The sequence below is a fragment of the Clostridium pacaense genome, from assembly GCF_020709765.2.
GTDB lineage: Bacteria > Bacillota > Clostridia > Lachnospirales > Lachnospiraceae > Enterocloster > Enterocloster hominis.
Genome location: NZ_JAJFEB020000002.1, coordinates 57,672 through 173,014, shown reverse-complemented (window position 1 = coordinate 173,014; position 115,343 = coordinate 57,672). Strand labels below are relative to the sequence as shown.

The 115,343-nt window shown below is 51.6% G+C and carries 97 protein-coding genes and 2 pseudogenes (1 of these 99 only partly in view); 81 read left to right on the top strand and 18 right to left on the bottom strand.

Annotated elements, in window-relative coordinates; all coding sequences use genetic code 11:
* Nucleotides 1-29 precede the first annotated feature (29 nt).
* A complete protein-coding gene (locus LK536_RS34345; protein WP_008723839.1) occupies nt 30-1,013 on the bottom strand; it encodes a LysR family transcriptional regulator in 984 nt (327 codons plus the stop codon).
* A complete protein-coding gene (locus LK536_RS34340; protein WP_025484348.1) occupies nt 1,013-1,822 on the bottom strand; it encodes a phosphatase in 810 nt (269 codons plus the stop codon). The genes LK536_RS34345 and LK536_RS34340 overlap by 1 nt, the downstream gene beginning before the upstream one ends.
* Before the next feature lie 210 nt (nt 1,823-2,032).
* Between LK536_RS34340 and LK536_RS34335 the strand changes: the two genes are divergently transcribed.
* Genes LK536_RS34335 through LK536_RS34305 form a run of 7 tightly spaced genes read left to right on the top strand, consistent with a single transcriptional unit; the run spans nt 2,033 to nt 9,356 of the window.
* Nucleotides 2,033-2,809 (top strand): S1 RNA-binding domain-containing protein, encoded by a 777-nt coding sequence (locus LK536_RS34335; RefSeq protein WP_227794586.1) that lies wholly within the window; start codon nt 2,033-2,035, stop codon nt 2,807-2,809.
* Nucleotides 2,810-2,840: 31 nt separating this feature from the next.
* Nucleotides 2,841-3,521 (top strand): GTP pyrophosphokinase, encoded by a 681-nt coding sequence (locus LK536_RS34330; protein WP_008723845.1) that lies wholly within the window; start codon nt 2,841-2,843, stop codon nt 3,519-3,521.
* Entirely contained in the window at nt 3,518-5,335 is a 1,818-nt protein-coding gene (locus LK536_RS34325) for a glycerophosphodiester phosphodiesterase (RefSeq protein WP_008723847.1), read from the top strand. The genes LK536_RS34330 and LK536_RS34325 overlap by 4 nt, the downstream gene beginning before the upstream one ends.
* 16 nt (nt 5,336-5,351) lie before the next feature.
* A complete protein-coding gene (gene dtd, locus LK536_RS34320) occupies nt 5,352-5,804 on the top strand; it encodes a D-aminoacyl-tRNA deacylase (protein WP_008723850.1) in 453 nt (150 codons plus the stop codon).
* A gap of 35 nt (nt 5,805-5,839) precedes the next feature.
* Nucleotides 5,840-6,274: a DUF3783 domain-containing protein gene (locus tag LK536_RS34315; protein WP_120058724.1), complete on the top strand. Its 435-nt coding sequence runs from the start codon at nt 5,840-5,842 to the stop codon at nt 6,272-6,274.
* Complete coding sequence (locus tag LK536_RS34310) at nt 6,271-7,752, top strand: vWA domain-containing protein (RefSeq protein ID WP_227794585.1); 1,482 nt, start codon at nt 6,271-6,273, stop codon at nt 7,750-7,752. Before LK536_RS34315 ends, LK536_RS34310 begins: the two co-directional genes overlap by 4 nt.
* Entirely contained in the window at nt 7,749-9,356 is a 1,608-nt protein-coding gene (locus LK536_RS34305) for an ATP-binding protein (RefSeq protein WP_227794584.1), read from the top strand. Before LK536_RS34310 ends, LK536_RS34305 begins: the two co-directional genes overlap by 4 nt.
* Before the next feature lie 291 nt (nt 9,357-9,647).
* Here LK536_RS34305 and LK536_RS34300 read toward each other — a convergent pair whose 3' ends face one another.
* Nucleotides 9,648-11,186: an AAA family ATPase gene (locus tag LK536_RS34300; protein WP_331472067.1), complete on the bottom strand. Its 1,539-nt coding sequence runs from the start codon at nt 11,184-11,186 to the stop codon at nt 9,648-9,650.
* A 216-nt stretch (nt 11,187-11,402) separates the two neighbouring features.
* Nucleotides 11,403-13,607 carry an extracellular solute-binding protein gene (locus tag LK536_RS34295; protein ID WP_227794582.1) on the bottom strand — a complete coding sequence of 735 codons (2,205 nt, stop codon included), beginning with the start codon at nt 13,605-13,607 and terminating at the stop codon, nt 11,403-11,405.
* Between the two features lie 196 nt (nt 13,608-13,803).
* On the opposite strand from LK536_RS34295, the gene LK536_RS34290 reads away from it, so the two are divergent.
* From LK536_RS34290 to LK536_RS34260, 7 genes and pseudogenes are all read left to right on the top strand, one after another.
* Entirely contained in the window at nt 13,804-14,640 is an 837-nt protein-coding gene (locus LK536_RS34290; protein WP_008723859.1) for an HAD hydrolase family protein, read from the top strand.
* Between the two features lie 66 nt (nt 14,641-14,706).
* Entirely contained in the window at nt 14,707-15,579 is an 873-nt protein-coding gene (locus LK536_RS34285) for an HAD family hydrolase (RefSeq protein WP_008723861.1), read from the top strand.
* A gap of 50 nt (nt 15,580-15,629) precedes the next feature.
* Entirely contained in the window at nt 15,630-16,631 is a 1,002-nt protein-coding gene (locus LK536_RS34280; protein WP_227794581.1) for a Bug family tripartite tricarboxylate transporter substrate binding protein, read from the top strand.
* 43 nt (nt 16,632-16,674) lie between these two features.
* On the top strand, nt 16,675-17,376 hold the full coding sequence (locus LK536_RS34275) for a tripartite tricarboxylate transporter TctB family protein (protein WP_025484335.1): 702 nt from the start codon (nt 16,675-16,677) through the stop codon (nt 17,374-17,376).
* Between the two features lie 9 nt (nt 17,377-17,385).
* Nucleotides 17,386-18,912 (top strand): tripartite tricarboxylate transporter permease, encoded by a 1,527-nt coding sequence (locus LK536_RS34270; protein ID WP_227794580.1) that lies wholly within the window; start codon nt 17,386-17,388, stop codon nt 18,910-18,912.
* Complete coding sequence (locus LK536_RS34265) at nt 18,905-19,729, top strand: MBL fold metallo-hydrolase (RefSeq protein ID WP_227794579.1); 825 nt, start codon at nt 18,905-18,907, stop codon at nt 19,727-19,729. Before LK536_RS34270 ends, LK536_RS34265 begins: the two co-directional genes overlap by 8 nt.
* 390 nt (nt 19,730-20,119) lie before the next feature.
* Nucleotides 20,120-20,224: pseudogene (locus LK536_RS34260) on the top strand (DUF6783 domain-containing protein); the annotation flags it as partial.
* On the opposite strand, the pseudogene LK536_RS34255 reads toward LK536_RS34260, so the two are convergent.
* Nucleotides 20,225-20,269, bottom strand: a pseudogene (locus tag LK536_RS34255) (DUF6783 domain-containing protein); the annotation flags it as partial. It lies immediately after the preceding pseudogene.
* 611 nt (nt 20,270-20,880) lie between these two features.
* Between LK536_RS34255 and LK536_RS34250 the strand changes: the two are divergent.
* From LK536_RS34250 to LK536_RS34195, 12 genes are all read left to right on the top strand, one after another.
* Nucleotides 20,881-23,160, top strand: a complete 2,280-nt coding sequence (locus tag LK536_RS34250; protein WP_227794578.1) for a sigma-54 interaction domain-containing protein — start codon at nt 20,881-20,883, stop codon at nt 23,158-23,160.
* A 134-nt stretch (nt 23,161-23,294) separates the two neighbouring features.
* Nucleotides 23,295-24,470, top strand: a complete 1,176-nt coding sequence (locus LK536_RS34245) for a MalY/PatB family protein (protein WP_227794577.1) — start codon at nt 23,295-23,297, stop codon at nt 24,468-24,470.
* 31 nt (nt 24,471-24,501) lie between these two features.
* Nucleotides 24,502-26,046 carry an AbgT family transporter gene (locus tag LK536_RS34240; protein WP_008723873.1) on the top strand — a complete coding sequence of 515 codons (1,545 nt, stop codon included), beginning with the start codon at nt 24,502-24,504 and terminating at the stop codon, nt 26,044-26,046.
* A gap of 150 nt (nt 26,047-26,196) precedes the next feature.
* Nucleotides 26,197-27,381, top strand: a complete 1,185-nt coding sequence (locus LK536_RS34235) for a M24 family metallopeptidase (RefSeq protein ID WP_227794576.1) — start codon at nt 26,197-26,199, stop codon at nt 27,379-27,381.
* A 16-nt stretch (nt 27,382-27,397) separates the two neighbouring features.
* Nucleotides 27,398-29,086: an FAD-dependent oxidoreductase gene (locus LK536_RS34230; protein ID WP_227794575.1), complete on the top strand. Its 1,689-nt coding sequence runs from the start codon at nt 27,398-27,400 to the stop codon at nt 29,084-29,086.
* Nucleotides 29,087-29,253: 167 nt separating this feature from the next.
* Nucleotides 29,254-30,576 (top strand): MATE family efflux transporter, encoded by a 1,323-nt coding sequence (locus LK536_RS34225; protein WP_227794768.1) that lies wholly within the window; start codon nt 29,254-29,256, stop codon nt 30,574-30,576.
* 132 nt (nt 30,577-30,708) lie between these two features.
* On the top strand, nt 30,709-31,419 hold the full coding sequence (locus tag LK536_RS34220) for an MBL fold metallo-hydrolase (protein WP_227794574.1): 711 nt from the start codon (nt 30,709-30,711) through the stop codon (nt 31,417-31,419).
* Nucleotides 31,420-31,434: 15 nt separating this feature from the next.
* On the top strand, nt 31,435-32,850 hold the full coding sequence (locus tag LK536_RS34215) for a dihydroorotase (RefSeq protein ID WP_227794573.1): 1,416 nt from the start codon (nt 31,435-31,437) through the stop codon (nt 32,848-32,850).
* Nucleotides 32,840-33,574, top strand: coding sequence for a YjjG family noncanonical pyrimidine nucleotidase (locus LK536_RS34210; protein ID WP_331472001.1), 735 nt, complete (start codon nt 32,840-32,842; stop codon nt 33,572-33,574). The genes LK536_RS34215 and LK536_RS34210 overlap by 11 nt, the downstream gene beginning before the upstream one ends.
* 139 nt (nt 33,575-33,713) lie before the next feature.
* Nucleotides 33,714-34,613, top strand: coding sequence for an amino acid ABC transporter substrate-binding protein (locus LK536_RS34205; RefSeq protein WP_008723885.1), 900 nt, complete (start codon nt 33,714-33,716; stop codon nt 34,611-34,613).
* A gap of 178 nt (nt 34,614-34,791) precedes the next feature.
* Nucleotides 34,792-35,442: an amino acid ABC transporter permease gene (locus LK536_RS34200; RefSeq protein ID WP_474911830.1), complete on the top strand. Its 651-nt coding sequence runs from the start codon at nt 34,792-34,794 to the stop codon at nt 35,440-35,442.
* Nucleotides 35,443-35,461: 19 nt separating this feature from the next.
* Nucleotides 35,462-36,229: an amino acid ABC transporter ATP-binding protein gene (locus tag LK536_RS34195; protein WP_040382070.1), complete on the top strand. Its 768-nt coding sequence runs from the start codon at nt 35,462-35,464 to the stop codon at nt 36,227-36,229.
* 341 nt (nt 36,230-36,570) lie between these two features.
* Here the strand turns inward: LK536_RS34195 and LK536_RS34190 are convergent, their stop codons facing one another.
* From LK536_RS34190 to LK536_RS34180, 3 genes are all read right to left on the bottom strand, one after another.
* A complete protein-coding gene (locus LK536_RS34190; protein WP_227794572.1) occupies nt 36,571-36,804 on the bottom strand; it encodes a putative signal transducing protein in 234 nt (77 codons plus the stop codon).
* Between the two features lie 391 nt (nt 36,805-37,195).
* Nucleotides 37,196-38,569, bottom strand: coding sequence for an MATE family efflux transporter (locus LK536_RS34185; protein WP_227794571.1), 1,374 nt, complete (start codon nt 38,567-38,569; stop codon nt 37,196-37,198).
* A 4-nt stretch (nt 38,570-38,573) separates the two neighbouring features.
* The gene (locus LK536_RS34180; protein WP_008723892.1) at nt 38,574-39,227 is read right to left on the bottom strand and encodes a GntR family transcriptional regulator; all 654 of its coding nucleotides are present in this window, start codon (nt 39,225-39,227) and stop codon (nt 38,574-38,576) included.
* Nucleotides 39,228-39,532: 305 nt separating this feature from the next.
* Here LK536_RS34180 and LK536_RS34175 point away from each other — a divergent pair, with 305 nt between their 5' ends.
* The 20 genes from LK536_RS34175 to LK536_RS34080 all read left to right on the top strand — a co-directional run bounded on the left by LK536_RS34175 (nt 39,533) and on the right by LK536_RS34080 (nt 67,710).
* Nucleotides 39,533-40,834, top strand: coding sequence for a hypothetical protein (locus LK536_RS34175; protein ID WP_050927353.1), 1,302 nt, complete (start codon nt 39,533-39,535; stop codon nt 40,832-40,834).
* 29 nt (nt 40,835-40,863) lie between these two features.
* Nucleotides 40,864-41,655, top strand: coding sequence for an SDR family NAD(P)-dependent oxidoreductase (locus LK536_RS34170; protein ID WP_227794570.1), 792 nt, complete (start codon nt 40,864-40,866; stop codon nt 41,653-41,655).
* 69 nt (nt 41,656-41,724) lie between these two features.
* Nucleotides 41,725-42,237 carry an L-2-amino-thiazoline-4-carboxylic acid hydrolase gene (locus tag LK536_RS34165; RefSeq protein ID WP_008723899.1) on the top strand — a complete coding sequence of 171 codons (513 nt, stop codon included), beginning with the start codon at nt 41,725-41,727 and terminating at the stop codon, nt 42,235-42,237.
* A 744-nt stretch (nt 42,238-42,981) separates the two neighbouring features.
* Nucleotides 42,982-43,617, top strand: a complete 636-nt coding sequence (locus tag LK536_RS34160) for a hypothetical protein (RefSeq protein ID WP_025484319.1) — start codon at nt 42,982-42,984, stop codon at nt 43,615-43,617.
* A 154-nt stretch (nt 43,618-43,771) separates the two neighbouring features.
* Nucleotides 43,772-45,409, top strand: a complete 1,638-nt coding sequence (locus LK536_RS34155) for an ABC-F family ATP-binding cassette domain-containing protein (RefSeq protein ID WP_008723920.1) — start codon at nt 43,772-43,774, stop codon at nt 45,407-45,409.
* A gap of 89 nt (nt 45,410-45,498) precedes the next feature.
* Entirely contained in the window at nt 45,499-47,622 is a 2,124-nt protein-coding gene (locus LK536_RS34150; protein ID WP_227794569.1) for a YARHG domain-containing protein, read from the top strand.
* A 47-nt stretch (nt 47,623-47,669) separates the two neighbouring features.
* The gene (locus LK536_RS34145; RefSeq protein ID WP_227794568.1) at nt 47,670-48,158 is read left to right on the top strand and encodes an S-ribosylhomocysteine lyase; all 489 of its coding nucleotides are present in this window, start codon (nt 47,670-47,672) and stop codon (nt 48,156-48,158) included.
* 12 nt (nt 48,159-48,170) lie between these two features.
* Nucleotides 48,171-48,926, top strand: coding sequence for an exodeoxyribonuclease III (gene xth, locus LK536_RS34140; protein WP_227794567.1), 756 nt, complete (start codon nt 48,171-48,173; stop codon nt 48,924-48,926).
* A 52-nt stretch (nt 48,927-48,978) separates the two neighbouring features.
* A complete protein-coding gene (locus LK536_RS34135) occupies nt 48,979-50,853 on the top strand; it encodes an ABC-F family ATP-binding cassette domain-containing protein (RefSeq protein WP_227794566.1) in 1,875 nt (624 codons plus the stop codon).
* Nucleotides 50,854-51,087: 234 nt separating this feature from the next.
* Nucleotides 51,088-53,151, top strand: a complete 2,064-nt coding sequence (locus tag LK536_RS34130) for an alpha-amylase (RefSeq protein ID WP_227794565.1) — start codon at nt 51,088-51,090, stop codon at nt 53,149-53,151.
* Nucleotides 53,141-54,298, top strand: coding sequence for a M20/M25/M40 family metallo-hydrolase (locus tag LK536_RS34125; RefSeq protein ID WP_331471996.1), 1,158 nt, complete (start codon nt 53,141-53,143; stop codon nt 54,296-54,298). The genes LK536_RS34130 and LK536_RS34125 overlap by 11 nt, the downstream gene beginning before the upstream one ends.
* A gap of 182 nt (nt 54,299-54,480) precedes the next feature.
* Nucleotides 54,481-57,273, top strand: a complete 2,793-nt coding sequence (locus tag LK536_RS34120; protein ID WP_227794564.1) for a cation-translocating P-type ATPase — start codon at nt 54,481-54,483, stop codon at nt 57,271-57,273.
* A 135-nt stretch (nt 57,274-57,408) separates the two neighbouring features.
* Nucleotides 57,409-58,305: a fumarylacetoacetate hydrolase family protein gene (locus LK536_RS34115; protein ID WP_025484310.1), complete on the top strand. Its 897-nt coding sequence runs from the start codon at nt 57,409-57,411 to the stop codon at nt 58,303-58,305.
* Nucleotides 58,306-58,318: 13 nt separating this feature from the next.
* The gene (locus LK536_RS34110; protein ID WP_008723942.1) at nt 58,319-58,783 is read left to right on the top strand and encodes a methylglyoxal synthase; all 465 of its coding nucleotides are present in this window, start codon (nt 58,319-58,321) and stop codon (nt 58,781-58,783) included.
* A gap of 61 nt (nt 58,784-58,844) precedes the next feature.
* On the top strand, nt 58,845-61,934 hold the full coding sequence (gene glgB, locus LK536_RS34105; RefSeq protein WP_227794563.1) for a 1,4-alpha-glucan branching protein GlgB: 3,090 nt from the start codon (nt 58,845-58,847) through the stop codon (nt 61,932-61,934).
* Between the two features lie 221 nt (nt 61,935-62,155).
* Entirely contained in the window at nt 62,156-63,673 is a 1,518-nt protein-coding gene (locus LK536_RS34100) for a sensor histidine kinase (RefSeq protein WP_227794562.1), read from the top strand.
* Nucleotides 63,674-63,683: 10 nt separating this feature from the next.
* Nucleotides 63,684-64,502, top strand: a complete 819-nt coding sequence (locus LK536_RS34095; protein WP_120056504.1) for a response regulator transcription factor — start codon at nt 63,684-63,686, stop codon at nt 64,500-64,502.
* A gap of 191 nt (nt 64,503-64,693) precedes the next feature.
* On the top strand, nt 64,694-65,809 hold the full coding sequence (locus tag LK536_RS34090) for a TRAP transporter substrate-binding protein (RefSeq protein WP_227794561.1): 1,116 nt from the start codon (nt 64,694-64,696) through the stop codon (nt 65,807-65,809).
* A gap of 72 nt (nt 65,810-65,881) precedes the next feature.
* The gene (locus LK536_RS34085) at nt 65,882-66,406 is read left to right on the top strand and encodes a TRAP transporter small permease (RefSeq protein ID WP_008723949.1); all 525 of its coding nucleotides are present in this window, start codon (nt 65,882-65,884) and stop codon (nt 66,404-66,406) included.
* The gene (locus LK536_RS34080) at nt 66,406-67,710 is read left to right on the top strand and encodes a TRAP transporter large permease (protein ID WP_008723950.1); all 1,305 of its coding nucleotides are present in this window, start codon (nt 66,406-66,408) and stop codon (nt 67,708-67,710) included. Before LK536_RS34085 ends, LK536_RS34080 begins: the two co-directional genes overlap by 1 nt.
* Before the next feature lie 125 nt (nt 67,711-67,835).
* Here LK536_RS34080 and LK536_RS34075 read toward each other — a convergent pair whose 3' ends face one another.
* From LK536_RS34075 to nagA, 3 genes are read right to left on the bottom strand one after another with little or no spacing between them, the layout of a single operon-like run.
* Nucleotides 67,836-68,609 carry a glucosamine-6-phosphate deaminase gene (locus LK536_RS34075; protein WP_227794560.1) on the bottom strand — a complete coding sequence of 258 codons (774 nt, stop codon included), beginning with the start codon at nt 68,607-68,609 and terminating at the stop codon, nt 67,836-67,838.
* A gap of 44 nt (nt 68,610-68,653) precedes the next feature.
* Entirely contained in the window at nt 68,654-69,394 is a 741-nt protein-coding gene (locus tag LK536_RS34070; RefSeq protein WP_227794559.1) for a glucosamine-6-phosphate deaminase, read from the bottom strand.
* A gap of 35 nt (nt 69,395-69,429) precedes the next feature.
* Complete coding sequence (nagA, locus tag LK536_RS34065) at nt 69,430-70,614, bottom strand: N-acetylglucosamine-6-phosphate deacetylase (protein WP_008723956.1); 1,185 nt, start codon at nt 70,612-70,614, stop codon at nt 69,430-69,432.
* Between the two features lie 257 nt (nt 70,615-70,871).
* Here nagA and LK536_RS34060 point away from each other — a divergent pair, with 257 nt between their 5' ends.
* The 7 genes from LK536_RS34060 (at nt 70,872) to LK536_RS34030 (ending at nt 77,638) form a co-directional block, all read left to right on the top strand.
* The gene (locus LK536_RS34060) at nt 70,872-71,960 is read left to right on the top strand and encodes a substrate-binding domain-containing protein (protein WP_120056506.1); all 1,089 of its coding nucleotides are present in this window, start codon (nt 70,872-70,874) and stop codon (nt 71,958-71,960) included.
* Between the two features lie 17 nt (nt 71,961-71,977).
* Entirely contained in the window at nt 71,978-73,072 is a 1,095-nt protein-coding gene (locus LK536_RS34055) for a TRAP transporter substrate-binding protein (RefSeq protein WP_040382088.1), read from the top strand.
* An 85-nt stretch (nt 73,073-73,157) separates the two neighbouring features.
* Nucleotides 73,158-73,652 (top strand): TRAP transporter small permease, encoded by a 495-nt coding sequence (locus LK536_RS34050; RefSeq protein WP_025484297.1) that lies wholly within the window; start codon nt 73,158-73,160, stop codon nt 73,650-73,652.
* Nucleotides 73,649-74,953 (top strand): TRAP transporter large permease, encoded by a 1,305-nt coding sequence (locus LK536_RS34045; RefSeq protein WP_025484296.1) that lies wholly within the window; start codon nt 73,649-73,651, stop codon nt 74,951-74,953. Before LK536_RS34050 ends, LK536_RS34045 begins: the two co-directional genes overlap by 4 nt.
* Nucleotides 74,953-75,603 carry a GDSL-type esterase/lipase family protein gene (locus LK536_RS34040; protein ID WP_506092079.1) on the top strand — a complete coding sequence of 217 codons (651 nt, stop codon included), beginning with the start codon at nt 74,953-74,955 and terminating at the stop codon, nt 75,601-75,603. Before LK536_RS34045 ends, LK536_RS34040 begins: the two co-directional genes overlap by 1 nt.
* Before the next feature lie 402 nt (nt 75,604-76,005).
* On the top strand, nt 76,006-76,479 hold the full coding sequence (locus tag LK536_RS34035; protein ID WP_008723969.1) for a YcxB family protein: 474 nt from the start codon (nt 76,006-76,008) through the stop codon (nt 76,477-76,479).
* Between the two features lie 121 nt (nt 76,480-76,600).
* Nucleotides 76,601-77,638 carry a TRAP transporter substrate-binding protein gene (locus LK536_RS34030; RefSeq protein WP_025484294.1) on the top strand — a complete coding sequence of 346 codons (1,038 nt, stop codon included), beginning with the start codon at nt 76,601-76,603 and terminating at the stop codon, nt 77,636-77,638.
* Nucleotides 77,639-77,684: 46 nt separating this feature from the next.
* On the opposite strand, the gene LK536_RS34025 is transcribed toward LK536_RS34030, so the two are convergent.
* Nucleotides 77,685-78,503, bottom strand: a complete 819-nt coding sequence (locus LK536_RS34025) for an MBL fold metallo-hydrolase (RefSeq protein ID WP_025484292.1) — start codon at nt 78,501-78,503, stop codon at nt 77,685-77,687.
* Nucleotides 78,504-78,699: 196 nt separating this feature from the next.
* Nucleotides 78,700-79,908 (bottom strand): hypothetical protein, encoded by a 1,209-nt coding sequence (locus LK536_RS34020; protein WP_227794557.1) that lies wholly within the window; start codon nt 79,906-79,908, stop codon nt 78,700-78,702.
* 210 nt (nt 79,909-80,118) lie between these two features.
* On the opposite strand from LK536_RS34020, the gene LK536_RS34015 reads away from it, so the two are divergent.
* Nucleotides 80,119-80,670: an HD domain-containing protein gene (locus LK536_RS34015; RefSeq protein ID WP_008723977.1), complete on the top strand. Its 552-nt coding sequence runs from the start codon at nt 80,119-80,121 to the stop codon at nt 80,668-80,670.
* Nucleotides 80,671-80,708: 38 nt separating this feature from the next.
* A complete protein-coding gene (locus tag LK536_RS34010; protein WP_227794556.1) occupies nt 80,709-82,088 on the top strand; it encodes a polysaccharide deacetylase family protein in 1,380 nt (459 codons plus the stop codon).
* A gap of 140 nt (nt 82,089-82,228) precedes the next feature.
* On the opposite strand, the gene sdaAA is transcribed toward LK536_RS34010, so the two are convergent.
* The 3 genes from sdaAA to LK536_RS33995 are packed head-to-tail and all read right to left on the bottom strand — an operon-like array spanning nt 82,229 to nt 84,652.
* Nucleotides 82,229-83,164, bottom strand: coding sequence for an L-serine ammonia-lyase, iron-sulfur-dependent, subunit alpha (gene sdaAA, locus LK536_RS34005; RefSeq protein WP_227794555.1), 936 nt, complete (start codon nt 83,162-83,164; stop codon nt 82,229-82,231).
* Nucleotides 83,165-83,184: 20 nt separating this feature from the next.
* Complete coding sequence (gene sdaAB, locus LK536_RS34000) at nt 83,185-83,844, bottom strand: L-serine ammonia-lyase, iron-sulfur-dependent subunit beta (RefSeq protein WP_025484288.1); 660 nt, start codon at nt 83,842-83,844, stop codon at nt 83,185-83,187.
* Nucleotides 83,845-83,872: 28 nt separating this feature from the next.
* Nucleotides 83,873-84,652, bottom strand: a complete 780-nt coding sequence (locus tag LK536_RS33995; protein ID WP_008723985.1) for a DeoR/GlpR family DNA-binding transcription regulator — start codon at nt 84,650-84,652, stop codon at nt 83,873-83,875.
* A 442-nt stretch (nt 84,653-85,094) separates the two neighbouring features.
* Here LK536_RS33995 and LK536_RS33990 point away from each other — a divergent pair, with 442 nt between their 5' ends.
* The 4 genes from LK536_RS33990 (at nt 85,095) to LK536_RS33975 (ending at nt 90,441) form a co-directional block, all read left to right on the top strand.
* Complete coding sequence (locus LK536_RS33990; protein ID WP_227794554.1) at nt 85,095-86,399, top strand: MFS transporter; 1,305 nt, start codon at nt 85,095-85,097, stop codon at nt 86,397-86,399.
* A 24-nt stretch (nt 86,400-86,423) separates the two neighbouring features.
* On the top strand, nt 86,424-87,413 hold the full coding sequence (locus tag LK536_RS33985) for a PHP domain-containing protein (protein ID WP_008723995.1): 990 nt from the start codon (nt 86,424-86,426) through the stop codon (nt 87,411-87,413).
* A 60-nt stretch (nt 87,414-87,473) separates the two neighbouring features.
* Nucleotides 87,474-88,814, top strand: a complete 1,341-nt coding sequence (locus tag LK536_RS33980) for an alanine/glycine:cation symporter family protein (RefSeq protein ID WP_227794553.1) — start codon at nt 87,474-87,476, stop codon at nt 88,812-88,814.
* 193 nt (nt 88,815-89,007) lie between these two features.
* Nucleotides 89,008-90,441, top strand: coding sequence for an SLC13 family permease (locus LK536_RS33975; RefSeq protein ID WP_227794552.1), 1,434 nt, complete (start codon nt 89,008-89,010; stop codon nt 90,439-90,441).
* A gap of 48 nt (nt 90,442-90,489) precedes the next feature.
* On the opposite strand, the gene LK536_RS33970 is transcribed toward LK536_RS33975, so the two are convergent.
* Nucleotides 90,490-91,404 (bottom strand): LysR family transcriptional regulator, encoded by a 915-nt coding sequence (locus LK536_RS33970; protein ID WP_227794551.1) that lies wholly within the window; start codon nt 91,402-91,404, stop codon nt 90,490-90,492.
* A 38-nt stretch (nt 91,405-91,442) separates the two neighbouring features.
* Here LK536_RS33970 and LK536_RS33965 point away from each other — a divergent pair, with 38 nt between their 5' ends.
* The 18 genes from LK536_RS33965 to LK536_RS33880 all read left to right on the top strand — a co-directional run bounded on the left by LK536_RS33965 (nt 91,443) and on the right by LK536_RS33880 (nt 111,583).
* Complete coding sequence (locus LK536_RS33965; protein WP_227794550.1) at nt 91,443-92,828, top strand: MmgE/PrpD family protein; 1,386 nt, start codon at nt 91,443-91,445, stop codon at nt 92,826-92,828.
* Nucleotides 92,829-92,883: 55 nt separating this feature from the next.
* Nucleotides 92,884-93,951, top strand: coding sequence for an NAD/NADP octopine/nopaline dehydrogenase family protein (locus LK536_RS33960; RefSeq protein WP_227794549.1), 1,068 nt, complete (start codon nt 92,884-92,886; stop codon nt 93,949-93,951).
* 14 nt (nt 93,952-93,965) lie between these two features.
* Nucleotides 93,966-94,688, top strand: coding sequence for a maleate cis-trans isomerase family protein (locus tag LK536_RS33955; protein WP_227794548.1), 723 nt, complete (start codon nt 93,966-93,968; stop codon nt 94,686-94,688).
* Between the two features lie 29 nt (nt 94,689-94,717).
* Entirely contained in the window at nt 94,718-96,859 is a 2,142-nt protein-coding gene (locus tag LK536_RS33950; protein ID WP_227794547.1) for a molybdopterin-containing oxidoreductase family protein, read from the top strand.
* Nucleotides 96,860-96,878: 19 nt separating this feature from the next.
* Nucleotides 96,879-98,165, top strand: a complete 1,287-nt coding sequence (locus LK536_RS33945) for an NAD(P)/FAD-dependent oxidoreductase (protein ID WP_227794546.1) — start codon at nt 96,879-96,881, stop codon at nt 98,163-98,165.
* The gene (locus tag LK536_RS33940; protein ID WP_227794545.1) at nt 98,149-98,652 is read left to right on the top strand and encodes a 4Fe-4S dicluster domain-containing protein; all 504 of its coding nucleotides are present in this window, start codon (nt 98,149-98,151) and stop codon (nt 98,650-98,652) included. The genes LK536_RS33945 and LK536_RS33940 overlap by 17 nt, the downstream gene beginning before the upstream one ends.
* Nucleotides 98,653-98,683: 31 nt before the next feature.
* Complete coding sequence (locus tag LK536_RS33935) at nt 98,684-99,667, top strand: ornithine cyclodeaminase family protein (RefSeq protein WP_227794544.1); 984 nt, start codon at nt 98,684-98,686, stop codon at nt 99,665-99,667.
* A gap of 390 nt (nt 99,668-100,057) precedes the next feature.
* Nucleotides 100,058-101,194 (top strand): hypothetical protein, encoded by a 1,137-nt coding sequence (locus LK536_RS33930; RefSeq protein ID WP_227794543.1) that lies wholly within the window; start codon nt 100,058-100,060, stop codon nt 101,192-101,194.
* Nucleotides 101,195-101,253: 59 nt separating this feature from the next.
* Nucleotides 101,254-102,087 carry a purine-nucleoside phosphorylase gene (locus tag LK536_RS33925; RefSeq protein ID WP_025484281.1) on the top strand — a complete coding sequence of 278 codons (834 nt, stop codon included), beginning with the start codon at nt 101,254-101,256 and terminating at the stop codon, nt 102,085-102,087.
* 144 nt (nt 102,088-102,231) lie between these two features.
* A complete protein-coding gene (locus LK536_RS33920; RefSeq protein WP_227794542.1) occupies nt 102,232-103,068 on the top strand; it encodes a hypothetical protein in 837 nt (278 codons plus the stop codon).
* A 243-nt stretch (nt 103,069-103,311) separates the two neighbouring features.
* A complete protein-coding gene (gene clpB / locus LK536_RS33915; protein WP_227794541.1) occupies nt 103,312-105,903 on the top strand; it encodes an ATP-dependent chaperone ClpB in 2,592 nt (863 codons plus the stop codon).
* A 232-nt stretch (nt 105,904-106,135) separates the two neighbouring features.
* A complete protein-coding gene (locus LK536_RS33910; protein ID WP_008724044.1) occupies nt 106,136-106,315 on the top strand; it encodes a DUF4250 domain-containing protein in 180 nt (59 codons plus the stop codon).
* Nucleotides 106,316-106,409: 94 nt separating this feature from the next.
* Complete coding sequence (locus LK536_RS33905; RefSeq protein WP_025484279.1) at nt 106,410-107,600, top strand: type II secretion system F family protein; 1,191 nt, start codon at nt 106,410-106,412, stop codon at nt 107,598-107,600.
* Between the two features lie 43 nt (nt 107,601-107,643).
* Nucleotides 107,644-109,167, top strand: coding sequence for a hypothetical protein (locus LK536_RS33900; protein WP_227794540.1), 1,524 nt, complete (start codon nt 107,644-107,646; stop codon nt 109,165-109,167).
* The gene (locus LK536_RS33895) at nt 109,154-109,954 is read left to right on the top strand and encodes a hypothetical protein (RefSeq protein ID WP_227794539.1); all 801 of its coding nucleotides are present in this window, start codon (nt 109,154-109,156) and stop codon (nt 109,952-109,954) included. Before LK536_RS33900 ends, LK536_RS33895 begins: the two co-directional genes overlap by 14 nt.
* Nucleotides 109,938-110,306: a type IV pilus modification PilV family protein gene (locus LK536_RS33890; protein ID WP_025484274.1), complete on the top strand. Its 369-nt coding sequence runs from the start codon at nt 109,938-109,940 to the stop codon at nt 110,304-110,306. Before LK536_RS33895 ends, LK536_RS33890 begins: the two co-directional genes overlap by 17 nt.
* 15 nt (nt 110,307-110,321) lie before the next feature.
* Nucleotides 110,322-110,846 carry a PulJ/GspJ family protein gene (locus LK536_RS33885; RefSeq protein WP_008724055.1) on the top strand — a complete coding sequence of 175 codons (525 nt, stop codon included), beginning with the start codon at nt 110,322-110,324 and terminating at the stop codon, nt 110,844-110,846.
* Nucleotides 110,847-110,851: 5 nt separating this feature from the next.
* Entirely contained in the window at nt 110,852-111,583 is a 732-nt protein-coding gene (locus LK536_RS33880; protein ID WP_227794538.1) for a hypothetical protein, read from the top strand.
* Nucleotides 111,584-111,613: 30 nt separating this feature from the next.
* Here the strand turns inward: LK536_RS33880 and LK536_RS33875 are convergent, their stop codons facing one another.
* Nucleotides 111,614-112,342, bottom strand: coding sequence for a prepilin peptidase (locus LK536_RS33875; protein WP_506092078.1), 729 nt, complete (start codon nt 112,340-112,342; stop codon nt 111,614-111,616).
* 129 nt (nt 112,343-112,471) lie between these two features.
* Here LK536_RS33875 and LK536_RS33870 point away from each other — a divergent pair, with 129 nt between their 5' ends.
* From LK536_RS33870 to cls, 4 genes are all read left to right on the top strand, one after another.
* The gene (locus tag LK536_RS33870) at nt 112,472-114,184 is read left to right on the top strand and encodes a GspE/PulE family protein (protein WP_227794536.1); all 1,713 of its coding nucleotides are present in this window, start codon (nt 112,472-112,474) and stop codon (nt 114,182-114,184) included.
* A 37-nt stretch (nt 114,185-114,221) separates the two neighbouring features.
* Nucleotides 114,222-114,593 (top strand): prepilin-type N-terminal cleavage/methylation domain-containing protein, encoded by a 372-nt coding sequence (locus tag LK536_RS33865; protein WP_008724063.1) that lies wholly within the window; start codon nt 114,222-114,224, stop codon nt 114,591-114,593.
* Between the two features lie 71 nt (nt 114,594-114,664).
* On the top strand, nt 114,665-115,114 hold the full coding sequence (locus LK536_RS33860) for a type II secretion system protein (protein WP_008724065.1): 450 nt from the start codon (nt 114,665-114,667) through the stop codon (nt 115,112-115,114).
* Between the two features lie 79 nt (nt 115,115-115,193).
* On the top strand, nt 115,194-115,343 hold the start of the coding sequence (gene cls, locus LK536_RS33855) for a cardiolipin synthase (protein WP_008724066.1). Its footprint extends 1,383 nt past the window's final position; 150 of the gene's 1,533 nt are visible here — the first part of the coding sequence; it begins with the start codon at nt 115,194-115,196; the stop codon falls past the right edge of the window.

Below are 115,343 nucleotides of genomic sequence, written 5' to 3'. Positions count from 1 at the left end.
TTCAGGGCCATATGTTTGGGGGCATTTGTTCAGGCCTCCCTCTGTGAGTCCTCCGCTGCCGGATAAGCGATATGCTCCCGTGCAATCCGTATGAACTCCCGGGTGGCCCTGGACATATAACGTCCTTTGTGGTAGCCGATACCGAGGACACCGTGTGCCCTGGAGTAGTTGAGGGAGTAAAGGTTCAGGCGGGAGTGGTCTAACAGGGCGTGGCGCGGGGAACTGGCGGACTGGTCCGTGGCCATGAACATCTTGGGGTAGAATGTGACGCCCATGCCTTTACGGCATAAGGCGAGGACTGTTTCGATGTTCTCTGTCTCTAGCACCACCCTGGGGCTCATCTGGGCATCCTCGAATATTTCGTCCGCAATGGTGCGGACCCGGTTGCCTTTTTTTAACAGGACAAAGGGACACTGCTCCAGGAGGCGGATGTCCGTGGAGGCGGAAAGGGAATGCTTGATTTCTTCCAACCGGCCTGGGTAAGCCTTTTCTATTACCTCATCCGGCACGACCATGAGGATTTCCTCGCCGCAGATAGGGACGGTTTCCACATTCTCCACTGTAAACGGAAGCAGGTCTATCATAAGGTCGATGTTGCCGTGAAGCAGGCTTGAGGCCAGCTGGCTTGAATTGCCCTCCACCAGGTTAAGCTCAATACCGGGAAACCGGGCCTGATAGGTTGGGAGGATTTCCGGCAGGATCACACGTCCGCGGGTATGGGACACACCGATGGAGAGCTGGCCCGTGGAGAAATCCTTGATATCGGCAATTTCCTTATATGTCTCGTCCCTCAGGTTCAATAGCTCCCTGGCCCTGGCCTTTAAGGACTGGCCCGCATAGGTTAGGGTGAGGGGGGAAGTCCGGTTGAACAGCACCACGTCAAATTCCTTTTCCAGGTTGGAGATATGGTTGCTTAAGGACTGCTGCGAGATGAACAGTTTTTTGGCTGCCCTGGTAAAATTCAGTTCCTCCGCCGCCACCAGGAAATACTCCAGATTCAGGAAGTTAATCATCACTTGGTTCCTCCTGTGACAGATGCGGGCGCTGTATCGGCCGTATCCCTGGGAAGCTGGCCGCATCTTGCATCCTCAGGCTGGGCCAGGATGGCGGACAGGCGGGGGATGTAGCCGCACAGAAGTTCAAGGGATGTATTGACCACCAGTTCCTGGGGGAAGTCCAGTTCCTCAAGAAGGGCGCAGGCGGCTGCATGGTTTCCGGAATCAGCCTCACAGTGGGCGTCGCTGTTGACAATCACAGGCGTATGGTAATGCCTGCACAGTTCCAGCATTTTCACATAATTTTCCCGTGCGCCCTGGCGGTAGCTTAAGGGGGTCAGGGAACTGTTGTTGACTTCTAACAGCTTGTGGTGTTCCCTGGCAGCGGCTGTGAGCGTATCGTAATCAATGGGGAAACGGCTGTCATCCGGGTGGCCGATGATGTGGATGGCCGGATTCTTCATGGCTCCCAGGCAGGCGTTGGTGTTCTGGGAAACCGTGCCGCTTTTTATGCAGGGCTGGTGGAGGCTGGCAATGGAATAATCCAGCTTCTCCAGAAGGTCCTGGTCCAAGTCCACGTTGCCCTCAAAATCCATGATGTTCAGCTCCACCCCCATCATGAGCTTCATGCCGTACAGGGTGCGGGGGAGGACTTTAAAATTAATGAAATGGTAATAGTGGGAGCTTCCGGGCATGGCAGGGGCATGGTCGGAACTGCCGAAAAGCCGGATGCCCCGTCCGGAGGCGGATGCGGCCATCTCGTAAAGGGAGTTATAGGCATGCCCACTGGCCGTGGTGTGGGTGTGCAGGTCCAATAAATCTATCATAGAACAAAGGTCCTTTCTTGCTGAAATTGCGTATATCAGCTGCTGTCTGAATCATATCACATTTTCCTATCAGTGAAAAGTTATAAAAAAAGAATAAAAAACTAAATTTTGGTATATTTTTATAAGAAAACTATAGAAATATTAGGTGGGTTGTTGTTATAATGGAGAGGAAAATATTTTGCTACATATACAGAAGGCGAGGAGACTATTATGAGTGAAGAAATGAACAAGGAATTAGAAACAGAGGTAACTGCCCCAGTGACCGCAGAAGAGCCTGTGGAAACCATGGAGGATTTTGCGGCAGAGCTGGAGGCATCCTATCAGACACTGAACAAGAGGCATATTGAGCTGGCTGAGGAAGAAAGCGGCGAAGGCGCCAAGTGGGCCCAGTTTGCACAGATTATGGAAGACAAGACCGTGGTGAAGGTGAAAATCAGCGAGGCTGTCAAGGGCGGCGTGGTCACATCACTGGAGGAAGTGCGCGCATTCATCCCGGCATCCCAGCTGTCCACTGAGTATGTGGAGAAACTGGAAGACTGGCAGGGCAAGTATGTGGAGTGTGTGATCATCACCGTTGACCCTGAGAAGAAGAGGCTGGTGCTCTCCGGACGCGAGGTTGAGCGCGGCAAGAAGGAAGCTGAGAAGCAGGCACGCATGGCACAGTTCAAGGCCGGTGATGTTGTGGAAGGAACCGTGGACAGCATCAAGCCTTACGGCGCATTCATCAAGCTGGACGAGGGTGTGGACGGACTGCTGCACATCTCCCAGATCAGCACACAGAGGATTAAGCATCCGGGAGCAGTGCTTACGGAAGGACAGACCGTTAAGGTTAAGATCCTGAGCACGGATAACGGCAAGCTGAGCCTGAGCATGAGGGCGCTGGCTGAGCAGACCGCTGACCAGGAAGCACATGAGACATTTGACTACAAGGAGACCGGATCGGTGTCCACCGGGCTGGGTGACCTGTTAAAGGGGCTGAAGCTCTGATCCGGTATTAACTAGATAAGGAGGGATAGGAATGTCTAATATCCCCAAAACGGATGATCAGGTTGACCAATGGCGTTCAGTCATGTTTTTATATGATTCAGCACTGAAGAAAGTTAATACTAAAATCGAGATATTGAATAACGAGTTTGTAAGCCGTTATGACTACAACCCGATTGAACATATCAAATCCCGGCTTAAGACAGCTGAGAGCATTGTGAAGAAACTGAAGAAGGACGGATATGAGGTATCCATCGAGAATATGATGGAACGGCTCAGCGACATTGCCGGAATACGGATCATCTGTTCCTTTACATCGGATATTTACCAGATTGCGGATATGATATCATCCCAAGGGGACGTGACGGTCCTTCATGTAAAGGATTATATCAAGAATCCCAAGCCCAACGGATATAAGAGCTATCACATGGTTGTGACGGTCCCTGTGTATCTGACGGACGGCCCTGTGGAGACCAAGGTGGAGATACAGATACGTTCGGTTGCCATGGACTTCTGGGCCAGCCTGGAACACAAGATTGCTTACAAGTTCGAGGGCAATGCGCCTGAGAACCTGCTAAAAGAGCTGAAGGCCTGTGCGGATATGGTGGATATGCTGGATGCCAAGATGTTCTCCCTCAATGAGGCCATTACGGCATTTGCAAAAGAACAGCGCCAGGATGAACTTAAAGGACAGACGGAAGAAGAATATAAGTGAACAGATTGATCAGGGAAACAGATCAGGTGATTAAACTGAACCTGCGCCAGCTGGCAGTATTTGAAGTACTGTTCCGGCTGGTTGCAGGTACATTCTATATCAGGCTGGCAAACCAGCTGCTCAGGTTCTCTTTGCGCATGGCAGGGTACAGTTACCTTACCATGAGTAATATGGGGGCCTTTCTTTGGCGTCCGTTTACCATTGCCTGCGTGGCCGCCGCCATAGCCGTGGGCATGGTCCTCATGGTGGTTGAAATCGCGGGCCTTATAACGGCTTACCAGGCATCCGCCTATTCAAGACGGATTGATTCCCTGTCCATATTAAAGGGCGCGGTGGATAAGGCAGTGGATGAGTGTAAGAAAAGGAACTGGAAGCTGCTGCCCCTGGCCTTTGCTGATTTCCTGATGATGAACAGTTTTCTGCTGCTCCGTCTGCTTACCAGGATAAAACCCGTCAATTTTGTCATGGCGGAGATTGTTCACGGCCCTGTTACCAGGATGGGCCTGGTGCTGGTGGTGGTGTTCCTGATCCTCATCGGCATTCCCACCATGCTGGTGTTTTTTACCTGTATGATAGAACAGAAGAATTTCCAGGATGGTTTCAGGCGCAGTATGGAGATTCTTGGACGGAAATGGCCCAGGGCCGTGGGCCTTCTGCTGGCGCTGAACCTGGTACTTATCCTGTTCCTGGTCCTGCTTCACTCCGTGATCGTGGTGGTGTCCGCGGTGGTGGTGACGCTGTTTGTGGAAAGCTATGCTGCAATGGCCGTACTGGCGGCTGTGTGCGCAAGGCTTGAACTGGTGGTGCTGTTTATCGGGACCATCCTGGTATCGGTGGTGGATTTTGGAGCGCTTACCGTGGTCTATTACCAGTTTGAACGAGGGCATGTCCATGGACAGCCGTGGGATTTTGGGATATCGGAGGATATGCACCTGGGCGGGATGCATATCAAACGGAAATGGATGCTTACCATCACAGGCGCCCTGGCCGGAGCCAGCCTGTTCATGATTTTTGACATGGTATACAACGGCGTATCCCCGGACTGGTCGGTCCTTGGCCAGACCGAGATAACTGCCCACAGGGGAAGTTCTAAAATGGCGCCTGAGAATACCATGGCAGCCCTGGAGGCGGCCATGGAGGAGATGGCTGATTACAGTGAGATTGACGTGCAGACAACGGCGGACGGGATTGTGGTTGTGTGCCATGACCTGAACCTGAAGCGGGTGGCAGGGGTGGACCGGACCCTGGGCAGCATGACCTATTCCCAGCTGGAGCAGCTGGATGTGGGCAGCCATTTCTCGCCAACGTTTAAAGGGGAGCGGATTCCCACACTGAGGGAAGTGTTAGAAGCCTGCAAGGGGCGGATGAAGCTTAACATTGAGCTTAAGAATATCGGCAATGACACCAGCCTGCCGGAGCAGGTGGCTGCCCTGGTCAAGGAGTATGATATGGAGGACCAGTGCGTCATTACCTCGGTCAAGCTTAAGTACCTGGAGCGGATTAAGGCCATGGACCCGGACCTGAGGACCGGATATATACTGGCCGCGGCCTATGGGAATTATTATGAGAGCGGGGATTTTGACTTTATCAGCATCCGTTCCAGCTTTGTAAGCCGCCGTCTGGTGGAGGCGGTCCATGAGGATGGTAAGGCAATCCATGTGTGGACCGTGAACAGCAAGACCGAGATGGACCAGATGAAGCTTCTGGGCGTGGACAATATCATTACGGATTATCCGGCCCGGGCGCGGGAGATACTCTACAGGGAGGAAACCACGGAAACCCTGATGGAATACCTGAAAATGATGATACGATGAAAAGGAGACAATGCATATGAGAGCAGTGGTGCAGAGGGTGACCCGGGCCAGCGTGACAGTGGACGGTGAGCTGTTAGGAAGGATTGGAAAGGGTTTCATGATACTTCTGGGAGTGGCTGACGGGGATACGGTGCAGATGGCTGAAAAAATGGCGGACAAAATCTGCCGTTTAAGGATATTTGAGGATGAAAATGGAAAAACTAACCTATCACTGGCAGATGTGGAGGGGGAACTGCTGATTATCAGCCAGTTTACCCTGTATGCGGACTGCCGTAAGGGCAACCGCCCCAGTTTCATCAAAGCAGGCGCGCCCCAGATGGCGGAATCCCTGTATAAACGGTTCATGGAACGGTGCAGCGAATACGTGGATGTGGTGGAAAAGGGACGGTTTGGCGCGGACATGAAGGTGGAGCTATTGAACGACGGGCCATTTACCCTGATGCTGGACAGCGATGAACTGTTTAAATAAGCGGCAGGGCGCCGCTATGGGAGAGGAGTGATAAAATGGCAAAATTAACAGAGACAGTACTGTATTATAATCCGGGCAGGCCAGAGACCATGAAGCATGTGCCGATGATGAAGGGCGTGCTGGTGCGCATGGGCATACGGATCCGGAACATCGGCCCGGAACAGGTGATGGAGACCGTTGGATACCTGGCCGGAATGGATGGATTCCAGGCATCTGATAAAAAAACTGAAGGGCAGACTGAGGGGCAGGAGGAAGCAGGACTTCCGGTAATCCCGGTGGAAATGATGGTGCTTAAGCAGTTTTCCAACAGGCGCCTGGATGAGCTTTTAATGAACCTGAGGAAGGCCGGGGTGCCGAAGATTGGACTGAAGGCAGTGCTGACAGAGCACAACAGCACATGGACCTTCTACCATCTGTATGAGGAACTGAAGGAAGAGCATGAGACAATGACGGCGGGAAAAGGACAATGACAGATCCGACCAGGAAAAGGCAGCTGGAGGAACTGGACCAGGTGGAACTGTGTACCAGGATCCTTTATCAGGCCAGGAATGAACTATATCTGAACATGAGGTTCCTGGACGTGTCCCTGAGCAGTCTTGGATTCGAGGCTGACTGGGGCCGCGGCGGGATTGCCACGGACGGCTGGCTCATCTACTATGGGCCGGAGTACCTTACCGGCCTGTTCAGCCAGGGCCGAAGTCTGGTAAACAGGGCGTATCTGCACATGCTGTTCCACTGCCTTTTCTGCCATATGTATACGCGTAAGGACAGGGATAAGGATTACTGGGACCTGGCATGTGATATTGCCATGGAATCCGTGATTGACGGACTCTATCAGAAGTGTGTCCATGTGCCGAAGAGTCCCCTTCGCAGGGAAACGTATTTAAGGCTTGAAAAGCAGCTGGCCCGGGAACAGGATGCGGATGCGTCCGGACAGGGGCGCAAAGAAGGGCAGGTGCCAGGGCGGGAACATGTGCAGGCGTCAGGGCAGGAACGCGTGCAGGTACCAGGGCGGGAACCGGGAAGGATTCCCCTGACCGCGGAGCGTGTTTACCATGCCCTTAAGGAGATGGGGCTTCCTGAGCGCAGGCTGGAGCAGCTGCGTTCTGAGTTCCATGTGGACAGCCACGATCTGTGGGAACAGGAGGATGACCGCAAACAGGCCAGACCCCGGCAGAACCAATGGAACGACAACCGTGAGAAGATACAGACCCAGATGGAGACAATGGGTTCCAAAGACGAATCCGAGGATAACAGGAGCCTTTTAGACCAGGTCCAGGTGGAAAACAGGGAACGCTATGATTACAGCCGGTTCCTGCGCAAGTTCTCTGTGATGAGGGAGGAAATGCAGGTGGACCCGGATTCCTTTGACTATGCCTTTTATACCTACGGGCTTTCCCTCTACGGGAACATGCCCTTGATTGAGCCTCTGGAGTCAAAGGAGGTTTACCGCATAGAGGACTTTGCCATTGTGATTGACACTTCCATGTCCTGTTCCGGCGAACTGGTAAGGCGGTTCCTGGAAGAGACATACGATGTGCTGTCTGAGTCGGAAAGCTATTTTAAGAAGGTCCATGTGCACATCATACAGTGTGATGATGCGGTGCAGTCCGACGTGGTCGTGACCTGTCCGGAGGAATTAAGGGAGTACATGGAACATTTTGAGATAAAAGGGCATGGGGGAACGGATTTCCGCCCGGCCTTTGAGTATGTCAACGGGCTCAGGGCCAGACGGGAGGTGGCAAACCTTCGGGGCCTGATTTATTTTACAGACGGCAAGGGTATCTATCCGGTGCAGGCGCCGCCCTATGACACGGCATTTGTTTTTATTGAAAACATGTTCTCCGATGAATCGGTTCCCGCCTGGGCCATGAAGGTGGTGCTGGAGGAGGAACAGATCATGGAGTATAACGGAAAACCAAAGGATGCAGGAGAGCAGGACTCATGAATATTAAGCGGGCAAAGGAAGAGATTAAGGACACCATAGAGGCATATCTTCTGAAGGATGATAATGGGGAGTATGTGATTCCCTCCATCCGTCAGCGGCCGGTTCTTCTGATTGGGCCTCCCGGCGTGGGGAAGACCCAGATCATGGAACAGATATCCAGGGAGTGCCGGATCGGGCTGGTGGCATATACCATCACCCACCACACAAGACAGAGCGCGGTGGGACTTCCCTTTATAGACAGGAAAATGTTTGGGGGCCGGGAATACGCGGTGACAGAGTATACCATGAGCGAGATCGTGGCGTCCATTTATAATAAAATTGAGGACAGCGGACTTAAGGAAGGCATACTGTTCATCGATGAGATCAACTGCGTTTCCGAGACACTGGCGCCTACCATGCTTCAGTTCCTCCAGTGCAAGACATTTGGAAGCCACAAGATCCCGGAGGGCTGGATCATCACGGCCGCTGGCAATCCGCCGGAGTATAACAAATCCGTCCGGGAGTTTGACGTGGTGACCCTGGACCGTATCAAGCGCATTGACGTGGAGCCGGACCTTGGGGTGTGGAAGGAGTATGCCTATAAGGAGAATATACATCCTGCCATCATTTCCTATCTGGGAATCAAGGGCCAGTACTTCTGCCATATTGAGACAACGGTGGATGGGAAAATGTTTGCGACGCCCAGGGGATGGGAGGACCTGTCACAGTTAATCCTGGTCTATGAGAAACTGGGCAAGCGGGCGGACAGGAATGTAATCGGACAGTATATCCAGCACCCCAGGATTGCAAAGGACTTTGCCAATTACCTGGAGCTTTACTATAAATACCAGGATGAGTACCAGGTGGAAGGAATCCTGGACGGGATGATGAACGAGGCCCTGTGTGATAAGGTGGCAAAGGCTTCCTTTGATGAGCGGCTCAGCGTCACGGGCCTTCTGCTCTCCAAACTGGCGGATGGGTTTAAGGGACTGTTGGCGGAAAACCAGGTGATGGAGCTTTTGATGGAACAGCTTAAGGTTTACCGCCAGGAGATGGAGCAGGCGGAAGATGGCGGGCAGGGGGCCGTGAGTCAGGAATCCGGTGGGCAGGAACCCATGAGACAGGAGTCCGGCGGCCAGAAATCCGCGGCGCCGGAAGGACGGCCCCAGCCTTCAGAAATCCTGCAGCAGCTGGCAGAGGACATGGAGAAGGAGCGGCTGGGCGGCAGGAGGAACGGCCTGCTTGGAAGGCAGGAGGACAGGATAAGACGCAGCTGCATCGCCATCCTGGAAGGATATGCACAGCAGATGCGGGAAGAGGCTGTGAAAGGCGCCGCTGCCGGGAAGGACGGGGCGTGGCAGTGGGTGCGGGGCCGTTTCATGGGACGGAGCGATGACTATGAAGCGTGGAAAGAAAGCCTGGGCCGGAAACTGGAGCATGCATTCAACTTCATGGAGGCATCCTTTGGAAACGGACAGGAGATGGTCATATTTGTCACGGAACTGAATACCAGCGCTGCCAGTGTGTGGTTTTTGGAACAGTATGAATGTGAGAGGTATTACAGATATAATAAGGAACTCTTATTTGATGAGCAGGAACAGGCTATCAGGGAGAAGATACGGTAGGGAGCACGGATGGTTACAAAGTACAATGTTTGTGGAGAACGCAAAAAATCAAGTGTGCAGAGGCTTCCGTCAGCTGACAATTGACGGTTATGCCGTATCATCCCAAACGCAGTTGAGCAACAGGAAGGTCAGGCAGATTAGATTATTGACTATGTAGAAGCAGGATCATAACATCAAAGCACCGAACTACATAAACGGTTCGGTGCTTTGTCTTATACGTGAATTGCATCTTTCCGGTACGGATAAGATTGACATATTCTGATTTTCTTTGAGCACTCCAAAATACAGATACTATGGTTCTTTATAATACTCCTCTATAACGCACTCATGCGCTTTGGTCTTAGTACTATAATTTATTCCCACCAACAATAGCTTTCCGCTATAGTTTTCCAGAGATTTGGCATAACGTCGTTCCTTAATCTGTGAGATTGCACTTTCTGACGAATGATTCCATTTCAACTCCACAATCATACCCGGTTTATCCAGGTGATTCTGACGAGGAAGAAACACAATATCCGCATACCCTTTCCCCGAAGGGAATTCACGGATACACTGATAATATTCCCGTGCGCTGTAATAGGCAAGGGAAATGACACAGGACAACGCATTTTCATCATTATAGGCCAGGATGGATGTTTCCATATGGGACTCTGAAAGCCCCATCGCAACCGTTTCACTGTCCATATTCCATGTGGCCGCCAGAATCTTTTTTGATTGCTCTATGGATTTCACCACCATATCCCATCCGGCTGACTCTACCGCATTGCAAAATTCCGAAGATATTTCCGAGTTTGGAATAAACACCTCCCTGGATATGAAATCATATCCCAGATATCCCAAATGCACCAACAGGGTCAGTACATCATCCGCTGACTGAAAGGTTGTCATATCATTGGAAAAGGTGTTTGTATTAACGGTTTTTCTCCCGCCGGCCAGAAGATTCACCACAGTGTCTTTCAGGCCCTTATAATTCATGACAATATAATTACGCAGTGCTTCAAATGTCTCTGTTTTATTCCAGAAATTATCATAATTTCCGGTCAGCATTGCGCTGACAACTGAACGCGGACTATAGATATGGGTATCGCCCCCGAAGCAATAGCCGTCATACCAGCGCTGTATCTCGAAAAAATCCATTTTATACTGTTCGCACAATACCCTTACTTCCCATTCCGTAAATCCTGTAAAAGCAGCCAATGGGCCGGGATTTGTCATGGAAAATTCATCAAACATATTCAGGGCGGAATGAGAACCATACTTCTTAATTGGCAGTATGCCCGTCATATAGGCAAGGGCGACATAACTCTGATCCTTCAGGAGATTGCGTATAAAGTCAAGATAAATCTTCTGTCCCTTTGCATCCTCCCTATTTTCACGGAAAATACAGTCCCATTCATCTATAATAAAAATAAACGGGTCCGATGTTTCTCCATAAATATCCATCAGGCTGCTGATTAAGTCCGACTGATCCAGGTAATCAATATCCGGATACACTTTCATAAGATCCCGGAGCAACGACTTTTCAATCATGCTTCTCAGCTTCATGATATCATGCGTCCGGCTTAAAAACGTCTGAATATTCAAAAAAATCACATTGTACTTGTTCAGATGCTTTTTGAACATATCGTCTTGTGAAATAGAGAGCCCCTGAAACATCTCTGACGAATCAATATCTTTCTCATAATATGCAGTCAGCATATTTGCAGCCATGGATTTTCCAAAACGTCTCGGACGGCTCACACAGACAAAACGCTGTTCCGTCTTCAATACAGAATTCGTATAAGAAATCAATCCGCTTTTATCTACATATATTTTAGAATTTAATGCCATTTTAAATCCATCATTTCCCGGATTTAAGTATACTCCCATAGCTTATCACGCTCCCATTCCTAATTTAGTAGATATTCTTCTATTGTAAAGTATTTTTCCTTAACAATCCAGTATTAATCATATTTCCCACAATTTTCTCAAACAAATACTAAAATAAGGGCTGCCCCATCAGGCTGAAATTCCAGCCTGGTGTGGCAGCCCCCTTTACATTCCCGCCTAACTGCTCAGGGAACGCAGGTATTCCTGGGCATCTGCCAGCGCCTGTTCAGGCGTTTTCCGCCCGTTCAGGGCGTCTAATAACCTTTGCCCCAATTGACATTCGAATTCTTTCTGGTCATAGCTGAAGGAACGGAAGGACAGGAGCGGCCTGCTTATGCCGTCCTTTATGTGTTCAGCCAGGTATTTAAGCCATGGATATAAATCGATGATATCCTGTTGTTCATAGACAATGGCCGAGGAGGATATCCCGCCAAGCATCACAAGGGCCGGGGCAATATCCGGGCCGGTGGCCCATTGTATGAACCGGCATGCCTCCGCGGCGTGCCCGGAGAATCTGCCCACGCCCAGGGAACCGCCTGCCAGCAGTGAATTGTTGCCGGGCAATGGGGCAAACCCGATATCCCCATTAAATGCAGCGCCCTCGGCCCTGACAAACCGGGAGGCATAGTGGAGGTACAGGATGGTGGTTGCATAGGAACCGTTCACAAAGCCGGTGGCCACCTCGCTCCAGTCCTGTGTGTGCGCGGTATCGGCATATCTGGAAAAACGTATATAATCCTTCAGGGCAGTGATGGCGGCATCGGTCTGGAGGTTAATCATTCCCTTGGGGGTATAGGCCAGTCCCCCGGCAGAAATAAGCCTGGGGAGATACTCGCTGGTTACGGATGTCTGGCTGGTGTAGGCGGCTATACTGGAACCGTAAGGCGTAGGGGAATCGCTCCTGCACGCCCTGGTAAAGAACCTGGCCACGGTTTCCAGTTCCCCGTAGGTAGTGGGGACCTTAAGGGTATTGCCGGATCCTTCATAAAAGGCACGCTGCTGTGCCACGCTTTCAAACAGTGATTTCCTGTAAAAGAGAAGCTGCATGCTCACGTCAAAGGGATAGGCATATAAGGTCCCATTGAACCGGGAGTAGTCCCCTGGGATGGAATCCAGGAGATGCCTGAAATGACTGCCCGCATCCCTGTCAGCCTCTTCTAACGGGAGAAGGATCCCGGGAGCCATGTGTGACAGGCTGGAAGGGTCCACCCTTATGATGTCCCAGCAATCATCCGCGGATCCTGCCTTGTTCAGCAACTCACTTAAAGGTGCGGCGATGATCTCCACCTCGATTCCCGTGCTCCTGGTGAACTGGGGAATCAGGGTTTTAAGGGCTGATATGGTGGGGGTGTTGTGGGCAAGCATGCGCAGGGTACACCCGCCCTTTACACATATGCCGCATACTGCTTTGGCGTCCTTATCCTTTGGCATGACTGCCCTGGAACCATAGCAGACCCCGGAGGGCATGAATATCCTGGATGTCAGTGAATTTTCAAAGTTCAGCGTATTCATCAGCGCTTCGGCGGCTGACATGCCGAGATACCTGTAATTCAGCTGGATGTTAATATAGTGGTTGTCCGGCAGCGCGGTAAGCGGCGAAAGACAGATGATGCAGGGACTGCTGCCGGTGAACCGGGTATAGGCATTTTCCGCCAGACGCGCCAGAAGCCCGCTTCCGGCAATACAGTAATCCGCGTGAGGATGGTCCGCAGCCAGCTGGTAAGAGGATGGGGAGAGCTCACCGTGATTATTTTCATAGATTGAACCGTCTTCCAGGTGAAGCAGACGCTGCAGGCCTGTTTTTAAAGCCAGCTGGTCCCGGAAGGATAAGGAATCCGATAGAAAACACACCTCCAGCGGCTGGCTGATGACAGATGAAACCAGCCTGGCCGCTTCCTCCATATCAAAGGTGTAGGAGCAGAGCGCCTGGTGGGTTCCCTGCCGTTCAAGGAAGACCACGGGGATATCCGCGGTAAGGAAGGGGGCGTATTCAGCCCGTCCGTCCTCAAGGCAGGACACGGTAAGGACACCCATGACTTTCTCCCTCATGGCCTCAAGGATGACCTCCCGTTCCCTGTAGGGCTGGTCCCCGGATATATAAAGGCAGACCTTGCAGTCAAATCCCTTTGCCGCCCCCAGGACGCCCATGTAGATATCGCTGTATTTTTTTTCGGAAATATCAGGGATAATGAGGGCAATGGAACCGGATACCCCTTTGCGCAGGGTGCTGGCGCGCTTGTCAAGGCTATAGCCAAGCCTGGCGGCCGCGTCTTCTACCATCCGGATTTTTTCGTAGCTGACGCAGCCGCGTCCGTTCAGGACGTTTGACACTGTGCCGCGTGATACCCCGGCGGCTTTGGCTATGTCGTTCATGGTTGCCATAAATAGTCCTCCCTTTTTACCAGAAAGTATATCATAATCACATACCCATTTCAAGAATTGAAAGCAATGGGGACAAAGAAATTGGAACGAGATAATTTTGCGTACATTTTACACACCTAAATTATTGACACGTGATAATCTGAGTGATAATATAAAGTTAAGAAGAAATAAAAATGAAAGATGCAGGAGGATTACTATGGATATAAAGGCAATACTTCTTGACTTTGACGGGACGACCCTTCAGCGGGACCAGGTGTTCATTTCAGTCAGAAATATGTATGCAATCAGAAAAGCGCTGGACAAAGGCATATACATAGTTCCTTCGACCGGAAGGGCTGAGAACATGCAGCCTCCCCAGATAGAAGCTGAAAAAAGGATCCGCTATTATATCACATCAGGCGGGGCCAGGGTAGTGGACCACAGCACCGGGGAAATCATCCATGAGGAAATCCTTACGCCGGAGGACAGCGCAAGGATGTGCAGGGTATTCGAGGGCAGGAATATATATACGGAAATAGCCGCAGGAGGAAGGATATACCTGGAAAAGGCTGTGGCTGACCATCTTGAGCGGTATCCGGTCCCCTCCCACCATGTGTGGTTCATTGAGGCGGGAAGGCAGATTGTGATAGATGAACCGTCCCGGTATTTTTCAGAGAACGGAATTGGCATAGAAAAAGTAAACATGTACGGCATTCCGGCAGGACTGCAGCAGCAGATATATGACGAAGTGGAGCACTCAGGCGTGGCCCATATAACCGATCCGGTGGGAGAGAACATGCAGTTCTTCCCCCAGGGCCTTGACCGGACCAGAGGTATCAGGAAACTTCTGGATAAGCTGGGTATTTCCATGGAACAGGTAATGAGCATCGGGGATTCGGTGCTGGACGCAGAGGCTGTAAGGGCATCCGGTATCGGGGTTGTAGTGGGAAATGCGCCTCAATGGCTGAAGGATGAGGCTGACTTTGTGACAGCACCATTTGACGAAGACGGGGTTGCCATTGCCATTGAGAAGTTCATTTTGAATGAAGGTTAGCCTATGGGCGTGTTTGCTGGCCGCTGTGGACAGCTGGCTGCAATGGAGGTAAAGGAGAGGTAAAGGATGGGAAGGGAAGTATTTGAAAGTTTCAGGCCCAGGCATGAAAGGTTGGTGTGCATTGACTCGGATGGCTGTGCATTTGACACCATGGAGATAAAGCATAAAGAGTGCTTCTGCCCGGCCATGATAAAGCATTGGGGGTTACAGCCCATATCCAAGTATGCAAGGATGGCCTGGGAGTTTGAGAACCTGTACTCAAAGGACAGGGGACTGTCACGTTTTATCACGCTGTACAGGTCCATTGAGTTATTAAAGGACTGGGATGAGGTCAGGGAGTATGACTTTGTGTTCCCGGACACAGAGGCTTTGGGCCGATGGCTCCGGGAGGCGCCTGCCGCCAACAATGCCGCGCTGGCAGGATCCGATGACCCTGTGCTTAAAAGGACCCTTGACTGGTCCCTGGAATCCAATGAGCGTATATCGGATATGGTTTACGGCATACCGCCGTTTCCACATGTGAGGGAGTCCATAGTAAGGCTCAGTCAGGATGCGGACATCATAGTGGTTTCAGCCACTGCCCGGGAAGCCCTTCAAAGGGAATGGGAGGAAAACGGCCTGCTGCCCTATGTGTCCATGATCTGTTCCCAGGACGAAGGCAGCAAGAAGGAATGCATCGGCCTGGTCAAGGACCACTACGGCCCGGACTGTGTGCTGATGATAGGGGATGCGCCCGGGGATATGAGGGCGGCCCATGACAACGGCGTGCTGTTTTACCCCATAAGGCCAGGGGATGAGATAAGCTCCTGGAAGGAGTTCAAGGAAAAATATATGGAAATGTTCCTGAACCGGACATACAGGTCCGGGAGCGAGGCAGGGCTGATAGAACGGTTTGATGAATGCCTGCCTGTTTTACCGCCATGGAAAGTTACACATTAGCAGATACAAGTGATGCACCATAAAACAAAATACCAAGGAGGGTTCATACTATGAAAAGAAAAGCAATTGTAGCGGCTGCGCTTGTGGCAGCGATGTCGGCAACACTCATTACAGGCTGCGGTAAATCCAAGGAGGCTGCATTTCCCGACCCGGAAAAGACCATCACCCTGATTGTTCCCCAGGGAGCGGGCGGCGGCACGGATACCCAGGCCCGCCAGCTTGTGGAAGCCATGAAGGAGGTTTCCGGCAACAACAATATCATAGTTGAAAATGTAACAGGCGGTTCCACCGGAACCGGGACCAACCAGGTCATTGATTCCGAGGCGGACGGATACACGCTGCTTATGTACGGGACCTATGTGATCTGCGGCACCATGACAGGCTATACGGATGGATTTAAGGAACTGGACTTCATAACAGGCCTTTCCATGGAGCCGTTCGTGCTGGCGGTTAACGCGGATTCACCGTACCAGACCCTGGATGACCTGGTTCAGGCCGCCAAGGCTGACAGCGGCAAGGTCACCCTGGGCAATGCAGGCGCCACCGCCACCACAGGCGTGGTTGCCTATGGACTGAACAATGCACTGGAATCCCCATTTAACGTTGTCTCATTTAACGGCGGTGCGGAGCTTATCCCCGCGGTACTGGGCGGACACTGCGACGCAGGTATATTCTCACAGTCAGAGGTACTTGCAAACATTGACGGGTTAAGGCCCCTGGTATTCTTTGGGGAAGGCCATTCCGTGCTGGCTGAGCTTGCGGATGTCCCCAATCTGGCAGATGCGGGTTATGGGGACCTTACCGTGCCGGGCGGCTGTTTCAGGGGTATCTGCGCGCCGAAGGGGACTCCGGACGAGGTAAAGACATATCTTGCCGACGTGCTTGAGAAAGCATACAATTCCGATTCCTTCCAGAACTGGCTGAAAGAACAGGGACTGCTGGGCGATTATTCAAAGCTTGGGGAGTTTGAGAAGTATAACGGGGAAATGGTTGAGTCCATGAAGCCCATCATCAAGGCAACCGGTCTGGCAAAAGGGGAATACGCTGAATAAGGCGGACCGCGTCCGAGTCTGATAGAATTGCGAAGGTGGATATATGAAACTGAACGTAAAATTAATGCCGGCTTTCATGACAGTGTTATCAGCCCTTTATTTTATATATGTACTGTCGGGCGGGGACACGACCCTGTCGGCAGATGCTGTCGGCGGGGATCCGGGAGGCAAGGTGCTTCCCCTGGCAATGGCGGTATTCATGTTTGCCGGATTCCTTTACATCACGCTCAAGGAGCGCCCGGATGGGCAGGGCATGGATCCGGGAACAAAAAAGCTTTTCATCACGACCCTTCTGCTGTCGGTCCTGTATGTGCTGTTGATCAGGCATATAGGCTTCATCCTCCTCTCGTCCGTGCTGCTGTACTGCCTGGAATATATCTATACGACCATTGACCAGGACAGGGATATGAAGCAGGCCGTCCTGGGAGGACTGGGAACCATGGGAATCACGGTGCTTGCATACCTTATCATGAGGACAATCACTAAAAGCCTTATGCACCTTGGAAGGATAGGCACGCTTCCCGGGATATTTACCGCATCAACCTTCCAGGCAATGATTTCCCTGGTGTATGTGGCGCTGTTCACCTTCGCTGCCGGCAGGACCCTGTGCAGGAGGCTGAAGGCAGGGGGTATGAAGCAGATTGCGGACCCGGGTCTTCTTACTTTGGCAACGGTACTCTTTTTATATGTTGTATTCAAACAGTTTTTCAGCGTGAATCTGGCTCCGGGCATATTGGACTTTTAGGAGGTAACTATGAGTGAATTTATTGCTGGGGTAGGGCTGGTTGCCCACCTTTCAACGTTCCTGTGGTGTGCGTTCGGAGCCGCCCTTGGCATTGTTCTCGGCGCCCTGCCGGGACTTACCGCAACCATGGGGATAGCCCTTGTCATCCCCATTTCCTACCAGTTAGATACTGCGACCGGCATTGGGCTGCTTCTGGCCGTGTACTGCGGCGCTGTGTGCGGAGCATCCATCCCCGCCATACTGTTAGGCATCCCGGGCAACCCCAATGCCATAGCCACCACGGAAGACGGACAGCTTATGACCAAGAAGGGGATGGCCGGACAGGCGCTGGGGGCCGCGGTCATTGCCTCCATGATCGGCGGTCTGGGTTCGGAGATATTCCTGATTTTCTTCAGCCCCCTTGTGGCGAAGATGACCCTGGCCTTCGGACCTGCTGAGAAATGCACCCTGGCCCTGGTGGGCATCGTGATCATTGCCGCGGTGTCCGGCGATGACATATTAAAGGGCCTGCTCATGGGCGCCCTGGGCTTTGTGTTCGCCTTCCTTGGGCCGGATCCCATGTCGGGGGCGCTGCGGATACCCTTTGTTTCCGTCCTTGGAAAGACGCCCTTTGCAAACGGCCTGGACATGACTTCCACGCTGATTGGACTTTATGGCGTCAGCCAGGTGTTCTCAGAGCTGGACAATTTCAGGAAACCGCAGAACAAGGAGATATGTACCAATATAGGGAAGATATTTCCGCCAATGAAAAAAATCCTGTCCATGTGGAAGATTATTTTCTCATCCCTTGGAATCGGCACCCTGATTGGCGCCATACCGGGAACCGGGGCCAGCATCGCGGTGTTCATGAGCCGCAATGCGGCATCCAATATATGTGAACACAGCAAGGGAAAGCTGGACATGCCCGGAACCGGGTGCATGGAAGGCGTGTTTGCCCCGGAGGTGGCCAATAACGCGGTTACCGGAGGCGCGCTGATTCCTGCATTAAGCCTTGGCATCCCCGGGGACTCTGCCACGGCAGTGCTTATCGGCGCCCTTATGATAAACGGGATTACGCCGGGATTTGCCCTGTTCTCCCAGAACATGCCCCTGGTTTATTCCATTTTCCTGACGCTTTTAATCTCAAACATATTCATGGGGGTGTTCCAGCTGGCAGGGGTCAGGTTTTATCCCAAAATCCTCCTTATCTCACAGCGTGTGCTGATGCCGGTGGTCCTGATACTTTCATTTTTAGGGCCGTATGCCCTGGCGGGCTCTTCTGTCTCAAAAGGCGTTTATTTCCTTGGAACCGCCCTGGTCATGGGACTGGCGGGATATGTCATGAAAAAGAACAAGTATCCGATTGCCCCGGTGGTGCTTGGGCTTATTCTCGGGAAAATGTTTGAAGAGCAGTTCAGGAGGGCCGTAAAGCTGGGCGGAGGGACATTTTCCAGATTTTATACGTCGCCTATCTGCTGGTTCTTCATCATACTGGTTGTGTGTATTGTAACGTCTGTGGTGCTTAAGAACAGAAAGAGCAGGGTGAACAATGCTTAAACTGATATTTTTAGGTGTAAATGGTTCCCTCCAGGATACGGACAGCGGCAATACCTCCCTTCTCGTCACGGGAAAGGAGGGAAGCCTGGCCGTGGACCTGTCATGTAACCTCGCGGCTGTGGTCAATGCCGGTGTGGACGCGGTAATCCTCACCCATGAGCATATTGACCATGTGTACGGACTTCCGTCCCTGCTGCATCAGATGTGGATTGCCGGGAGGGGGAAGGCCCTTGACATCCATGTGCCCCAGGGGCTGGAGCAGCTGGCGGACGGGCTGATTCATCTGTTCGGCTTAAGGGAAAAAAAGAACATGTTTGAAATCAGGCTGCGCACGGAACCTGTGTTTTGTGTGGGGACCATGAAGGTTACTACGTTTCCGACGGACCATACGGAGATGTCCATTGGGGTTGTCATAGAGGATGGCATGGAAGGCGGTGGGGGTAAGCTGGTCTATACCTGCGATACAAGGCCGCTTAGGGATATACCCTCATTCATGGAAGGCGCCCAGGTACTTATCCATGAGGCCTCCGGGCTTTCTAAGGATGAGGAGGCACTGTTGAGGAAGGGACATTCCAGCGGTGCGGACGCAGGAAAAATGGCCCGGGAGCTGGGTGTGGATAAGCTGTACATCTGTCATCTCCCCAGGGGAGAGGAAGCCAAGTCCCAGATCCTTCGTGAAGCGAAGATGGTGTTTGGGGAAAGTTTCATACCCGAGGTGCTTGGGGAGATTGCGGTCGGTGGGCGGGAAGGAAGGGTAAGAACAAATTTGCAAAGATTTGTCACAAATACAGATAATGATGCTATAGTCAAAAGTTAATGTCCGGTTTTATTATTAATCAGCAGACCCTGAATAGACAACCGGAGTATCATCTAAATAAAACAGATGGTACTCCGGGTTCAGACATCCCATATGATTGATTTTATGGGAGGGAATCTGTAGACTTCATTTCATATTAATAAATCAACCTTAAAAGGTAATGTAGTCTGTTGTAAAGCATAGTCATGCAGCAATTAAAATATACCATAATTATCATTGTATTTGCTTCTTCACCATGATGGAATATTTGTGTATAGTCGAACAGAAGTCAGAGGATAGTCTGGTGGTTTCCTTCGGAAATAATCGAAGGAGGAAATGTAGCATGAATACACTTGAAGTGTTGACATTAGAGCGTGTTTGAAAATTCATTCCCGCCGTCTGCCCTAAGGAATCCACCATAGGTACCCCCTTAGGACAAAGCACGCCCCACTTCGCGGTATATTTGGCCCCGATTCAGTCAGCGTAGCCCGCTACGCCTCCATCATCGGGACCAAATCTCCCACAAAGTGGGACGCACAGCCGACGGAAAGCAATTTTCAAACACGCTCTAGTGCTGGTAATTTTTACGGCGCTTGCTTACATAGATAATCATCAGAATAGAAAATAGCTATCCTCTACGGCCAATAGAGGATAGCTTGTAACTATAAATTACTCAGTTATCCGAAGCGCAATCATCAGACGGCTCAATGTCTTTTGATTACTTCTAAGTAAATTATACACGGAGGACTTGAATTTTTCAAGTCCTCTTTTTCAATTTTGTCAGCTGCTCCTTTCATGTCTGTTTCGTGATCTGCGTGTAGTTCCCTGTAAACTGACCTAAGCCTCACAAGTAATTATCCCATTCCCGAATATTCTGAGTTTGCTATTTTCTTGAACCAGTTTCCCCTATATTTCTTTATATTTCCCAAGTTCTTTTTGGTCTAAAACTTTGTAGTGTGGTAAGCGCTCAATGAACATTTGAATACCAAATGCGTACTATATCATTTCCGCTTCATTATCGCCCCCTCCATTCCTCCCTCTTTGCCGGATGCAGATTACCAATAAAACCAAATTGCACATTCAGCCGCATTTTGTTAATATGGTTTTAATGATGGTCAAAGATAATGGTTTAATTGGTTATAGAAAGTGAATATGGAGGGGAATGCTGACATATGAAGAAGACGATATCAGTCATAACATTAATTCCGAGATCCAGCCGGTTTTATGCGGAGCAGGTCCAGGCCCTGTTTGGGGAATGGGCGCAGGTCCATTCATACAGTACAGGGGACAGGTCCGTGGAGGGAATCGTGGAATCGGATCTGTATCTCCTGTCCACGGACGCCTTTGAGGATGCTGACGAGGCCAGGCGGTATGTCCCGCCGGACGGGCAGGTGGTGGAAATCCAGCTTACGTATCCCAAGGAGGTAATACAGGATCTGAAACGGATTCCAAGGGGGACCAGGGTCCTGTTTGTGAATGCCACCCGTCAGATGGCCAGGGAGGCAATCACCCAGCTGGAGCAGCTGGGGGTGAACCAGATTGGATTCGAGCCATATGGCCCTGATTCTCCTGTTCCGGAAGGCCTGGACATTGCCGTGACGCCGGATGAGGTTGGATTTGTGCCGCAGGGCATGAAGGAGATAATCAATATCGGGCACAGGCCGTGTACACCCGGCACCATGATAGAGGCAGCCATCCGCCTGGGCCTGGAAGGCCTGCTGGAGGAAAAACAGTTCCAGAATTATATGAAGACCATGGCGTCCGGCAACTACAGCTTTGATGAAATGTTTGCCAGGTCCAGGAAAATGGAGAGCCGTTTTGATATCCTCCTTGAGATACTGGATGAGGGGATGGTCGGGGTCAATGAAAAAGGTGAGGTATATGCCTGCAATCAGAAGGCCAAGGAAATTACAGGGGTTAACCGCAGCCTGATCATGGGCAGGATGGGAAGGGAGGTATTTCCTTATATTCCCTTTGATAAATGCATGAAGGCCAGGGCGCCTCTGGAACCAAGGCTTATCCGCATCGGTTCCGTGAATATCAACATGTCCCTGGTTCCTGTGCTGCGGCACGGGGAATGTATCGGGGCTTTTGCCACCCTGCAGCCATTTAATGAGCTGGAAAAACGGCAGAATGAACTGCGCAGCCAGCTGCTCCACAAGGGATACAGGGCCAAGTACCGGTTTGACGATGTGATTGGGGCATCCCCGTCCATCGGCAAGACAAAACAGATACTGCAGAAGATGGCGGTAACGGAATCCCCGGTGCTTCTGATTGGGGAGACTGGGACAGGAAAGGAACTGTTTGCCCATGCGGTCCATCTGGCATCCGGGCGCTGCGACGGCCCCTTTGTGGCAATCAATGTGGCTGCCATGCCTGAGAACCTGCTGGAAAGCGAACTGTTCGGATATGAGGAGGGCGCATTCACCGGGGCGCGCAAGGGCGGCCGGCCGGGATTGTTCGAATTTGCCCACAAGGGAACCTTGTTCCTGGATGAGGTGGAGGGAATGAGCCAGGCCATGCAGGTCAAGCTGCTCCGCGTCCTCCAGGAAAGGGAAATCATGCGCGTGGGCGGCAACCAGATCATCAATGTGGATGTGCGCATCGTGGCGGCGACCAATGAATCCTTGGAGGAGAAGGTGGAGGACGGAAGCTTCCGCCGGGATCTGTATTACAGGCTGAATGCGCTGCCTGCCCTGATTCCACCCCTGCGGGAGCGGGGAAATGATATCCTCCTGCTGATTGAAACCTTCCGGCAAAGGAGCGGGGGCCGCTTCATACTGTCGGACGAAGTGAGGGACCTGCTGCTCCATTACAGTTGGCCCGGAAATATAAGGGAACTTCAGAACGTGGTGGAATATCTGAGCTTTACGGGACAGGATGAGATTGGGGTGGAGGACCTGCCGCCCACTTTCATAAAGATTAAGGAAACGGACGGACGCCATGGCGTAGGAGGACTGCTGGGGGGACGGCTGGCGGAGAATGGGACTAAGTGGGGAAGGAATATGGCTGGCGCAGGAAGTCCGGCTGGTGGGAATCCAGTTCAGCAATACCCGGCCAGCGATTCTCCGGATACCCAATACGCAGGCACCCGGCACCCAGACGCACAACACCCAGACGCACAACACCCAGACGCGCAACACCCAGATGCGCAATACCCAGATGCACAACACCCAGATACACAACACCCGGATACCCATATCCCGGACGGCTTCTGGTTCGTGTTGGAACAGCTCTACCTTGCGTCGGAACAGGATGAACTGATTGGAAGGGAGCGCATCCTGAAAACCGCAAAATCCAGCCACATCCCCTTATCCCAAAAGGAAATACGGGACATACTGAATTACATGGCGCGCAATGGGATAGCTAAGGTAAGCAGGGGACGGGGAGGCAGCAGGATTACATTAATTGGTCGAAATAAGTGGGAACAATATAAAAGATTAACCAATTAATAAAAATAGACCATTTATTAGCGGACAGTGGAACGGAAATAAAGGAAAAATCCCGTCATAAAAGTTGGCATGAATTTTGCTTATATAAAATAATATAAATTTACTGCGATATAGCAGGGATTGGAAGGGTGAACATGAAATACAATTTTGACGAAATCATTGACCGCAGCCACAACAGGTCCGCCAAGTATGACGAAGCAGGTAAGAAATTCGGCTCCCAGGATGTGATTCCGCTGTGGATTGCGGACATGGACTTTAAGACGGCCCAGCCCGTGATTGACGCCTTAAAGGCCAGGGCAGAGGAAGGAATCTGGGGTTATACGTCCCGTCCGGATTCTTATTATGAGGCTGTATGCGGATGGCAGAAGCGCCATAACGGATGGGATATTGACAAGAGCATGATTAGTTTTAACCTGGGAGTGGTTCCCGCGCTGTCCTCCATGGTCTATGTGTTCACGGAGCCAGGGGACAAGGTGCTGATCCAGACGCCTGTGTACTCTGAATTTTACGATGTGACTGAGAGCTGGGGACGTGAAGTGGTGGAAAGCCCGCTGACAGAGCAGGACGGACGCTGGACCATTGATTTTAAGGACTTTGAGGAAAAGGCAAAGCAGGCAAGGATTTTCTTCCTATGCAGCCCACACAACCCCCTGGGCATTGTGTGGACAAGGGAAGAGCTTGAGAGGATGTGCAATATCTGTATTGCCAATGATGTGCTGATTGTTTCGGATGAGATCCATTCAGACCTGATTTTCCATGGTAAGAAGCATATTCCCACCGCCACCTTATCGCCTGAGATAGCAGCCCATGTAATCAGCTGCATTTCCGGCACCAAGACCTTTAACCTGGCAGGGCTTCAGGCATCGGCCACCATTTTCCCCAATCAGGAGTTAAAGGCACGGTTCGATAAGTTCTGGTTTAATCTGGATATACACCGTAACAATGCATTCAGCACCATTGCCATGGAAGTGGCGTTCAATGAAGGGGAAGAGTGGCTGGAGCAGCTGTTGGAGTATATCGGAGGGAATTTTGAATTCATAAAGGATTACTGCGCTGCCAATATCCCAGAGGTTAAGCCCAATGTGCCGGATGCAACCTATCTGGTATGGCTGGACTGCCGGGGCCTTGGCATGGGCAATGAGGAGTTAAGGAGTTTCATGATCCACAAAGCCGGCCTCGGACTGAATGAGGGGTGGTCCTTTGGCCGCAGTTTATCAGGCTTCATGCGTCTTAACGCGGCCTGCCCGCGTCCTGTGCTTGAAAAAGCCATGGAACAGCTGAAGCAGGCAGTAGACGCAAGAAATGCATAAAAGTAATGCATAAAACAATGGAGGTATAGTTATGACAAAAGAAAAGTCTAAAAAAGGGTTCATCGTCCGGGCATTGGATACAGTGGAACGTGTGGGAAACGGTCTGCCTAATCCAGCCACCATCTTCCTGATACTGACCGGCATCGTGATTGTGCTGTCAGCCATCTGCGCCGCTCTCGGCGTATCCGTAACATATGATTTCCTGGACAGCGCCAGCGGTGAGATCTCACAGAAGACAGTACAGGCAGTAAACCTTCTGGCTCCTGACAGCATCCGCCATATGGTAACCACGGTTGTGTCCAATTTCACCGGTTTCTTTGCTCTGGGTACCGTGTTCACCATCATGATTGGTGTGGGCGTTGCTGACGGGACCGGATTTATGTCCGCATTGCTGCGCAAGGTGGCTGCTTCCACGCCAAAGGCATTTGTGACAGCCGTGGTTGTATTCCTGGGCATCATGTCCAATATCGCTTCCTCCACCGGCTATGTCGTACTGGTTCCCCTTGGGGCCATCCTGTTCATGGCATTTGGACGCCACCCCATTGCCGGTCTTGCGGCTGCGTTTGCAGGCGTTTCCGGCGGCTGGAGCGCAAACCTGTTAATCGGTACCAACGACCCCATGTTTGCAGGCATGTCCACCCAGGCCGCACAGATGATTGATCCGGGGTACACGGTCCTTCCTGTCTGTAACTGGTATTTCATGATGGCTTCCACATTACTGATTACCGTTATCGGAACCATTGTCACGGATAAGCTGGTTGAACCGCGCCTTGCGCCTTATGTGCCGGATGCGTCTGAGGTTGTACAGGATATTGCTGAGAATGAGAAGCGCGGCATGCGCTGGGCCGGGATTACCGCCCTGGCATATGTGATTTTCATGGCTGTGCTGGTAGTTCCTTCCAACGGACTTTTAAGAAATCCTGAAACCCACGCATTCCTTACATCCCCATTCATGAGCGGAATCATTTTCTTCATGATGCTTCTGTTCCTGCTTCCCGGTCTTGCCTACGGTATCGGCGCCGGGACGGTTAAGAATGACAAGGACGTGGTTGCGCTGATGAACAAGACCATTGCAGGGCTTGCAAGCTTCATGGTGCTGATTTTCTTCGCGGCACAGTTTACGGCATGCTTTAACTATTCAAACCTGGGAACCATTATCTCCGTATCAGGTGCCAACTTCCTGCAGTCAGTTGGATTTGTAGGGCTTCCGCTGATCATCTGCTTCATTGTACTGACGGCGTTCATCAATATTTTCATTGCGGTTGACTCTGCAAAATGGGCTATCATGGCTCCGATTTTCGTTCCCATGTTCATGCGCCTGGGCCTGTCCCCGGAGCTGACACAGGTTGCTTACCGTATCGGCGATTCCAGCACCAATATCATCGCGCCGCTGATGCCTTTCTTCGTACTGACTGTTGCATTCTTCCAGAAGTATGATAAGAAGGCCGGGATCGGAAGCGTTATCTCCACCATGCTGCCCTATTCCCTGGCGTTCCTGATTGGATGGATCATCATGTTCTCCGTATGGTATCTGCTGGGCCTGCCCTTAGGACCTGGTTCACCCATGTTCTATTAATTGAATCGTATGAATTGATGCGCCGCCCGTCATGCGGCAATTCCATAAACACGGAATGCTTCCGGAGGCCGCCTGTTGGCCCACGGAAGCATTCCACATATAATAAACAGCCGATACAGGCGGTTTAAGATAAAGAGAGGGATATGCGTTATGAAACCAAAGGAAGGTAGAATAAAAGAACTGCTTCGGGAAAGGGGACTGGACGGGGCAATCGTCTCCTCGCCGGAGAATTTCCATTATGTCACAGGATTTGGGGGGCACCAGCACACGGTCTCAAGGCAGCCGGGTTTTACGCTGGCAGTCATGCGCTCGGACGATAAGGCGCCCACCCATATAACAACCATGGATTTTGAGGCTGCCACGTTCCGCATTAAGTCCGCGGGTCTTGGCTTTGTGGTCGACCCTTACGACACCTGGGTCGGATTAAAGACCTGGCCGGAAATCGCCCAGGGAGCAGTGCTTCCCGACAAGGCCAGGATGGAAAGTTCGGCAGACAGACTGGAGCAGTTTGTAAAGGAATGCGACCTGGCGGATAAACGGATTGGCGTTGAGATGGACTATCTCACGGTTCCGTACTATAATATGATTTGTGAGAAGTTCCCCGAAGCGCAGCTGGTGGATATCTCAGACCTGTTCGTGTATGCCAGGAGCATCAAGACAGAAGAAGAAATCCAGATGTTCCGGGAGCTCTGCCGCATTGCAGACCATGGATTTACCCAGGTCAGCAGGATGGCGGGAATCGGGGTATCGGAAAAGGAGATGTCCGACTGCTTCCGGGAGGATGTCATTAAGTCCGGATCCTGCGTGCCAAGCGCCTGGTCCATGTTTTCCACAGGCCCTTCGGGCGCACGTCTGACCCTTCCGGGCGATGGGATTGTCAAGGACGGTGATGTGGTCAAGTTTGACGCAGGGGTAAACGCGGAGTTTGATTTTTATACCACGGATACCTCCAGGGCATGGATCATCGGCAACGGGGACCCGGCCCTGATGAGGCTGAAGGACAGGCTGTATGAGGGACAGCGCAGGATGATTGCGGCTGCCAGGCCAGGCCTTCCGATGAATGAGCTGTACCACGCGGCTTATGACTATGTGAAGGAAATGTTCCCCTGCTACAGAAGGGGACACCAGGGCCATTCCATCAGTATGGGTCCGGCAACGGCAGAGGCGCCCTACATCAATGCCTCAGAGACAAGGCCCCTTGAAGCGGGCATGGTGCTTGCAATGGAGGTGCCCTGCTATATTGACGGCGTGAACGGATTCAACATCGAGGACATGGTACTGATTACTGAAAACGGATGCGAGGTACTGACACCCTGCACCCCACATTATTTGTAAGGGAGATGGATCATTGATGAAGGTTGTGATTGTAGGAGGTGTGGCCGGAGGCGCAGGAACCGCCGCAAGGCTTCGCAGGAACGATGAGACGGCGGAAATCATCATGCTGGAAAGAGGGGCATATATTTCCTATGCCAACTGCGGGCTGCCCTATTATATCGGCGGCGTGATTACGGACAAGGATGCCCTGCAGCTTCAGACCCCGGAGCGTTTCCATGCACGCTTTAACGTGGATGTGCGTGTAGACAGCCAGGTGGTATCCGTGGACACGGAGAAAAAGTGCGTGGTTGTAAGGCATGGGGAAGAAACCTATGAGGAAAGCTACGACAAGCTGGTGCTTTCGCCGGGAGCCGGACCTGTCCGTCCGGGTATTCCGGGGATGGGGGAGAACCATGTATTCACCCTGAGGAACATACCTGACACCTATGCGGTATATGACTTTGTGAAGGAACATAAGCCTGCCTCCTGCGCTGTCATCGGAGCCGGCTTCATCGGACTTGAGATGGCTGAGAACCTGGCTGAACAGGGCATCAGGGTATCGGTGGTGGAGGGGGCTGGTCATGTAATGCCTCCTATGGACATGGATATGGCCCATGCAGTACATAATTATATCCGGGCGCAGGGGATTGGACTCTATCTGGGACATACCTGCGCATCCATGGATAAGGACGGGGTCATCCTGGATAACGGCGCCAGGGTGCCGGCAGACATGGTAATCATGAGCATCGGGGTGCGCCCGGATACCGGATTCTTAAAGGACAGCGGCATTGAACTGGGAGCCAGAGGGGAAATCCTCGTGAACCAGTACATGGAAACCTCGGCGGAAGATGTTTACGCCCTTGGGGACGCAGTGTCCGTGGAGCATGTGGTCAGCGGACAGAAGGTGCTGATTCCCCTGGCATCCCCGGCCAATAAGCAGGGGCGCATCGTGGGCGACAACCTCTGCGGCAGAAAGACCGCCTATAAGGGAAGCCAGGGCACTTCGGTGATGAAGTTTTTTGATATGACCGTTGCAGTGACCGGGGAAAAGGAAGAATCCCTCATTGCCCAGGGAAGGCCCTACCGCAAGGTAATCACCACCTCCGCGTCCCAGGCAGGCTATTATCCGGGCGGGGACATGATGACCATCAAGACCCTGTTTGACCCTGGGACAGCCGTTATCCTGGGCGCGCAGATCGTGGGCGGGAAAGGCGTGGACAAGAGGATTGACGACCTGGCCAACGCGGTGCGCTTTCAGCTGACCGGATATGATTTACAGGAAATGGAACTGGCCTATGCGCCTCCATTTTCATCGGCCAAGGACCCTGTGAACATGGCGGGGTATGTTATCGGCAATGTGATGGAAGGCCTTATGAAGCCTTTCTATCTGGAAGACCTGGACAGCATTCCTGAAGATGCGGTCCGGCTGGACGTGCGCACCGAGGAGGAGTATGCCGGGGGGACCATCCCGGGCTTTATCAATATTCCTCTGGACAGCTTAAGGGAGCGCATGGGTGAACTGGATCTGACTAAGGACATATATATTACATGCCAGATTGGGCTGAGGGGTTATCTTGCCCAGAGGATCCTTGACCAGGCAGGGGCCAGGACATGGAACTTAAGCGGCGGATACCGGTTCTATGAGATGATGGCAAAGGATGAACAGTCCATGGCAGCCGCCATGACCATGTGCACGGAATGCGGTATGGAAGTAAATGCAAAATAAGATGTGAATTAACAGGGAATTTTGGATAAATTGAAGATTGACGCAGAATGTTGGTTGGGGTAGGCTTTTATAGATAACATTCTGCGTCATTTTTTTGTGGTAATATGGGTGCGCAGTGGGAAGAGGACGGTAAAAGGTACATGGAAAAGAGGAATCCGGGGGGATACATGTTTTCCAATGCAGACTTGAGGAGATTGATATTTCCGCTGATTGTGGAGCAGATCCTGGCTGTGTCAGTGGGGATGGTGGATACCATGATGGTATCAAGCGTGGGGGAAGCTGCCACCTCGGGCGTGTCCCTGGTGGATATGGTCAATACCCTGTTCATCAATATATTTGCAGCGGTGGCCACCGGAGGCGCCGTGGTGTCCTCCCAGTACCTGGGACAGAAGCGGCAGGACAGGGCCTGCCAGTCCGCGGACCAGCTGTTAATCATTACCGGGATACTTTCCCTGGCCATCATGGCGGTGTGCATCGTGTTCCGCAGAGGCTTCCTGTCACTGCTCTACAGCGGCGTGGCAGAGGATGTGATGAGGAATGCCAGGACTTATCTGGTAATATCAGCCATATCCTATCCGTTCCTGTCGGTTTATAATTCCTGCGCGGCCCTGTTCCGCTCCATGGGCAATTCAAAGATTTCCATGCAGGCGTCCATTGTCATGAATGTGATAAATGTCATAGGGGATTCTGTTTTCATATTCATCTTCCACTGGGGAGTGGCGGGAGCCGCCCTTGCATCCCTGATATCCCGGATGACCGCCTGCTTTATCCTGCTGCTGCGCCTGAGGAACAGAAACCTGGATATCTATATCGGGACCGGCCTTAAGATGAACCGGCGCATGGTCAGGCAGATCCTTCATATCGGGATCCCCAATGGGATTGAAAACAGCATCTTCCAACTGGGCCGTGTCCTGGTGGTGGGGATCATCGCCATGTTCGGCACCACCCAGATTGCCGCCAATGCCATTGCCAACAATCTGGACGGCATGGGCGTCCTTCCGGGGCAGGCCATGAGCCTGGAAATCATAACCGTGGTCGGACGCTGTGTGGGGGCGGGGGATTTTAAACAGGCGGATTATTATGCAAGGAAAATGATGAAGGCAACCTACCTTATCAGCGGCCTTTGCTGTATTGCCGTCATCCTGACCATGCCGTTCACACTGAAACTGTATGGGCTGTCCCAGGAGGCGCGGCGGCTGGGAGGCATCCTGGTGCTGATCCACAATGGATGCGCCATCCTGATCTGGCCGGCCTCCTTCTGCCTGGCGAATGTCCTGAGGGCTGCCAATGACGTGAAATTCCCCATGTGCGTGTCCATTGTATCCATGGTGGTGTTCCGTATCGGATTCAGCTTCCTGCTGGCGGCCGGACTGGGCATGGGCGCGGTGGGCGTGTGGTGGGCCATGATTGCCGACTGGGTTGTGCGGTCTTCTTTCTTTGCCTGGAGGTTTTTTGGCGGGAAGTGGAAGACGTTTTATGTCCGGGGCTAGGAGCGGATCCCCATCATGATAAATATCGGAGGTCCGGCATAAACTTTGGGTGAAAGGGGATAAAATAACTATACGTATTTTCCGGATTATGTTACTATAAGACATATATAAATGGATGGGAGATGACAGATCATGAAGGTAACATATATCCATCACAGCAGTTTTATGGCGGAACTGGAACATGCAGCGCTTCTGTTTGATTATTTTGAGGGGGAGATTCCTGCGGTGGAGGGGGACAAGCCGCTTTTCGTGTTCGCCAGCCACAGGCATGGGGACCATTTCTCCCGCTCTATCTTTGAATTGGCTGACAAAAGAAGGAATGTAACCTATGTCCTGTCGGATGATATCTGGACAAGGCAGGTGCCGGAAGAGCTTTTGGGAAGGACCACCTTCCTGGGGCCGGGCGAGGACACAAGGCTGTTGGACGGGGCAGGGGAGCCTCTGGACATCGAGGCATTTAAGTCCACGGACGAAGGGGTGGCATTCCTGGTTAAGGCGGAGGGGAAAGTCATTTACCATGCAGGGGATTTGAATAACTGGGTGTGGGAAGGCGAACCGGAGAAGGATAACCAGAGGATGAGCGAGCGGTATCATACGGAGCTTGCCAAGCTGGCCGGACGCCATATCGATGTGGCGTTCATGCTGATTGACCCCAGACAGGAAAAGGATTTTTATCTGGGCATGGATGATTTCATGCGCACGGTGGGTGCGGATGTGGTATTCCCCATGCATTTCTGGGGAGACTTTGAAGCGGCGTCCAGGTTCAAGGCCCTGCCATGTGCCAGGGACTATCAGGACAGGATACGGGAAATACACAAAAAGGGCGAGAGCTTTATTGTATAAGAAAGGAATTGGACTATGATATTGATTCGGAACGGGCGCGTCATAGGGCCTGCAGAAGGACTGGACATAAAGGCGGATGTGGTGCTGGATGGAGGAAAGATTGCTTGTATCATCCCGGCGGCAGGTCTTGGGAAGGACGGGAATGTGATTACTGGCAGTGCAGCCGCAGATAACGCAGTCGCGGACCATGCAGCCGCAGCCATTGCAACTGCAGATAGCGCAGCCGCGGACAGCGCAACCGTGGACCATGCAGCCTCGGACAGCCGCCGCTACACGCAGATTATAGACGCCGAAGGCATGATTGTAGCGCCTGGCCTGGTGGATGTGCATGTACATTTCCGGGACCCCGGGCTTACCTATAAGGAGGACATACACACAGGGGCAAAGGCGGCTGCAAAAGGCGGTTTTACCACAGTGGTCTGCATGGCCAACACAAAGCCCATTGTTGACAATAAGGAGACACTGGGTTACGTGCTGGAGGAGGGGAAGAAAACCGGAATCCATGTACTCAGCTGCGCCGCCGTGTCCATGGGCTTTAAGGGGCAGGAACTGACGGATATGGAAGGGCTGCTGGCAGCCGGCGCGGCCGGGTTCACGGACGATGGGATACCGCTGATGGACGGGGCATTTGTGCGCGCCGCCATGGAAGAAGCAGCGCGGTTGGATACCGTACTCAGCTTCCATGAGGAGGACAAGGCATTTATCAGGGAAAATGGAATCAACCATGGCAGGGTATCGGACAGGCTGGGCATCTATGGTTCCCCGGCGCTGGCAGAGGACTCCCTGGTTGCCAGGGACTGCATGATTGCCCTGGATACCGGGGCAACCGTGGATATCCAGCATATCAGCTCCGGCCATTCCGTGGAAATGGTCCGTCTGGCCAAGAAGCTGGGGGCTAAGGTATGGGCGGAGGTAACGCCCCATCATTTCACACTGACAGAGGATGCGGTGGAGGTACATGGGACATTGGCAAAAATGAATCCGCCCCTGAGGACGGAACAGGACAGGCAGATGCTCATAGAGGGCCTGAAGGACGGGACCATTGACATGATTGCAACCGACCATGCCCCTCACAGCAAAGAGGAGAAGGAACGTCTGCTGACAGAGGCGCCCAGCGGAATCCTGGGACTGGAGACAGCCCTTGCCCTGGGCATTACCAACCTGGTAAAGCCCGGCCACCTGACGATGTCACAGCTGATGGAAAAGATGAGCCTTAACCCCGCCAGGCTGTACAAGCTGGACTGCGGCTGCATGGAGCCGGGCGCACCCGCGGACCTTGTGATATTTGATGCCGGAAGGCAGTGGAAGGTGGAAGGATTTGAGTCTAAATCCTCCAACAGCCCGTTCCTTGGGGAAACGCTTACAGGTAAGGTCATGTATACAATATGCGGAGGAAAGGTTGTTTATGGAGATGGCGGAGATGGGGAGTAAAGCGCAGGACAGCCGTGGGAAAGCCGGAATGGGCAATGCTGAAAGGAAATATGACATCATACTCCTGGATGTGGACGGAACCCTTCTGGACTTTGGGCTTGCGGAGAAACTTGGTATGGCGGCGGTCCTGAGGGCATACGGGCTTGAACCTACCGGGGAGCGCCTTGCACTGTATCATGATATCAATGAGGGCTTATGGTCTGCCTTTGAACGCGGCGAGGTGACAAAGGACAGGCTGGTGTGGGAGAGGTTCCAGATTTTCTTTGGCAGGCTTGGAAAAGAAGTGGATGGCCATGAGGTGGAGGAATTATACCGCGGCCATCTGGACCGGTCAGCCTATCTTATCCCCGGGGCCATGGACATATGCAGATACCTGAAGGAGCGCTATGAGCTGTATGTGGTGACAAACGGCACCTCATCCACCCAGTATAAACGTCTGGCGGCTTCGGGCCTGGATGGTTTCATGAAGGATATCTTCGTGTCCGAGGACGCGGGAAGCCAGAAGCCCCAGAAGGAATATTTTGATTACTGCTTTTCCAGGATACCGGGGGCAAGGCCGGAGCGCATGCTGCTGGTGGGGGATTCCCTGCACTCTGATATCATGGGCGGCAATGCGGCCGGAACAGCCACCTGCTGGTATAATCCGCAGGGCAAGGCGGGCAGTCCGGACATCAAGGCAGATTATGAAATCAGGAACCTGGAAGAACTGAAGGATTTTTTATAGTGGATTGATGATGGGCTCCCCGGCATATCTTACGGAAATGGGATATGTCTGGGAGTCCATAAAAATCTCCTTTACATATTCACTTTAGTGTGCTAATATGATAGCGTGTAAAAAACACGGTATTAAGGAGGAGATTATTATGAAAAAGAAATTTATGAGCATAGCACTTGCATCCGTAATGGCATTATCCCTTGCAGGCTGCGGCGGTTCCGCTGGCGGGACAACCACGGCAGCGGACACAACCGCGGCAGCGCCTGCTGATACAACAGCCGAGGCGTCTTCAGAAGATACCACGGCGGCAGACAATACATCCGCAGAGGCTGCAGAAGCCACAGAGAGTGCCGGAGGAACACTGATTGTTGGATTTGACCAGGATTTCCCGCCCATGGGCTTTATTGGGGATGACGGTGAATTTACCGGATTTGACCTGGAACTGGCACAGGAAGTTGCAAAGCGTCTGGGACTTGAATACAAGCCGCAGCCGATTGCATGGGATGCCAAGGACATGGAATTAGAGGCAGGCAACATTGACTGTATCTGGAATGGTTTCACCATGACCGGACGTGAGGATGATTACGCATGGACCGATGCATATATGGCTAATACGCAGGTATTCGTAGTTGCCAAGGATTCCGGCATTGCAAGCCAGGCAGACCTGGCAGGCAAGGTAGTGGAGTGCCAGGTGGATTCCTCCGCCGAGGCGGCGCTGAAGGAAGTACCTGACCTGACGGCTACATTTAAGGACCTTCTGACAACCGCGGATTACAATACGGCTTTCATGGATCTGGAGCAGGGCGCGGTGGATGCCATTGCCATGGATGTGATTGTGGCCGGATACCAGATCCAGCAGAGGAATGCTGATTTCGTCATCCTGGATGATTCACTCTCAGCAGAGGAATACGGCGTGGGCTTTAAGAAAGACAATACGGAGTTAAGGGATAAAGTCCAGAAGACTTTGGAGGAAATGGCTGCTGACGGAACGCTTAAGAGCATTTCCGAGAAATGGTTTGGCGAGGACGTTACCACCATCGGCAAGTAAACAGCCGGTACATGGATGGCAGACAGAAAGAATGGATATGACATAAAGCCGCTGCGCAGGCGCACTGTCCGGGCTTCATAAGGCCCGGGCAGCAGCCTATTTGCCACAGCGGCTTTGCATGGTTTAAGAACAGATGTAAGATGATAAATGTTGAAGGCGGGTAACGGTTATGGGTAAAATGACAATCCAGCAGATGATTATACAGTTAGCAGGCGGCATGGGGACCAGCATACAGATATTCATGGTCACCCTTGTATTTTCCCTGCCTCTCGGGCTTGTGGTGGCCTTTGGACGTATGTCAAAGAATAAGTACCTCCAGGCCATTGTGAAGGTCTACATATCAATCATGAGAGGCACGCCCCTGATGCTGCAGCTGATGGTGGTGTATTTTGGCCCGTATTATCTGTTCGGACTCAAGATGGGCAGCGGATACCGCCTGTGGGCGGCATTTATCGGATTTGTCATCAATTATGCAGCGTACTTTGCGGAAATCTACAGAAGCGGGATCCAGTCCATGCCCGTGGGCCAGTACGAGGCGGCCCAGATCCTCGGCTACAGCAGGTTCCAGACCTTTTTCAAAATCATCCTGCCCCAGGTCATCAAACGGATTCTCCCATCGGTCACCAATGAGGTGATTACGCTGGTGAAGGACACCTCCCTGGCATTTACCCTCAGTGTGGCGGAAATGTTCTCCATTGCCAAGGGACTGGCTGCTTCCCAGACTAATATGATTCCATTTGTGGCAGCAGGACTGTTCTACTACATTTTCAACCTGGTGGTTGCCGTGGGAATGGAATGGGTGGAGAAGAAGCTGAATTATTACCAGTAAGGCAGGAGGAATGTGGATTATGAAGCTGTTAGAGTTAAATCATGTGGAAAAGTCATTCGGTGACTTATCTGTTATCAAGGATATTTCAATGAGCGTGGAGGAAGGGGAAATCGTATCAATCATCGGTCCCTCCGGATCCGGTAAATCCACCCTGCTGCGCTGTGCCACCATGCTGGAAACCATGGACAGCGGCGAGGTGGTATATCTTGGGAAGAAAGCGGCCTTTACCGGCCCTGACGGGAAAGCGGTTTATGCGCCTAAGAAGGAACTGAAGGAGATTCAGGGACAGTACGGCCTGGTATTCCAGAATTTCAACCTGTTTCCCCATTACAGCGTGCTGAAGAATATCATAGATGCGCCTATCCATGTACAGAAGCGCGAAAAGGACCAGGTTATCCGGGAAGCCAGGGAACTCCTTAAGAAGATGGGGCTGGAGGACAAGGAAAATGCCTACCCCTGCCAGCTTTCAGGCGGCCAGTGCCAGCGCGTGGCCATTGCAAGGGCATTGGCCCTCAACCCCCAGATCCTGTTCTTTGACGAGCCTACTTCGGCTCTGGATCCGGAACTGACAGGCGAGGTCCTGAAGGTCATTAAGTCGCTGGCCGACCTGCACATTGCCATGGTAATCGTCACCCATGAGATGGCGTTTGCAAAGGACATATCGGACCGGGTCATCTTCATGGCCGGAGGCGTGATTGTGGAACAGGGAACGCCGGAGCAGGTGTTTGCGTCGGATAATGAGAGGACGCAGAACTTTTTGGGGAGGTATGGGGCTATGTTGCAGTAGGTACGTCCGTGAAGCGGGCCAGGGCAGACGGCGGCGGATGGAACGCTGGGTTCCGGAGGGGCAGCTTCTAGGATTCCGGCAACAGGAAAGACGGGGGACCGGTGCTATTCGCTGAGAAATCCTGAAGGACTTTCTCAGCTCATAGCACCTTGGATTCTTGCTTTGATGCAAGAATCCACCCCCGTCTTTCCTGCCGCCGGAACCCAAGAAGCTGCACCCTCCTCCACTATGCGTTCCATCCGCCGCCGTCTGCCCTGGCCCGCTTCACGGACTGGGGATTTCCGGCCGTAAGGGATATGAACTACCGATTGGAGGGTGGACTGGATGGCTTTGTGGATGGATTAACTTTCTAATAGCCCCATGCCTTCTAATATTTCGGCGGCGGCTTCGGCATCCGTATCCGCAACATAAATATCTGCTCCGGCCTTGGAGTTTCCGCCATAGATGTTCATGATCCCGCCGTTTCCAAGGTCTTTTTTGTAGGAGGGGATGTTGCTGTTCTTTAGGGTGGAGATAATCATTTCTGCTTGGATGCTGTCCTGGGCAGTGAATAGTTTGATTGCTTCGTGTTTCATGGTAATACCTCCGTGTTGTGGGTGGAATCTGTGATGTTGTCTTTGCTAGGTTGATAATTGCATTATACCATGAATCCTGCGGCTTTTTATATGTTTGCTGTTATTTACTTGTCGTTATTTGCTTGTCGTTATTTGCTTGCTGTTATTTGTGTTACTGCTGCTTGCTTTTCAGTACTGTTCTGATTTGATTTCCCAACTGATTGTTTGATATGGTATGCTTTGATTTCTTGTCTTAATGTTTTGTCTTAATGTTTTGCCTTGATATTTTGCTTTAATGTTTTGTCTTAATGTTTTGTCTTAATGTTTTATCTTAATTTCTTATCTTACTTTCCTGACCTGTTTTTTTGTTGAATCTCCTGTTTTATATCTGTTAATCCGTCTCTTGTTTCCTTTAACCCATCCCCTTGCCAAGCCGCCTCATATACCTGACAAAATAAATATGTGTAATGATCGTTGTCAGCACGTTGGATATGGCTTCTGCCATGTATATTCCCCAGACTCCTATGAGGTGGGGGAGGATGAGGGCCAGGGGGAGCAGGAGGAGGAGCTTGCGCATGATTCCGAATATGAAGGAATACCAGGTGTTCCCAAGGGCTACGAAGGCATTTTGGTTCACCATCTGCAGTCCAAGTACGATGACCGTGCAGAACATGATGCGCATGGTGATGGTGGTGAGGCGGATCAGCTCTGCGTCGCTGGTGAACATGCGGCAGATCTGAGCCGGGAAGGCTACCAGGCAGAACCACATAAGTGCGGCACAGCCAATGCTCAGGATTCTGGCGTAGTGTATGGTTTCCTTGATCCTGCCATGGTTCCCGGCTCCCAGGTTGTAGCTGAGGATTGGCTGGGCGCCTGTGATGATGCCGATCAGGGGCATGAAGAATACCTGGCTGATGCTGGTCAGGAGGGCCATGGAGGCAATGTGCAGGTTGCTTTTGTCCCCGCCGTAACGGATTAACAGCCAGTTCAGGACAATGACCACAATGCTTTCATTTACACGGAAGGTAAATGGGGACAGGCCCAGTGCGCACATGGGGCGGACGATATGGCCTTTAAGCTTCATGCCGTTGAATGTAAGGCGCAGGGTAGCCCTTTTGGAGCAGAGGAAACACAGGACCCACAGGGCGGATACCAGCTGTGACAGTACGGTGGCAATGGCGGCTCCTCCAATCCCCATGTCCAGCACATAGATGAATATGGGGTCCAGGATTATGTTTAAAAATGCTCCTATGACAATGGTAAAGGTGCCTATGCCTGTGAATCCCTGGGCATTGATGAATGGATTCATTCCCATGGACAGTTCCACGAATACGGTGCCCATCATGTAAATCCTGAGGTAATCCCTTGCATAGGGCAGGGTGGCGCTGTCAGCTCCGAATGCCTTTAACATGGGAGTCAAAAATGCGGTACACACTGCCATGAGAAGGATTCCGATACCGACCAGCAGTACAAAGGCATTGGAGAGGTAGCGGCGGCCCTTTTCCATATCGCCGCTGCCCATGGCGATGGATGCAAGAGGGGCACCGCCCATGCCTGGGATGCAGCTGAATGCCGCTGTTATCATGATGATGGGAAATGTGATGCCAATGCCCCCAAGGGCCATGGTCCCTACCCCGGGCATATGGCCGATATACATCCGGTCCACAATGCTGTACAGGGCATTGACCAGCTGGGCAATGGTGATGGGGATGGTAAGCCTGATTAAAAGGGGCAGGATTTTGGCACCGGCCAGCTGGCTGTTCATATCTTGTCTGGATGATTTCATGTGGTTACTCCCTGTCTGAGTCTGGTTTTGTGATCCATGGGCTGACGCACAGGATACTCTCTATGTCGGCTTTCAGCAATTGGCTGGCAGTGGAAATCTGCCCCTTTTCCAGATAGTCCATCATGGCCCGGTGAAGGTCTACCGTGAAAATGTGGGATTTCATTTTCAGGGCATAGAAGATGGTCTGGATGTTCATGGCATTTTCCAGGACGGTCCTGGCGTATTCATTTCCATACAGGGTGAACAGCTTGAGATGGAATTCACAGTTGGTGGACCAGCGCGTGATGGACTCACTGGGGGGGATGGCGTCATAACGGTCGCATAGTTCCCATAAGGAGTCTATATCTGCTTTCTTGATATAGCAGTGGTTGTTCTCAAGAAAGGAACACTCCAGGGCGGAACGGAACTTTACGATTTCAAAAAGCTTTCCCTCGCTGGGCTGCATGAACTTATAGCCCTGGCGTGGTATGCTTACAAGGATTTTGTTCTCCGTCATCATGGTAAGGGCTTCCCGCACCGGGGCCCGGCTGACTTTGTATTTGTCGATTAAAAATTTTTCTGTGAAGATATAGTCAAAAGGGTACATACCCTTGATGATATCAGAGAAGAGCGCGTGGTATACCTGAAGCTTCAGGGAATTTTCCTGATTGGAAGACATTTTGGGAACCTCCTGTTTGGTCTTTTGGTTTAATCATAACCTTATGAATAGTAGAAGTCAATAGAAAGAAGCCAACAGAAATGAGTACTAAAGGACAAGGATGGGAACTGTGATAATATCAGAAAAAACGATGAAAATAAAGGATGACCTTAGAAAAATAAGAATAGGTATACAATTTGCATAATTATTTTAAATATTATCGTGCATTATAACGGTTATACACAAAAATGCTTGCCAATAACAGGATATCGTGATATTATCATAGCATACTCGAGTTGAACGCAAATGAGAAAGGAAATCATACTATGAAAGAGCAAGCAAAGTCCGGCAACAAAGTAATAGGTTACGTGCTTCTGGCCGTCATGGCTGTTTCGTTCCTGTATTTTGGGGTGTACAAGGTTGCCACGGGGCAGGCGCAGATGGATGTGCAGACGGCGTTTCTTACCATGCTGGTACTGCTGATCATCGGTGAGGTGATATCGACAGCAACCAAGGCCTTCGTGCCGTCCATGTTTATCAGCGCGGTATTGTTCGTGCTGGGGTTCTGGGCATATTTTCCCAAGGACATCCTGCAGGTGGGCGGTATAGCCGCCAATCTTCCCACGTTCCTGGTCATGATGATGGTTGTACATCTTGGCACCATGCTTGATATTAAGGAACTGATTGAGCAGTGGAAGACAGTTGTGATTACCCTGGCTGGAATGCTGGGTATCCTGGTGGTCATCCTGACATTGGGGACCGTGGTTCTGGATAAGACCACGGCGGCCATTGCGGCGCCTCCGCTTACAGGCGGCTTCGTGGCAGCCATGATGATGCAGTCCGTGGCGCCTACGGAGCAGCTGGCCATACTGGCCATGGCAGTGTATGTGCTTCAGGGATTTATCGGATATCCGCTTACAAGCATCTGTCTTAAGGCAGAGGGACGTAAGCTCTTAAAGGATTACCGCAGCGGCAAATATACGGTTGCCAAGGCTGCCGCCCAGGCCAATGCAGCAGCAGCTGATGATACCAGCGCATTTATCTTTCCGCAGATACCTGCAAAATATAAGAGCGATTTCACTTACCTGTTTACCATGGTAATCCTTACGGTCATGTCAGGATATCTGGATACTTTAAGCCATGGGTATATTTCGAAGTTCGTATGGGCGCTGATCCTGGGCGTGTTCGGCACTGCCTTCGGCTTTATTGAGAAGAACACACTGGTGCGCTCCAGAAGCATGGGCTTTATCTATACGGTTATCATGATGTTTGTTTTCTCACAGCTGAATACGGTCACACCGGATACCCTGGTGCAGCTGTTAAAGGATTTCGCGGTCCTGATCGTGCTGGCGACGGTTGGTATTGCTGTGTTCTCAATCCCGGTTGGAAAGCTGCTTGGCATGAGCCTTCCGATGTCCTTTGCACTGGGACTTGGTTCCCTGGCAGGCGGATTCCCGGCCAGCTATACACTGAGCGTGGAGGCTGCCAAGGTCCTTTCCTCCAGCGAGGAGGAGTACCGGATTCTGGAGGAGCATATGCTTCCCAAGACATTGGTGGCAGGATTCGTCAGCGCCACCTCGGGTTCTGTGTTTGTGGCAGGCATTGTCATGGCCATGTTCTTTAAATAGTGTTTGGACAGGGAAAAGGAGCGGTTACTATGGATTTAGGCTTAAGAGGAAAGGTTGCGGTTGTGACCGGAGGCAGCAAGGGCATTGGATATGCCGCGGCCAAGGTGTTCCTGGAGGAAGGGGCTAAAGTGGCAATCTGTGCCCGCCATGAGGAGGAACTGCGGCAGGCGGCAGGGGAACTGGAACAGCTGGGACCTGTTTACTGGGAGGCCGTGGATGTGACGGACGCCCAGGCCAATTATGATTTTGCGGAACGTGTGTACCGGCATTTCGGCAGCCTTGATGTGTGGGTGAATAATGTAGGGGCCACCGGCAGCAAAAAAGGTGAGGAATATGATGACGGGGAAATTGATTTCATGACAGGTGTCTGTTTCAAGTCAGTGGTATTTGGATGCCAGGCAGCGTTCCGGTATATGAAAGAAAAGGGCGGCGCAATCGTGAATGTCAGCTCCCTGGCGGCAAGGTGCCCTTCCGCGGGCAGGAGTACGCTGTACGGGCCTCTTAAATCAGCAATCAATAACCTGACCAATACATTTGCGGGCGAGTACTGCGCCCATAATGTCAGGGTTACCTGCGTGATGCCGGGATTTACAGCTACCCCGTTGGCAAAAGCCAATATCAGCCAGGAGGAATTGGACCGCAATGCGGGGGCAACCCTGCTCAGGCGCATGGCTGACCCGGAGGAGATAGCAAGGCCTATTGTATTTCTGGCCAGTGACTGGGCCAGCTATATGACGGCCACCACCATAGAAGTGTCCGGCGGGCGCAGCATGACGCTGAACCCCACCTATGCCTATGATAAGCTGGGGAATAGGAAATAAAAGGGACATACGGGAGATATCAATCAACAGCGCAACTATATAATATAAAAAATCCAAGGAGGAAAAACAATGATTGACAACAAGATTACAATTAAAGACGATGAAATGGTGAACGTACAGAGAGGAGCCATCGGACACCGCGCAACCTGGACCGGCCTTACATACACAAAGGCAAGGGAGGCAGGCATGGAAGAGGCCGCAGAAAAAATCATCCGCCAGGCAATCACTGAGACAGGACAGATCCAGGGCAAGGAAATCAAGGCAAAATGCCCCAACCCGGATAGTATTTCCAGTTTTGCCGATACCTTCCTCACACCTACCCTGCGCAAGACCTTCGAGGTAGAGTTCAAGGAACAGACCGACGACCGTCTGGATATTGAATTCCATCATTGCCCGTTATTGAAGGCATGGCAGGACCTGGGATTTGACGACGCAACCTGTGCAAAGCTGTGCGACATGGCAATGGACGGCGACAGGAATATTGCCAAGGCAATGGGCTATGGCTTCCATCTGGGCGATACCATTGCAGAGGGATGTCCAACCTGCAAGATTACGTTTTTTAAGGAGGAAAAAGAGGATTGATAAAGGGCTGCCGGTATCTGCCTGACCGTTGATTGAGGTCCGTATATCCATATCATATGAAGCCTGCGGGATGTCTGGATTTATGACAGTCCGTGGGCTTTGTGTTTGTGGCAGGTCATAGGCTTTATGTTTGTGGCAGGTCGTGGGCTTTGTGTTTGTAGTAGGTCGTGGGTTTTGTGTTTGCAGCAGGTTATAGGGTTTACGCCTGTGGCAGGTCATGGGTTTTATGTTTGTGTCAGCCTGAAGGCTTTATATTTATAGTGGCCTGTAAACGGTTTATTTCTTTTCAGAATATTTTACCCCCTAAAAATCCGGAATATCTGGCAGGAATTGTTTAATATATGGGCATACTTTATCAGGATGTATTTGGAATATACACGAAAATACACAGGAAGGAACAGGATGTGCCCATATGGATTTATCGCCTGAATTTAAGCATCTTTTGACGCTTTTGTATATAAGATATCTGCCTGGAATTTTATGGCACCAGTTTTTGTCATTAGTATTCGCAAAGAATCGTAACGTTTAGCGTCTGTCGGTGTTTTGAATTTGAAGGAATATGTATATGGATATAGTTGTATATGAAAATGAAAAATAATAAAGGCTTAAGGGAATTTTCATTGATATTTTTTTCTCCAGGTGTTAAGCTTCAGTAGGGTATATCCAGGCGGAGGCGGATTCACAGACCCGTCCGGATGATCCCGGATTACACCATGTATCATACAGCACAGGAGGAAACGTATCATGAAGAAACATTCATTCATCATAGCGGCCGCTGCCATAGCGGCAACCATTGCCCTTGGGACCGCGTGTGCCAAGAAGCCGGCGGTGGAGACCATGGAGACAGTTACCAGCGCGGCCCCCACGGAGGAAACCACAAAGCCGCAGCCCACAGGGACACAGCCGGAGGAGACCACGGCTGAAGCGCCGGAGTCCAAGGAGATGTACCATATGCTTCAGGGCACCGTCACCAAGGTCACGGGCGACGGGGATGTGTTCACGCTCCGGGCGGATGACGGCAGGGATTATGATATCAGGCCGGCTGACATAAGGGACGTGGAGGTTGAGATTGCAGAGGATGTACAGATTGCCATTGCTTATATCGGAGGGCCGCTGGGGGAACTTAAGGACGTGACCCTGGTGGTGGCGCTGCCGGAGCAGGAGGAGTGGAGCATCCTTACAGAGAAGGGGACCACCACGGCCAATGCCATGAGCAGCTTTACCATGAAGACGGACGACGGACAGGAACTCAGCTTTTTAAAGGATAACTGCCCCATAGAGGACGGGTCCCTGGCCGGGGACAGCGGGGATGAGGTAAGCGTGACCTATGTAAATTCCCAGGGGGTGAACTACCCGGTGGAGATTAAGTCTGCAAAGTAATGGCAAATCTCCGGGATTTTATGAAAAACCCTTGCAAAATAAGCATTTTCCTTGTACAATCTGATAATGGGTAAACAGCGTGGAAGAGGGGCCGTATATGACCCCTCTTTTAATGGATAGCATTATAAAAGCAGATAAAAGAAAGGGTACGAACATGATTAGTGCAAGCAACATATCCCTTCGTGTGGGCAAAAAGGCATTGTTTGAGGATGTGAACATTAAATTTACGGAGGGCAACTGTTATGGGCTTATCGGCGCCAATGGAGCGGGAAAGTCCACATTCCTCAGAATCCTGTCCGGGCAGCTGGAGCCGACCAGCGGGGATGTCATCATCACACCGGGACAGAGGCTTTCCTTCCTGCAGCAGGACCATTTTAAATATGATGAATATACGGTTCTCGATACGGTCATCATGGGCAACAAAAGACTGTATGAGATAATGAAGGAAAAAGAAGCCATCTATATGAAGGAGGACTTCACGGACGAGGACGGCATCAAGGCGGCTGAACTGGAGGGCGAATTTGCCACCATGAACGGCTGGGAGGCTGAATCTGACGCAGAGAGCCTGTTAAACGGCCTTGGTATTGAGACTGACCTCCACTACGCCCAGATGGGCAGCCTGCTGGGCGCCCAGAAGGTAAAGGTGCTGCTGGCCCAGGCCTTGTTCGGCAATCCGGACATATTGCTTTTGGATGAGCCTACCAACCATCTGGACCTGGATGCCATTGCATGGCTGGAGGAATTCCTGATTAATTTTGAGAATACGGTAATCGTGGTGTCCCATGACCGTTATTTCCTGAACAAGGTCTGCACACAGATTGCGGATATTGATTATGGCAAGATCCAGCTGTTTGCAGGAAACTATGATTTCTGGGTGGAATCCAGCCAGCTGATTGTCAAGCAGATGAAGGAAGCCAACCGCAAGAAGGAAGAGAAGATTAAGGAACTGCAGGAATTCATCCAGCGTTTCTCAGCCAACGCTTCCAAGTCCAAGCAGGCAACCTCCCGTAAGCGCGCCCTGGAGAAGATTGAACTGGACGACATCCGTCCCTCCAGCCGTAAGTATCCATACATTGATTTCCGTCCTTTCCGCGAAATCGGCAACGAGGTCCTGACCGTGGAACACCTTTCCAAGACCATTGACGGCGAGAAGGTACTGGACGATATCTCCTTTATCCTGGGACGTGAGGACAAGGTGGCACTGGTAGGACCTAACGAGAGGGCCAAGACCATCCTGTTCAAAATCCTGTCAGGTGAGATGGAGCCGGATGAGGGGAGCTATAAGTGGGGACTGACCACGTCACAGGCGTATTTCCCCAAGGACAACAGCGCCGAGTTTTCCAATGACGACACCATTGCGGAATGGCTGACCCAGTATTCTCCTGAAAAGGATGCCACCTATGTCCGCGGATTCCTGGGACGCATGCTGTTTGCAGGCGAGGACGGGGTCAAGAAGGTGAAGGTGCTTTCCGGCGGCGAGAAGGTGCGCTGCATGTTGTCCAAACTGATGATTTCCGGGGCCAATGTGCTGATGCTGGATGAGCCTACGGACCATCTGGACATGGAATCCATTGACGCCCTCAACAGAGGTATGATTAAGTTCTCCGGCGTATTGATTTTCTCCTCACGTGACCACCAGATCGTGCAGACCACGGCCAACCGTATCATGGAGATCATCAACGGAAAGCTCATTGATAAGATTACCACATATGATGAATACCTTGACAGCGATGAAATGGCCCGTAAGAGATTTACATTTACCATTACAGAGAGCGAAGAGGAAGACGATTAATAGAGATGAAAGGGAGGCAGGATGGTTATCCTGCCCCTTTTGCATTGATTGGCTGGCGCTGGTTTTCCGGGCGCCGGAAAGGGATGTGTATGAAAAAACGGTATGCTGTGACATTGGCCGCGGCGCTTGTGCTGTCCCTGGCAGGCTGTCACACACAGGAATCCAGGATCCACCCGGATGAAACCACTGTGCAGGGAACGGGGACGGACCAGGAAAGTACGGCACAGCCGGATCAGGGCGCGGAGGATGGACCGGACCTGGGGGATGGGAGCAAAAAGGATGACGGGACCCAAACGGATGATAAGACGGTTCATAAGGTGGGAAGACATGGGGATGACTATATCCTGCCGGATGCATTGACCCATGTCTATACCCAAAGTGAGCTTGCAGTCCTGACCCGGGAGGAGCTGCGTCTGGCCAGGAATGAGATATATGCAAGGCATGGACGGCAGTTTAACAGCGATGACCTGAACCAGTACTTTTCACAACGGCCCTGGTATCAGGGAACCATTTCCCCGGACCGGTTTGATGACAGCGTGCTGGGGCAGAATGAAAGGGATAACCTGAAGGCCATACAGGATATGGAGACAGGGAAGACCGTATGCGAAATCCCCAAAATCGGCACAGAGGAGTTCCCAAGGATAGACGGTTCCACCGCAACCCTGCCCATTTCCCAGGCCATGTACCGGATGGCCACGGGGGCTTCCGGGATGGAGGCAGAGTCGGCCATTACCCATGGAAAGACAACCCAGGCATGGATGTCCATGGTTGCGGAATATGTATCGCCGGAGAGACGTCCTGAACTGGTGATTGCCTATGAGCCGGGTGAACAGGTGCTTGAGGCCTTTAAAGAACCGGGAAATGAAGTCATCATGAAGCCCATCGGCAGGGACGCCCTTGTGTTCCTTGCCAACCAGTCCAATCCGGTCCATTCACTGACCGGCAGCCAGATTGCGGACATTTATTCAGGAAAAATCACCAACTGGAAGGTGGTTGGCGGGAAGGACCGGAAAATCCAGGCCTTCCAGCGGCCTGCGGAATCGGGAAGCCAGAACCTGATGGATAAACTGGTGATGAAGGGAAAGAAGATGGCAGAGGCCCCTGTGGACCTGATCATAAGCGACATGGAGGGGCTGCTGGAGGAGGTTTCCGCCTATGACGGCACAGGCGATGCCCTTGGATATTCTGTCTATTATTATGCCAGGAACATGTACCGGAAGCCGGAGCTGGCCTTCATGGCCGTGGATGGCGTCATGCCTTCCAGTGAGACAATCCGCAGCAAAAGCTACCCCTTTGTCAATGATTTTTATGCAGGCATCAGGGCGGATACGCCAAAGGATTCCAAGGCATATGAGCTGTTTGAGTGGCTTACGGGGGAGGACGGACAGTCCTTAATCAATGGACTTGGATATGTGGGAATCGGGGATGGGGCCAAGGAGCTGCCCGGTAACCTGCTGGCGCCGGATGAGGATTTTACCGCAGCCATTCCCCTGCCGGAGGGTCATGTGATCCTGGCAGACGGAAGATATCTGTTTGGTGAGCAGGGGATTGGGGTATTTGATTCCCATATGAACCTCCTTCAGTTCATCGGCCATGTGGACTGTGATGATGTGAACCGGTTTTTGGAGTGCAGCCGGGACGCCGTGCTTCCCATGATGGATACAATAACAGGCGGATACGGACATTACTCCATTGGGAAAAACCAGTGGGCGGACCGGGAACCGGAGGAAGATGATCCCTACTTCTATTGGGATGAGGAGGCTTTTGCAGAATCCCATCCTGAGCTGCTTCAAAAGTACGGGGTCACGGCAGAGGATGTAAAGGCCCGCTTTTACGGGGAATATGCGGGAGTTTTTGTCATTACGGACCGGCATGCGGAACATTATTACGGCTTTGACGGGACGTTCCTTCTGGATTATGAGACAGGAGGGAAGGGTGAGGAGGAACTGCCCTCCAGATATGTGTATGGCATAGATGACCATATGGCCTACGTGGAAATTGTAGATTACGGGGACGGCAACAATACGGGAAGCGTGCAGTACCATATCTACAAGGACGGCCGCCTGATGAAGACGTTGACGGATGAAGGCGGGAACGTATCAGATATAGAAACACATTTTTATACCAGGAGCAATGGCAATTACCTGTATTTTTATAATTATCAGGATGAGCTGTGCGCAAAGTTCCTGTATGGATATTATGGTAACGATTAACAATATGGACAGTGACAGTATCATGAATGGATCAGGAGGAAATGATGATGGAGAAAATAGCAAGCTTCAGTATTGACCACGTGAAATTACAGCCGGGAATCTATGTATCCCGCAAGGATAAGGTAGGGGACCAGGTGATAACCACCTTTGACCTCCGCATGACAAGCCCCAATGAGGAGCCGGTCATGAACACCGCGGAGCTTCACACCCTGGAGCACCTGGCGGCAACCTATCTCAGGATATACAGCGGACAGGGGGACAAGGTGATTTATTTCGGGCCGATGGGCTGCAGGACGGGATGCTATTTCCTGATGGTAGGGGATTATGAATCCAGGGACATCCTTGATATGATTATCCACACATTTGAATATGTGCGTGATTTTGAGGGCGTGATTCCGGGAACGGAGCCAAAGGACTGCGGAAACTATCTGGACCACAACCTGGACATGGCAAAGTACGTGTCAAGGCGGTATCTGGAAGTGCTGTACCATATTGACGGGTTCCCGGAATCCAGGCTTGTGTATCCCCAACAGTAGGAGGTCGGACAGATGGCAAAATTTATTTCATGGAATGTAAACGGACTCAGGGCCTGCGTCGGAAAGGGATTCCTGGATTTCTTCAAGGAAATTGACGCGGATGTATTCTGTATACAGGAAAGCAAGCTGCAGGAGGGACAGATTGACCTGGACCTTCCCGGATATCACCAGTACTGGAACTATGCCCTGAAAAAGGGATATTCCGGTACAGCCATGTTTACCAGGGAAGAGCCTTTATCCGTGTCCTATGGGATTGGGATGGAGGAGCATGACACGGAAGGCCGGGTGATTACCGCTGAGTTCCCGGATTACTATGTAGTTACCTGCTATACCCCTAATTCCCAGGACGGCCTTGCAAGGCTGGACTACAGGATGAAGTGGGAGGATGATTTCCTGGCTTACCTAAAGGGGCTTGAGAAGAAGAAACCAGTGGTTTTCTGCGGGGACCTGAATGTGGCCCACAAGGAGATTGACCTTAAGAATCCCAAGACCAACCGGAAGAATGCCGGATTCACGGATGAAGAGCGCGGGAAATTCACAGATCTGCTGGCAGCTGGATTTATCGATACCTTCCGGTATTTTTATCCGGATGCGGAGGGGATTTATTCCTGGTGGTCCTACCGTTTCAGCGCCAGGGCCAAGAACGCAGGGTGGCGCATCGACTATTTCTGCGTGTCTGAAAGCCTGAAGGACAGGCTGGTCAGCGCTGCCATCCATACGGAAGTCATGGGTTCTGACCACTGTCCGGTAGAGCTGGTGATGGAGTAAGGAGCTGTTTTGTGCAAAGGAGCCTGTAAAAAGGCAGAGGGATGATAGATAGATGAATCTAGTAACAATTGAACATTTGACAAAATCATACACGGAAAGGCGGCTGTTTGACGACACTGCATTTTCCATCAATGAGGGTGAGAAGGTGGGCCTGATCGGCATCAACGGCACAGGCAAGTCCACCCTCCTGAAAATCGTGGCAGGACTGGAGGAGCCGGATGACGGCACCGTGGTCCGCACAAGGAACCTCTATATCCGCTATCTGCCCCAGATACCGGAGTTTACCCAGGGGGACACGGTGCTGGAAAGCATCCTGCGGGGCAATGAAAATGAAACCCACTACAGCTCCAGGGAAGAGATGTCCGCCACTGCGAAAAGCATGCTCAATGAGCTGGGAATCAGGGACCATGACGCCAAGGTGGAGACCCTCTCAGGGGGCCAGCGCAAGCGTGTGGCCCTGGCGGGCGTGCTCATGAGCCGGGCGGAGCTGCTGATCCTGGACGAGCCTACCAACCATCTGGACAGCGCCATGGCCGACTGGCTGGAGGATTACTTAAAGAACTTCCGGGGCGCCCTTCTCATGATTACCCATGACAGGTATTTCCTGGACAGCGTGGTGAACCGGATTGTGGAGCTGGACCAGGGGAAGCTCTACGGTTATCAGGGAGGGTATGAGGCGTTCCTCAGGCTTAAGGCGGAACGGCTGGAGATGGCGGAGGCCACGGAGCGCAAGCGCCAGTCCATCCTTCGCAGGGAGATTGCGTGGATCCAGAGGGGCGCCAGGGCGCGTTCCACTAAGCAGAAGGCCCACATACAGCGCTATGAGGAACTGCGGGACCAGACAGGGCCTGAGTATGACCGGAATGTGGAGCTGGAATCCATTGCCAGCCGACTGGGACGCACCACGGTGGAGGTAAAGGACCTTTGCAAATCCTATGGGGACAAGGTGCTGATGAAGGACTTTACCTACATTTTCCTAAAGAGCGACCGGGTGGGCATCATAGGCCCCAACGGAAGCGGCAAATCCACCCTGATGAAAATCATAGTGGGCTGGGTACAGCCGGACTCCGGCACGGTGGAGATAGGGCAGACCGTGAAAATAGGTTATTTTTCACAGGAAAATGAAGCCATGGACGAAAGCCTGAAGGTCATTGATTATATAAAAAATGTAGCGGAGTATGTGAAGACAAAGGACGGGAGCATCAGCGCAAGCCAGATGCTGGAGCGGTTCTTATTCCCGTCCAGTATCCAGTATACGGCCATAAGCAGGCTGTCCGGCGGTGAGAAGCGCAGGCTTTACCTGCTGCGCATCCTTATGGAAGCGCCCAATGTAATCCTTCTGGACGAGCCTACCAATGACCTGGATATCCAGACGCTGACAATCCTGGAGGATTATCTGGATACATTTCCCGGGATTGTGATAACGGTTTCCCATGACAGGTATTTCCTGGACCGTGTGGTAAACCGCATCTTTGCCTTTGAGGGACAGGGCCGGGTGACCCAGTATGAGGGCGGCTTCACGGACTACCAGAGGTCGGTCAGGGCCGAGGCGGATCAGGCCGGAAACCGTACGGCTTCCGGGGAAGCCCCGGGAACCGGAGGGGGAAGCGCCGGGAATGCGCAGGAGGCCCAGGATGGAAACCAGGCCGCTAAGCGTAATAACTGGAAAGATGGCCAGAACGTCACCAGGAAGCTGAAGCTTTCGTTTAAGGAGCAAAGGGACTGGGAGACCATTGAGGAGGATATCGCAGCCCTGGAGGCAGCGGTGGAAGAACTGGGAAAGGAAATCGTCCGGTCCTCCAGCAATTACACCAGGCTCAATGAACTGATGGCTGAAAAAGATGCAAAGGAAAAAGAACTGGAAGAGAAAATGGAGCGCTGGATGTATCTGAATGAGCTGATGGAGCAGATTGAAGCGCAGAAATAATGGGGAATGGGATTATTATATTAATACTACGGCCGCAGTGGATTGGGATTCACTGCGGTTGTTTTTTCCGCATAAATGGGGAATATTATCTGAAACTGAAATACATAAATGGAAAATGGATGACGATATTACAGGGAAGGGGCTATTTTGTTGACAAAGGGACAAAGTGATTATATACTTTTTGTATCGTGTCTGATTGGACACAGGCGGTTTGAGGAAAGGCGGTAACTAGAGATGAAAAAGGGTTTTCAGATAGGCAGGACCGATGGAAGGATATATGCAATGGGTGTAACCGCTGTTGCCGGAGGAATGCATTTTTCATATGCGTCAAAAGGAAAAAGCTGCGCCCTGCTTCTATATAAGAAGGGAGGCACGGCGCCCCTGGACCGGATCTGGTTCCCGGATGCCCTAAGGACCGGGGATGTGTGGAATGTTACTGTGCTGGGGGACTTTGAAGGGCTTTTCTATACCTATGAGGTGGATGGGAAGGAGACGCCGGATCCTTATGGCAGGCAGTTTACCGGCATGGAGCATTGGGGAAGCCTGGAACGGGTTGGCAGACCGGTGCGGTGCCCGGTAATCAGCGCAGGGGAGGTATATGACTGGGAAGGGGACATGCTGCCCCGGATACCATATGAGCAATGCGTGATTTACCATATACATCCAAGGGGATTTACAAAGCACGCCTCATCGGGGGTAAAGCAGTCGGACCGGGGTACGTTTAAAGGCATTGCTGAAAAGATACCCTATCTCAAGGAGCTGGGGGTCACGACCGTGGAAATGATGCCTCCGGTTGAATTTGACGAAATCATCATGCCTGTCCACAATGACAGTCCGTTTGAACCGGAAAAACCGGATGGGAAGCTGAATTACTGGGGATACACCCGGGGACATTCCTTTGCGCCCAAAAGCGCTTACTCCAGCGGCGGCGGGAAGGAGCCGGTGAGGGAATTTAAGGACATGGTAAAGGCGTTTCACCGGGAAGGGCTTGAGATTGTGATTGAGCTGTTCTTTGACGGAAAGGAAGCCCCGGCCTATGTGCTGGATGCGGTGCGCTTCTGGGCCCATGAGTACCATGTGGATGGAATCCATCTGATTGGTTATGCGCCGGTCAAGCTGCTGGGGGAGGATCCGTATCTCAGCAGGCTGAAACTGTTTGCCCCTGACTGGGAAGGCGTTGAGCCTGGGACGTGCAGGCACCTGGCCAGGTATAATGACGGTTTCATGATGGATATGCGGGGGCTGCTAAAAGGGGATGAGGGGCACATGGACCATCTGGCCTTCCATACCCGCCATAACCCGGAGAAGGTGGGGGCCATTAATTACATGGCCAACACCAATGGATTTACCATGATGGACCTGGTGTCCTATGACCGGAAGCACAACGAGGCCAACGGGGAGGACAACCGGGACGGTACGGACTATAACCTGTCCTGGAACTGCGGGGAAGAGGGGCCGAGCAGGAAGAAACGGATTGTCCGGATGAGGAAGCAGCAGCTGCGCAACGCCATGGTGCTTCTGTTCCTGAGCCAGGGAACGCCGTTAATCATGGCCGGGGATGAGTTTGGCAGGACTCGGAAAGGCAATAACAATGCCTACTGCCAGGACAATGAAATCTCCTGGATTAACTGGCGGCTTCTGGATACCAACCGGGACTTATTCGGATTTGTGAAACAACTCATAGCCCTGCGCAGGGAACATCCTGTTTTCCATATGTCCAAGGAACCAGCGCTTCTGGATTATAAGTCCGTGGGCATGCCGGACGTGTCCTATCACGGCCTTAAGACCTGGTGCCCCATGTTTGAGAATTACTGCCGCCAGCTGGGAATCCTGTACTGCGGGAAGTATGGGGAAAAGGATGGCGGGGACGATGACTATTTCTATGTTGCCTATAATATGTACTGGGAGCCGTGCGTGTTTGCACTGCCCAACCTTCCAAAGAAGCTTAGCTGGCATATTGCCGTGAACACGGAAGAGGAGGACGCCATATATGCGCCCGGCGCGGAATGCCTGGTGATGGACCAGAAGAAGATAATGGTGAAGGCCAGAAGCATTGTGGTGCTGATTGGGAAGGAGGCGGCCGGCGGGACGGCAGATGAGCCTGTTGGGGAAAGAACGGCGGCTGGACCGGCGGATAAGCCTGTTGGGGAAAAATCGGCAGGCGGGCAGGCGGATAAGTCTGTTGGGGAAAAAGCGGCAGGCGGACCGGCGGATAAGCCCTCTGTGAAAAAAGCATCCCCCTATAAAACCAAGGCGACAAAAAATAACCGGAAGGAATCAGATATCCATGTTGAATGAAGAAATACTCCAATATATACAAAACCACAGGGAAGAAGCCTACGAACTGCTCCTGACCCTGGCAAGGATTCCGGCACCGTCCAACCATGAGGAGAAGCGGGCCAGGTTCTGCAGTGAGTGGCTGAAGGCCCAGGGTGCGGAGGGGGTCTATGTGGATGAGGCCCTGAACGTGGTCTATCCCGTGGATGCAGGGAATGATGTCCCGGTAGAGGTGTATATGGCCCACACGGATGTGGTGTTCCCGGATGAGGAGGAACTTCCTCTCCGTGTGGAGGATGGACGGATTTACTGTCCCGGCGTGGGGGATGACACGGCATGCCTGGTCAGTCTCCTGCTGGCTGCAAAGTACATTGCAGGGCATGTGGGAACCCCTGGATGGAAGGAACTGAGGGGGCAGAAGGACACCGGACTGGTGCTGGTATGCAATTCAGGCGAGGAGGGGCTGGGCAATCTGAAGGGGGTAAGGAAAATCTGTCAGGTCTACGGCAGCAGGATGGTGTCCTTCTGCACCTTTGACAGCGGCCTGGACAGCATTGTGGACAGCGCCGTCGGCTCCAAACGGTTCCGGGTATGTGTAAAAACCCAGGGCGGCCATTCCTATAATGACTTTGGCCGCGACAATGCCATTGCCAGGCTGGCGGACATAATCAGCAGGCTGTATGCGCTCCGTGTGCCGGAAAAAGGCGGCAGGACCACCTACAACGTAGGCATGATAACCGGAGGCACATCGGTCAACACCATTGCCCAGCAGGCTCAGATGCTCTATGAGTTCCGTTCCGAATCCAGGGAAAACATGGACTATATGGAGAAAATGTTCCTGGATGTCATTGAACAGGTAAAATCAGAGGGCGCGGACGTGGACCTGGAGGTAATCGGCCTGCGGCCCTGCGGCGGTGATGTGGATCCGGAAAAGGAACGTGCGCTGGTGGAACGTGCTATCCGGGCGGTAAGCGGCGTCACGGGTGCTGAACCTAAACGCCATTCCGGCTCCACCGACTGCAATATCCCCCTTTCCCTTGGAATCCCCAGTGTGTGCGTGGGAAGCTTCACGGGCAGCGGCGCCCATACAAGGGATGAATACGTGGAGACCGCGTCCCTGGAACAGGGATACCGGGTGGCGTTTGAGATGATATTGGGACATGACTGAAAATTGCTCCCGGGTCATAATGATAATTTCCCCTACATAGATTTAGAGTGGGTACTCTTAAGGAATGTCCACGATAGCAGGAAGCGTGGGAAGATATGGAGTGCTCCCAAAGGCGTGTATGTCTTTGGGGGCATTTTTGTACCCTGAAAAAGATGATGTGTTTGGGAAGAGGGGAGAGACAGATGGCAGAATGGCATGAACTGTCAGGAACGGATGTATTGAGCAGCCTTGAAACCGGACGGCAGGGAATCGATGATAGGGACGCCGAGGCAAGGCTTGAAAAATATGGGGAAAATGTACTGGAGGACAACGGCAGGCTTCAGTGGTGGCAGGTGTTCCTGTCCCAGTTTAAGGACCTGCTGGTCATCATCCTGATTGCGGCGGCAGCTGTCTCCATGCTGACAGGTGACCCGGAGAGCGCCATGGTCATTTTCGCAGTCCTTCTGCTTAATGCGGTGCTTGGCACGGTCCAGCACCAGAAGGCAGAGAAATCCCTGGACAGCTTAAAGCAGCTGTCCTCCCCGGAAGCCAGGGTCATCCGGGCGGGATCGCTGGAAGTGATTCCCTCCTCAATGGTGGTCCCTGGGGATATCCTGATGATGGAAACAGGGGACCTGGTGGCTGCGGACGGGCGGCTTTTAGAGGTTCACGGGTTTACTGTCAATGAAAGCTCCCTGACCGGGGAATCCCTCAGTGTGGAAAAACATACAAAGGCCATAAAAGGCAGGGAATCCGCAGTGGCGCTGGCGGACAGGACCAATATGGTGTTTTCCGGTTCCCTGGTGACCTCGGGCAGGGCCATGGCCGTTGTCACTGCCACGGGCATGGACACGGAGATTGGCAGGATTGCGTCCCTGATGAATGAGACAAAGGAGAAGAAAACGCCGCTCCAGGTCAGCCTGGACCGTTTCTCCGGCCGCCTGGCTATGGCCATCATAGCCATATGCGGCCTGGTATTCCTTCTGAGCCTGTACCGCAGGGAGCCGGTACTGGACGCCCTGATGTTTGCAGTGGCCCTGGCGGTGGCGGCGATTCCCGAGGCCCTCAGTTCCATTGTCACCATCGTCCAGGCCATGGGAACCCAGAAGATGGCAAAGGAACAGGCCATCATCAAGGATTTAAAGGCAGTGGAAAGCCTGGGCTGTGTGTCTGTAATCTGTTCCGATAAAACAGGCACCCTGACACAGAACCGGATGGACGTGGAACGGGTCTATATCAACCACACGGAACAGGATGTGATGTGGCTGGGCCGCAGCAGGAACAGGATGGATGTAAAACTGTTCCTGTACGGCGCCGTGCTCAACAACAATGCCTCCTCGGGCGGGGGACAGGATGAGGGGGACCCCATGGAGATTGCCCTGCTCCACATGGCGCGGGAGGCGGGGATGATTCCGGAGCAGGTGCGGATGATGAACCACAGGAAACGGGAAATCCCCTTTGACTCAGCCAGGAAGCTGATGACCACGGTTAACGAGGTGGAGGGACAGGAGCTGATTTTTGTCAAAGGCGCCGTGGATGTGCTTCTGAAAAAATGCAGCCGTCTTGCAAACCCGGCCGCCAGCCAGGCAGAGGGGAAAACCAGCGGCAAGCTGTCTGCCGCCGAAGCAGGAGACAGATTCCCGGATGGACCTGAAGGCGGAACCGGATACGGGAGCAAAACCGGATACAGGAGTGGAACCGGATACGGGGGCGGAGCCGGATACAGGAGCGGAACCGGAACCGGGACCGGGGACGTTCCCTCCCGCAGCCTGTCCTCCTCGGACAGACAGAGAATCCTGAACCAGAACACCCTCTGGTCGTCCAGGGGACTGCGCGTGCTGGCATTGGCCTGCCGTCCTTATGCGGAGGCAGGCAAGAACGGCGAGGAGGAGGACCTTATCTTCCTTGGCCTTATGGCGATGATGGATCCCCCCAGGCCGGAATCACGTTCAGCGGTTGCCAGCGCCAGGCAGGCCGGAATCCGCCCGGTGATGATAACCGGAGACCACAAGGTAACGGCCATGGCAATCGCGGAGAGGATTGGCATATTGACGCCGGGGGACATGGCAGCCACCGGGGCGGAGCTGGACCTGATGGAGGAAGAGGAGTTAGACCGGAGGCTGGAGCACATATCCGTGTACGCCCGCGTTTCGCCGGAGCATAAGATACGGATTGTCAGCGCATGGCAGAGAAGGGGCCATATCGTAGCCATGACAGGGGACGGCGTCAACGATGCTCCGGCCCTTAAAAAGGCGGATATCGGCGTGGCCATGGGCATTACCGGGACCGAGGTGTCCAAGGACGCCGCATCCATGATCCTGGCGGATGATAATTTTGCCACCATCATAAAGGCGGTGGCCAATGGCAGGAACGTTTACCGGAACATAAAGAATGCCATCCAGTTCCTGCTGTCCGGTAACATGGCGGGAATCCTATGTGTACTGTATACCTCCCTGCTGGCGCTGCCGCTGCCCTTTGCACCGGTGCACCTGCTGTTCATCAACCTGATTACGGATTCCCTTCCCGCCATTGCAATCGGCATGGAGCCGCCGGAGGACGGACTGTTAAAGGAACCGCCCAGGAATCCCAGGGAGGGGATACTGACCGCCTCCTTCATACGCGACATCCTGGTCCAGGGCGGCCTCATAGCGGCAGCCACCATGTGGGCCTATACCACGGGGCTTCATGAGGGAGGGCCGGGAAGGGCGTGTACCATGGCATTCTCCACCCTGACCCTGGCCCGTCTGTTCCATGGATTTAACTGCCGCAGCAGCCATTCCATCATCCGGCTGGGACTGGGAAGCAACCTGTACAGCGTCATGGCATTCCAGCTGGGCGCCCTGCTTCTGGCAGCCGTATTATTCGTTCCGGGGCTGCAGATCATGTTTGCGGCGGCGGATCTGAGCCTGAGCCAGCTGTCCACCATTGTTTCAGCTGCATTCCTGCCCACCCTGGTGATCCAGATACATAAAATAATAAAGGAATCCATTGTCTAAATAGTGTCTGATTTCTGAAATAATGGCAAAATCGTAGAAAAGTTCGGAAAAATGTGGTAGAGTAAACCTTAGAAATGATTTCGGCGCAGCCGCCGTAACTGATATGGCGCGGGCCGGAAGAATCAGGAGGGTATCATGAGACTTGTAACATATGAAATCGAACACAAATCCGGACTTGGGGTAATCAGCAAAGACGGCAGATGGATATATCCCCTGACATCGCTGGATATGGATTACAAAACCATGCAGGAACTGATTGAGAACATCAGTGATTCGGAAAAACAGTTGCTGGACTATGCGTCCGGCCAGGACCCATATAAGATAAAAGGGGCGGCCCCCATGGAAGAGGTATGCCTTAAAGCTCCGATTCCCAATCCAAGGCAGGATGTGATCTGTCTGGGGGTCAATTACATGGCCCATGCAGAGGAATCCGCCCGCTATAAGAAGGAAGAATTCAGCGGGGAAAGGCCCTTTGCCATCTACTTTTCAAAGAGGGTGAACCAGGCCACTGCGCCGGGGGAAGGCATTCCCAGCCATCAGGATATTGTAAAAGACCTGGATTATGAGGCCGAACTGGCAGTCATCATCGGCAGGGAGGCCTCCCATGTGCCTGCGTCCCAGGTAAAGGATTACATTTTCGGGTACACCATCATCAACGATGTGAGCGCCCGTACCCTGCAGACACAGCATAAGCAGTGGTATTTCGGCAAGGGCCTGGACGGTTTCCTTCCCATGGGCCCATGTATTGCCACGGTGGATGAACTGCAGTATCCGCCCCATGTGCAGATACAGTCCAGGGTAAACGGGGAACTGCGCCAGGACAGCAACACCCGTCTGCTTATATTTGATATTGACCATATTGTCAGTGAACTGTCCCAGGGCATGACACTGAAGGCAGGAACCATTATTGCCACCGGGACACCGGCCGGGGTGGGCATGGGATTTGACCCGCCCAGATTCCTGAAGCCAGGCGATGTGGTGGAGTGTACCATTGAAGGAATTGGAACCATTGCCAATAAGGTAATGGACTGAGAGGAGGATAAAAATGGACTATTTACCTATGACCATACGTAAACAGAAGAACATTGCCCTGATTGCCCACGACCAGAAAAAGCGTGAGCTGATCCAGTGGTGTGATGAACACAAGGATATACTGTCCAAGCACTTCCTGTGCGGGACAGGGACCACGGCCCGCATGATTACGGACGCAACCGACCTTCCTGTGAAGGGGTATAACAGCGGCCCGCTGGGAGGCGACCAGCAGATAGGCGCAAAGATTGTGGAAGGGAAGATTGACTTTGTGATCTTTTTCTCCGACCCGCTGACGGCACAGCCCCATGACCCGGATGTGAAGGCACTTTTAAGGATTGCCCAGGTTTATGATATTCCCATTGCCAACAACAAGGCCAGTGCGGATTTCATGATTACATCTCCTCTTATGGATGAAGAATATGAGCATGATGTGGTGAATTTTAAGCAGAATATAACTGAGAGGGCGAATACGCTCTGATGTATTTGCCGCATCACTGAATGTTAGGATGAAGAATGAAGCAGATAAGGGGGCACATAATATGGAACAGAATTTATATGATTTGATGGATTGGGCGGGAATTGAGGAACTGGTGTATTCAGAGGCATCCAATCCCCACGCCATGCTGGGACCTCATCTGACGGAATCCGGCCTTTTGATTCAGGCCCTGATTCCCACGGCAGCGGAGGTTGTTGTGAAGATTGCATCCACTGGCAGGAAGTATCCCATGGAGCTGGCTGACGAGGCTGGATTCTTTGCAGTCCTCATTCCCAGGAAGAGCATGGCGGCATATACACTGCTTGTGACCTATGACAATGGTGTGACGGATGAAATCCATGACCCATACGCCTATGCGCCGCAGTTCGCTTCAGAGGACCTTAAGAAATTTGCAGCAGGCATACATTATTCCATCTATGATAAGATGGGCGCGCATCCAATGACCATAAACGGTGTTTCAGGCGTGTATTTTTCCGTATGGGCGCCCTGCGCCATGCGCGTCAGCGTGGTGGGGGACTTTAACCTCTGGGATGGAAGACGCCATCAGATGCGCCGGATTGGGGAAGGCGACGGCAGTGTGTTCGAACTGTTTATCCCTGGTCTGACAACAGGCGTGATTTATAAGTATGAGGTCAAGACAAAGGCAGGACTGCCCATGTTAAAGGCCGACCCCTACGGCAATTATGCGGAGCTGCGTCCCAACAACGCTTCGGTTGTGTGGGATATCAACCAGTACCAGTGGAACGACAGGGCCTGGATGGACAAGCGGGCCAAGACCGGTACAAAGGACAGGCCGTTCAATATCTATGAGGTCCATCTTGGTTCCTGGATGAGAAAAGAAGCCGCAAAGGATGAGTCCGGAGAGGATATAGTGGGCTCGGAATTCTATAATTACAGGGAAATAGCAGTCAGGCTGGCTGATTATGTGCAGGACATGGGATATACCCATGTGGAGCTGATGCCGGTAATGGAGCACCCGCTGGACGAGTCCTGGGGATACCAGGTCACAGGCTATTATGCGCCAACCAGCAGATATGGCACGCCCGATGACTTCATGTACTTTATGGACTACATGCATGGCAGGGGAATCGGGGTTATCCTGGACTGGGTGCCCGCCCATTTCCCGCGTGATGCTTACGGCATGGCTAATTTTGACGGCACGTGCGTTTATGAACACATGGACCCCCGCAAGGGTTCGCACCCACATTGGGGAACGTTGATTTACAATTACGGCCGTCCCGGGGTTTCCAACTTCCTGATTGCCAATGCGCTTTTCTGGGCTGAGAAGTACCATGCGGATGCTATCCGTATGGATGCGGTGGCCTCCATGCTGTACCTGGATTATGGAAAGAATGACGGGGAATGGGTGCCTAACATATATGGCGGCAACGAGAACCTGGAAGCAGTGGAATTCCTGAAGCATCTGAACTCTGTGTTCAAAGGGCGCGGGGATGGAGCGGTCATCATTGCAGAGGAGTCCACGGCATGGCCCATGGTAACAGGGAACGCAAAAGAAGGCGGTCTGGGCTTTGACTATAAGTGGAACATGGGCTGGATGAATGATTTCACCAACTATATGCGCTGCGACCCGTATTTCAGGAAGAATAATTACGGCGAACTGGTATTTTCCATGCTGTATGCGTACAGCGAGGACTTTGTGCTGGTATTTTCACATGACGAGGTGGTCCATGGCAAGGGTTCCATGATTGGAAAGATGCCCGGCGCCACATTGGAGATAAAGGCAGAGAACCTGAGGACGGCCTATGCATTCATGATGGGACATCCGGGCAAGAAGCTGCTGTTCATGGGCCAGGAGTATGCCCAGGTCAGCGAGTGGAATGAGGGCGCGTCCCTGGAATGGGGGCTGTTGGAACTGCCTGTCCATAAGAATATGCAGGATTACGTGAGGACGCTGAATAAGCTGTACCTGGAACATCCGGCCCTGTATGAGATGGATTATGACCCGGAGGGCTTTGAATGGATTAACTGCAGCTATCAGAATGAAAGCATGGTCATGTTTGTCCGCAAGAGCAAAAAGGCAGGGGAAACACTGTTGTTCATCTGTAATTTTGATAACATGGAACATGAGAAGTTCCGGGTAGGGGTTCCCTTTGAGGGCAGATACAAGGAAATCTTCAACACCGATGCAAAGGAATTTGGCGGCAGCGGCAAAGTCAATGGCCGTGTGAAGTCATCTAAGAAGATTGAATGGGATGAGAAGGAAGATTCCATTGAAGTCAATATCCCTCCCATGAGTGTCAGCATATATACCTGCACGCCTGAACCAAAGGCAAAAAAGGCTGGGACTGGCAAGGCAGCGGCCGGGAAAGGGCAGGCGGCTAAGACGGTTAAGAAGGCTGGGAGTAAGGCGGAATCGAAGGCTGGGCCGGGGAAGAAGGCGGAAGTGAAAGCGGAGCCAGAGAAGAAGGCGGAAGTGAAAGCGGAGCCTGAGAAGAAGGCAGAAGTGAAAGCGAAACCTGAGAAGAAGGTGGAAGTGAAAGCGGAGCCAGAGAAGAAGGTGGAAGTAAAAGCGGAATCTGAGAAGAAGGTGGAAGTAAAAGCGGAACCTGAAAAGAAGGTAGAAGTGAAAGCGGAGCCTGAGAAGAAGGTGGAAGTAAAAGCGGAGCCTGAGAAGAAGGCAGAAGTGAAATCTGAACCGGAAAAGAAGGCAGAGAAGAAACCAGCGCCTAAGAGGCTATCCACTAAAAAAGAGGATCAAAAAAAGCTGACAACTGCTAAGACCGATCAGAAGCAGATATCCACCGCCAAGACCGATCAGAAGCAGATATCCACTGCCAAGACAGAGCAGAAGCAAATATCCACCGCCAAGACCGACCAGAAGCAGATATCCACTTCCAAGACCGACCAGAAGCAGATATCCACCGCCAAAACCGACCAGAAGCAGATATCCACCGCCAAGACCGACCAGAAGCAGATATCCACCGCCAAAACAGACCAGAAGAAGCTGTCTACAGCTAAGAAAGAAACCGGCAGGATATCCACGAAAAAAGAAAGAACAAAACAGATATCCACAAAAAAGACTGATCCCAAACAGATATCCACATCAAAGACAGGACAGAAGCGGCTGGGGACATCCAAAGCAGAGGCCGGGAAAACAGAAGATAACAGATAAAGAGCAGAAAAACCATATAATACGCAGAAAAACCATATAATACAAGGAGAGCGCAGGCCCCAGGCTTTGCGCTCTTTCCCTGTTTATGGTATAATGACCAGGCAGGCAATATGCAGGGCAGGGAAGCGGCCCCGGGGATGCTTGGTTTCCAAACACGCCCTGAAGGCACAACGGATATACGTATCACACTGCCGGGAGTCAATGGATGGGGAGGGGAAAGGATGTTCAAATACATAAAAAACCTATGGCTGACAATTTCCCTCAAGAAGAAGCTGGGAACATTTTCCATCATTGTCATTCTGGTTATGGGGCTTTCCATTGCCTTTAACATATTAATCATGAATTTTTCCCTGGACAGCTTCAATGTGATATTAAATGATAATTCCCTCTGTTATGATGTGCAGGAAGCGCTGGAACAGGAAGCATCCGCTTTTGAGGAGTATGTAAGGGACCGTTCCTGGGAAAGGGCCAAGGAGTACAGACTGGCCTGCTTTAAGACGGAGGAGAGTATAAAGGCCCTGCCTTTTCAATATACGGACATCAACCAGGAGCGCTATGCCAGGACCTGGAATATTAAAAACGGATATGAGGGCTACCGTGTGTTCCGGGATGAAGTGCTTCACATGAACCCGGAGGACAGGGGATTTGTGGACAAGCTTTATAAGGTGTACGGGATGCAGGGATATCTTCAGACCTATGCCAGAAGGCTGATGCAGGCCACCATCAAAGAGGGGAAGAGCAGCTATCAGCAGAAAGTCCCGGTCCTGTATTATATCCCCTATATGATCATGGCATACTCCATTGTGATGATCATAACCGTCATCTGTCTGACCAAGCTTCTGTCCAATACCCTGATTAACCCTATGGTCCGGCTGGCCCACTGTTCCAGGAAGATAGCCAGGAATGACTTCAGCGGCAATGATGTGACGGTTGAGAATAAGGATGAGATGGGCGAGTTGGTCCAGGCCTTTAATAAGATGAAACATGCCACTGAAGGGCATATTAATACGCTAAAGGAGAAAAATGAGATAGCCGAACGTCTCCATAAAGAGGAACTTGGCCGCATTGAGATGGAGAAACGTCTGGATGCAGCCAGGCTGGAGCTGCTGAAAAGCCAGATAAACCCTCATTTCCTGTTTAACACCCTGAACATGATTGCATGTATGGCCAAGCTGGAGGAGGCGGACACCACGGAGAGGATGATATCCAGTATGAGCAGCCTGTTCCGGTACAACCTTAAGACATCGGAGCAGATTGTGCCATTGGCCCAGGAACTTAAGGTGGTGAAAGACTACATGTACATCCAGCAGATGCGGTTTGGCAGCCGCATTGCATATGACTGCCAGCTGGAAGTGGATGAGGAGGAAACCATCATACCGGCCTTCACCCTTCAGCCGATTGTGGAAAATGCAATCATCCATGGCCTGTCAAAGAAGGAGCAGGGCGGAAAAATCCTTCTAAGGGTATGGAAAAAAGAGGATAAGGTCATCATATCGGTTGCGGATACCGGAGTGGGGATGAGCCAGGAACGGCTTATGGAACTGCGCACTGCCCTCAATGCAGGCGGGACCGCACGGGTCGGGATTGGGCTTGGGAACATCTGCCACCGGATCCACGCCATGTACAGGAACGGTGACTTCAGGATATACAGCAGCGAGGGAAATGGCACGGTGGTACAGGTCATCGTACCGCAGGATGAGCATGCGGAAATGGGAAGCGGGAATCAGGAAACAACATAGGGGGGATTACATGCTGCGTTTATTGATAGCTGACGATGAGGTGATTGAGAGAAAGGTCCTTTATAAAACCCTACAGAAGAATATAGGGGATCAATGCGTGATCTTCCAGGCTGAAAATGGCCGTCAGGCGCTGAGGGTCTATGAGGAAGAGAAAATCCAGATTGCAATCCTGGATATCGAAATGCCTGGTATTAACGGGATTGAGGCCGCACAGAAAATCCGGGAAAAGGATAAGGAATGCTGCATCATTTTCCTGACTGCCTTTGATGAGTTTTCCTATGCAAAAAAGGCCATTACGGTGCGGGCCCTGGATTATCTTCTCAAGCCCTATGATGAGCAGGAGCTGATGCTGGTGGTGGAGGAAGCCATGCGGCTGGCTGCTGAGTACCAGGCCAACCGGCAGGCGGCCGAGTCCCAGACCGGACGGGGCCAGAAGTATGAACTGCCGGAGACCGCCCTTCCTGCGGGGGATGACATGGAGGACGGCGGCCAGGTCCGTCTGTCCAAGGTGACGGAAATCATCAGCCATTATATAGAAACCAATTACATGTACGACATATCCATGCAGGACCTGGCACGGCATATGAATTACTCGGAAGCCTATTTCTGCAAGCTGTTTAAGCAGTGCTTTAATAAGAATTTCACGTCCTACCTGACGGAATATCGGGTGGAGGAAGCCAAGAGGATGCTGGCGGAGCCTACGGTGAATGTCAAGGACATCGGCAGGGCGGTGGGGTATTCGGATTCCAATTATTTCGCAAAGGTATTTAAGCGGATTACAGGACAAAGCCCAACAGAGTACCGGTTGTGCATATTCCAGAGAGGATAAAGGCAGCGTAAAGACATATTGTGTGATATATGCATAAAGATAATGTTAAGACAGGTTAAAATCGTACTATGATTCACAAAAATTTACTATGTTCAGATTAAGATTTTCCTCTTATAATTTAATTAGCGTAAAGAAAACGTAAACAAAATATGCGAAAGCATAAAAAATGTATAAAGAGGAGGATATGTTACATGAAAAAAAGATGGATGAGTGCAGCACTGTGCGCAGTAATGGTAGCTGGTTCCCTGGCAGGCTGCGGCCTGAAGACACCGGATGCACCGACAACAACAGCTGCTCCGGCAGCAACCGAGGCACCTGCAAGTGAGGCAGCTGGAGAGAGCAAGGAGGAGGCTCAGACCGAGGCAGCTGCCGACACAGCCGATATGCCGGAGGTTACCCTGGTAATGGCTGAAGTTAACCCCTTAGACACGATTGTTGGACAGACCGATTCCAAGTTCAAAGAGACGGTTGAGGAAATGTCCGGCGGCAAGATTAAGATTGACCTGCAGGCCAGCGGTGTCCTGGGTTCTGAGAACGATGTCCTGGATACCATGCTGGGCGGCGGCGGAACCATTGATATTTCCCGTATTTCTGCATTTGCACTGACAAGCTATGGCGCTGAGAAGTCCGTACTTCTCTCCATTCCTTACACATTTGCAAACCGTGACCATTTCTGGAAGTTTGCTGACAGCGAACTGGCTCCTGAATTCCTCATGGAACCGCACGACAACGGACTTGGTGTAAGAGGCCTGTTCTACGGCGAGGAAGGTTTCCGTCATTTCTTTACTGTTAAGGAAGTAAAAGGCTTAGAGGACCTGAAGGGCATGAAATTACGTGTGTCCAACGACCCGATCATGAACGGTATGGTTAACGGACTTGGCGCAAGCCCAACGGTTGTTTCCTTCAACGAACTGTACTCCGCACTGCAGACCGGTGTTGTTGACGGCGCTGAGCAGCCAATTGCCAACTACAAATCCAATGCATTCCAGGAAGTTGCTCCAAACCTGATTCTGGACGGCCACACACTGGGCGCCATCCAGGTCATCATCACGGACGAGGCTTGGGATAAGCTGACCGAAGAGCAGCAGAACATCCTGATGGAAGCTGGTAAGGTTGCTTCTGAATTCAACAGGACCATCTCTGAGGAAGCTGAGAACAAGGTGCTGGATGAGCTGAAGGCTGATGGAATTAATGTAGTTGAAGTTCCTGATATCAAACCATGGCAGGATGCTTGTAAGGATATCATCGAGTCTTCCACAAAGGATCAGGCTGAGCTGTATCAGCAGATTCTTGATATGAACAATTAATAAACGGCAATCAGAACAGGCACAGGGAAATGAAATTTACTCTGTGCCTGTATTAATGAAAGGGGAATTGATATGCCAGCAATGTTTGAAAAGATTGATAAAATCAAACCCGCATATGATATGACATATAAGTTTGTCCTGTTTCTCTGCAAGGTACTTCTGGTAGTGGATATCCTTATCACAAGCATGGCAGTGGCAGGCAGATACATACCGTTCATTCCTGACCCGGCATGGAGTGAGGAAGTGGTACTGACCTGTATGTCCTATATGGCGGTGCTTTCTGCTGCCCTTGCAATCAGAAGGGGCGCCCATATCCGCATGACGGCATTTGACCGCTATCTGCCATCTAAACTGGTGAAGAGCCTGGATATCATTGCCGATCTGGCAGTGTTTGCCCTTGCAATCATCATGATTACGGTTGGCTGGAAATATGCCACCGGAATCGGTTCCAAGGGTACCTATGTAAGCATGCCGAAGGTTTCCAGGTTCTGGATGTACTTCCCGGTCCCTCTGGCAGGCGCGGCTATGTTTGTTTTCGAAATAGAAGCTTTGTATAATCATGTAAAAGGCTTCTTTGTAAAGGAGGAGATGGAGTAATGGATGCAAATAGCATGGCAATTCTGGTTTTACTGGGAAGTTTCTTCCTGATGGTATTCCTGCGTTTCCCCATCGCCTATGCGGTAGCGCTTTCTTCTGTGTTCTGCCTTCTGTATCAGGGGCATAACCTGACCACCATCTGCCAGCAGATGGTAAAAGGCATCAGTTCTTTCAGCCTGATGGCCGTTCCTTTCTTCATCACCATGGGATGCCTGATGGGGTCCGGCGGTATCTCCGAGAAGCTGATAGCCCTGGCCAATGCATGTGTCGGCTGGATGCGCGGCGGCATGGCAATGGTTAATATCGTTGCTTCCTATTTCTTCGGTGGTATTTCCGGTTCCGCTTCCGCGGACACGGCTTCCCTTGGTTCCATCCTTATACCGATGATGGTGGACCAGGGATATGATGACGATTTCTCAACCGCTGTAACCATCACATCTTCCTGTGAGGGGCTTCTGGTTCCTCCCAGCCATAACATGGTTATCTATGCAACCACGGCAGGAGGCATTTCCGTGGGAAGCCTTTTCCTGGCAGGATATATACCGGGTGCGCTTCTGGCTGTCACGCTGATGATCGGTTCCTATATCATCTCTGTTAAGCGCAATTATCCCAAGGGTGAGAAGTTCAGCATCATCAACCTGATTAAACAGCTGAGTATTTCCTTCTGGGCCCTGGCGGCTGTGCTGATTGTTGTATTCGGCGTGGTTGGCGGCGTGTTCACTGCGACTGAGTCCGCGGCCGTGGCGGTTATCTACAGCCTGATTGTCAGCGTATTCATCTACAGGGGACTTGACTGGAAGGGCGTATGGAGGGTGCTTGGGGACTGTGTGGACACCCTGTCCATTGTCATGATATTGATTGCAACATCCAGTATCTTCGGATTCTGCCTGACCCAGCTCCATGTGCCGGACCTGGCAGCCAGTACCATTACAGGCATGACCAATAACCCGATCCTGCTGGCCCTGCTGCTGAATCTGATTCTGCTGATTCTTGGATGTATCATGGACATGGCGCCCATTATCCTGATTGCAACGCCAATCCTGCTTCCAATCGCAACCTCCATCGGCCTGGATCCAATCCAGTTCGGTATCATGGTTGTCCTTAACTGCGGTATCGGCCTCCTGACACCTCCGGTCGGCGCAGTGCTTTTCATTGGCTCTGCCGTTGCCAAGGTGCCCATGGAGCGTGTGGTCAAGGCTACGCTTCCATTCTATCTGTGCATGATTGTTACACTGCTGCTGATTACCTTTATCCCGGCTGTCAGCATGTGGCTGCCGACCGTACTGGGTGGTATGGCGAAATAAACAGCGGTGTTTCCATATGATTCAAACTACAAATCTCCGTCCATGTGAATATGGGCGGAGATTTTTTGTGCGCCCGGAATGGGCGTAATCTTAGAGACAGGAGTCCTGTTGTGATTGGAACATGTTCATGGTTCCAATTGGCTGGCGGAGTCAGGATCCAGGTACAGCCTGGCTGACTTTTGAAGCCTGAGGATGCTGGCAGGGCAGCTTTCCGATATCTGGCCGTTTATAAGGCGGGATATGGCCTGGGCCTTGGTGGGCGCCGGGACCACGCAGAACAAAGCCTTAGCCGACATCAGCCCGGGAACCGTGACCGTCATGGCATATTCCGGAACCTGGTCCATGGATGCGAAGCAGCCGTCATTGACCTGCTGCTGGCGGCAGACCGGATCCAGCTTTACCGGTTTTACCAGACGCGTGTCGTTAAAATCAGCCACAGGCGGGTCGTTAAATGCCACATGGCCATTTTCACCCACGCCCAGGACGCAGATATCGATGGGATGTTCTTTTAACAGGGCTTCGTAGCGCGCCGCTTCCTTCTCAGGCTCTGTTGTTTCGGGGGAAATATAATTCACCTGGGCAAAGGGCTTGTGACCGAAGAGATGTTCACGCAGGAAGTTACCGAAGCCCTGGGGCGCGTCCGGTGATAACCCGATGTATTCGTCCATGTGGAAGCAGTTAATCCGCGTCCAGTCCACATCCTCCGCTTCCAGCAGTCCGGCCAGGACTTCATTCTGGGACGGCGCCGCCCCGAACATCATGTTAATCACAGGCTTCTGGGAAAGCATCACATGAATCATGGCAATGACATCCCTGGCAGCTGCCTTTCCCATCTTCCCGCGGTCTTCGTAGATAAAGCATTGCAAAGCGTCTTTTGTAAAATATCGTATGTTTTCCATAAGTCCTCCTTCTTGTTAGTGGTGCATGCCCCCGGCTCTGCTTATCACAGGGAAAGCAGGCGTGCTGCTGACTGGCTGTCCAGGAACAGCCTCCAGTCCGGATGTGTTTTTAGGATGGTGGCCGGTACTTGCGGGCTTACCGGTTCCGTCACGGTGTGCAGGATGGCTTCGGCCTTCACATCGTGGGGGACGGCTGAGATGATATGGCAGCATGACATGATCTGTTTCACGCACATGGTTATGGCCTGCCTTGGTACGGAATCGACATCTGGGAACCATCCCTCGCCTACCTGCTGTTTCTTGCATCTCTCATCCAGATCGACTATCTTGTAGGCTTCGTCCGTATCAAAATCAGCGGGCGGATCATTGAATGCAATGTGCCCGTTTTCGCCGATCCCGATGACGCCCACGTCCACCGGCTCCTTCATAAGCTCACGGGACAGGGCGGCAATATTCCCGGCAGCATCTCCTTCGCCGTCAACAAAATAGGCTGCTTTCAGGGGAACCTTGCTGACAAAGCGCTCCTTTAAGTATTTGCGGAAGCTGGCAGGATGGCTTTCGGGAAGGGCCACGTACTCGTCCAGATGGAACATCTCTACCTGCTCCCAGGGAACGTCAAGGCCGATAAGTGCCTCCAGGGTCTCAAATTGGGAGGCCCCGGTGGACAGCACCAGCCGGGCATGGCCCTGGCGTCTGACGGCCTCATTTAAAAGATTGGCAATTGCATTGGCTGCCTGTGCCCCCAGTTCTTTGGGGGTAGAAGATACATGGATTATCATGCTCATAATATAGTTCTCCTTTATAAAAAATGTTTTGTGTTTTATTGTCTGATACCGGATACATAGATGGAAGATATACGGATATCGTCATCAAAAATAAGCAGGTCCGCTGACTTACCCGGTTCAATGCTTCCGTATGTTTCCTGGATTCCCAGGAAGGAGGCCGGGTTCAGGGAAGCCATCTTAACCGCCTCCCAGACGGGAAGGCCGGCCTCCTGCACCATCACGCGGACCAGGCGGTCCGTGGTCGCCACGCTGCCTGCAAAGCTTGTAAAGTCAGGCATATTGGCAATCCCGCCTTCAATGATGACGGGCACGCCGTTCTTCCTGGAACCCAGTAAGGATGGGCCATCCGGCATGCCTGCTCCCCGCATGCTGTCCGTTACAAGGCAGATATCCCCGTGGTTCTTGCACTTAAGGATTAACCGTAACAGCTCAGGCGGAAGATGGATCCCATCGGAAATGATCTCCACTTTCAGCTGGTCAAACAGGTATCCGCATTCAATCAGGCCCAGTATGCGGCGCCCCCGCTTCCTGGTGATGGTGGACATGGCTGAGTAGAAATGCGTAATCTGGCCATAGCCGTGTTCCATTGCTTTGACAATATCGTCAAATCCCGCATCGCTGTGCCCCATGGAGGCCTTGATTCCCCTTTTGGCAAGCTCGTCCCCAAGTTCCAGTGCGCCGGGAAGTTCCGGTGCAACAGACCACCTTACGATGTTGCCCTGGCCGCGTCTTAGGATTTCATGATAGTGCTCCGGCCTGGGATGCACCAGATACTTTGGAGGCTGTGCTCCGGCCTGGGCCGGGGAAAAATAAGGTCCTTCCAGATGGATGCCCAAAAGATGGGGCATCTGCTCCGTTACAGCCCTGGCCTGTCCATAGGATTCAAAAAAGGCAAACAGTTCTTCATCGGAACAGGTCAGCGTGGTGGGACAGATCCCGGTGGTACCATGGTTAAGATGCGCCCTGGCTGCGGTCAGTATATCTTCCATGTGTCCGTCCATGAAATCGGCGCCGCCCCCGCCGTGACAGTGGATATCGATAAATCCCGGTGACAGATACTGGCCGCCGCAGTCCACCATGGTACAGGAGTTAAGCTGCTCCCGGTCAGGCGTCCCCTTGCCGATGGATTCAATCACCCCGTCTTGCACGGATACATAGTGGTTGTCAAGTACGGTATCAGGAAGGACAATCCGGGCGTTTGTAAATATAAAATGCTCCATATGTGTTTCGCTCCTTTAGTCGAATTGATTCCAGAATAGAAGAAAAGCAATTAAAAGTCAATAGGTTTTGGGTAAAATATACAATAAAGTTAAAGATTTATGAGATAAAAATAGCGAAAATTTTTTCCGTATTGACATTGCATATTGCAGTGGACTATAATATGGACAACGGAAACGTTTTCGAAAACAATTTAACTTAGTTAATTTCACAACATGTGACCAATTGCTGGGGAGAAAGTGGGAAGGAATGTGGAATTATGCTGATGGAAGTAAAAAAGATAACCTTAAAGGACATAGCCCAGGCCAGCGGATATTCCCTGGTATCTGTCCACAGGGCCCTGAATAACAAGGAAGGGGTCAGCAAGGCAGTTAAGCAGGAGATCCTGAATGTTGCCAATGAGATGGGATATACTGCCAATTACGTGGCTTCAGCGCTGAAGCGGCGTCAGGTGAACCTGGCAGTGGTGCTCCCGGAGCCGGAGGAAGGCGGAAAATACTATTTCCGTTACATATGGAAGGGCTGCAGGGTATACGAGGCAGAAGAGGAAGGATACAACATGAATGTGATGAACTACACATTCAGTGTTGACGGAGACTCCGGGGACAGGGAGCAGGTGGAAATCTTAAGGAACCTGTATGAGGAGTGGGGAGGCCAGCTGGACGGTCTTCTGACAGCGCCTAATATCAACAGCTCCAGGATGGAATGCCTGTTAAGCCAGTTCACGGCAAAGGGAGTGGCCGTGGTCCTTATTGACAATGATTTTAAAGACTGCGGAAGGCTCTGCTGTGTGGCGCCCAACGACACCTATACCGGACAGCTGGCAGCAGAACTTATGAACATGGTACTCAAAGGACAGAAGGGCACCATCCTTGTTGCGGCGGGAGACGAAGGTTCCCTGTCCCATAAGATGAATGCGGCTGGTTTTGAGGATTATTTCAGGAAGAATAACGCGGACATCACGGTGAGATGCATACAGGATTTATACCGGGCAGAAGCCAATAAGCAGCAGATGCTGGCATGCTTCAGGGAAGATGAAAGCATTATCGGCGCATACTCCGTAAGGGCCAGGAACACCATCCCGCTGTGTGAGGCGGCGATTGCGTCAGGAAGGATCCAGGAGCTGTTCCTGGTGGGAAGCGACTTATTCCCGGAAAGCGCGCAGATGCTCAGTGACGGGATCCTGAAAGCCATTGTCTATAAGGGACCGTATCAGAAGGGGTATCAGGGATATAAAACCTTGTTTGAATACCTGATTAAAGGAATACCTCCCAAGGGCGAAGCCATCAGCGTACCCATATCCATCATTTTACAGAACAATATAAAATTTTATGAAGAATTTATCTAATGAGGAGGAAAAGGTAGATGAAGAAAGCGATATCCGTAATACTATCATGTGCAATGGTGATGTCCATGACAGCGTGTGGAGGAGGCGCGGCCAAACCGGCAGAGACAGCTGCCACCACGGCCCAGGCCGCTGCACCTGAAACATCCGGTGAAAAAGAGGAAGCTGCCAGTGAAAAGGAAGAGGGTTCAGAGGCAGCCGGACAGGACATGGGGGAAGAGCTGCATTTTAAATTGGCAGAGAACCAGCCCGATGGCAACCCGGTCACGGAGGGCATGAAAATGTTTGCCGAGCTGGCCAAGGAATATACAGGCGGTACCGTTAATATTGACGTGTATCCCAACGCCGCCCTGTGCGATGAGGCTTCCTCCATTGACCAGGTACAGATGGGGACACTGGATTTCTCCCGCGTGAATACAAATACAATGGCTCCTGTCATTGATATATTCGGCGTATTTGCAATGCCTTATCTGTTCTCCAGCACGGAACAGAAGTATAAGGCCCTGGACGGTGAAGCCGGTGAGGCGGTACTGTCAACATTGAGCGATTATAACATGGTTGGCCTTGACTATTACGAGGCTGGTTCCAGATGCTTTTACACGGTTAGTAAGCCCGTACGGTCCGTGGCTGACTTAAAGGGCATGAAGTTCCGCGTACAGCCCACGGAAGTGGCGATTTCCATGGTGCAGGCCCTGGGCGCAGAGGCGACCCCGATGGAATACGGCGAGGTGTTCCAGGGACTTCAGACCGGTATTGTGGACGGAGCTGAGAATGACTTTGTAAGCTACTTTACCTCCGGACATTACGAAGTGGCAAAGTATTACAGCCTGGACGGACATATGGCTCCGCCGGCCCTGTTAATCTGCAGCCAGGCTGCATGGGATAAGATGTCAGAACCGCAGAGGGAAGGCGTCATCAAGGCTTCGAAGGAAGCAGCCAAGTGGCAGCGCCAGGCCATGCAGGATTTCCAGGAGGAATCCAGGGCCAAGTGTGAGGAGGCCGGATGTGAGATCATCGAGGTTGACGTAAAAGAGTTCCAGGATGCAGTGGCTTCCGTTTACGATGAGTATCCACAGTATAAAGAGGTTGTGGATATGGTCCGTGCTGCACAGTAACCACAGCAATAACAGAGGAAGAATAACATGGGGCAGCCTTATGTCTGCCCCGTATTTTATCAATCATTGAGGAGGAAACGACCCTATGGGTAAGATAAAGAAGGGCCTGGGCTATGTTGTGGCCGTGGAACAGTATGTCTGCTGCGCGCTGCTGGTTGTGATGCTGGCCATCTGTTTTGTGGCGGTTGTCATGCGTTATGCATTCAACAGCCCCATTGTATGGTCGGAGGAAGTGATTCTGACCTGTCTGATATGGTTTGGATTCATGTGCATTTCCATCGGCATTTACAGGGATGACCATATCGCCATAGAAGGCGTCTTTAACAAGCTTCCGCCTTCGGTCAGGAAGGCATTGACTGTTTTCAGGCATGTTCTATTGATGGTATTCTGCATGTTCATGACCTACTATGGATGGAAGATTTTCAAGATTAATCTGCAAAAACGCCTTCCTGCAACACACTGGTCCCAGGGGCTGCAGTATTTTCCCATGGTGTTCAGCGGCGTCCTCATGACTGTCTACAGCATTGTGAACCTGATAGAAACCCTGATTCCATATAAGAAGGAGGAAACGGTAGAATGAGTGAAGTTGCAATCGGCACAATCATGTTATTTGCGGCATTGGCCATCCTTATGATCATCCGTATTCCCATTGCCTTTTCCCTGGCTATTTCAGCCATGATTACGGCAACTTATCTGGGAATCCCCTACTTTAACCTGTTCCAGAAAATGTCGGTGAGCCTGATCAGCTTTACCTTCATCGCCGTGCCCTTCTTCATCATGATGGCCCAGGTAATGACCGACGGGGAGATTACCAAAAAGCTGATGGCTTTCTGTAATATCATTGTGGGAAGGGTCAGGGGCGGCACGGCAATCGTGAACATCCTGGTGAGCATGCTGTTTGGAGGCATATCCGGCTCCTCGGCAGCAGACGTATCCTCCATCGGGGCCATGCTGATTCCGGCCATGATAGATGAGGGGTATGATGTGGATTACAGCGTTGCCGTTACCGTCACATCCTCTGTTGAGGGCGTCATCATCCCTCCCAGCCAGAACATGCTGTTCTATGCCCTTGCATCGGCCAGCGGCATTTCCATCAGCACGCTGTTAATCTGCGGTTATGTCCCGGGCATCCTTCTGACACTGGGATTGATGATTCCGGCCTATGCCATTGCCATGCAGAAGAAGTATCCTTTGGGCGAGAAGCATTCCCTGAAAGAAAATGTGAAGATTGTCACGGAGGCAGTCCTGGGTCTTGGGGCAATCGTAATCGTAATCGCAGGAACGTCCTTTGGCGTGTGTTCAGCCACGGAGGCAGCGGCAGTGGCGGCGGTCTATGCCCTGGTCATCACCGTGGTGGCATACAGGAACATGACCGTGAAAAAGTACATTGAGGGTCTTAAGAAATGTCTTCCTACCATGACCATGGCAATGGCAATCATATCGGCCTCAGGCGCATTCAGTTATGTGATGTCTTATCTGAAGGTTCCGCAGAACCTTACCACATGGCTGCTTTCCCTGACTTCCGACAAGATACTGCTGACCCTGCTCCTGCTGGTCATGATGCTGATACTGGGCTGCTTCATGGACATGGGAATCCTGATCCTTCTTACGACGCCGATCCTGTATCCCATTGCAACCGGGGTTTTAGGGTTTAATCCATATCACTTCGGCGTTGTACTGGTGCTTGCCTATGGAATCGGGCTGTGTACGCCTCCGGTGGGGACATCGCTGTTCATAGGCTGTTCCATTGCCAAGACCCCGGTGGAAAAGGTGGTAAAGGGATTCATGCCCTTCTACCTGTCCATGGTGATCATGCTGCTCCTGCTCACGTTCATTCCCGCGCTTTCACTGGGGCTGCCGCGGCTGTTGGGGTTATTATGATGAAGAATATATTATGTTATGGCGACAGCAATACATTCGGCACGGATCCCGTGCACGGCGGCCGTCATCCCTGGGATGTGCGGTGGACGGGAGTGCTTGGGCAGCTGCTGGGGCCGGGATACAATATCATAGAAGAGGGATGCGGAGGAAGGACCACTGTCTTTGACGATGAACTTTCCTATGGAAGAAACGGGCTTAAGATGCTGGTTCCCTGTATCGCCAGCCATAATCCCCTGGATTTAATCATCCTTTCCCTTGGAACCAATGATTTGAAACACCGGTTCCAGGCCACGGCCTGGGATTTGGGAAGGGCAATGGGGCAGGTTATCGATGGAATCAGGACATTTCCCTTTGAACCTGTCTACCCAAGACCGCAGATCCTGGTAGTCTCGCCCGTATTCATTAAGGAGGGGATTGAGGACAGTATGTATGGCTGCTTTACCAAAGAAGCAGCGGAAATGTCCCACGTATTTGCCAGGGAATACAGACAGGTGTGCAGTGAAAAGGGCTGTCACTTCTTTGATGCCGCCTCCGTGGCCCAGGCCAGCGATGAGGACAAGCTTCATATGACGGCGGCGGAGCATGGAAAACTGGCGGAGGCACTGGCGTCGGTGGTGAAAGGGTGTCTGGCGGATGGGAACGGTTTGTGAGGGCTGAAGCGGGCGGAATGCCCGGAAATAAATAGGATGTTAAGGCGCGTTTGAAAATTGTTTTCCTGAATCCTGTCCCCAGTACTGGCAGGATTCAGGAAATGGGGATATCTTACGGGGAATCTGAATGGATTTTCCCGGCGGATATCCCCTTGTTTTTTGCTTTACGGTAAGAATCCATTTCCACACATGAATCCCTTCTTTTTTTGCACCCTTGCAATCCTGAAATCCTGCACATGGGTCTGCACCCTTGCAATCCTTCCCCTGGAATTATGATTTTAAATATGGTATGATAAGAGACGGGCAGAAAGACAAGATTGCTGTTAATAAGATTGCCTTTAATAAGATTGCTGTTAATAAGATTTCGGTCAGTAAAAAAATACGATGCGGGGAGAACATAAGATGCGCTACGAATATACCTACAGGAATAATGGCCCGGAGCTGTGGCAGCTTTCCATGTATTACACATATGGCTCCATGGTGGGGGTATGTAATATTATATTTACAGTGGCAGTAATGGCGCTGGCTGTTTCCAGATGGAACGATGCAGGCATCATGATGCGGTGTATGATGGTGCTGGGATGTCTTTTATTTACCGTAATCCAGCCGGTCATGGTCTATGGAAGGGCAGTGAGGCGGGCTAATGCAGTCACAAGGGATACCAAGGTCTGCTTTGATGACAGCGGCATCCATGTGACATATGGGGACGAGAGTTCTGATATGAAATGGGAGACAATAAAGAGGGTGTCTAAGAAGCCTACCATGATTATTGTTTTTTCGGATACGACCCATGGCTTCGTGCTGACAAACAGGGTTCTTGGAAGCGGACGGGAAGCATTTTATGAATATGTTGCCTCAAAGGTAAATAAGGGCTGAGGATTTTGCTGCGGCCCGGGGGGCATTTGTAAATTGCTTTCCGTCAGATGTGCGGACGGCGGGAATGGATTTTCAGACACGGCCCTGGGAAAACAGATTGGGAAAAGGAGAAGTGTGCAGCGTGAAAAAGAAAACAAGGGCAGTGGTAGTATGCGGGCTGGCGTTTTTGATGTGTATTGCCACTGCCTGCCACAGCAGGACAGAGCGGGAGAAGGCCCAGGCCAATGTGCCGGAATTTGTCCTGACCTATGCGGAAAACCAGGCTGAGGATTACCCTACCACCCAGGGCGCGTACAAGTTTGCGGAACTGGTGTATGAGCGGACCGGGGGCAAGATTGAGATTCAGGTCAATGCAGGCGGTGTCCTTGGGGATGAAAAGACGGTAATTGAACAGCTGCAGTTTGGTGGCGTTGATTTTGCCAGGGTATCCCTTTCACCGCTGGCTGAATTCGTGCCTAAGCTGAATGTGCTTCAGATGCCGTATCTGTATACAAGCAGGGAACATATGTGGAAGGTCCTGGAGGGAAGTATCGGGGATGATTTCATGAATTCCTTTGGCGGCTCCCATCTGGTGGCCCTGTCCTGGTATGATGCGGGCGCCAGGAACTTTTACAGCGCGGCAAAGCCCATTGAATCCCTGGAGGATATGAAGGGGCTGAACATCCGTGTCCAGGAATCTGAACTGATGATGGATACCATTGAGGCGCTGGGGGCCACCCCTGTGCCCACTGCATTTGGGGAAGTATATTCCGGGCTTCAGACCGGTAAGATAGACGGGGCTGAGAATAACTGGCCTTCCTATGAATCCACCAGGCACTACGAGGTGGCTAAATATTATACCCTGGATGAGCATACGCGCGTACCCGAACTGCAGCTGGCGGCCCAGCCCACATGGGATAAGCTTTCCCCGGAGTACAGAAGCATCATCAAAGAGTGCGCGCTGGAGTCGGCGAAGTATGAGAGACAGCTGTGGGCTGCCAGGGAGAAGATTTCAGAGAACTTCGTGAGGAATGCCGGCTGTGTGGTGACAGAGCTGACACCCGGGGAAAAGGCGAGGTTCCAGGAAGCGGTTGCCCCCATGTATGAAAAGTACTGTTCGGATTATGTAGATATCATAAACGCTATCATGGAAGCAGGAAAAGCCATGTCTGCCCATTGAATGATTTCAGATGGGAGACATGGTTTTTTTTTGTAATGTATTGGAATTATTCCATGCGCTGCAGCATTTCACTGCCCAGTGTCCTGAACACCTGACAGTATCGTCGGAAGCCGTCCTGTCCGATGATATAGATATTAGGCATGTAGGACATCCTTTTCCTGGCATATGCAATCCGTTCCAGTCCGTTGTCAATGGAAGTGTGGTTACTTAATGCCACATCTGCCTTCACTGTCCTTGCTGTTTCCATAAAATAATCCAGGGATTTAAGGTATTGTCCTACCCCCTCCCTTGTCCATGGCGGTGTGGCGCCTCCCCATAAGGCCGCCATATGGGGCTGGCTGTCTTCCGTTACGGGAAAAAGATAGCTCAGGCATCCCGGGGTATGCCCTGGTGTGCCGCAGACATATATGGTCTTGTTTCCCAGGGTGACGGTATCCTTGTCCTGAATGTAGTAATCAATCCTGTAATCTTTCCAGGTTTCCGGGCGGTCTGGTTTGGCCGGGTGCTCCTGCCAGAAGATATCATCTGTTTCTGACAGATATGTTTTGAGATGGTACCTGTCCGCCAGCCACCGGCCGCAGCCCGTGTGGTCCACGTGTCCGTGGGTCAGCAGTAGTTTCCTTACCGGGCATCCGCCCCATCCCGCATCCCTGATGGCATTGACAATTGCATCAAATGCCTGTTTTGACGGCCAGATTGCATCTATTATAATCAGTCCGTCCGTGGTCCATAGTACAAAACAGCTGGTTTCCCTCTGGGAAACAATCAGAAGGTCATCAAAAATCATGGCGTGGGTGAAAAAGGACATGTCTTCCATGGCCCTTATTGTTTCCTGTGTAACCAGTGGTGTGTTTAATCGGTTCATTTTATATTCTCCTCTGCGCAAATACTTGGTTGTAGGGCTGCACAGAGGATTATCGGTTTTTGGCAGGCATTTTTATAATGGTATCCATTATGTCTCCTTTCCTTGCGGTATGGCAGTCTATAGGGGATATGACAGCTTCAGGCCACGGCATTCCTTATACGGAAGCCATGGCCTGATGATTCGTCCATATGATACTTTAGCTGACAGGCACCACAAGGACATCGCTGGACTCGCTGGTTGGTGATGCCGGCTGTGTACCTTGGGTGGGCAACGGGCTTGGGGATTGTGTCGGTGCGGTATCCCCTCCTGGTCCGGCGGGCGCATTGGTGGCCTGGGTGGGTGACGGCGACAATGTGTTGGCCGCAGTGGTTTCCGGAGCTTTTGTGGTTTCCGGGGCTTTGGTGGTTTCCGGGGCCTTAGTGGTTTCCTTGGCGGCTTTTGTGGTTTCCTTGGCAGCCTTAGTGGTTTCCTTGGCGGCCTTGGTGGTTTCCTTGGCAGCCTTAGTGGTTTCCTTGGCGGCTTTTGTAGTTTCCTTGGCGGCCTTAGTGGTTTCTTTGGCAGCCTTGGTGGTTTCCTTGGCGGAACTGCCTGCCTTGGAGGTGCTGCCGGAAGAACCGCTGCCGGAACCGCCTGTTTCGGATGAAAAATCATTGTCGCGGCTGCTGGTATCAATGCCCTCGGTGTGGCTGGTGAAGGAGGCTTTGAATGTATTGCCGGCGTAATCTTCTATGTAGACGGTCAGTGAGGAGGTATCCATGGGGAACGTGATGGTCCCGCTTGTACCTGTGGCCCCGGTGCTGCCAGTGTCCTTGGTGACGTTCACTGGCTTTACCGTCTGGTCATTTTCATCTGTTGCATAGGCTGTATCAAAGTTGACGCCGGACTGGCTGTCACTTACATTGATGGTCAGCCGGCCGCCTTCCATTACATAATCTTCTTCATTGATGGTGGGCGGTGCATCGTCCAGGGTTGCAACATGGTCGTATATACGGTTAGACATCCCGTTCCAGCCGATCACATATATTTCCAGGGTGCCGTTGTCTTCCAGGGTGGCCTTATATACTCCTTTTTCCTTGACCATTTCCAGGGGTTTTGTCTCCAGGCTTACGGTCATCTCCTTTATGGGAAGCAGGGAACGGACCTTGACGGTCAGGTCGACTGTCTTATAATCCTGGGTATCGGATACCGTATATTCAATCTTTGGCGTTGAGACAGCCAGGAAAAGGATGATCAGGTTCAGGACAATGAAGGGAAGAACGAAGCAAACCAGGTTGAACAGGGTCCGGTTGTCCTTCCAGGAACGTTTATTGTAAGTGTTGCGTTTGTTGCTGCGGTTTCTTTGTCCGCCGTAGGAGCCGGATGAACGCTCGCTGCGGGGAGCCGAATATGATGAATGACGATTCATGGAAAATCCTCCTTAAAGTATAAGCACCGAAAAATACTTTTATAGCATATCAGAAAATGTCTTTTCTTACAAGGTGAAGTTGGAAAATGCCAAAGATTGCACAACGCTCTTCAAAATAACGGCTGATTATGGTATGATAGGTGTAGTCCTGCCGGTTCAGGACACAGTATCCACAAAATAAAATATGCCGTCACAAAAGGAGCAGAACCCATGATAGGAGAAGCAGCTGTATTTGCCGAAAGGGCACACAGGGGGGTATTCAGGAAGGGGACGGACATTCCCTACATAACACATCCCATGGAAGCAGCAGTGATTGTATCCGCATTTACGGATGATGAAGAGATGATTGCAGCTGCATTGCTGCATGATGTGATGGAGGATGCCGGGGTTACGCGGGGAGAGCTGGAGCAGGCTTTTGGTCCCAGGGTTGCCTGGCTGGTGATGGATGAAAGCGAAGATAAGAGAAAGACCTGGCAGGAGAGGAAGAGCTATACGGTCCGCCATCTCATGACTGCCTCCAGGGAGATTAAGATACTGGCTTTGGGGGACAAGCTCAGCAATATGCGCAGCACTGCCAGGGATTACCTGGTTTTGGGCGATGACATATGGCAGCGTTTTAACGAGAAGGATAAGAGAAAGCATGCGTGGTATTACTGGGGAATTGCCCATGCATTGAAGGAACTGGAGAGTCACGTATATTATCAGGAATATATCATGCTGTGCAGGAATGTATTCGGTGAAGATGTATACGTGCAGGAATAAAAGATTCCCGGTAATTTGAATTGGTAAGGAGATTATCCATGAAAAGAATTGGAAGGTTTTGTAGATTAACGGCTGCCATACTGACAGCCGGAATTATTTTCAGCACGCAGGGGCTGACCGCAATCGCAGGCACCACGGGCATCGGGTCCGCCAGGTCGGAACAGACAGGTCCCGGCGTGGCAGGACAGACAGGAGGCCAGAACCAGGCAGGGCAGGCGGAAGGCCAGGTCACGGCAGGGCAGACGGAGGGCCAGGCCACGGCAGGGCAGGCGGAAGGCCAGGCCACGGCAGGGCAGACGGAGGGCCAGGAACAGGCGCCGCCCACGCAGCCGGAAAACCCGCTGCAGGTCAATTACAGTGCCTTTATAGTACAGCAGGGCTGGAGCGCGGCTACGGCGGACAATCATCCCTGTGCGGCCGGGGCAGGCTCCTGGGTAACTGCCATGAGAGCCAATCTGATTAATATACCCCAGGGTGCGCAGGTAGGAATCCGGTATCAGGTTAACCTGAGCGGTTCCGGCTGGCTGCCCTGGTCCGAAGACGGGGCAGAGGCAGGGGGCGCAGACAGCGTCATGCCCCTTGAATCCATCCGCATGGAACTGACCGGAAGCGCGGCAGCTGATTATGACTTATATTACCGGGTGCTTCAGAACGGGTCATGGACGGACTGGGCTGCCAACGGCAGTGCCTCGGGTGTGGAAGGGGCGGGACTCAGGGTAGATGGTATCCGCGCCTCCATCACAGCCAAAGGGGCAGGTCTTCCGGCAGAACCGGTGCTGACGCCCGGAATATCGTCTTCCATTGACCCCTCAAGGCCCATGATAGCGCTTACCTTTGACGATGGGCCTAAGACATCGGTTACCAGCAGGATTTTGGACAGCCTGGAGGCCAATGGGGGAAGGGCCACCTTCTTCATGGTGGGTTCCAATGTGAATGCCAATGCAGGCGTAATCAAACGTATGGTGGCACAGGGCAGTGAGGTGGCAAACCATACACATGACCACAAATACATTTCTAAGCTGAATGCAGAGGGTATCATCAGCCAGATAGGTTCCACCAACCAGAAGATTGAAGCCATATGCGGTGTCTCACCGGTGCTGATGCGTCCTCCGGGCGGTTATATCGATGCCAGGTCCCTGTCCGTGGTGGGCAATATGGGGATGTCGGCCATCATGTGGTCCATTGATACAAGGGACTGGCAGCACAGGAATGCGCAGAGGACCATTGATACGGTACTGAGTCAGGTAAGGGACGGGGATATTATCCTGATGCATGATATTTACAGCACCACGGCAGACGCGGCAGTGGTACTGATTCCTGAACTGACCGCAAGGGGCTACCAGCTTGTGACGGTCAGTGAACTGGCTGCCTACAGGGGCGGGGCTGCTCCGGGACACAAGTACAGCCAGTTCAGGTAGAAGGATATTGAATGGGATATGAACATTTGACAGAGCATATACGGACATAATCATGGGCCGCTGCCCTACAGTCAGGAATGGATTCACAGACTGTAGGGCAGCGGCCCTTTTATGCCTTCATATTAATATGGACTATCAACCTAAGAAGCGCATCCACCGCACCCGCTGCATCCGCTTCCAGGCTCCCTGGCAGTTCCAAAGACCTGTTCATGGAGGCGTCTTCCGGTGGGAGTGGCGGCAAGTCCGCCTTCCGCTGTTTCCTTAAGGGAGGAGGACATGGCGTCCCCAACCTTCTTCATGGTCCAGATGACCTCGTCCGCCGGGATGGCGCTTTCAATGCCTGCCAGCGCCAGTTCAGCTGCCACAAAGGCCCCGGCCACGCCGGAGGCATTGCGCTTGATGCATGGTATTTCCACTAATCCGGCCACAGGGTCGCATACCAGTCCAAGAATATTCTTGATGGCAATGGCGATGGCATGTTCCACCATGTGGGGAGTACCTCCGGCCAGTTCCACAATGGCAGCGGCAGCCATGGCGGCGGCAGAGCCGCACTCGGCCTGACATCCGCCCTGGGCGCCTGCCAGGGATGCGTTGTTGGCAATGACCATGCCCACGGCAGAGGCTGTAAACAGGGACATGACGCAGTCCCTTTCAGGAATATTCTTTTCCGCCTGCATGGTGAGGAGGGCTGCTGGAAGGATGCCGCAGCTGCCTGCGGTGGGAGCCGCCACAATACGGCCCATGGAGGCATTCAGCTCTGAAACAGCCAGTGCGCGGTACAGTGCGCCTGAAAGAAAGGAGCCGGTAAGGCTTGTGCCGCTTTCTGCAACCTGGCGCATCTTATAGGCGCTGCCGCCTGTAAGCCCGCTGGTACTGCGCAGGTCTTTATTAGATCCTGGTTCAATGCATTCAGCCATGACCCGGTAATTGCTTCTCATGTGTTCATATATGGATTCCTCACTCTGTTCCATCTGCAGGGCCTGTTGGTTCAACACAAGCCGGGAGATGGGAATCCCGCCCAGTTCTGCGGCAGCCACGACCCCGGCCACGGAAGAGTAATTAAAATCTAGTTCCATCGTAAGATTCCTCCTTATTGTTAGATGGGCTGCAGCATGGTACTGGAGAAGACATTGGGCAGTACCTTGATTTTCTGGTTCAGTTCCGGGCCAAAGCTGCCGTCGATTTCAATGGTCATCACTGCATCCCCGCCTTTTTGCTGCCTGGACAGACGGAAATTACAGATGTTGACCCCTGCTTCCGCCATGACCTCGGTTACGGCTGCAATGGTGCCCGGCGCATCGCGGTGGAGCACGATCAGGGTGGTATGCTGGCCCGTGATGGATACCTCCATGCCGTTGACCTCTGTCACCAGGATGTTGCCGCCGCCTATGCTGCTGCCTAAAAGGGATACCCTGTTGCCATTGGCATCCGTCAGGGCCACCCTGGCCGTATTGGGATGGGCGCCGTCAATGTCGCCCGTGGTTATGGTTACCTCAAGCCCCTGTTCCCTTGCAAGCTCAGGCGCCCTGCGTATGCGGCTGTCATCCGTGGACATGCCCATGATGCCTGCAATCAGCGCCTTATCGGTTCCATGCCCTTTATATGTCTTGGCAAATGATCCGTGGAGGAAAATGTCTGCCTTTACGGCGGGCGCTCCCAAAAGCGCCAGCGTGATACGGCCGATCCTGGCGGCCCCTGCGGTGTGGGAGCTGGACGGGCCAATCATCACAGGCCCGAGGATATCAAAAACGTTCATGGTTTTTCGCCTTTCTTTATGACTTTTTTCATGAAATTATAAGCCTTGTACCTGTCTTACGGATTTTCTCCTCCATCAGCGGGGTGATGCCCCCATCGGTGATGATGGTGTCAATCTCCTCAAATGGGCATATTTTAATCAGGCTGGCTTTGCCGAACTTGGAGGAATCCGCCAGGACAATGGTCCGGCTGGCAGACTGATGCAGCTGGTTTTGAATCCGTATCTCACTGAGCCGCTGGTCCGTACAGCCCACCACCGGGTCAATGCCCGTGACCGTCATAAACATGATATCTATGTGTATGCTTTCCAGCGTGGCGGAAAAGTCATTGACCAGTGTATATTCATCCCGGTTTAAGACCCCGCCCGTAAGGATGATGGTAATTCCTGGATTCTCAGCCAGAATCAGGGCGTTCTGGATGGAATTAGTAACCACGGTCAGTCTGTGGAAACGTTCCTTGAGGGTCAGCGCCATCATCTGGCTGGTGCTTCCATAATCCAATGCAATAATCTGTCCCTCCTCCACCATGGACGCCGCCTTTGCCGTGATGGCTGATTTCTGCTCCAGGTGCTGGGAATTACGGATCTGCAGGGAAATGTATCCTCCGGGCATATCCGGCGTTGTTCCTATATCAACGGGCACGGCTCCCCCGTGCACCCTGGACAGACGTCCCTGGTTGTCCAGGTATTCAAGGTCTTTGCGTACTGTCTCAGATGATACCCCCATTAGTTTTACCAGTTCGGCTGTATGTACAATCCCATCTTTATCTAAAAGTTCCAGAATCTTGTTATAGCGCTGCTTCGCCAGCATGAATGATTGCCCTCCCTTCCGATGTCATCCTTCTGATGCCATGTTTTGCGTTGATGCACAGTTCTTATATTATACCCCAATTTCCCAATTTAGAAAAGAGAATATACAATGATTCCCAATAAAAACCCAGCCGGGACCTTGCGGACGCCCATAAAAGATGTTGTGAAAACTTGTGAATTATTGAGAATATATTCATTATAACGGAGGAAAACCCAATTTTATAGATGCTAAATGCACAAAAAACCAACAAAAATTTTGTTATAATTGCGAAAAAATTTGATATTATTGCGAAAATACTTGAAAACCCAATAAAAAGCAGATATACTAAGTCTGTAGCAAAATTACATGACCTCGCTGGGAACGAGTGTACCGTTGGCGCTTATGGCAGGAATGTCCATGCTGCGCAGAATCAGGTATATATGACGAAAGGAGATTTAATGATATGAGTAATGAGACAAGGGCAAAGATTGTGAAGGCAGCCCCAAACCGCTGGCTGGTGTTCTGTATCCTCACACTTTCAGGAGGAATTGCATTTAAGCTTTCATCCATGAAGGATATGTTCTATGTACCTATGCAGCAGTTCATGGGTCTTTCCAATACCCAGATAGGCGGCGCCCTGAGCGCATACGGAATCGTACAGACCATCGGCCTGATAGCAGGTATCTACATCTGCGATATGTTCAGTAAGAAATACATGATAGGCGGATCACTGATCGGACTTGGCGCCGTGGGTGTATACCTGTCTACTTTCCCCGGATACTGGGGCTTCCTGGTGGCATTCGGCGTCATGGCCATCTTGGGAGAGGTTACATACTGGCCCGTATTATTAAAAGCAATCCGCCTGCTGGGCGATGAGAAGACCCAGGGCCGTATGTTCGGTTTTCTTGAAATGGGGCGCGGTATCGTAGACGTAATCATAGCGTCCACGGCCCTTGCCATCTTTAAGGCAATGGGAGAGGGCGCAGGCGCATTAAGGGGCGGCCTCCTGTTCTTATCCGCTGTCACCGCGGCAGCAGGCGTGCTCTGCCTGATATTTGTTCCCAACGATGAAAAGCGTGTGGATGAGACAGGCAAGGAAGTCAACAAGGCACAGGCTGCATTCGGCGGCATGATGCAGGCTGTTAAGAGTGTGGATATTTGGGCTGTTTCATTGAACGGATTTACGGTATACTGTATATACTGTGGACTTACTTATTTCATACCATTCCTGAACCAGATTTATTTCCTGCCTGCAACTGCGGTCGGTATGTATGGAATCATCAACCAGTATGGCCTTAAGATGGTAGGCGGCCCAATCGGCGGCTTCATGTCCGATAAAGTCCACAAATCATCTGCCAAGCATATAAGGGCTGGGTTCGTGGTATGTATTATTGCAATGGCGGCATTCCTCATGGTGCCTCATGAGACACTGGGACAGAACGGAAGCTGGATTCTGGGAGCAGCCTGTACACTTGGCTTTGGCGCTATCGTATTTACCATGCGCGCCGTGTTCTTTGCACCCATGGACGAGGTCAGGGTTCCGAAGGAAATCACCGGCGCAGCCATGAGCCTTGCCTCCCTGGTCATCTATCTGCCGAATGCATTTGCCTATGTAATGTACGGCAGCTTCCTTGACAGGTATCCGGGTATGGCTGGTTTCAGGATTGTATTTGGTGTCATGATTGCCTGGGCTGTTGTGGGCGTGGGCGTATCCACATTCTTAATCCACCGCATCAAGAAGTGCCAGGCAGCGGACAATGCAAAGTAAGAATCAGAAGGACGGTATGATAGTATGAAAGAATATAATGGTTTTAAGAACTGCGGCAGCTGGTATAAGGGAAATATCCACAGCCATACCACGGTATCGGACGGCATGCTTACCCCGGAGCAGTCTGTAAAGCTGTATAAGGAAAACGGATATCATTTCCTTTGTTTTTCAGAACATGACATATTCACGGATTACAGGGAGCAGTTTAACACGGAAAACTTCATCATAGTGCCTGCCGTGGAAAGCAGCGTTGTGCTGTATCGGGCCAAAGGAACCAATGAGCGTTATAAGATACACCATCTCCACGGCATCCTTGGGACCCAGGCCATGCAGGACGCGGCGCCTCTTGGGACCTATAAGCATATGCAGTATATCCCGCCCATGAAGTTCTTTGGGGAGTGGACCGGGCCAAAGGCTGCCCAGGAGGTGGCGGATATGCTCAGGGACCATGGATGCGTGACAACATATAACCATCCTATCTGGAGCAGGGTGACAGAGGAAGAGTTCATATATACGGAGGGTGTCAGCTCCCTGGAAATCTATAACTTTAATACGGTCCAGGAATCCAACACAGGATATGATGTGACCTACTGGGACAGGATGCTGCGCATGGGCAGGCGGATTAATGGCTTTGCCAGCGACGACAATCATAACGAGGGCCTTTTCGAAGATTCATGCGGCGGCTGGATCTGTGTCCAGGCACCGGACCTGAGCCATGACAGCATTGTACAGAACTTTATTGACGGTAATTACTATTCCTCTTCCGGACCGGAAATCCATGACTGGGGTGTAAGGGATGGGAAGGTGTGGATTGACACATCCGCTGTGAACCATGTAAACTTTGTATGTGGGAATATCATCAATGACGGGACCACGGTCCTGGGGGAGCGGTTTAAGGATACGCTCAGCCACGCGGAATATCCACTGAAAGGCCATGAAACCTATGTGCGTGTGGAGGCAGTGGACCGGTACGGACGTACTGCGTGGACAAATCCCATTTATCTGGAATGGTAGATGGTACGTAATGGTAGACAGTACGTAATGGTAGATGGTACGTAAAGGAGGAAAGGAAGAATGAAAGAATTTCAGGCGATTCTTACGGCCTTTGATGACTGGCTTTGGGGCAACTGGCTGCTGTTCGTGCTTCTGGGTGTCGGTATTTTGTATACAGTCATTACAGGGGGAATCCAGGTACGGCGTTTTGGATACATAATCAGGAAGACCGTGTGGGAGCCAATCCGTTCCAAGAATAAGGAATCCAAAGAGTCTGGAACCATTTCTTCTTTTCAGGCCCTGTGTACCGCGGTGGCGTCCTGTGTGGGAAGCGGCAATATCGTGGGCGTATCCACTGCCGTGCTGGCCGGAGGCATGGGTGCCATATTCTGGATGTGGGTTGCTGCCTTCGTGGGCATGGCAACCAAGTACGGGGAGATTATCCTGGGCATGCTGTACCGGGAAAAGAACGAAGAGGGCAACTATGTGGGCGGCCCCATGTATTATATAAAGAAGGGGCTGCACACTCCCTGGCTGGCCACGCTCTGCGCCTTTTTCATGGTGACCCAGATCATAGGAGGCAACTTCATCCAGTCCAATACCATAAGCGGTGTGATGAAGGAAAACTTCGGCGTTCCTTATCTGACGACCGGTATTGTGCTTGTCCTTCTTATCTTCGTCATAACCCTGGGCGGGCTTAAGCGGCTGGCCCATGTGGCCCAGACCCTGGTTCCGTCCATGGCCCTGATATATGTGGTGGGCGGTCTTGTGATCATCCTTGCCAACATTACCAAGGTGCCGGGGGTATTTGCGGACATTTTTGCCGGGGCATTCGGCCTGAGGGCCATGGCGGGGGGTGCCATGGGTTCCATGCTGATTGCAATGCAGAAGGGGGTGGCCCGCGGCCTCTATTCCAATGAAGCAGGTGAAGGCTCGGCTCCTGTCATCCACTCAGCCGCACAGGTGAACCACCCGGTTGAGCAGGGAATCACAGGCGTGGCCGAAGTATTTCTGGATACATTTGTCATCTGCACCATTACAGGATTGATTTTAGGGGTGACCGGGGTTCTGGATTCCGGGGCGCCGGGGAATGTGCTGGCAATCAATGCATTTGCAAGCGTGTGGGAACCGCTGCGGTATGTGGTGGCCCTCTGCCTGCTGCTTTTCTCTTCCACAACCCTTATGAGCCAGTGGTACTTTGGCTTTGTGGGCCTGAATTATATATTCGGGAGCAAGGTGGCGGGAAAGTTTAAATACGTTTTCCCGTGCTTCTGTATTGTTGGGGCATTGGCTGAAATCGAGCTGGTATGGGTAATCCAGGATATTGCCCTGGGACTGCTTACGATTCCAAACCTGATTGCCATGGTGGTGCTTGCGCCGCAGGTGAGGAAGGCTACGAAGGAGTATTTTTCAAAAGGATAGTTAAATATTGTTTATAGAAGGAAACAGGACGGTTGAATGCCAAATTATGATTCAACCGTCTTTTTGTGTGTAAATCTGCTAACTATTTTTTGGGTACCAGCCAATGTATATAGATATTATACAAAAAATATGATTGATACTATAATTTCTGTATATGGAGCGCGCGTTACTAAAAGAGAAGGGAAAAGAAACAATGAAAAGCAAAGACATGCAATACTATATTAAGTCCGTTATCGGGCTTGTGATAATGTTTGGATTTGGCCAGCTTCCTCCTATTGGACCGCTGACACCGCTGGGGATGCGGATTGTGGGGCTTTTTGTGGGTTTAGTCTTTTTGCTGTGTACGGTAGATATTGTATGGCCGAGTATGCTGGGGATGATTGGTCTTGGGCTCACAGGATACTGTTCTGTGGGTGAGGCGATTTCTTCCGGATTCGGCAGTGAGATGGTCTGGATGATGCTGATACTTCTTGTGCTTGCGGCAGGAATCAGCAACAGCGGGCTGGGGGAAATACTGGCACGGTGGTTTATTACAAGAAAGGCATTGCAGAGCAGGACAATGCTGTTTACCTTTGTCTACATAGTGTCCTTCGGTATCTGTTCCCTGCTGGTGGCATCCTTTACATCTGTGATTCTGGCATGGTCCATCTTTTATAACATTGCGGACATGGCAGGATATAAGAAGGGGGAGCGTTACAGTACCATATTCATCATAGGATGCTTCTTATCCTGCATCATGTATGAAGGGCTGTTTGCTTTCCGGAGCTGGTGGATGGTGCTTGCATCCACGTTCAGGGATATGACGGGTTACCACATCAACTATGTGACGTATTTCATTATCAGCTTTACAATTGTGACACTGGTAATTCTTCTGCTTGTCCTGTCCATGAAATATGTGTTCAAATGTGATTTTGATAAGCTTGCCTTGGTGGATGTAAGCGCGCTGGAGAATAAGGACATGAAACTGAACTTCAGGCATAAGACATTATTTACCTGCTTTGCAATGATTGTCACATACGCATTTGTCACGATTATCTGTCCGCCAGAGTGGCCGGTAATTGCATTTTTAAATAACATATCCCTTGGGGGCTGGTTTGCAATCGTACTCTGCGTTTCCATGATTGTACGGTGGGAGGGGAAACCTATCCTGGACTTCCCGTCCATGGCTGCAGAGGGAATCAACTGGAACATCATCATGATGTGTGCATCCCTGATTCCCATTGCAAAAGCGGTTACATCAGATGCCACAGGCGTGAAGGAACTTCTGACCAATATCCTTTCACCGGTCCTGTCTGGGATGAACCCAATCGTATTCATCATTACAATCATCGTAATCATGATGATCCTGACAAATGTGGGCAGCAACATGGCAACGGGAATCGTACTTATGACAGTCATCATCCCGTTTGTGCAGGATTATTATTTCTCACCGGCCCTGGTCGGAATGATGATCATCTTCATTGCTACAATGGGATTCATCCTTCCCGGTTCATCCGGAATGGCTCCGTATCTGTATGCTAATAAATGGATAGAAGTAAAGGATATTTATAAATATGGGCTGTACTGGTGCTTATTGTTCTTAATCGTGTCAATATCGGTCTATATAATTGCCAGCTTCATTGTTTAAAGTAAATCCTGGTGCTCCAACCAGCCGGAAACCATACGATATGGAGCACTAGATGGAACTGAAGAAACTGCGGATTTTCTGCATCAGGAGGGTTTCTGAAATACTCAGTTTGGAAGAGATGTCATATATCATGAATACATCCAGATCCGTCTCAAAGTCGACGATATCTATGACTGCAAGTTCATGTTCCACGGACCATGGAGTCAGGCAGGCGGCAATGCTTGGGGCAACCATGATGGTATCCGGGTGTTCCAGGAGTACGGACTTGGCAATCTCAAGATTGGGCAGGACCGTAAAGTGGGGAAACCGGTGGAGAAGCTGACCCACCATCTTATCCTGCGCACCGGGATATGTGTGGGTGAGCAGCAGGTGGCGGTCAATGACCTCCTCCAGGGTGACATGGCTTCTGGATGCAAGGTCGGATGCAGCAGAAACAAAGAGGCAGAATTTATCGGAATATAGATGCTCCCTGCACAGGTGCTCATTTTTAAAGGCAATGGATGGGAAGGGGTCGTCCCGCATGGCTGCGCTGACAACGATATTGGCGGTTTGGTTTTTAATGAATTTTTCCGTATCTTCATAGCTTACCTGATATATATGGAGATGGGCGTGGAGATGCTGTTCAACCCAGTGCTGCATAAGGTAATGGGACAGGGCTTTGGTGCCGGCAGGAAAGACACCGAGGTTGATGATCTGGTTCTGGGTATTGCTTGCAGAGAAAAGATAATGAAGTTCATCATTTTTAAGCAGGATGTCCTTAATCAGCTCAATGGCCCGGGCGCCATCCTCTGTGAGCAGGATGCCTTTGTTGGTGCGCTTGAAAATCTGGATGTTCAATTCCTGTTCCAGGGAGTTGACAATGGTGCTTAAACCGGTCTGGCTGATATAGAGCTTTTTCGCCGCGGTGGAAATGGATTTATACTTGGCCACTTCAACAATAAACTGTAAATGTTCAATACGCATGATAACACCTCAAATTATCTCAAAAGGAGAACAAAAATATGAAAAAATATACACAGATTATAGCAGATTACCTGTCTGAACTCAAGTATGAAAACATACCTGAGGAAGTCATTGAAAGGGCGAAGCTGGTTACTTTACATACCATCGGCGCAGCGATTGCGGCTATGAAGACCCAGGCCGGAAGGAATATCATCGATGTTGCCAGGACCCTGGGAAGCGGAGGCAGGGAAGCCACCATCATCGGCGATGGTTCCATTGTCAGCCTGGGCAATGCGGTCCTTGCAAGCGGAACCCTGGCAGACCTGTTGGACTGGGAGGACTGCAGTTTTACAGGGCATCCTTCTGCAGGCGCGGTACCCACGGGACTGGCAGTGGCAGAGGCATACCACAAAAGCGGAAAGGATTACCTGACGGCGCTGGTGGGCGGTTATGACGTATACCAGAGAATCGCCATGGCAGTACAGCCATCACCTAAGCGTTTTGAGCAGGGCTGGGGACTGCATTGCTGGCAGATTTTTGCTCCCGCTTCCGTGGCAGGCAAACTCATCGGCATCAAGGGTGAAAAGATGAACCAGCTTCTGGGGGCCGCAGGGCATATGACTCCGATTGCCATTAATTTAATCCACTCCTCCTTCAGCGATTTCTATCATTATACACATGGCCTTACGGCCCAGTCCGCAGTGGAATGTGCGCTGATTACGGAAAAGGGGATTTCTACGCTGATGGGCATCCTGGAAGAGGATACCGGATATTATTTTGGCGTTTCCGACCAGTGTGACTGGGATTGGTTTGACAAAGAACTGGGCAGCAGATATATGATTATGGATCTTATGCTGAAGAACTGGCCGGTAAATATGTGGATCCAGACCCCGATGGATATGATCCATTCCATCGTGACTAAGAATGATGTTGACCCGGATAAGATTAAACTGATTGAAATCTCACCCTTTATCCCAAACCGCAGCGAGGACAGCCCGGCAGATGGGTATGATTCCATGGTGGCTGCACAGTTCAGCATACCGTTCTGCATGGCCATGTATTTGAAGGGACCCAAGGTGGGGACCGCCTGGCTGGAAGAGGAATATTTAAAGGACCCGGAAATCTTAAAGATGGCATCCAAGGTAAAGGGGATTGGGGAGAAATCCTTAATCAGCAGCAACTTTGCTAAATTCCAGGAAGGTTCTTATCCATCCTACGCCATGAGGGTGACCATGGAAGACGGCACTGTCTATGAGGAAGCAATCCAGTTCCCCAAAGGACATCCGCAGAACCCATATACAAGACAGGAGTGCATCGACTGCTTCAAGCTTGCCACAGGCGGTTTGATGAGTGAAGAAAAGCAGGATGTGCTGTGCGATTACATCCTGAATGAACTGGAACATGTTGAGGACATGGCGGAAATCGGAAGATATCTGACTGTATAAGAAAATATATGGGCGGATGTGATGTCCGCCCACATGTATATCGGAGGTAAGGAAAATGGTGAAGAATATTACGGTAATCGGCGGCGGTTCCACAGGCCATGCAGCGGCCGCATACCTGACAGGTAAAGGATTTGCAGTGACATTATGTGATAATGGGAACTTCAGGCAGGAACTGGATGACGTGAGGGAGTCCGGCGGAATCCTCTTAAGGGGAATGGCGGGAAGGGGAGTCTATAATCCTGCCAATGTAACCCATGACTTTAAGGAAGCAGCCGAGAGCGCGGAACTGATTATGATATGTGTTCCCGCGGTCAGGCATGGGGAGGTGGCGGAACAGATTGCGCCTTACTTAAAGGCCGGGCAGAGTATCCTGATCATTCCCGGGAACCTTGGGTCCTTTACCTTCAGGAATGTTTTTAAGGCCCATGATGTGCCGGAGGATGTACTGATTGCAGAGATGGAAGGGAACCTGTGCCCATGCAGGCTGAATCCCCCGGCAGAGGTTACCGTGGGACTGCCAATCCGCGCAAAGAAAATTGCCGCGCTGCCAGGCAGGAACACAGAAGAATTTATAAAGAGGAATGAAGGCGTATTGGAGTTTATCGCAAATCAGAATGTCCTGGTGGGGGCCATGATTTCCGACAATTATGTAAATCATATCGGGACCACACTCCTGGCATCCAGCACCGTGGATGCCATGGGAGATGATTTCATCTTATTCCAGCACGGGATTACCAAGTACTCAATCCGTTGTGTGGAGGCAATCCGCCAGGAGAGGATTAAACTCCTTGCTTACTTTGGCCTGGAAGAGCGGTTTTCAGCCACTGGGTTCTTCGAGGATCTGGTGGACTGGAAAAACCATCCGGAATACTCCGTGTTCCGTACCTTAAAAGGGCCTGACAGTCTGCAGCACCGCTATGTGGAGGAGGACTCCCTGGCCTGCGCGTCCATGGCGCTGTCCTGTGCGGAGCGGGTGGGCATTGATATGCCGGTACTTAAATCCGTGCTGACACTGGCATCCACTGTAAATGGAAGACAGTACTACGAGGAAGGAAGGACACTGAAGAACGTGGGCTTTGGTAATGACATGACAATGGAACAGATTCTTGAGGAATTGAATTAAAGGAGGTTTATCATATGATTTATAACTGGAGGGCTGCAATTGGAGTAATTGCTCCTACAACAGGTGTTGCAATAGAAATGGATTTTCACAGGTTTGCGCCCGAGGGGGTTGCTGTGGTGACCAACAGGATTCCTTTTTCCGGCAATCCGACACCGGAGGAACTGATGGACATGGTATCTTACTTAGAAGAATCCGCACGTATATTCAGGCCGGAGGTGCCCTTTGACGTGGTTACCTTTGGCTGTACATCCGGAAGCCTTGTGGGAGGAAGCGGATTTGATAAAAAATGCATAGAGGCAATTGAGAAGACCTGCGGATTCCCGGGACTTACCACCAGCACTTCTTTGCTGGATGCATTTAAGGCCCTGGGCGCGGGAAACGCAGCCGTGGTGACCCCGTATCCGGATGAGACCAATGTGTTGGAGAAGAAATTCCTGGAGGATAACGGCGTCCATGTGACAAACATCAAGGGCATGACGTCTAAGCGGTGCAGCCTGGATGAACTGAGCGACAGGCCCCATGACATTTACCAGCATGTTAAGAACCTGGATTTGACAGGCGCGGACAGTATTTTCATAAGCTGTACAGGGATGAATGTCCTCGATATCATTTCCACCATTGAGTCCGACTTCGGCCTGCCTGTGCTTACCAGCAACCAGGTAACGCTTTGGGGCGCCCTTAGAAAGGCAAGGGTGGGGGATAAGATTCCATATCTTGGAAAATTATTTACAATATAATAGTACTCAGTCACTGGGCGGAGGGAAATATGTCAGATATAGAGAAATTGATGAAAGCAAAAATAGCCTGCGTGGAAACAGGAATTGAGATAAAGAGGACCTTGTGCGACATCTGCTGCCCGGTCATGCATTGCGGCGTTGATGCGTATGTAAAAGATGGAAAAATCATCAAAATAGAGGGAACTAAGGAACATCCCCGCAGCCACGGTAAGCTTTGCACAAAGGGCGCGGGCGGCAGGCAGTATGTGTACCGGGAGGACAGGCTGAAGACTCCCCTTAAAAGGGTAGGCGAGAGGGGCGAGGGCAGGTTTGAACCTGTTTCCTGGGATGAGGCATACAGGATCATTGCAGACAATCTGCTGAAGGTAAGGAAGGAATACGGCGCGGACAGTGTTGCGTTCTTCTCCGGGTATACGAAATGGTACCGCCAGTATCTGCACCGTTTTGCGTATTCCTTTGGAAGCATTAATTATGGTTCTGAGTGCAGCACCTGTTTTAAGGCAAGCGAGATGGCCTGGGCCGCAACCGTGGGACTTGATTCGCAGCCGGATATGGAGAACTCCAATGTAATCCTGGGATTTGCCTTAAATGGATTCCACTCCAACCATCTGTTATCCAAACGGCTTCTCCGTTTAAGGGAGCAGGGAAAGAAATTCATTATCATTGATCCCAGGAAGACTCCTGCCACGAAAAAGCTTGCGGATATCCATCTTCAGATCCAGCCTGGAACCGACGGGGCCCTTGCCCTTGGCATGGCCAACCTGATTATACAGAATAACTGGCATGACAAGGAATACATAGAGAAATACACATATGGTTTTGAAGAGTATGCGGAATATGTCAGTCAGTTTGACCTTGCAACAACAGCCAGGCTTACGGGATTAAAGGAAGAGGATATCTATGAGGCCACGAAACTGTACGCAACCAATGGTCCGGCTTCCATTATGGAGACATCCTGTTCCATTACCCATCACACAAACGGCTTCCAAAATTACCGGGCCATGATCTGCTTAAATGGACTGACAGGCAACTTCGACCGTCCTGGCGGCCAGATCCCGGAACAGTCCACATTCTATGATATGCCTGCTGGTTTCAGGATGTATGAACATGAGTATTATCTGGATGTGCAGCCGGACAGGAAGCATGACGCTGTAGGCTGCAGGAAATTCCCGCTGTGGAGTAAATTCATGGATGAAATGCAGGCAATGGATTTATCCAGACAGATATTGGAAGGGACGCCATATCCCATTAAAGCCGTATACGGGGCGGGAATGAACATGAAAATCTTCCCGGACACAAAGAAAATGGCGGAAGCCTTAAAGTCGCTGGACTTTTTCGTGGATGTTGACCTGTTCATGACATCCACTGCCAAATATGCGGATATCGTGCTTCCTGCCTGCACCTCCTATGAAAGAGGGGAGTTCAAGGCGTATATCGGAGGATATGCAACCTACACCAAACCGGTCATAGAACCCCTGTACCAGTCCAAAAGCGATGTGCAGATACTAAAGGAACTGGCCGATGTGATGGAGCTGGATGATGAACTGCTGCGGCAGGGCTATGATGCGGAAATCAACTATATGATCCGCGATTTAAGCTTTACCATTGATGACCTGAAAGCCAGTGACCTGCCAATCAAGGTAAAGGAGGCAAGGGAAGCGGAACCGGGAGAATTCACAAAGAACGGCATGGGAACGCCTACTGGAAAGTTTGAGTTCTATTCCAACTACATTGCGGAATTTAAGGATATGGGATTAAGCCCCATTCCCACGTACTCAGGCACATTAGACGATGAGGACATGGACCGGAAGGAATACCCCTTTATCCTTGTGACCGGTTCAAGGCTGCCCAACGCCATCCATTCCAGGATCCATAACCTTGCATGGGCCAGGAGCTTAAGGAAGGATCCCATGGTGGACCTGAACCTGGAGGATGCCAGGGATATGGGAATTGAAAAAGGGGATATGGTTGAAATCCAGACCATTACAGGCAGTATCCGGATGAAAGCCAACCCATCAGTGAAAATCCGCAGAGGGGATGTGCAGCTGTACCACGGGTATACCGAGGCCAATGCCAATGACCTGATTGGAAGCAGGCATACAGATCCATACAGCGGATTTCCAGGATTTAAGTCCAGCAGATGCAGGATTGTGCCTGTGCCATGTTCGTAGAAAGCCGGGAGGATGAGACATGAAACAAAAAACAGCGGTCGTTGGGTTTGGCTGCGCAGGCTACCACGCGGTCAAGGCCATGAGGGAACACGGCTATCAAGGTGAGATTGACGTATATACGGATACAGCATGGACGCCGGGTAATCCCATGCTGACTACATATTACATATATGGAAAGATTGGCAGGGAAGGGACCCGTCCATTTGGGACAATCGGGGAAATCCAGAAAAAGTATCCTATTCATATAGAATCTGTCATGGTTAAAAAAGTATTATCTGAGGAAAAGGCAGTACTGACAGATGGAGGGGAGAAACGGTTCTATGACCAGATACTCATTGCCACCGGGGCACGGGCTTTTGTCCCGCCGGTTCCGGGCGCTGGTGGCAGGAATGTATATTCCATGCGTACCATGGATGACGCCATGCTGGTTAAGGAAGCGCTGGAGGCAGGGACCATAAGAAGTGCGGTGGTGGTAGGAGCATCCATGGTGGGAATCAAACTGGTGGAATTATTCCATGCAAAGGGTATAAAATGCACGCTGGCTGATATGGCCGCCGGCATTTTCCCTGTATCGGCAGTTCCCCGGATTGCTGATGAAATTGAGCAGCGGTTAAAGAACATGGGGGTGGACCTTGCCTTTTCAAAGGCCCTGCAGTCCATAGAAGACAGGAATGGGATGAAGCAGGTGGTATTTGCAGACGGCAAAAGCATATCTTGCGACATGGTCATGATGTGCATCGGAACCAGGGCCAATACCCAGGTGGCAGATGGGAAAATCATGGTTAACAGGGGAATCGTGGCAGATACGTCCATGAGGACCAACATGCCGGATATCTATTGCGCCGGGGACTGCTGCGAGGGTGTTAACCTGCAGACAGGACAGACACAGATCATCGGTATATGGGATAACGCTGCCAGACAGGGCAGGACGGCCGGGGCTAACATGGCCGGAGTTAAAACCGTATATCCCGGAAACCTCCTTCACAATATCACCCATTTCATGGGAATGGATTTCATTGGATACGGGGATGTGAAAAGTGAAGGGGAGGAATTTGTCTACGAGAACAAAGAAAAGGGGCAGAAGTTTGTTGTCATTGTAAAGGACGGCGTTCCGGTCTGCATGAATTTCCTGGATTCCTACGGGGCAAGCGGTGTGCTTAAATCCTATATGCTGGGGAAGCTGGCAGGCAGGAAAGAGGGCCTAAGCCCGGTGGCAAGGGTACGGATGATCCGGGAAGGGGTTCCGGAAAAGCTGATTGATCTTTTGATGAAGGAAAAGGAGAATGACAATGGGGAAAGTAATTGACCTTGATTTTCATAAATGCTCTGCATGCGGAGCCTGCGCAGTGGCATGCATGGACCAGAACGACCTGGATGTGACAGGCGGCGTATCCCCCTTCCGTGTGGTCTGCGACCTGGAGGACAGGGATGGGGAGTATGAGTATTATTCCATTGCCTGTTTCCACTGTGACGATGCGCCCTGTATCACGGCATGTCCCTGTAATTGCTTAAGCAAGGATGAAGAGACCGGGTTCACGGTATATGATAATACCAACTGCATCGGATGCCACAGCTGCGCCATGGCATGCCCCTTCGGAGCACCCTGTTATGGACCGGACGGGAAAATGATAAAATGTGACGGCTGTGCGGAACGGGTCAAGCGGGGGCTTGAGCCGGCATGCGTGAGAAACTGCCCCACAGGAGCGCTGACACTGATGGAGGAACAGGAACTGAAAGAGGTAAAAGTCAACTGCTCCCTGAAGAAACTGATGGCCAGGGCAGATGAGGCGTAATGGGGATTTGAGGACAGGGAGAATATAAAAAATGGAAGGGAAATTCTTATACCTTGACCGTGAGGCGGTAAAGAAATATCTAAGGCCGGAAGATGTCATAAATGCAGTGAAGGGGCTATGGAGCCACTGGAAGGACGGAAGTGTCCGGGAGGGGGACCATGCCTTCCTTCCTGCGGGGGACGAAACTGGCAATGAGTTCCTCCACATTGGGGCCTGCCTTAACATGGAGGGCATATTGGGGTTCAAATGGATTAACATTTACAGGAACCCTGCGCCGGGATATCCATTTAGCCACGGTAATATTGTGGTGGTGAATGATATCAGGACAGGGGCCCTGCGGGCAATTGTAAGCGCAGATGACATCACTGCCATGAGGACCGCGGGCGGACACGGTGTTGTATCGGCCAGGTATCTTGCCAAGGATAAGGTGCGTACATTGTCTGTCATCGGAAGCGGCAGCCAGGCAGTGCAGGGAATCCGCGGATTCCTGACTGAGTTCAAGGAACTGGAATGTATCCGTGTCAATTGCCGGAGGAAGGAACGTTTCCAGGAAATCAGGGAGATGTTCGGGGACAAGGTGCCCCTTGTCCATATGGAGGATATCCGGGAAGCCGTCAGGAATGCAGATGTAATCCTGACAGCCACTAACAGCAAGGACATATTGCTGCGCTGCGATGATATTGAGAAAGGGACCACGGTAATTGCGCTGGACGGATTTATAGATGTGGACCCGGAATTATCCCGCCGGGCTGATAAATGGTTTGTGGGTAACCTGGACACGGACAGAAAAGAAATCGTTGACAGCAAGGAAATGTCCCATGGATTTGAACTGCGCCATGAAGATATCATTGGGGAAGTGGCGGATGTGATCACAGGTAGGCTTCCGGGAAGGGAGTCGGACGATGAGATTATCGTCTGCACCCATATGGGGTCGGGGACTTATGATGTGGCATGTGCATTTGAGGTATATAAAAAGGCATTGGAGGCCGGTGACGGACTGGAGTTGAGGCTGTGACGGCCATGTAAGGGGAGGACGGTGGGAATAAATTAAAGCATGTACCAGTATATCTCTGCTCTTTCGTAGGGCAGGGATTTTTTTGATGGAACTGACAGCTTATTTTAGGATGTTTTTTGGTAGTGGTATGGTAATGGTTTAGAGATGGTTGATGATTTAAGGTGATGGCCTAAAAACAGTCTTGATTATTCCGCGGATATTATGTATAATATGACCACAGATGATTTCATTCCGACATCTGCCTGTGCAGCGGCACAGAGACGGGGATTCTTTCTGAAACCCGTGATTTCCCATTAACAGCATCAGAATAAGGACGCCGTACATTGACAATTTCATAGGATTTGCAGTCTGTTATCCTTACAGGTTGATATAGTACCGGGAGGGATGGTCATGACAGGGAAAAGAAGAGCTAAAAGAAGGGTTAAAAGGCAGGACTGGAAAGCGGTACGGCTGCTGACAGCGCTGCTGGTTATTTTGACATGGACGATACAGTTGGACAGCAGGATGGACTTTGTATACGCCCAGACACAGATGCCGGACAAAGATCCGGTTCTGGAAGGAGACATGCTTTATATCACAAGGAAAATGGAAGCCGGGCCGGAAGCAGCGGGCGCCGGGATCAAGGCGGGACAGGCGGCAGATGCGCAAGCCGGAACAGCGGCGGGCCAGACAGCAGATACCCAGACAGCAGATGCCCAGGCGGTCCCGGATATTCCACCTGAGTCTTATTGGGACAGGAATGGACGCGAGTATGTGCTGGACCACTATGAGGTGAAGGAGATTCCTGGCCATATGGTGGGCAGGGTGTTGGAAAAGCAGGTGGTTTATTCAGATGTAGAAGGCGCGGAAGGACTTCCGGAATCCATTTCCGTCACGGAGGAAGTGTCGGGGATACCGGCAGAAGGGGAATTGTATATACGGGACAGCCGGATTGTAAGGGAAGAATGGCGGGACGGTTTCCAGGCGCCGGTACTGTTTCATTCCTATGGCGCGGATGAATACCAGACAGGCTCCCTGGTCATAAGCGGTGAGGATGTGCTGGCTTCGGCAGTGGAGTCGCAGGAAGGCATTCTGGAGGTCATGGGCCTTTCACCGCAGCAATACCGCATCCATTCCATGACATGGGACGGTGAGGCGTTTGAGGATGAAGATGGGCAGCTATGCCGCAGGGCAATGGCTGAGGGGCAGAAGCTGGTACGTGATTATGAGATTACATATGAGGGGGAGGTGGCGTATATGGAGCCGGTATCTTATGAGATGGAGATGGCCTACCGTCCGGTGCTGCCCTCCCGGGTATGGCTGGATGAGGAAGGGACGGATACCTTGGCGGGGGAGGTGGCGCAGGAACCTTCAACCACAGGGGAGGGTGGTCCGTTGTGGTACTGGGTCCGCAGCGGTTTTGTGATTACGGTGGGCGCAGGGCTTATTGGTATCTGTGCAGGAGTCCTGGCCCTGGCAGTATCCTGGCTCAGGCAGAGAAAGAAGGAGCAGGACCGGAAATATCTTCCGGACAACATAAGCGGTTGAGGCCCAGGGCAGACATGTGTTATACTTTAGGGAGTGAATAAATGAAAAGGAGAACAGATATGACAAATCCGGTATATGAAAAATTAATGAACTGCTATGCCAGTGTAAAGGACAGGCTTCCTTTCAGGCCCAAGGCAGCCCTTATTCTGGGTTCCGGCCTGGGTGATTATGCGGACCAGGCCGAGGTGGAAGGCGTGATTGATTATCATGATATAGAAGGTTTTCCGGTATCAACGGTAGCCGGACACAAGGGGAGGTTTGTATTTGCACATATTAATGGCGTGCCGGTGGTCATGATGCAGGGCCGCGTCCATTATTATGAGGGGTATCCCATGACGGATGTGGTGCTTCCGGTCAGGCTCATGAAGCTGATGGGAGCGGAAATCCTGTTCCTGACCAATGCCGCGGGCGGGGTCAATCATGACTATGCCGCAGGGGACTTCATGCTAATCAGGGACCAGATTGCCTGCTTTGTACCGTCTCCGCTGATTGGGCAGAACCTGGATGAGCTGGGGCCGAGATTTGCTGATATGAGCCAGATATATGATAACAAGCTGTGCGATGTAATCAGGACAGCCGCCAGGGAGCTGGATATCCGGATTCAGGAGGGAGTCTATGTACAGCTGACAGGACCTGCCTATGAAACGCCCCAGGAGGTAAGGATGTGCAGGATCCTGGGCGGTGATGCAGTGGGCATGAGCACTGCCTGCGAAGCCGTGGCGGCCAACCATATGGGGATGAGGGTATGCGGGATATCCTGTATTACCAACCTGGCATGCGGCATGACGGACACGCCCCTTTCCCACGAAGAGGTTCAGGAAACCTCAGACAGGGTGGCTCCCCTGTTTAAGAAATTAGTGTCAGAATCCATTGGAAGAATGGGAATTCTCTAATATTTTAGGAAAAATTAAAGAAAAAGACATAGTAAAATAGTGTTTTTCGTAGTAATATGTATCGTGAGCGCGGCGGGGGCATTAAGCCGCTGCGCCTCAAAGAAAACGCATCATGTGTCAGCAACAGAAAAGAGGAGATTCATTATGAAAAAACACTATTTAGCAATCGCTGTCCTGGCTATGGCCCTTGGTATGACAGCGTGTTCATCAAAGACAAGTGAGACAACAGCAGATACCACCGCAGCTACCACGGCGGTTGAGACAACAGCAGAAACCGATGCATCCGCTGAGGATGAGGAGGAAGACTACTACTATGGTTTTGTCGGGGAAGTGAATGACAAGGTCATAACCGTTGCGGATGACGAAGGCAAGGAAGTCAGGTTTGACGTGTCAGCGGCCAAGGTAGAGGGAGCAGATGCCATTGGAACAGGTGACGAGGTAGAGGTGGCTTACGGCGGCCAGCTGTCAGAAGACGTTACAAAGGCAAAATCAGTGGATATCATTACCTCCGCTGCTGCAGAAGCAGCTGCAGAGGCTGCCGCGGAGATTGACGAGACTATAAGCGGCACCATTGAGAAGGCAGATGACAAGACCCTGACATTGAAGACAGAAGATGGTACATATACCTTCAACACCATCATTGCCCAGAAGGTGACCAAAGACGGTATCAAGGCCGGTGCAGAGGCTGATGTGACATTCTACGGAGATTTAGAGGATGAGGAAGATAAGCCGGTTGCGACTAAGATCGTGACAGAGGATGCCATGGATACGCCGGAGGCAAAGGTGAACGCCCTTACAGGCAAGGTGGTTGAGGTTAAGACAAATTATGTGGTATTAGAGACTGCAGACCCCGATAATACCCTGTTTACCTTTGTTGGCACGGATGGTATGTTTGATAAGCTGAAGGTTGGCGATACGGCCACGGTTGCCTACGAAGGAACCTTGACTGACAAGTCCATTATGGCTACTGGCCTGAAGTAGGTTAAAAAGGCTTTATGATGATTGAAAATGCTGCCCTGGGAATTTTTTCCGGGACAGCATTTTTTAATCAAAAAAAATTAGCACTCACCCCTTGACAGTGCTAACAACATGTGTTATAGTACGACTAGAACAAAGAAAACCGCAGCACAATTCCGATATCCATCCGCGCAGAGGACAGCAGAAAGTGATTTCTGATTACCTGTTGGTTCTGGGGACGGGGATACGAAGAAAGGGGAATGGGCGATGAATATTAATAAATTCACACAAAAATCAATGGAAGCAGTCCAGAACTGTGAGAAGCTGGCATATGAATATGGAAACCAGCAGATAGACCAGCAGCATCTGCTCTACAGCCTCCTGACCCTGGATGACAGCCTGATTCTGAAGCTGATTACCAAGATGGGGATTCAGGGCGACATGTTTACCAATGAGGCTAAGCAGGCAGTGGAACGCCTTACCAAGGTAAGCGGAGGCGGCCAGCTGTATATCAGCAATGACCTGAATAAGGTACTGATTAACGGCGAGGACGAGGCAAAGGCCATGGGCGATGAATATGTGTCCGTGGAGCATCTGTTCCTGGCCCTGCTGAAACATCCGAATAAGGAAATCAAGGAGCTGATGAAGCTCTATAATATAACCAGGGAGACATTTTTACAGACCCTTTCAACAGTAAGGGGCAATCAGAGGGTGGTTTCGGATAACCCGGAAGCAACGTATGATACCCTTCAGAAGTATGGGTATGACCTGGTGGAACGGGCCAGGGACCAGAAGCTGGATCCTGTCATCGGCCGCGACAGCGAGATAAGGAACGTGGTACGTATCCTGTCCCGTAAGACTAAGAACAACCCGGTTTTAATCGGTGAACCCGGCGTGGGCAAGACCGCTGTGGTGGAGGGCCTGGCCCAGCGTATTGTGGGCGGCGACGTGCCGGACGGCCTTAAGGATAAGAAACTGTTTGCCCTTGATATGGGCGCCCTGGTGGCCGGCGCCAAGTACAGGGGCGAGTTTGAGGAACGTCTGAAGGCAGTGCTGGAGGAAGTGAAGAAGAGCGACGGACAGATCATCCTGTTCATTGATGAACTCCATACCATTGTAGGAGCCGGCAAGACAGAAGGCTCCATGGATGCAGGCAATATGCTAAAGCCCATGCTGGCCAGGGGCGAGCTGCACTGCATCGGAGCCACCACCCTCAATGAATACAGGCAGTATATTGAAAAGGATGCTGCCCTGGAACGCCGGTTCCAGCCGGTGCTGGTGGATGAACCTACGGTGGAGGATACCATTTCCATCCTTAGGGGGCTTAAGGAGCGCTATGAAGTATTCCATGGCGTTAAGATAACAGACTCAGCGCTGGTCAGCGCGGCAACCTTGTCGGACCGTTATATATCCGACCGCTTCCTGCCGGATAAGGCCATTGACCTTGTGGATGAGGCCTGTGCCATGATTAAGACAGAGCTGGACACCATGCCCGCTGAACTGGATGAGATGTCCAGGAAGATCATGCAGATGGAGATTGAGGAAGCTGCCCTTAAGAAAGAGACGGACCGTTTGAGCCAGGACCGTCTGGCTGATCTGCAGAAGGAGCTGGCTGAACTGCACGATGATTTTGCAGCAAGGAAGGCACAGTGGGAGAATGAGAAGGCCAGCGTGGACCGTCTCAGCAGCCTGAGGGAAGAGATTGAGGCGGTTAACCGGGACATCCAGGACGCCAAGCAGCGCTATGACCTTAACAAGGCCGCGGAACTGCAGTACGGCAGGCTGCCCCAGCTTCAGAAGGAACTGGAAGCAGAGGAGGAGCGGGTTAAGAACGAGGACCTGAGCCTTGTGCATGAAAGCGTGACCGAGGACGAGATTGCCAAGATTGTCTCCAGATGGACCGGGGTCCCGGTGTCCAAACTGACGGAAAGCGAGAGAAGCAAGACCCTGCACATGGATGAGGTCCTTCATGAGCGTGTGGTCGGCCAGGATGAAGGCGTGGAAAAGGTGACGGAATCCATCATCCGTTCCAAGGCCGGAATCAAAGACCCATCAAAGCCAATCGGCTCCTTCCTGTTCTTAGGACCCACCGGTGTTGGTAAGACGGAACTGGCAAAGGCGCTGGCAGAGGCATTGTTTGATGATGAATCCAACATGGTGCGTATCGATATGAGTGAGTACATGGAGAAGCACTCCGTGGCACGTCTGATTGGTGCGCCTCCTGGATATGTGGGATATGATGAGGGCGGACAGCTGACAGAGGCAGTGCGGCGCAAGCCATACAGCGTGGTACTGTTTGATGAGGTGGAGAAAGCCCACCCGGATGTATTCAACGTACTGCTCCAGGTCCTGGATGACGGACGTATCACGGATTCACAGGGCAGGACCGTGGACTTTAAGAACACGATCATCATCCTGACCTCCAATATAGGGTCCCAGTACCTGCTGGAAGGGATTGATGGCAGCGGGCAGATCCGTCCGGAGGCAGAGACAGCGGTGATGAATGACCTGCGGGTACATTTCCGTCCTGAGTTCCTTAACAGGCTGGATGAGGTCATCCTCTTTAAACCGCTGACCAAAGACAATATCAGCCGGATTGTGGACCTTTGTGTGGCTGATCTGAATAAGCGTCTTTCCGACAGGGAGCTTTCCATCGAACTGACTGACAGCGCCAAGTCATTTATCACGGAGAGGGGATATGACCCGGTGTACGGCGCCCGTCCTCTCAAACGGTATCTTCAGAAACATGTGGAGACCCTTGCGGCCAAGCTTATACTTGGCGACGGCGTGAGGGAAGGCAATACCATCGTGATTGATGTGGCTGAGGATGGAAGCAGGTTGATTGCATATGTGGAATGATCCTTACCCCCGCCGCCTTTTGGGCAGCGGGGGTATATTTTTGGTATAAAGTCAGAATATTTCTAATAATGAAATTTAATTCGGAAAATATTGAAACGCAGGTGAAAAAAACGAGAAAATACCCTAAATTAATGTTGAAAACGTTACTTGCAGGTGATATAATCGTTTCGGCTGAGAAAAATTACAGTTTAGTTACAGGGAATTTAATAGATTAAAAAGGCAGGTAAGAAATGTGAATACCCTTCCCAAAGATCCTAACATTTTATTAAGTTATGTAAATACACAGCTCCGTGACAACTATAATTCTCTGGAAGAGATGTGCCAGGCGCTGGATACGGATCAATCGAATATCATATCTGTGTTGTCAGGCATTGGTTACCGCTATGAGCCGGCTCAGAATTGTTTCCGTTAATCAATTATATATCGGGTAAGAAGCCGGCTTTGTCTGATGGGTTCAGATGAAGCCGGTTTTGCTTCATTGGCATATGGATAAGGGAGGGTTTCTCATGCCGCGTTACAGATATAAGGCAAAGGACATGGAAGGAAATGTTTATAAAGGTGTCATGGAGACAGCGGATGAACGTATTCTTCTTAGGGACCTGCGCGATAAGAATCTTTATTGCTATGAATGCCGCAGCCTGGATTCAGGCATGGCCCTGCGTCCGGCCAAGATAAAACATAAGCTTCTTCCTCCGCTCTGCAGACAGCTGTCAGCCATGCTGGCGGCGGGCGTACCGCTGTCCCATGCCCTGGCGGTCAGCTATGAATCCGCACAGGATGGTCCGCTCAGGGATAACCTGATGAGGCTGAGGGAGAGCATACATAAAGGGAGTACTTTGTTTGAGGCCATGGAGGAGATGCCGGGTGTATTTCCCAACCTTCTGGTCTATATGATACAGACTGGCGAGTCCAGCGGGAAACTGGACGTAATGCTGGGAACAATGGCTGAGTATTATGACCGTGAAGAGGAAATGAATGGTAAGGTACGCGCGGCCATGACATATCCGGTCATTCTGTTGGGCGTTACAATCATGTCATCGGTTTTCATGCTGACCACGGTCCTGCCCCAGTTTGCGTCCATGATGAAGGAACAGGAACTCCCTCTGCTGACACGTGTACTGATGAGCGCAAGCCTTGGCCTGAGAAATCACGGGATGCTGTGTCTGTTACTGCTATTGGTTTTAATTGCCCTGTCCATGGGAGTTCTTATGATTCCTCGGGTCCGGTTAAAAGCTGACCGGGCTGTCCTCTGTATCCCAATAATCGGAACATTATTAAAAACAGTTGAGACATCGCGTTTCGCATCTACCTTTGCAGTGCTTTATGGAAGTGGCGTAGGGATACTGGAAGCCATTCATGCCACGGGACGGGTCATGGGCAATACCTATGTGGAGCAATGCCTGGAACAGGCGGCAGATGGCTTGAAACGAGGGGAAATGCTCTCACAGGTCTTGGCGGGGCTGGATATATTCCATCCGGTGCTCATCTCCATGGTGGTGGCTGGTGAGGAATCAGGCGCCCTTGACAAGGTGCTTGGCGATGCAGGCGGTTATTACCAAAGGGAAGCAGGCAGGGCGCTGGGCCAGATGGTCGCACTTCTGGAGCCTGCCATGATCCTTTTGATGGCATTGATAGTGGGCTCCATTGTCATGGCAGTCATGATACCTGTTTTTCGTATGTACTCGTCCATGCTGTAAGAGGAAACAAATGCCGTTGGGGACGGCGGAACGGAGAACTAGGATGAAACATTACATATGTGTGGAAGAACACGGGATTACATATATATGCGGGACATATAAGGCGCCCGGACGTGCAGGCGGCCGGGGAACGATTGTCGTACAGGAGGCGCAAAGCGATTCTTCCGGCAGGAGTCCTGAAGGGGTATTGGCAGAATGGGCAGCCCAGTACGGACTGGAGGGAAAGAGGATTGTACTGGTTATGGGGCGCAGGCTCTCCTTCCTGTACACAAAGCTCCCAAAGGCTGGAAAGCGGGCGCTCAGACGCATGGCTTATAATGAACTGATGGCCAGCAAAAGATGCGGTGCGGACTGTCTGTCAGCAGTGGATATCCAGAAGATTTCCGGAGAACCGCATATTGGCGCCACGGTATATTATATGGAAAGGGGACAACTGGAACCATATGTCAAAGCCATGGAGCGGGCAGGTATGATATATGGCGGAACCCTTCTGATGCCGGACTGCACGGCTGTGGCCAGCCGGATGATGTGCAGGCGCCGTTCCAGCCTTATCATCGATGTGGAAAAGGAGGGAATTGGGCTGTATGCGGTTGCCGGAGGACATTGCCTGTCATGGGTAAGCAGTCCGCTGAAAGCCGGATATTTCTGCGGGAAGGGCGCTAAGGAGGTTCTGTATGATGAAATCGCGGAACAGGCGGCCCGTATACGCCAACAGCTGGAAGATGATAAAAGAATGTTCAGTCCGGAGTACGCAGTACTGGTGGGAAACTGCTTTTCCGACATGGAAGATGCGGCGGCATGTCTGAAGGATCGTCTGGACATGCCCTGTGAAGGTGCGGCGGTGAGCGTATCCGGGAAGGATGTGGCGGTGACGCCCGGCGCATTGGCTGCGGTTGCTGCCGGAAGCCTGTCAGGTAAAAGCCTGTTTGGTAAAAGCCTGTCAGGCGTAAGCTTGTCAGGGGTAAGTCTGTCGGGCAAGGGCCCCGTAAGGCTTTCCTCTGGGCCGGACGGTGAGGACAGCGGGATGCTTTCCGGGATATATGGGATTGTATCAGGAAGAAACATGTTGTTTTTGCTTGCCAACCTTATATTGGCAGCAGGAATATCCGGGTATGTGGGATTTCAGCGCGCCCAGGTTACAGGGGAGTTGAAACGGCTCCAGTCAGTCATGTCAGATGCTGGTTTCAGGGAACAATATCGGGCGTCCTGTAAACTGGAAAATGAGGTTTCGGCAATGGCTGCACGGATGGCTGCGGAGGAATCCTTAAGGAGCGCTTCGTCCGGCTTCCTGGACAGGACTGACTTTGAGGCATTTGCGTCAGCCATGGAAGCTGATATGGATGTGGAGGCCGTTGTCTATGAAAAGGAGCCGGGAACCATGGAAATGACCATATCCCAAAATAGTCCTGAACAGATTCCGGGCCTTGTGGAGCGGATCAGGGATTCAGGGGTATTCCATTCTGTCAGCCACAGTAACTGGGAGCAGGAAGAGGACAATGGCACGGTGCGCATCCATACATCAGTCCGCGCAGTCCTCAAAGAGGGAGAACAGGATGAAAATAAGTAAAAGGGAACGCTTCCTCATCAGGCTTCTGATGTTCGTGTGCATATGGGCCCTGGCGTTCAGGTTTTTTATCATCCCCGAAAAGGGACGCCTGGCTGAAGCCAGGGAACGGCTGAGGGAAGTTAAGGAAGAACAGGCAAAGGCCGAACTGTACCTGAAATATTACCCGGATTTAAGGGAGCGGCTTGAGGGGCTGAAGAAAGAAGATGACGGGGAGTTTTTCTACCGGGATATTGACGATGTGTTCATGGACCGGAACCTTCAGGAATTGGCAGGACGTGCCGGTGTGGGGATTGTGCGCCTGAGTATCGGAACACCTGAGCCGGTGGGGACGATGGAGGGGCACGGGGAAATGAAGACCAAAAGCCATGTATCAGGCGCGGGCACCCCGGTTTCCGGTGTTGTGGACAATATGGCAGGTGCGCGGGAAACGGACGGCGGGAAGGATACAGCTGGGAAGGATACAGCTGGTATGGATACAGCTGGTATGGATACAACTGGTATGGATACAACTGGTACGGATACAGGCGGAACGGATACAGGCGGGACGGAGGATACAGCCGAATCAGGGAAACAATATATGGCATCCACTGTTACGCTGGAAGTAAGATGCATGGATGTGGGGAATATCATGGAATTTGCGGACGGGATATACCGGAATGATAAAAGCCTTGTGATAACCTATATTGATTTGGCGGCATCGGAAGAAAGGGAAGAAAGCGGCATGGCCGGGAACGGCGGTTTAAGAGGGATTGTGGAGGTCAGGTATTATTATGAAAAGACAAAATAGGGGCAGGACATATATGGAAATCCATTCCCGCCAGGAGGGTTTTACCATGATTGAGGTAATCACGGCCACAGCCCTTCTGGCAGTAACTGTTTCCGGCTTCCTGATGATGTCCGGCGCCAATGCGGGACTTCTGGCAAAGGAACACAGGATGGGGAGAATGAATTACGAGCTCAGTTCCATGTCTGGGGCAGGGGCGGGAGAGGCAACCGGCAATACCCTGGTGGTGGAGTTTTACATGGAAAATGAATCAGCCTTCGGGGATTATGCAGCGGAAGAATCCTTTGATGAATTCAGGGTAAGCGCGGCACCGGAGGATTTTGATAGCTCCATGACATTTTACAGGCACAGATAAAGGGCGGTAAGAAAATTGACTGAAAGAAATATAAGGGATGGCTGTCAGGGATTTACGCTTTTAGAATTGGTGGCAGCCCTCTCAATCGCAGCCGTGATCGGGGTATTTGCAGCGGGCTTCCTGCATCCCCAGGCTAAGCTTTATTATGGCTTTGACAGACTGGCCAAGGCAGAGGGAATGTGCAGCCAGGCATATACCAAACTGGAGGAATTGCTGAGATACGGCTATGTGTATTACGTGGAACCCGGCCATCCGGAAACGCTGTCGTATTATGTGCGGGAACCGGGGATTTCCAGGCCTTCCTGCGAAGTAAACGGGATTACCTATGAGAAGCTGCCTCCGGTTTCTGGTTGGCCTCATATATCCGCGGATGACCTGGAGGTGGATGCGTTTGACGGGATGACATTGGAACTTGATTTTGACGGAACGGAAACCGGGCAGGCCAGGGTGCTGATCCGTATCATGAAGGATGAGGAAACGGTTTATGAGCAGGAGGCGGTCATACACTCCATGTATGATTACCAGGTTGAGGAGGGGTAGACGGCATGGTCGGCAATAGGAGAGGATGGTCGGGAAGACGCGGTGAACAGGGCAGCAGCCTTATATATGTGATTCTTTCCATTACCCTGCTGTCCGTGTTTTCCTGCGGTTATATGGCGGTTTCCAGATACCAGATGAAGTCTGCCCTGACAGGAAAATCGTATATGGAGGCGCAGATAACGGCCAAGACCATACACAGCACCTTCTGCGGGGCGGTTGCCAGCGGGAAATCGGAAGCAGCCAACAGTATCTGGCGGTGTTTTGAGGAGGATTGCCAGATGGTCCGCGAAGAATATGATGAAATGATGGACGATGAAGAGGCAGGGGAAGACGGGGAAGAAGGGGAAGAAGAAATCCCTGCGGAGGCCATGGAAGGGGACGGGACAGGATACGGCTTCAATGGTCATGTCAGGGATACAGAGCCGAAAAGCCGGTGGGAACGGTATCTTCATCATGCCCTGGGAGACAAGGAATATGTGATGAAGGGTTGCCAGTCCCTGCCGGATGACAGCCTTGCAGTGGATATTACATTAACGGTAAAGCCGCTGGACGGAAAGGCCAATGTACATACGGAAGTGGTCTGTAATGGATATACATTTTCCCTGGGCGCGGATATTGTGTTTGATAATAGCGACGGCGCCGTCATGACCATTGAGCAGGACATATCCGGGAACTCCGGAGAGGATGTGAAACTCTATCTCAACGGGAATGGGGTCTGCCGGTATTACGAGGATTAGGCCATGTCCTTACGGGAATCAGGCCATGTCCTATGAAAGGAACAGGCCCATGTACCAGGCCATGATTTCCCTGTACCACAGTCCGAAGGCAATAAGGGACAGGGCAAAGAACGGAGCCATTGGAATCCTGGTCCTGCCGTTTACCCGTCCCCTTATTAAGGGGATAAGACACCAGAGTCCGGCCAGGATGTAGGCTGCAAGGAGGGCCGCCATTCCTGCTCCCGCGCCCAGAAGCAGGCCGCTGGAGGCCATGAGCTTTGCATCGCCCAGGCCGATGCCGCCCTTTGTGAGCACACGCAGGAGCGCCAGGAAACCGCCGCATATGACTGCGCCGGCAATCCGGCCTGCCAGGCCGGGACGGGGAGCAATCATCAGGGAACCTGCCGCCAGAACCAGGATGGAAAGGCTGATGCCATCCGGGATGTACATATGCCGGGCATCAATTAAGGCGCCCACGGTAAGCAGCGAGCCAAAGAGACACATGATGACGGCTTCTGCTCCCGGACCCTTGGCCTGACAGCACAGGAAGAACAGCAGGGCGGTGCCTGCTTCCACCAAAGGATACTGGATGGATATGCGTTCCCCGCAGGACCGGCATTTCCCTCCCAGGAACAGGAAGGACAGGATGGGTACCATGTCCAGCGGATTGAGCTGCCGTTTGCAGGCCGGGCAGTGTGAACGCCCTGTGACAAAGTTTTCGCCCTCAGGTATCCGCAGGATGCAGACATTCAGGAAGCTTCCGGTTACAGCGCCAAACATTCCATATAATATTGGGTAGAAAAAATCCATGACAGTCCCCCGATAATGTAGATTATCCCGGATACAATATAATCCCGGATTGCGGTTCATTTCAGTCAGTATACCATTTCAGAGAGAAGGAGACAACCAGTGCCATATAAAATGAACATAGAAGAATTGCTGGTAGAGCACAGATACCTGACAAGGAGCCAGTTGGAACGGGCCATGTACTTTAAGGAACAGGAACCGGGGAAAACAGCTGAGCAGATCCTTATGGACCTGGGCTATGTGACCGAGGACGCTGTTATGGAATGCGCTGCAACCCGGGACAATCTGCAGGTGACGGACCTGGATTCCTATAAAATCGATTTGAAGGCAGCGGACATGGTTTCCCCTGCATTTGCAGGGCATAATCGGATCATACCCATTGATTTTGAGGAAGGCAGGCTGGTGGTGGCTGCTTCCTATCCCATTGATATGGATGTCATTGATGAGACGGCAACCCTTACCGGCATGGAGGTCAAAGTGGTCCTTGGGACATCTGCGGCAGTGGGACGCGCCATTGACAGGACCTATGAAAATACCGCAGGCGGGAATACCGGGCTCATGAACCCTGCTGCCGGCACGCCTGGGGCAGGTATCATGGATACCCGTAACCGTCAGATGGAACTGGTCCTTAAGGAGCGGGTGGAAGGCGCTCCCGTGGTGCGCATGGTCAATGCCATCATTGAGAATGCCTATAACAGAAATGCCAGCGACATCCATGTGGAGCCGGGAAATCATGAACTTGTGATACGGATGAGAATCAACGGGGATTTGATTGTCCATACTACTTTGGAGATGGAGTACCACCGCCCCATGATAACCAGGCTGAAGCTGATGGCTGGCATGGATATTGCGGAAAAGAGGCTGCCTCAGGACGGCAAGTACCATTATGAACGGGCAGATGTGTCCACGGACCTGAGGATTTCCACCCTGCCCTCTGTTTTCGGGGAGAAGGTTGTTTTGAGGCTGTTGGGCAATGACCGGGATAATTCACTGATGGATGTGAGCCGCCTTGGGATGACGGAGACACAGCGCGGGATATTTGAGCGGATCCTCAAGGTCCCTCATGGAATCGTGCTGGTGACCGGGCCGACGGGAAGCGGCAAGACAACCACCCTGTACGCTGTGCTCAGCCGCATCATTAAAAAGAAAATCAACGTGGTTACCGTGGAGGACCCGGTGGAGAAGGTGATTGAGGGGATGACCCAGGTACAGGTCAATCCAAAGTCAGGCCTGACCTTTGCCACTGCCCTCCGCTCCATACTGAGACAGGACCCGGATGTAATCATGGTCGGCGAGATGAGGGACGAGGAAACCGTATCCATCGGTGTAAGGGCCGCCATAACCGGGCATCTAGTGTTTTCCACCCTTCACACCAATGACTGCGCTTCCACCATAAACAGGCTGCGCAACATGGGCGTGGCGCCCTATATGGTGGCAGCGGCATTATCCGGGATTGTGGCACAGCGGCTGGTGAAGGTGCTGTGTCCATTGTGCCGCAGGGAATATGAACCGGATGAGAGGGAGCGCGGCCTGCTGGAGGGACTGGGCGCCGGAAAAGTGGATAAGCTGTGGAAGGCTTCGGGCTGCCCCTGCTGTAATGGGACCGGATACAGCCGGAGGAAAGCAGTTTATGAGCTGATGGAGGTGGACGAGGAGGTGAAGTTCATGATAACGGATAATGTGCTGCCAAAGGAAATCAGGACGTACCAGAAGAAAAGAGGATTCAGGTCCCTGAAGGAGAATGTGGTACAGATGGCAATCCAGGGTGAAACCAGCATGGAAGAGGCTGAAAAAATAATTTATTCCGCGGAATAATACTGATATACTACAAAAGAAAAGAGGAAACATAAGAATGAAAAAAGCAGACAAGAAGGGAAAAGGCAGCAGGGGAGGATTTACCCTCATAGAGCTGATCTGTGTCATTGCCATACTCGGTATCCTGGTGGCGCTTGCAGTGCCGTCCTACCGCGGGCTTCAGGACAAATCAGCCAGCCAGGTAGCCATATCCAATGCCAGGTCCAACTATACCCTGGGAAAGGCCCAGCAGGACATGATTGATGCCGGCGCCATGAAGCAGAATGAGAAACAGGAATATAACTATACCAGGGATGCGGATGGAAAGGATTCCGCGTTCTGGGAAGGCGAGATAAACGGCAGGACGTACAAAGCTGTTTATCCGGGCAGCACCGGGGACGGCGAGATTGTGTCGGGAACTGGAAAATAGTCCGTATTTGTGGTACAATTGGCCATTATCGGCTGGATGAAGGACGGGAAGGAAGTAGGAGGATGAAACATATGAAAAAACGCCGGGGATGCCGTGGGTTCACGATGGTGGAACTGATTGTGGTGGTTGCAATCCTGGCCATACTGCTGGCATTTGCTGTTCCCCACATGGCGGGGTATATCCAGGCCGCCCACAACATGACGGCCTATACAGAAGCACAAATGGCTGCGGATGCGGTACAGCGTTATATTACCGACGAGTATGAAAAAGGAACACTGAACGGCAAAATCGTACATAACCTTATGGGAGTGGAGCTGGACAGTCCCTACAGCCTGATTAAGGATTATATCTCTGGAGGACAGAAAGGCGCAAGAATTGCACATGTTAATGCAGATGTCACCGAAGGGCGCCTGATTTCCATAATATATGATTCAGAGAACAGTGAGACGGCAATCCTGGTAACATATGATAAAGACGGAAACGTCACATATGAGAATGTCAGCAAGGATTTTGGCTGGTAGAAGTAGTAAGGACAGAATCGGTTAGTCAGAAGCGGTGACACAGAAACAGTAAGGCAGAAGCGGTAAGAGAGGATATCCTATGGAATTAATCTTGGACACGGCGCTGATGATATGGGGATGGCTGCTGGAGCATCTTTTGTACATCAACCTTGTATTTTCAATCATTATCATATTTTTTCAGCGGCGGGACCCGAGAAGCGTGTGGACCTGGCTTCTGGCCCTGTATTTT

Excerpts from the sequence above, each read along its gene's own strand:
- LK536_RS34015 (WP_008723977.1), top strand. The coding sequence starts at position 80,119 with ATGATAGGAGAAGCAGCTGTATTTGCCGAAAGGGCACACAGGGGGGTA.
- LK536_RS33905 (WP_025484279.1), top strand. The coding sequence starts at position 106,410 with ATGCCGCGTTACAGATATAAGGCAAAGGACATGGAAGGAAATGTTTAT.
- LK536_RS33920 (WP_227794542.1), top strand. The coding sequence starts at position 102,232 with ATGAAAAAACACTATTTAGCAATCGCTGTCCTGGCTATGGCCCTTGGT.
- LK536_RS34280 (WP_227794581.1), top strand. The coding sequence starts at position 15,630 with ATGAAAAGAAAAGCAATTGTAGCGGCTGCGCTTGTGGCAGCGATGTCG.
- LK536_RS34040 (WP_506092079.1), top strand. The coding sequence starts at position 74,953 with ATGAAGAATATATTATGTTATGGCGACAGCAATACATTCGGCACGGAT.
- LK536_RS34330 (WP_008723845.1), top strand. The coding sequence starts at position 2,841 with ATGTCTAATATCCCCAAAACGGATGATCAGGTTGACCAATGGCGTTCA.
- LK536_RS34215 (WP_227794573.1), top strand. The coding sequence starts at position 31,435 with ATGATATTGATTCGGAACGGGCGCGTCATAGGGCCTGCAGAAGGACTG.
- LK536_RS34115 (WP_025484310.1), top strand. The coding sequence starts at position 57,409 with ATGAGACTTGTAACATATGAAATCGAACACAAATCCGGACTTGGGGTA.
- dtd (WP_008723850.1), top strand. The coding sequence starts at position 5,352 with ATGAGAGCAGTGGTGCAGAGGGTGACCCGGGCCAGCGTGACAGTGGAC.
- LK536_RS33945 (WP_227794546.1), top strand. The coding sequence starts at position 96,879 with ATGAAACAAAAAACAGCGGTCGTTGGGTTTGGCTGCGCAGGCTACCAC.
- LK536_RS34100 (WP_227794562.1), top strand. The coding sequence starts at position 62,156 with ATGTTCAAATACATAAAAAACCTATGGCTGACAATTTCCCTCAAGAAG.
- LK536_RS34165 (WP_008723899.1), top strand. The coding sequence starts at position 41,725 with ATGATTGACAACAAGATTACAATTAAAGACGATGAAATGGTGAACGTA.
- LK536_RS34130 (WP_227794565.1), top strand. The coding sequence starts at position 51,088 with ATGAAAAAGGGTTTTCAGATAGGCAGGACCGATGGAAGGATATATGCA.
- LK536_RS34230 (WP_227794575.1), top strand. The coding sequence starts at position 27,398 with ATGAAGGTTGTGATTGTAGGAGGTGTGGCCGGAGGCGCAGGAACCGCC.
- LK536_RS34275 (WP_025484335.1), top strand. The coding sequence starts at position 16,675 with ATGAAACTGAACGTAAAATTAATGCCGGCTTTCATGACAGTGTTATCA.
- LK536_RS33985 (WP_008723995.1), top strand. The coding sequence starts at position 86,424 with ATGAAAGAATATAATGGTTTTAAGAACTGCGGCAGCTGGTATAAGGGA.
- LK536_RS34305 (WP_227794584.1), top strand. The coding sequence starts at position 7,749 with ATGAATATTAAGCGGGCAAAGGAAGAGATTAAGGACACCATAGAGGCA.
- LK536_RS34195 (WP_040382070.1), top strand. The coding sequence starts at position 35,462 with ATGAAGCTGTTAGAGTTAAATCATGTGGAAAAGTCATTCGGTGACTTA.
- LK536_RS34185 (WP_227794571.1), bottom strand. The coding sequence starts at position 38,569 with ATGAAATCATCCAGACAAGATATGAACAGCCAGCTGGCCGGTGCCAAA.
- LK536_RS34150 (WP_227794569.1), top strand. The coding sequence starts at position 45,499 with ATGAAAAAACGGTATGCTGTGACATTGGCCGCGGCGCTTGTGCTGTCC.
- LK536_RS34210 (WP_331472001.1), top strand. The coding sequence starts at position 32,840 with ATGGGGAGTAAAGCGCAGGACAGCCGTGGGAAAGCCGGAATGGGCAAT.
- sdaAA (WP_227794555.1), bottom strand. The coding sequence starts at position 83,164 with ATGGAACTAGATTTTAATTACTCTTCCGTGGCCGGGGTCGTGGCTGCC.
- LK536_RS33960 (WP_227794549.1), top strand. The coding sequence starts at position 92,884 with ATGGTGAAGAATATTACGGTAATCGGCGGCGGTTCCACAGGCCATGCA.
- LK536_RS33965 (WP_227794550.1), top strand. The coding sequence starts at position 91,443 with ATGAAAAAATATACACAGATTATAGCAGATTACCTGTCTGAACTCAAG.
- LK536_RS33935 (WP_227794544.1), top strand. The coding sequence starts at position 98,684 with ATGGAAGGGAAATTCTTATACCTTGACCGTGAGGCGGTAAAGAAATAT.
- LK536_RS34180 (WP_008723892.1), bottom strand. The coding sequence starts at position 39,227 with ATGTCTTCCAATCAGGAAAATTCCCTGAAGCTTCAGGTATACCACGCG.
- LK536_RS34090 (WP_227794561.1), top strand. The coding sequence starts at position 64,694 with ATGAAAAAAAGATGGATGAGTGCAGCACTGTGCGCAGTAATGGTAGCT.
- LK536_RS34315 (WP_120058724.1), top strand. The coding sequence starts at position 5,840 with ATGGCAAAATTAACAGAGACAGTACTGTATTATAATCCGGGCAGGCCA.
- clpB (WP_227794541.1), top strand. The coding sequence starts at position 103,312 with ATGAATATTAATAAATTCACACAAAAATCAATGGAAGCAGTCCAGAAC.
- LK536_RS34020 (WP_227794557.1), bottom strand. The coding sequence starts at position 79,908 with ATGAATCGTCATTCATCATATTCGGCTCCCCGCAGCGAGCGTTCATCC.
- LK536_RS33955 (WP_227794548.1), top strand. The coding sequence starts at position 93,966 with ATGATTTATAACTGGAGGGCTGCAATTGGAGTAATTGCTCCTACAACA.
- glgB (WP_227794563.1), top strand. The coding sequence starts at position 58,845 with ATGGAACAGAATTTATATGATTTGATGGATTGGGCGGGAATTGAGGAA.
- LK536_RS33930 (WP_227794543.1), top strand. The coding sequence starts at position 100,058 with ATGACAGGGAAAAGAAGAGCTAAAAGAAGGGTTAAAAGGCAGGACTGG.
- LK536_RS33980 (WP_227794553.1), top strand. The coding sequence starts at position 87,474 with ATGAAAGAATTTCAGGCGATTCTTACGGCCTTTGATGACTGGCTTTGG.
- LK536_RS34295 (WP_227794582.1), bottom strand. The coding sequence starts at position 13,607 with ATGGCAACCATGAACGACATAGCCAAAGCCGCCGGGGTATCACGCGGC.
- LK536_RS34010 (WP_227794556.1), top strand. The coding sequence starts at position 80,709 with ATGAAAAGAATTGGAAGGTTTTGTAGATTAACGGCTGCCATACTGACA.
- LK536_RS34085 (WP_008723949.1), top strand. The coding sequence starts at position 65,882 with ATGCCAGCAATGTTTGAAAAGATTGATAAAATCAAACCCGCATATGAT.
- LK536_RS34155 (WP_008723920.1), top strand. The coding sequence starts at position 43,772 with ATGATTAGTGCAAGCAACATATCCCTTCGTGTGGGCAAAAAGGCATTG.
- LK536_RS34095 (WP_120056504.1), top strand. The coding sequence starts at position 63,684 with ATGCTGCGTTTATTGATAGCTGACGATGAGGTGATTGAGAGAAAGGTC.
- nagA (WP_008723956.1), bottom strand. The coding sequence starts at position 70,614 with ATGGAGCATTTTATATTTACAAACGCCCGGATTGTCCTTCCTGATACC.
- LK536_RS34245 (WP_227794577.1), top strand. The coding sequence starts at position 23,295 with ATGAAATACAATTTTGACGAAATCATTGACCGCAGCCACAACAGGTCC.
- LK536_RS33895 (WP_227794539.1), top strand. The coding sequence starts at position 109,154 with ATGAAAATAAGTAAAAGGGAACGCTTCCTCATCAGGCTTCTGATGTTC.
- LK536_RS33865 (WP_008724063.1), top strand. The coding sequence starts at position 114,222 with ATGAAAAAAGCAGACAAGAAGGGAAAAGGCAGCAGGGGAGGATTTACC.
- LK536_RS33890 (WP_025484274.1), top strand. The coding sequence starts at position 109,938 with ATGAAAAGACAAAATAGGGGCAGGACATATATGGAAATCCATTCCCGC.
- LK536_RS34340 (WP_025484348.1), bottom strand. The coding sequence starts at position 1,822 with ATGATAGATTTATTGGACCTGCACACCCACACCACGGCCAGTGGGCAT.
- LK536_RS33880 (WP_227794538.1), top strand. The coding sequence starts at position 110,852 with ATGGTCGGCAATAGGAGAGGATGGTCGGGAAGACGCGGTGAACAGGGC.
- LK536_RS34135 (WP_227794566.1), top strand. The coding sequence starts at position 48,979 with ATGAATCTAGTAACAATTGAACATTTGACAAAATCATACACGGAAAGG.
- LK536_RS34270 (WP_227794580.1), top strand. The coding sequence starts at position 17,386 with ATGAGTGAATTTATTGCTGGGGTAGGGCTGGTTGCCCACCTTTCAACG.
- LK536_RS34075 (WP_227794560.1), bottom strand. The coding sequence starts at position 68,609 with ATGGAAAACATACGATATTTTACAAAAGACGCTTTGCAATGCTTTATC.
- LK536_RS34045 (WP_025484296.1), top strand. The coding sequence starts at position 73,649 with ATGAGTGAAGTTGCAATCGGCACAATCATGTTATTTGCGGCATTGGCC.
- LK536_RS34025 (WP_025484292.1), bottom strand. The coding sequence starts at position 78,503 with ATGAACCGATTAAACACACCACTGGTTACACAGGAAACAATAAGGGCC.
- LK536_RS34035 (WP_008723969.1), top strand. The coding sequence starts at position 76,006 with ATGCGCTACGAATATACCTACAGGAATAATGGCCCGGAGCTGTGGCAG.
- LK536_RS34060 (WP_120056506.1), top strand. The coding sequence starts at position 70,872 with ATGCTGATGGAAGTAAAAAAGATAACCTTAAAGGACATAGCCCAGGCC.
- LK536_RS33995 (WP_008723985.1), bottom strand. The coding sequence starts at position 84,652 with ATGCTGGCGAAGCAGCGCTATAACAAGATTCTGGAACTTTTAGATAAA.
- LK536_RS33940 (WP_227794545.1), top strand. The coding sequence starts at position 98,149 with ATGGGGAAAGTAATTGACCTTGATTTTCATAAATGCTCTGCATGCGGA.
- LK536_RS34250 (WP_227794578.1), top strand. The coding sequence starts at position 20,881 with ATGAAGAAGACGATATCAGTCATAACATTAATTCCGAGATCCAGCCGG.
- xth (WP_227794567.1), top strand. The coding sequence starts at position 48,171 with ATGGCAAAATTTATTTCATGGAATGTAAACGGACTCAGGGCCTGCGTC.
- LK536_RS34080 (WP_008723950.1), top strand. The coding sequence starts at position 66,406 with ATGGATGCAAATAGCATGGCAATTCTGGTTTTACTGGGAAGTTTCTTC.
- LK536_RS33875 (WP_506092078.1), bottom strand. The coding sequence starts at position 112,342 with ATGTTTGGCGCTGTAACCGGAAGCTTCCTGAATGTCTGCATCCTGCGG.
- LK536_RS34235 (WP_227794576.1), top strand. The coding sequence starts at position 26,197 with ATGAAACCAAAGGAAGGTAGAATAAAAGAACTGCTTCGGGAAAGGGGA.
- LK536_RS34265 (WP_227794579.1), top strand. The coding sequence starts at position 18,905 with ATGCTTAAACTGATATTTTTAGGTGTAAATGGTTCCCTCCAGGATACG.
- LK536_RS33975 (WP_227794552.1), top strand. The coding sequence starts at position 89,008 with ATGAAAAGCAAAGACATGCAATACTATATTAAGTCCGTTATCGGGCTT.
- LK536_RS34160 (WP_025484319.1), top strand. The coding sequence starts at position 42,982 with ATGAAGAAACATTCATTCATCATAGCGGCCGCTGCCATAGCGGCAACC.
- LK536_RS34175 (WP_050927353.1), top strand. The coding sequence starts at position 39,533 with ATGAAAGAGCAAGCAAAGTCCGGCAACAAAGTAATAGGTTACGTGCTT.
- LK536_RS33900 (WP_227794540.1), top strand. The coding sequence starts at position 107,644 with ATGAAACATTACATATGTGTGGAAGAACACGGGATTACATATATATGC.
- LK536_RS34145 (WP_227794568.1), top strand. The coding sequence starts at position 47,670 with ATGGAGAAAATAGCAAGCTTCAGTATTGACCACGTGAAATTACAGCCG.
- LK536_RS34200 (WP_474911830.1), top strand. The coding sequence starts at position 34,792 with ATGACAATCCAGCAGATGATTATACAGTTAGCAGGCGGCATGGGGACC.
- LK536_RS34070 (WP_227794559.1), bottom strand. The coding sequence starts at position 69,394 with ATGAGCATGATAATCCATGTATCTTCTACCCCCAAAGAACTGGGGGCA.
- LK536_RS34110 (WP_008723942.1), top strand. The coding sequence starts at position 58,319 with ATGGACTATTTACCTATGACCATACGTAAACAGAAGAACATTGCCCTG.
- LK536_RS34050 (WP_025484297.1), top strand. The coding sequence starts at position 73,158 with ATGGGTAAGATAAAGAAGGGCCTGGGCTATGTTGTGGCCGTGGAACAG.
- LK536_RS34120 (WP_227794564.1), top strand. The coding sequence starts at position 54,481 with ATGGCAGAATGGCATGAACTGTCAGGAACGGATGTATTGAGCAGCCTT.
- LK536_RS33950 (WP_227794547.1), top strand. The coding sequence starts at position 94,718 with ATGTCAGATATAGAGAAATTGATGAAAGCAAAAATAGCCTGCGTGGAA.
- LK536_RS33990 (WP_227794554.1), top strand. The coding sequence starts at position 85,095 with ATGAGTAATGAGACAAGGGCAAAGATTGTGAAGGCAGCCCCAAACCGC.
- LK536_RS34300 (WP_331472067.1), bottom strand. The coding sequence starts at position 11,186 with ATGGCATTAAATTCTAAAATATATGTAGATAAAAGCGGATTGATTTCT.
- LK536_RS34055 (WP_040382088.1), top strand. The coding sequence starts at position 71,978 with ATGAAGAAAGCGATATCCGTAATACTATCATGTGCAATGGTGATGTCC.
- LK536_RS34345 (WP_008723839.1), bottom strand. The coding sequence starts at position 1,013 with ATGATTAACTTCCTGAATCTGGAGTATTTCCTGGTGGCGGCGGAGGAA.
- LK536_RS34205 (WP_008723885.1), top strand. The coding sequence starts at position 33,714 with ATGAAAAAGAAATTTATGAGCATAGCACTTGCATCCGTAATGGCATTA.
- LK536_RS34125 (WP_331471996.1), top strand. The coding sequence starts at position 53,141 with ATGTTGAATGAAGAAATACTCCAATATATACAAAACCACAGGGAAGAA.
- sdaAB (WP_025484288.1), bottom strand. The coding sequence starts at position 83,844 with ATGAACGTTTTTGATATCCTCGGGCCTGTGATGATTGGCCCGTCCAGC.
- LK536_RS34225 (WP_227794768.1), top strand. The coding sequence starts at position 29,254 with ATGTTTTCCAATGCAGACTTGAGGAGATTGATATTTCCGCTGATTGTG.
- LK536_RS34190 (WP_227794572.1), bottom strand. The coding sequence starts at position 36,804 with ATGAAACACGAAGCAATCAAACTATTCACTGCCCAGGACAGCATCCAA.
- LK536_RS34285 (WP_008723861.1), top strand. The coding sequence starts at position 14,707 with ATGGGAAGGGAAGTATTTGAAAGTTTCAGGCCCAGGCATGAAAGGTTG.
- LK536_RS34310 (WP_227794585.1), top strand. The coding sequence starts at position 6,271 with ATGACAGATCCGACCAGGAAAAGGCAGCTGGAGGAACTGGACCAGGTG.
- LK536_RS34290 (WP_008723859.1), top strand. The coding sequence starts at position 13,804 with ATGGATATAAAGGCAATACTTCTTGACTTTGACGGGACGACCCTTCAG.
- LK536_RS34220 (WP_227794574.1), top strand. The coding sequence starts at position 30,709 with ATGAAGGTAACATATATCCATCACAGCAGTTTTATGGCGGAACTGGAA.
- LK536_RS33860 (WP_008724065.1), top strand. The coding sequence starts at position 114,665 with ATGAAAAAACGCCGGGGATGCCGTGGGTTCACGATGGTGGAACTGATT.
- LK536_RS33970 (WP_227794551.1), bottom strand. The coding sequence starts at position 91,404 with ATGCGTATTGAACATTTACAGTTTATTGTTGAAGTGGCCAAGTATAAA.
- LK536_RS34170 (WP_227794570.1), top strand. The coding sequence starts at position 40,864 with ATGGATTTAGGCTTAAGAGGAAAGGTTGCGGTTGTGACCGGAGGCAGC.
- LK536_RS33925 (WP_025484281.1), top strand. The coding sequence starts at position 101,254 with ATGACAAATCCGGTATATGAAAAATTAATGAACTGCTATGCCAGTGTA.
- LK536_RS34335 (WP_227794586.1), top strand. The coding sequence starts at position 2,033 with ATGAGTGAAGAAATGAACAAGGAATTAGAAACAGAGGTAACTGCCCCA.
- LK536_RS34240 (WP_008723873.1), top strand. The coding sequence starts at position 24,502 with ATGACAAAAGAAAAGTCTAAAAAAGGGTTCATCGTCCGGGCATTGGAT.